Annotated in this window: 115 protein-coding genes (1 of these 115 only partly in view); 57 read left to right on the top strand and 58 right to left on the bottom strand. The window is 65.0% G+C overall.

The genetic code is table 11. The features are described 5' to 3' along the window. The 5 genes in view from GQY20_RS24435 to GQY20_RS24415 are tightly spaced (at most 56 nt apart) and all read right to left on the bottom strand, a layout consistent with a single transcriptional unit that may run on beyond the window. On the bottom strand, positions 1-460 hold the 5' portion of the coding sequence (locus GQY20_RS24435) for a septation protein A (protein WP_232476231.1). Its footprint begins 161 nt before the window's first position; the window shows 460 of its 621 coding nt (coding positions 1-460); it begins with the start codon at positions 458-460; its stop codon lies off the left edge, out of view. Between the two features lie 8 nt (positions 461-468). Beyond that, complete coding sequence (gene ftsY / locus GQY20_RS24430; protein WP_157219762.1) at positions 469-1410, bottom strand: signal recognition particle-docking protein FtsY; 942 nt, start codon at positions 1408-1410, stop codon at positions 469-471. Then, entirely contained in the window at positions 1407-2726 is a 1320-nt protein-coding gene (gene mtaB / locus GQY20_RS24425; protein ID WP_157219761.1) for a tRNA (N(6)-L-threonylcarbamoyladenosine(37)-C(2))-methylthiotransferase MtaB, read from the bottom strand. The genes ftsY and mtaB overlap by 4 nt, the downstream gene beginning before the upstream one ends. Further along, complete coding sequence (gene dapF, locus GQY20_RS24420; RefSeq protein WP_157219760.1) at positions 2723-3532, bottom strand: diaminopimelate epimerase; 810 nt, start codon at positions 3530-3532, stop codon at positions 2723-2725. The genes mtaB and dapF overlap by 4 nt, the downstream gene beginning before the upstream one ends. A gap of 56 nt (positions 3533-3588) precedes the next feature. Further along, on the bottom strand, positions 3589-5196 hold the full coding sequence (locus GQY20_RS24415) for a putative bifunctional diguanylate cyclase/phosphodiesterase (protein WP_198351183.1): 1608 nt from the start codon (positions 5194-5196) through the stop codon (positions 3589-3591). 305 nt (positions 5197-5501) lie between these two features. Here GQY20_RS24415 and ffh point away from each other — a divergent pair, with 305 nt between their 5' ends. The 7 genes from ffh to rplS are packed head-to-tail and all read left to right on the top strand — an operon-like array spanning position 5502 to position 9732. Beyond that, positions 5502-6998 carry a signal recognition particle protein gene (gene ffh / locus GQY20_RS24410; protein WP_157219758.1) on the top strand — a complete coding sequence of 499 codons (1497 nt, stop codon included), beginning with the start codon at positions 5502-5504 and terminating at the stop codon, positions 6996-6998. Positions 6999-7024: 26 nt separating this feature from the next. Further along, positions 7025-7411: a 30S ribosomal protein S16 gene (rpsP, locus tag GQY20_RS24405; RefSeq protein WP_157219757.1), complete on the top strand. Its 387-nt coding sequence runs from the start codon at positions 7025-7027 to the stop codon at positions 7409-7411. Between the two features lie 25 nt (positions 7412-7436). Continuing rightward, on the top strand, positions 7437-7907 hold the full coding sequence (gene rimM, locus GQY20_RS24400; protein WP_157219895.1) for a ribosome maturation factor RimM: 471 nt from the start codon (positions 7437-7439) through the stop codon (positions 7905-7907). Positions 7908-7961: 54 nt separating this feature from the next. Further along, on the top strand, positions 7962-8231 hold the full coding sequence (locus GQY20_RS24395; protein WP_157219756.1) for an AbrB/MazE/SpoVT family DNA-binding domain-containing protein: 270 nt from the start codon (positions 7962-7964) through the stop codon (positions 8229-8231). After that, positions 8228-8602 (top strand): type II toxin-antitoxin system VapC family toxin, encoded by a 375-nt coding sequence (locus GQY20_RS24390; RefSeq protein WP_157219755.1) that lies wholly within the window; start codon positions 8228-8230, stop codon positions 8600-8602. The genes GQY20_RS24395 and GQY20_RS24390 overlap by 4 nt, the downstream gene beginning before the upstream one ends. A 14-nt stretch (positions 8603-8616) precedes the next feature. Beyond that, positions 8617-9354 (top strand): tRNA (guanosine(37)-N1)-methyltransferase TrmD, encoded by a 738-nt coding sequence (trmD, locus tag GQY20_RS24385; RefSeq protein ID WP_157219754.1) that lies wholly within the window; start codon positions 8617-8619, stop codon positions 9352-9354. Positions 9355-9357: 3 nt separating this feature from the next. Then, on the top strand, positions 9358-9732 hold the full coding sequence (gene rplS / locus GQY20_RS24380; RefSeq protein ID WP_157219753.1) for a 50S ribosomal protein L19: 375 nt from the start codon (positions 9358-9360) through the stop codon (positions 9730-9732). A gap of 102 nt (positions 9733-9834) precedes the next feature. On the opposite strand, the gene GQY20_RS24375 is transcribed toward rplS, so the two are convergent. Continuing rightward, positions 9835-11997, bottom strand: coding sequence for a coiled-coil domain-containing protein (locus tag GQY20_RS24375; protein WP_157219752.1), 2163 nt, complete (start codon positions 11995-11997; stop codon positions 9835-9837). A 190-nt stretch (positions 11998-12187) separates the two neighbouring features. Between GQY20_RS24375 and GQY20_RS24370 the strand changes: the two genes are divergently transcribed. After that, positions 12188-12487, top strand: a complete 300-nt coding sequence (locus GQY20_RS24370; protein ID WP_157219751.1) for an Hpt domain-containing protein — start codon at positions 12188-12190, stop codon at positions 12485-12487. A gap of 10 nt (positions 12488-12497) precedes the next feature. Here GQY20_RS24370 and GQY20_RS24365 read toward each other — a convergent pair whose 3' ends face one another. Both GQY20_RS24365 and GQY20_RS24360 read right to left on the bottom strand, forming a co-directional pair. Continuing rightward, positions 12498-13295: a metal-dependent hydrolase gene (locus GQY20_RS24365; protein ID WP_157219750.1), complete on the bottom strand. Its 798-nt coding sequence runs from the start codon at positions 13293-13295 to the stop codon at positions 12498-12500. Between the two features lie 2 nt (positions 13296-13297). After that, positions 13298-14326, bottom strand: a complete 1029-nt coding sequence (locus GQY20_RS24360; protein ID WP_157219749.1) for a zinc-dependent alcohol dehydrogenase — start codon at positions 14324-14326, stop codon at positions 13298-13300. Positions 14327-14787: 461 nt separating this feature from the next. Between GQY20_RS24360 and GQY20_RS24355 the strand changes: the two genes are divergently transcribed. Further along, positions 14788-15993: a hypothetical protein gene (locus tag GQY20_RS24355; RefSeq protein WP_157219748.1), complete on the top strand. Its 1206-nt coding sequence runs from the start codon at positions 14788-14790 to the stop codon at positions 15991-15993. A 101-nt stretch (positions 15994-16094) separates the two neighbouring features. Next, positions 16095-16283 carry a hypothetical protein gene (locus GQY20_RS24350; protein ID WP_157219747.1) on the top strand — a complete coding sequence of 63 codons (189 nt, stop codon included), beginning with the start codon at positions 16095-16097 and terminating at the stop codon, positions 16281-16283. Positions 16284-16303: 20 nt separating this feature from the next. Here the strand turns inward: GQY20_RS24350 and GQY20_RS24345 are convergent, their stop codons facing one another. Then, entirely contained in the window at positions 16304-16846 is a 543-nt protein-coding gene (locus GQY20_RS24345; RefSeq protein WP_157219746.1) for a hypothetical protein, read from the bottom strand. A 205-nt stretch (positions 16847-17051) separates the two neighbouring features. Here GQY20_RS24345 and GQY20_RS24340 point away from each other — a divergent pair, with 205 nt between their 5' ends. Further along, on the top strand, positions 17052-17891 hold the full coding sequence (locus GQY20_RS24340) for an NAD(P)-dependent oxidoreductase (RefSeq protein WP_198351182.1): 840 nt from the start codon (positions 17052-17054) through the stop codon (positions 17889-17891). A gap of 63 nt (positions 17892-17954) precedes the next feature. On the opposite strand, the gene GQY20_RS24335 is transcribed toward GQY20_RS24340, so the two are convergent. From GQY20_RS24335 to GQY20_RS24315, 5 genes are all read right to left on the bottom strand, one after another. Further along, the gene (locus GQY20_RS24335) at positions 17955-18230 is read right to left on the bottom strand and encodes a hypothetical protein (RefSeq protein ID WP_157219744.1); all 276 of its coding nucleotides are present in this window, start codon (positions 18228-18230) and stop codon (positions 17955-17957) included. Between the two features lie 169 nt (positions 18231-18399). Then, positions 18400-18690 carry a DUF1330 domain-containing protein gene (locus GQY20_RS24330; protein WP_157219743.1) on the bottom strand — a complete coding sequence of 97 codons (291 nt, stop codon included), beginning with the start codon at positions 18688-18690 and terminating at the stop codon, positions 18400-18402. Between the two features lie 39 nt (positions 18691-18729). Then, on the bottom strand, positions 18730-19263 hold the full coding sequence (locus tag GQY20_RS24325; RefSeq protein WP_157219742.1) for a nuclear transport factor 2 family protein: 534 nt from the start codon (positions 19261-19263) through the stop codon (positions 18730-18732). A 386-nt stretch (positions 19264-19649) separates the two neighbouring features. Next, a complete protein-coding gene (locus GQY20_RS24320) occupies positions 19650-21374 on the bottom strand; it encodes a M56 family metallopeptidase (protein ID WP_157219741.1) in 1725 nt (574 codons plus the stop codon). Then, entirely contained in the window at positions 21371-21742 is a 372-nt protein-coding gene (locus GQY20_RS24315; RefSeq protein ID WP_157219740.1) for a BlaI/MecI/CopY family transcriptional regulator, read from the bottom strand. Before GQY20_RS24315 ends, GQY20_RS24320 begins: the two co-directional genes overlap by 4 nt. A 139-nt stretch (positions 21743-21881) precedes the next feature. Between GQY20_RS24315 and GQY20_RS24310 the strand changes: the two genes are divergently transcribed. Beyond that, positions 21882-22586 carry a glutathione S-transferase N-terminal domain-containing protein gene (locus GQY20_RS24310; protein ID WP_157219739.1) on the top strand — a complete coding sequence of 235 codons (705 nt, stop codon included), beginning with the start codon at positions 21882-21884 and terminating at the stop codon, positions 22584-22586. 9 nt (positions 22587-22595) lie between these two features. Here the strand turns inward: GQY20_RS24310 and GQY20_RS24305 are convergent, their stop codons facing one another. Further along, entirely contained in the window at positions 22596-23327 is a 732-nt protein-coding gene (locus tag GQY20_RS24305; protein WP_232476230.1) for a L,D-transpeptidase family protein, read from the bottom strand. Positions 23328-23536: 209 nt separating this feature from the next. Continuing rightward, positions 23537-24148, bottom strand: a complete 612-nt coding sequence (locus GQY20_RS24300) for an HD domain-containing protein (protein ID WP_157219738.1) — start codon at positions 24146-24148, stop codon at positions 23537-23539. Between the two features lie 66 nt (positions 24149-24214). Between GQY20_RS24300 and cls the strand changes: the two genes are divergently transcribed. Next, the gene (cls, locus tag GQY20_RS24295) at positions 24215-25624 is read left to right on the top strand and encodes a cardiolipin synthase (protein WP_157219737.1); all 1410 of its coding nucleotides are present in this window, start codon (positions 24215-24217) and stop codon (positions 25622-25624) included. On the opposite strand, the gene GQY20_RS24290 is transcribed toward cls, so the two are convergent. Beyond that, positions 25616-26194 carry a DedA family protein gene (locus tag GQY20_RS24290; RefSeq protein WP_157219736.1) on the bottom strand — a complete coding sequence of 193 codons (579 nt, stop codon included), beginning with the start codon at positions 26192-26194 and terminating at the stop codon, positions 25616-25618. The two genes, cls and GQY20_RS24290, sit on opposite strands and share 9 nt — an antisense overlap. Positions 26195-26341: 147 nt before the next feature. On the opposite strand from GQY20_RS24290, the gene GQY20_RS24285 reads away from it, so the two are divergent. Next, on the top strand, positions 26342-26818 hold the full coding sequence (locus GQY20_RS24285) for an Lrp/AsnC family transcriptional regulator (RefSeq protein WP_157219735.1): 477 nt from the start codon (positions 26342-26344) through the stop codon (positions 26816-26818). A 19-nt stretch (positions 26819-26837) separates the two neighbouring features. On the opposite strand, the gene GQY20_RS24280 is transcribed toward GQY20_RS24285, so the two are convergent. Further along, complete coding sequence (locus GQY20_RS24280; RefSeq protein ID WP_157219734.1) at positions 26838-28442, bottom strand: SulP family inorganic anion transporter; 1605 nt, start codon at positions 28440-28442, stop codon at positions 26838-26840. Between the two features lie 166 nt (positions 28443-28608). On the opposite strand from GQY20_RS24280, the gene GQY20_RS24275 reads away from it, so the two are divergent. Beyond that, positions 28609-29268 (top strand): DedA family protein, encoded by a 660-nt coding sequence (locus tag GQY20_RS24275; RefSeq protein ID WP_157219733.1) that lies wholly within the window; start codon positions 28609-28611, stop codon positions 29266-29268. A 90-nt stretch (positions 29269-29358) separates the two neighbouring features. Here the strand turns inward: GQY20_RS24275 and GQY20_RS24270 are convergent, their stop codons facing one another. Continuing rightward, a complete protein-coding gene (locus GQY20_RS24270) occupies positions 29359-30579 on the bottom strand; it encodes an MFS transporter (RefSeq protein ID WP_157219732.1) in 1221 nt (406 codons plus the stop codon). A gap of 230 nt (positions 30580-30809) precedes the next feature. Here GQY20_RS24270 and ppk2 point away from each other — a divergent pair, with 230 nt between their 5' ends. Continuing rightward, a complete protein-coding gene (gene ppk2, locus GQY20_RS24265) occupies positions 30810-31727 on the top strand; it encodes a polyphosphate kinase 2 (protein ID WP_157219731.1) in 918 nt (305 codons plus the stop codon). A 15-nt stretch (positions 31728-31742) separates the two neighbouring features. Here ppk2 and GQY20_RS24260 read toward each other — a convergent pair whose 3' ends face one another. Together GQY20_RS24260 and GQY20_RS24255 are read right to left on the bottom strand one after the other, a co-directional pair. Further along, positions 31743-34232 carry an ABC transporter permease gene (locus tag GQY20_RS24260; RefSeq protein WP_157219730.1) on the bottom strand — a complete coding sequence of 830 codons (2490 nt, stop codon included), beginning with the start codon at positions 34230-34232 and terminating at the stop codon, positions 31743-31745. Next, positions 34229-34921: an ABC transporter ATP-binding protein gene (locus GQY20_RS24255; RefSeq protein WP_157219729.1), complete on the bottom strand. Its 693-nt coding sequence runs from the start codon at positions 34919-34921 to the stop codon at positions 34229-34231. The genes GQY20_RS24260 and GQY20_RS24255 overlap by 4 nt, the downstream gene beginning before the upstream one ends. A gap of 18 nt (positions 34922-34939) precedes the next feature. Here GQY20_RS24255 and GQY20_RS24250 point away from each other — a divergent pair, with 18 nt between their 5' ends. Then, positions 34940-35623 carry an arylesterase gene (locus GQY20_RS24250; RefSeq protein ID WP_408641137.1) on the top strand — a complete coding sequence of 228 codons (684 nt, stop codon included), beginning with the start codon at positions 34940-34942 and terminating at the stop codon, positions 35621-35623. On the opposite strand, the gene GQY20_RS24245 is transcribed toward GQY20_RS24250, so the two are convergent. After that, entirely contained in the window at positions 35608-36477 is an 870-nt protein-coding gene (locus GQY20_RS24245) for a phosphatase PAP2 family protein (RefSeq protein WP_232476229.1), read from the bottom strand. The two genes, GQY20_RS24250 and GQY20_RS24245, sit on opposite strands and share 16 nt — an antisense overlap. Before the next feature lie 422 nt (positions 36478-36899). On the opposite strand from GQY20_RS24245, the gene GQY20_RS24240 reads away from it, so the two are divergent. After that, positions 36900-37757: an alpha/beta fold hydrolase gene (locus tag GQY20_RS24240; protein WP_157219727.1), complete on the top strand. Its 858-nt coding sequence runs from the start codon at positions 36900-36902 to the stop codon at positions 37755-37757. A 70-nt stretch (positions 37758-37827) separates the two neighbouring features. Further along, positions 37828-38517, top strand: coding sequence for an esterase/lipase family protein (locus GQY20_RS24235; RefSeq protein ID WP_157219892.1), 690 nt, complete (start codon positions 37828-37830; stop codon positions 38515-38517). 6 nt (positions 38518-38523) lie between these two features. On the opposite strand, the gene GQY20_RS24230 is transcribed toward GQY20_RS24235, so the two are convergent. After that, on the bottom strand, positions 38524-39123 hold the full coding sequence (locus tag GQY20_RS24230) for a class GN sortase (RefSeq protein ID WP_157219726.1): 600 nt from the start codon (positions 39121-39123) through the stop codon (positions 38524-38526). Continuing rightward, complete coding sequence (locus tag GQY20_RS24225) at positions 39123-41294, bottom strand: marine proteobacterial sortase target protein (protein WP_232476228.1); 2172 nt, start codon at positions 41292-41294, stop codon at positions 39123-39125. The genes GQY20_RS24230 and GQY20_RS24225 overlap by 1 nt, the downstream gene beginning before the upstream one ends. A 178-nt stretch (positions 41295-41472) precedes the next feature. On the opposite strand from GQY20_RS24225, the gene GQY20_RS24220 reads away from it, so the two are divergent. The 3 genes from GQY20_RS24220 (at position 41473) to GQY20_RS24210 (ending at position 44107) form a co-directional block, all read left to right on the top strand. Continuing rightward, entirely contained in the window at positions 41473-42225 is a 753-nt protein-coding gene (locus tag GQY20_RS24220; RefSeq protein WP_157219725.1) for a helix-turn-helix domain-containing protein, read from the top strand. Between the two features lie 119 nt (positions 42226-42344). Next, the gene (locus GQY20_RS24215) at positions 42345-43289 is read left to right on the top strand and encodes a TIGR03619 family F420-dependent LLM class oxidoreductase (protein WP_198351180.1); all 945 of its coding nucleotides are present in this window, start codon (positions 42345-42347) and stop codon (positions 43287-43289) included. Between the two features lie 263 nt (positions 43290-43552). Further along, positions 43553-44107 (top strand): 3'-5' exonuclease family protein, encoded by a 555-nt coding sequence (locus GQY20_RS24210; protein ID WP_157219723.1) that lies wholly within the window; start codon positions 43553-43555, stop codon positions 44105-44107. A 6-nt stretch (positions 44108-44113) separates the two neighbouring features. Here GQY20_RS24210 and GQY20_RS24205 read toward each other — a convergent pair whose 3' ends face one another. Continuing rightward, the gene (locus GQY20_RS24205; RefSeq protein ID WP_157219722.1) at positions 44114-45721 is read right to left on the bottom strand and encodes an AMP-binding protein; all 1608 of its coding nucleotides are present in this window, start codon (positions 45719-45721) and stop codon (positions 44114-44116) included. After that, the gene (locus tag GQY20_RS32280) at positions 45718-45942 is read right to left on the bottom strand and encodes a hypothetical protein (protein ID WP_198351179.1); all 225 of its coding nucleotides are present in this window, start codon (positions 45940-45942) and stop codon (positions 45718-45720) included. The genes GQY20_RS24205 and GQY20_RS32280 overlap by 4 nt, the downstream gene beginning before the upstream one ends. Between GQY20_RS32280 and GQY20_RS24200 the strand changes: the two genes are divergently transcribed. From GQY20_RS24200 to GQY20_RS24185, 4 genes are all read left to right on the top strand, one after another. Continuing rightward, positions 45941-46156: a hypothetical protein gene (locus GQY20_RS24200; protein ID WP_157219721.1), complete on the top strand. Its 216-nt coding sequence runs from the start codon at positions 45941-45943 to the stop codon at positions 46154-46156. The two genes, GQY20_RS32280 and GQY20_RS24200, sit on opposite strands and share 2 nt — an antisense overlap. Continuing rightward, entirely contained in the window at positions 46156-46416 is a 261-nt protein-coding gene (locus GQY20_RS24195) for a hypothetical protein (protein WP_198351178.1), read from the top strand. The genes GQY20_RS24200 and GQY20_RS24195 overlap by 1 nt, the downstream gene beginning before the upstream one ends. A gap of 157 nt (positions 46417-46573) precedes the next feature. Next, positions 46574-48052 carry an FAD-dependent oxidoreductase gene (locus GQY20_RS24190; RefSeq protein ID WP_157219719.1) on the top strand — a complete coding sequence of 493 codons (1479 nt, stop codon included), beginning with the start codon at positions 46574-46576 and terminating at the stop codon, positions 48050-48052. 90 nt (positions 48053-48142) lie between these two features. After that, entirely contained in the window at positions 48143-49105 is a 963-nt protein-coding gene (locus GQY20_RS24185) for a Rieske 2Fe-2S domain-containing protein (RefSeq protein WP_157219718.1), read from the top strand. Positions 49106-49313: 208 nt separating this feature from the next. Here GQY20_RS24185 and GQY20_RS24180 read toward each other — a convergent pair whose 3' ends face one another. After that, complete coding sequence (locus GQY20_RS24180) at positions 49314-50054, bottom strand: helix-turn-helix domain-containing protein (protein WP_157219717.1); 741 nt, start codon at positions 50052-50054, stop codon at positions 49314-49316. A gap of 144 nt (positions 50055-50198) precedes the next feature. On the opposite strand from GQY20_RS24180, the gene GQY20_RS24175 reads away from it, so the two are divergent. Genes GQY20_RS24175 through GQY20_RS24165 form a run of 3 tightly spaced genes read left to right on the top strand, consistent with a single transcriptional unit; the run spans position 50199 to position 52358 of the window. Next, the gene (locus GQY20_RS24175; protein WP_157219716.1) at positions 50199-51269 is read left to right on the top strand and encodes a Rieske 2Fe-2S domain-containing protein; all 1071 of its coding nucleotides are present in this window, start codon (positions 50199-50201) and stop codon (positions 51267-51269) included. A 35-nt stretch (positions 51270-51304) separates the two neighbouring features. Further along, positions 51305-51829, top strand: coding sequence for an SRPBCC domain-containing protein (locus GQY20_RS24170; protein WP_157219715.1), 525 nt, complete (start codon positions 51305-51307; stop codon positions 51827-51829). A gap of 37 nt (positions 51830-51866) precedes the next feature. After that, entirely contained in the window at positions 51867-52358 is a 492-nt protein-coding gene (locus tag GQY20_RS24165; RefSeq protein WP_157219714.1) for a nuclear transport factor 2 family protein, read from the top strand. Positions 52359-52446: 88 nt separating this feature from the next. On the opposite strand, the gene GQY20_RS24160 is transcribed toward GQY20_RS24165, so the two are convergent. Both GQY20_RS24160 and GQY20_RS24155 read right to left on the bottom strand, forming a co-directional pair. Beyond that, entirely contained in the window at positions 52447-52593 is a 147-nt protein-coding gene (locus tag GQY20_RS24160; RefSeq protein ID WP_157219713.1) for a lmo0937 family membrane protein, read from the bottom strand. Positions 52594-53035: 442 nt separating this feature from the next. Beyond that, positions 53036-53743 (bottom strand): Crp/Fnr family transcriptional regulator, encoded by a 708-nt coding sequence (locus GQY20_RS24155; RefSeq protein WP_157219712.1) that lies wholly within the window; start codon positions 53741-53743, stop codon positions 53036-53038. Positions 53744-53806: 63 nt separating this feature from the next. Here GQY20_RS24155 and GQY20_RS24150 point away from each other — a divergent pair, with 63 nt between their 5' ends. Next, a complete protein-coding gene (locus GQY20_RS24150) occupies positions 53807-53989 on the top strand; it encodes a hypothetical protein (protein ID WP_157219711.1) in 183 nt (60 codons plus the stop codon). 255 nt (positions 53990-54244) lie between these two features. Then, on the top strand, positions 54245-54889 hold the full coding sequence (locus GQY20_RS24145) for a YoaK family protein (protein ID WP_157219710.1): 645 nt from the start codon (positions 54245-54247) through the stop codon (positions 54887-54889). 12 nt (positions 54890-54901) lie between these two features. Here the strand turns inward: GQY20_RS24145 and GQY20_RS24140 are convergent, their stop codons facing one another. Together GQY20_RS24140 and GQY20_RS24135 are read right to left on the bottom strand one after the other, a co-directional pair. Continuing rightward, positions 54902-57187: an MHYT domain-containing protein gene (locus GQY20_RS24140; RefSeq protein ID WP_198351177.1), complete on the bottom strand. Its 2286-nt coding sequence runs from the start codon at positions 57185-57187 to the stop codon at positions 54902-54904. Between the two features lie 235 nt (positions 57188-57422). After that, a complete protein-coding gene (locus GQY20_RS24135) occupies positions 57423-57734 on the bottom strand; it encodes a hypothetical protein (protein WP_157219709.1) in 312 nt (103 codons plus the stop codon). 381 nt (positions 57735-58115) lie between these two features. Here GQY20_RS24135 and GQY20_RS24130 point away from each other — a divergent pair, with 381 nt between their 5' ends. Both GQY20_RS24130 and GQY20_RS24125 read left to right on the top strand, forming a co-directional pair. Continuing rightward, a complete protein-coding gene (locus GQY20_RS24130) occupies positions 58116-59891 on the top strand; it encodes an N-acyl-D-amino-acid deacylase family protein (protein ID WP_157219708.1) in 1776 nt (591 codons plus the stop codon). A 16-nt stretch (positions 59892-59907) separates the two neighbouring features. Then, on the top strand, positions 59908-60792 hold the full coding sequence (locus GQY20_RS24125) for a Coq4 family protein (RefSeq protein WP_157219707.1): 885 nt from the start codon (positions 59908-59910) through the stop codon (positions 60790-60792). Here the strand turns inward: GQY20_RS24125 and GQY20_RS24120 are convergent. Next, positions 60789-60977, bottom strand: coding sequence for a DUF4169 family protein (locus GQY20_RS24120; RefSeq protein ID WP_157219706.1), 189 nt, complete (start codon positions 60975-60977; stop codon positions 60789-60791). The genes GQY20_RS24125 and GQY20_RS24120 overlap by 4 nt on opposite strands. Positions 60978-60989: 12 nt before the next feature. After that, entirely contained in the window at positions 60990-61643 is a 654-nt protein-coding gene (locus tag GQY20_RS24115) for a 2-hydroxychromene-2-carboxylate isomerase (protein WP_157219705.1), read from the bottom strand. Positions 61644-61743: 100 nt separating this feature from the next. Between GQY20_RS24115 and GQY20_RS24110 the strand changes: the two genes are divergently transcribed. The 4 genes from GQY20_RS24110 to GQY20_RS24095 all read left to right on the top strand — a co-directional run bounded on the left by GQY20_RS24110 (position 61744) and on the right by GQY20_RS24095 (position 65700). Then, the gene (locus GQY20_RS24110) at positions 61744-62958 is read left to right on the top strand and encodes a serine hydrolase domain-containing protein (RefSeq protein WP_157219704.1); all 1215 of its coding nucleotides are present in this window, start codon (positions 61744-61746) and stop codon (positions 62956-62958) included. Between the two features lie 183 nt (positions 62959-63141). Then, positions 63142-63540 (top strand): sigma factor-like helix-turn-helix DNA-binding protein, encoded by a 399-nt coding sequence (locus GQY20_RS24105; RefSeq protein WP_157219703.1) that lies wholly within the window; start codon positions 63142-63144, stop codon positions 63538-63540. 1 nt (position 63541) lies between these two features. Continuing rightward, positions 63542-64477 carry a FecR family protein gene (locus tag GQY20_RS24100; protein ID WP_157219702.1) on the top strand — a complete coding sequence of 312 codons (936 nt, stop codon included), beginning with the start codon at positions 63542-63544 and terminating at the stop codon, positions 64475-64477. A gap of 128 nt (positions 64478-64605) precedes the next feature. Beyond that, complete coding sequence (locus GQY20_RS24095) at positions 64606-65700, top strand: NAD-dependent epimerase/dehydratase family protein (protein WP_157219701.1); 1095 nt, start codon at positions 64606-64608, stop codon at positions 65698-65700. A 4-nt stretch (positions 65701-65704) separates the two neighbouring features. On the opposite strand, the gene GQY20_RS24090 is transcribed toward GQY20_RS24095, so the two are convergent. Beyond that, positions 65705-66715, bottom strand: a complete 1011-nt coding sequence (locus GQY20_RS24090) for a cytochrome-c peroxidase (protein WP_157219700.1) — start codon at positions 66713-66715, stop codon at positions 65705-65707. A gap of 11 nt (positions 66716-66726) precedes the next feature. Continuing rightward, on the bottom strand, positions 66727-67254 hold the full coding sequence (locus tag GQY20_RS24085) for a homogentisate 1,2-dioxygenase (protein WP_232476227.1): 528 nt from the start codon (positions 67252-67254) through the stop codon (positions 66727-66729). Positions 67255-67341: 87 nt separating this feature from the next. On the opposite strand from GQY20_RS24085, the gene GQY20_RS24080 reads away from it, so the two are divergent. From GQY20_RS24080 to GQY20_RS24055, 6 genes are all read left to right on the top strand, one after another. After that, positions 67342-69426, top strand: a complete 2085-nt coding sequence (locus GQY20_RS24080) for a TonB-dependent receptor plug domain-containing protein (RefSeq protein ID WP_157219699.1) — start codon at positions 67342-67344, stop codon at positions 69424-69426. A 294-nt stretch (positions 69427-69720) separates the two neighbouring features. Continuing rightward, positions 69721-70800 carry a choice-of-anchor A family protein gene (locus tag GQY20_RS24075; RefSeq protein WP_157219698.1) on the top strand — a complete coding sequence of 360 codons (1080 nt, stop codon included), beginning with the start codon at positions 69721-69723 and terminating at the stop codon, positions 70798-70800. A 204-nt stretch (positions 70801-71004) separates the two neighbouring features. Continuing rightward, the gene (locus tag GQY20_RS24070) at positions 71005-71340 is read left to right on the top strand and encodes a hypothetical protein (RefSeq protein ID WP_157219697.1); all 336 of its coding nucleotides are present in this window, start codon (positions 71005-71007) and stop codon (positions 71338-71340) included. Positions 71341-71373: 33 nt separating this feature from the next. Continuing rightward, positions 71374-72312, top strand: a complete 939-nt coding sequence (locus GQY20_RS24065) for a DUF7064 domain-containing protein (protein ID WP_157219696.1) — start codon at positions 71374-71376, stop codon at positions 72310-72312. Further along, positions 72309-73628: a phosphotransferase family protein gene (locus GQY20_RS24060; RefSeq protein ID WP_157219695.1), complete on the top strand. Its 1320-nt coding sequence runs from the start codon at positions 72309-72311 to the stop codon at positions 73626-73628. The genes GQY20_RS24065 and GQY20_RS24060 overlap by 4 nt, the downstream gene beginning before the upstream one ends. Positions 73629-73767: 139 nt before the next feature. Further along, positions 73768-74367, top strand: coding sequence for a TetR/AcrR family transcriptional regulator (locus GQY20_RS24055; RefSeq protein WP_157219694.1), 600 nt, complete (start codon positions 73768-73770; stop codon positions 74365-74367). A gap of 25 nt (positions 74368-74392) precedes the next feature. On the opposite strand, the gene GQY20_RS24050 is transcribed toward GQY20_RS24055, so the two are convergent. Continuing rightward, positions 74393-74539 (bottom strand): hypothetical protein, encoded by a 147-nt coding sequence (locus GQY20_RS24050; RefSeq protein ID WP_157219693.1) that lies wholly within the window; start codon positions 74537-74539, stop codon positions 74393-74395. A 113-nt stretch (positions 74540-74652) separates the two neighbouring features. Here GQY20_RS24050 and GQY20_RS24045 point away from each other — a divergent pair, with 113 nt between their 5' ends. The 3 genes from GQY20_RS24045 to GQY20_RS24035 all read left to right on the top strand — a co-directional run bounded on the left by GQY20_RS24045 (position 74653) and on the right by GQY20_RS24035 (position 77849). Beyond that, positions 74653-76827, top strand: a complete 2175-nt coding sequence (locus GQY20_RS24045; protein WP_198351176.1) for a TonB-dependent receptor — start codon at positions 74653-74655, stop codon at positions 76825-76827. A gap of 155 nt (positions 76828-76982) precedes the next feature. After that, positions 76983-77378 carry a DUF4019 domain-containing protein gene (locus GQY20_RS24040; protein ID WP_198351175.1) on the top strand — a complete coding sequence of 132 codons (396 nt, stop codon included), beginning with the start codon at positions 76983-76985 and terminating at the stop codon, positions 77376-77378. 69 nt (positions 77379-77447) lie between these two features. Beyond that, a complete protein-coding gene (locus GQY20_RS24035; RefSeq protein WP_198351174.1) occupies positions 77448-77849 on the top strand; it encodes a lysozyme inhibitor LprI family protein in 402 nt (133 codons plus the stop codon). A 4-nt stretch (positions 77850-77853) separates the two neighbouring features. Here GQY20_RS24035 and GQY20_RS24030 read toward each other — a convergent pair whose 3' ends face one another. Both GQY20_RS24030 and gltB read right to left on the bottom strand, forming a co-directional pair. Beyond that, on the bottom strand, positions 77854-79290 hold the full coding sequence (locus GQY20_RS24030) for a glutamate synthase subunit beta (RefSeq protein ID WP_157219691.1): 1437 nt from the start codon (positions 79288-79290) through the stop codon (positions 77854-77856). Between the two features lie 21 nt (positions 79291-79311). Then, entirely contained in the window at positions 79312-83949 is a 4638-nt protein-coding gene (gene gltB, locus GQY20_RS24025; protein WP_157219690.1) for a glutamate synthase large subunit, read from the bottom strand. Positions 83950-84163: 214 nt separating this feature from the next. Here gltB and GQY20_RS24020 point away from each other — a divergent pair, with 214 nt between their 5' ends. After that, positions 84164-84361, top strand: a complete 198-nt coding sequence (locus GQY20_RS24020; protein WP_157219689.1) for a hypothetical protein — start codon at positions 84164-84166, stop codon at positions 84359-84361. Positions 84362-84476: 115 nt separating this feature from the next. Further along, on the top strand, positions 84477-86528 hold the full coding sequence (locus GQY20_RS24015) for a transglycosylase domain-containing protein (RefSeq protein ID WP_157219688.1): 2052 nt from the start codon (positions 84477-84479) through the stop codon (positions 86526-86528). Between the two features lie 18 nt (positions 86529-86546). On the opposite strand, the gene GQY20_RS24010 is transcribed toward GQY20_RS24015, so the two are convergent. Further along, complete coding sequence (locus tag GQY20_RS24010) at positions 86547-87209, bottom strand: peptidylprolyl isomerase (RefSeq protein ID WP_157219687.1); 663 nt, start codon at positions 87207-87209, stop codon at positions 86547-86549. A 178-nt stretch (positions 87210-87387) separates the two neighbouring features. On the opposite strand from GQY20_RS24010, the gene GQY20_RS24005 reads away from it, so the two are divergent. Beyond that, positions 87388-88056, top strand: coding sequence for a nitroreductase (locus tag GQY20_RS24005; protein WP_157219686.1), 669 nt, complete (start codon positions 87388-87390; stop codon positions 88054-88056). 19 nt (positions 88057-88075) lie between these two features. Here GQY20_RS24005 and bla read toward each other — a convergent pair whose 3' ends face one another. After that, positions 88076-89167, bottom strand: a complete 1092-nt coding sequence (gene bla, locus GQY20_RS24000) for a class A beta-lactamase (RefSeq protein ID WP_157219685.1) — start codon at positions 89165-89167, stop codon at positions 88076-88078. Positions 89168-89610: 443 nt separating this feature from the next. Here bla and GQY20_RS23995 point away from each other — a divergent pair, with 443 nt between their 5' ends. Beyond that, entirely contained in the window at positions 89611-90678 is a 1068-nt protein-coding gene (locus GQY20_RS23995) for an alpha/beta fold hydrolase (RefSeq protein WP_157219684.1), read from the top strand. Between the two features lie 18 nt (positions 90679-90696). Here GQY20_RS23995 and GQY20_RS23990 read toward each other — a convergent pair whose 3' ends face one another. Beyond that, positions 90697-91449, bottom strand: a complete 753-nt coding sequence (locus GQY20_RS23990; protein WP_157219683.1) for a hypothetical protein — start codon at positions 91447-91449, stop codon at positions 90697-90699. A gap of 253 nt (positions 91450-91702) precedes the next feature. On the opposite strand from GQY20_RS23990, the gene GQY20_RS23985 reads away from it, so the two are divergent. Then, entirely contained in the window at positions 91703-91960 is a 258-nt protein-coding gene (locus tag GQY20_RS23985) for a GlsB/YeaQ/YmgE family stress response membrane protein (protein WP_157219682.1), read from the top strand. 89 nt (positions 91961-92049) lie between these two features. Here the strand turns inward: GQY20_RS23985 and GQY20_RS23980 are convergent, their stop codons facing one another. The 3 genes from GQY20_RS23980 to GQY20_RS32670 form a co-directional block, all read right to left on the bottom strand. Beyond that, a complete protein-coding gene (locus tag GQY20_RS23980; RefSeq protein WP_157219681.1) occupies positions 92050-92799 on the bottom strand; it encodes an SDR family oxidoreductase in 750 nt (249 codons plus the stop codon). Between the two features lie 329 nt (positions 92800-93128). Further along, positions 93129-94538: a hypothetical protein gene (locus GQY20_RS23975; RefSeq protein ID WP_232476226.1), complete on the bottom strand. Its 1410-nt coding sequence runs from the start codon at positions 94536-94538 to the stop codon at positions 93129-93131. Positions 94539-94563: 25 nt separating this feature from the next. Further along, positions 94564-94968 (bottom strand): hypothetical protein, encoded by a 405-nt coding sequence (locus tag GQY20_RS32670; protein WP_232476246.1) that lies wholly within the window; start codon positions 94966-94968, stop codon positions 94564-94566. Here GQY20_RS32670 and GQY20_RS23970 point away from each other — a divergent pair. After that, a complete protein-coding gene (locus GQY20_RS23970; protein ID WP_232476241.1) occupies positions 94849-95163 on the top strand; it encodes a UrcA family protein in 315 nt (104 codons plus the stop codon). The two genes, GQY20_RS32670 and GQY20_RS23970, sit on opposite strands and share 120 nt — an antisense overlap. Before the next feature lie 93 nt (positions 95164-95256). Here GQY20_RS23970 and GQY20_RS23965 read toward each other — a convergent pair whose 3' ends face one another. After that, complete coding sequence (locus GQY20_RS23965) at positions 95257-95754, bottom strand: DUF2185 domain-containing protein (RefSeq protein WP_198351173.1); 498 nt, start codon at positions 95752-95754, stop codon at positions 95257-95259. Positions 95755-96001: 247 nt separating this feature from the next. Here GQY20_RS23965 and GQY20_RS23960 point away from each other — a divergent pair, with 247 nt between their 5' ends. Then, positions 96002-96304: a hypothetical protein gene (locus tag GQY20_RS23960; protein WP_157219679.1), complete on the top strand. Its 303-nt coding sequence runs from the start codon at positions 96002-96004 to the stop codon at positions 96302-96304. Between the two features lie 74 nt (positions 96305-96378). On the opposite strand, the gene GQY20_RS23955 is transcribed toward GQY20_RS23960, so the two are convergent. The 3 genes from GQY20_RS23955 to GQY20_RS23945 form a co-directional block, all read right to left on the bottom strand. Continuing rightward, the gene (locus tag GQY20_RS23955) at positions 96379-97065 is read right to left on the bottom strand and encodes a L,D-transpeptidase family protein (protein WP_232476225.1); all 687 of its coding nucleotides are present in this window, start codon (positions 97063-97065) and stop codon (positions 96379-96381) included. Positions 97066-97257: 192 nt separating this feature from the next. Then, positions 97258-97668, bottom strand: coding sequence for a hypothetical protein (locus GQY20_RS23950; RefSeq protein ID WP_157219678.1), 411 nt, complete (start codon positions 97666-97668; stop codon positions 97258-97260). Between the two features lie 102 nt (positions 97669-97770). Further along, the gene (locus tag GQY20_RS23945; RefSeq protein WP_157219677.1) at positions 97771-98868 is read right to left on the bottom strand and encodes a DUF2252 family protein; all 1098 of its coding nucleotides are present in this window, start codon (positions 98866-98868) and stop codon (positions 97771-97773) included. A 311-nt stretch (positions 98869-99179) separates the two neighbouring features. On the opposite strand from GQY20_RS23945, the gene GQY20_RS23940 reads away from it, so the two are divergent. Further along, the gene (locus GQY20_RS23940) at positions 99180-100280 is read left to right on the top strand and encodes a GGDEF domain-containing protein (RefSeq protein ID WP_157219676.1); all 1101 of its coding nucleotides are present in this window, start codon (positions 99180-99182) and stop codon (positions 100278-100280) included. Positions 100281-100344: 64 nt separating this feature from the next. On the opposite strand, the gene GQY20_RS23935 is transcribed toward GQY20_RS23940, so the two are convergent. The 6 genes from GQY20_RS23935 to GQY20_RS23915 form a co-directional block, all read right to left on the bottom strand. Continuing rightward, positions 100345-100512: a flagellar FlbD family protein gene (locus GQY20_RS23935; RefSeq protein WP_157219675.1), complete on the bottom strand. Its 168-nt coding sequence runs from the start codon at positions 100510-100512 to the stop codon at positions 100345-100347. 160 nt (positions 100513-100672) lie between these two features. Then, positions 100673-101554: a TIGR03620 family F420-dependent LLM class oxidoreductase gene (locus GQY20_RS23930; RefSeq protein ID WP_198351171.1), complete on the bottom strand. Its 882-nt coding sequence runs from the start codon at positions 101552-101554 to the stop codon at positions 100673-100675. Between the two features lie 199 nt (positions 101555-101753). Continuing rightward, the gene (locus GQY20_RS32865) at positions 101754-101885 is read right to left on the bottom strand and encodes a hypothetical protein (protein ID WP_269769778.1); all 132 of its coding nucleotides are present in this window, start codon (positions 101883-101885) and stop codon (positions 101754-101756) included. A 418-nt stretch (positions 101886-102303) separates the two neighbouring features. Then, complete coding sequence (locus GQY20_RS23925; protein ID WP_157219673.1) at positions 102304-103485, bottom strand: glycosyltransferase family 4 protein; 1182 nt, start codon at positions 103483-103485, stop codon at positions 102304-102306. 122 nt (positions 103486-103607) lie between these two features. Next, the gene (locus tag GQY20_RS23920) at positions 103608-104087 is read right to left on the bottom strand and encodes a glutathione peroxidase (protein WP_157219672.1); all 480 of its coding nucleotides are present in this window, start codon (positions 104085-104087) and stop codon (positions 103608-103610) included. Then, positions 104084-104578, bottom strand: a complete 495-nt coding sequence (locus tag GQY20_RS23915) for a MarR family winged helix-turn-helix transcriptional regulator (protein ID WP_157219671.1) — start codon at positions 104576-104578, stop codon at positions 104084-104086. The genes GQY20_RS23920 and GQY20_RS23915 overlap by 4 nt, the downstream gene beginning before the upstream one ends. Before the next feature lie 123 nt (positions 104579-104701). On the opposite strand from GQY20_RS23915, the gene GQY20_RS23910 reads away from it, so the two are divergent. The 3 genes from GQY20_RS23910 to GQY20_RS23900 all read left to right on the top strand — a co-directional run bounded on the left by GQY20_RS23910 (position 104702) and on the right by GQY20_RS23900 (position 107601). Then, on the top strand, positions 104702-105112 hold the full coding sequence (locus tag GQY20_RS23910) for a low affinity iron permease family protein (RefSeq protein ID WP_157219670.1): 411 nt from the start codon (positions 104702-104704) through the stop codon (positions 105110-105112). Positions 105113-105157: 45 nt separating this feature from the next. Beyond that, on the top strand, positions 105158-106417 hold the full coding sequence (locus tag GQY20_RS23905) for a flavin monoamine oxidase family protein (protein ID WP_157219669.1): 1260 nt from the start codon (positions 105158-105160) through the stop codon (positions 106415-106417). A gap of 104 nt (positions 106418-106521) precedes the next feature. Then, positions 106522-107601 carry a TauD/TfdA family dioxygenase gene (locus tag GQY20_RS23900; protein ID WP_157219668.1) on the top strand — a complete coding sequence of 360 codons (1080 nt, stop codon included), beginning with the start codon at positions 106522-106524 and terminating at the stop codon, positions 107599-107601. A 39-nt stretch (positions 107602-107640) separates the two neighbouring features. On the opposite strand, the gene GQY20_RS23895 is transcribed toward GQY20_RS23900, so the two are convergent. The 4 genes from GQY20_RS23895 to GQY20_RS23880 all read right to left on the bottom strand — a co-directional run bounded on the left by GQY20_RS23895 (position 107641) and on the right by GQY20_RS23880 (position 110317). Beyond that, positions 107641-108408, bottom strand: coding sequence for an SDR family NAD(P)-dependent oxidoreductase (locus GQY20_RS23895; RefSeq protein WP_232476224.1), 768 nt, complete (start codon positions 108406-108408; stop codon positions 107641-107643). After that, positions 108401-109138, bottom strand: a complete 738-nt coding sequence (locus tag GQY20_RS23890; RefSeq protein WP_157219666.1) for a hypothetical protein — start codon at positions 109136-109138, stop codon at positions 108401-108403. Before GQY20_RS23890 ends, GQY20_RS23895 begins: the two co-directional genes overlap by 8 nt. Before the next feature lie 104 nt (positions 109139-109242). Beyond that, positions 109243-110091, bottom strand: coding sequence for an SPFH domain-containing protein (locus GQY20_RS23885; RefSeq protein ID WP_157219665.1), 849 nt, complete (start codon positions 110089-110091; stop codon positions 109243-109245). Next, entirely contained in the window at positions 110084-110317 is a 234-nt protein-coding gene (locus GQY20_RS23880) for a hypothetical protein (protein WP_157219664.1), read from the bottom strand. The genes GQY20_RS23885 and GQY20_RS23880 overlap by 8 nt, the downstream gene beginning before the upstream one ends. Positions 110318-110539: the final 222 nt, after the last annotated feature.

Raw genomic sequence — 110539 nt, 5'->3', positions numbered from 1 at the left:
CCGCTTCGTTCAGGCAGCCGGCCGCGACGAAGAAGATAGCCCAGTTGCGGGTCAGGATCGTCCAGCCTCGCTCGGTCAGCCCCGGATAGGAGGAGCCGAGCACCGTCTTCAGCATCGGTTTGCCCGTGGCCAGCCCGAAGAACAGGATGGCGGCGATGAGGCCATAATAGATGGTCGGCTTCATCTTGATGAAGACGTCGTTGTGGAAGACGATCGCGGCGCCGCCGAGAACCAGCACCATGGCGCCCGAAAAAAGCTGCATCGCGGAGACGCGGCCGGTTTTCAGCTTGGAGAAGATCATGGCGATCGCCGTGGCGACCATGAAGGCGCCGGTGGCGACGAAAATCTTGTCCTTCGGTTCGCCCGGCGCCAGGAAATTGGCAAGAAAGAAGACCAGCAACGGACCGAAGTCCATGGCCAGCCGCAGGCCGGCACTCGCCTCCCGCTTTTCGGTCGTCATTTCCCGCATCACTCCGTAACCTGATCCTTCTCGACGCCTGCGATGGCTCGCGCCGCGGTGAGCGGGTCGAACGGCCGGAGGTCGCCCATCCCTTCGCCGACGCCGATCGCGTGGATCGGCAGGCCGTATTTTTCGGCAGCCGCGACCAGCACGCCGCCGCGCGCCGTACCGTCCAGCTTCGTCATGACGAGTCCGGTCACGCCAGCCGTCTCCTTGAAAACCTCAATCTGGCTTAATGCATTCTGACCGGTCGTGGCGTCGAGCACGAGCACGACATCGTGTGGCGCCGCCGGGTTCAGCCGGCCGAGCACCCGGCGGATCTTGGCGAGCTCGTCCATCAGCCCCGCCTTGTTCTGGAGCCGCCCGGCCGTGTCGACGATCAGCACGTCGGTGCCGCGCGCCGTGCCCTGCTTTACGCCTTCGAACACCAGGCTCGCTGCGTCGCCGCCTTCCTTGCCGCTGATGATCGGCACATTCAGGCGCTCGGCCCAGATCTTGAGCTGGCCGATCGCGGCGGCGCGGAATGTATCGCCGGCCACCAGCATCACCTCATAATCCTGTTCCTGGAACAGGTGGGCGAGCTTGGCGATGGTCGTGGTCTTGCCGGATCCGTTGACGCCGATGACGAGCACGACCTGCGGGCGCGGGAAGGCGTCTATCTCCAGTGGCTTGGCAACAGGCGCCAGGATCTTGGCCACTTCCTGCGCCACCACCTCGCGCACGCCGGCCTCGTCGAGTCCGCGTTCGTAGCGTTCGTCGGCCAGCCGCTCGCGGACGCGCGCCGCGGTCGCCGGGCCGAGATCCGAGGCGATCAATGCTTCCTCGATCTCGTCCAGCGTCTCGCGATCCAGCGTGGATTTGGTGAACAGGCCGGAGAGATTGTCTCCCAGCCGGTCGGACGTGCGCCGGAAGCCGCCGATCAGCCGCTCGTGCCAGGGCGTTTCGCTCATGCCGGCAGGCCGATGAGATGTTCGGCGGTCGCCGCGGCGATGGTCATGCGGGTCACGTCTCCCTGGGATATGGGTGGGAAGTCCGAAGCGGAATAGCGAACTTCCGCGAAATTGCCCGCGTGGCTGCGCCCGCCCTTTTCGAGCAGCACCTCCTGGGTCGATCCGACGAGCGATTGCAGCCATGCCGTCTTGCGGGCGGCACCGGCTCTGCGCAGTCGCGACGCGCGCTCGCGCACAACGCGCGGATCGACCTGCGGCATGCGCGCCGCGGGGGTTCCGGCACGCGGCGAATAGGGAAAGACGTGCGCGAAAACGATATCGCAATCGTCGATCAACTGCAGCGAATTGGCCGCCATATCCTCCGTCTCGGTTGGAAAGCCGGCGATGAGATCGGCGCCGATCGCGATGCCCGGCCGGGCGGCCTTCAGCCGGGCGACCATTTCCACTGCCTGCGCGCGGGAATGACGCCGTTTCATGCGTTTGAGGATCATGTCGTCGCCGGCCTGCAACGACAGATGCAGATGCGGCATGATCCGGTCGTCACCGGTTACCAGATCGAACAGCCGCTCGTCGATTTCTACCGAGTCGATCGAGGACAGACGCAGGCGCTGCAGATCCGGGACGTGACGCAGGATGCGTTCGACCAGATGGCCGAGGCTCTGCTCGCCAGGCAGATCGGGTCCATAGCTGGTGATGTCGACGCCGGTCAGCACGACTTCCCGATACCCCTCGTCGATCAGCGCCTTGATCCGATCGATCAGCGGTCCGGGCGGCGCCGAACGGCTGTTTCCGCGGCCATAGGGGATGATGCAGAAAGTGCAGCGATGGTCGCATCCGTTCTGGATCTCGACAAAGGCCCGCGTTCTCTCCGCAAAACCGGAGACGAGCTGTGGCGCGGTTTCGCGCACCGCCATGATGTCCGAGACCAGTATCTTATCGGACGTGTCGACGCCGAAGGTCGATCGGGGAAGGATGGGCACCCCTTCTTCACGGGATGCCGTTCCGTCCGCCGGTGCGAACCGGAAGGCGCCCATATCCTGTTTGTGACTATTGCCGATAACGCGCGCGACCTCGGGCATGGCCGCAAAGGCTGCCGGATCGATCTGCGCGGCACAGCCTGCTACGACGATCCGGGCCTCTGGCCGCGCGCGCTTGGCGCGCCGGATGGCGTGTCGGGTCTGGCGCACCGCTTCGGCTGTAACCGCACAGCTGTTGACGATGATGAGATCGTCCTCGTCCCGTGCCAGCGCACGCATCGCCTCGCTTTCGGCGATGTTGAGCCGGCACCCGAGCGTGATCAGCTCGGGTCCGCTCATCCGAACGCCTGCCAGTCGGCTTCGCCGGCAAAGACGTGGATTGCGGGCCCGCTCATCAGCAACTGTCCCTCCGAGCCTTCCTCGAGCTGCAGCGTGCCACCGGGCAGATCGAGCCGCACCCTGGATGCGAATCGGCCCAGCCGTCGTCCCGCGGCGAAGGTCGCGCAGGCGCCGGTGCCGCAGGCCCGCGTCAGTCCCGCGCCGCGCTCCCAGGTGCGCATCGTCGCATGGTCGGGAGCGTGCAGCGTCGCGATGTTGACGTTGATCCGTTCGGGAAACAGGGGATCATTCTCGATTTCCGGGCCCAGAGTTTCGAGCGGGACCACGGTGGCATCGGGCACGAAGAAGACGAGATGCGGGTTGCCGACATTGACCGCCGCGGGCCCCTCCAGCGCGCCCCAGCCGACCGGCATCGCAGCCGTGTCCATGGCGTAGGCGAGGGGGATCGCATCCCAGTCGAAGCGGGGGCGCCCCATGTCGACGCGGGCTCCGCCGTCTTCGAGGCTGGCATGGAGCAGGCCGGCTGCCGTCTCGATTGAGCAGTCTCGCCCCAGCAGCACGGGGATGCAGCGCGTAGCATTGCCGCAGGCGGAGACTTCCGAGCCGTCCGAATTCCAGATGCGCATCGTCACATCGGCTGCAGGTGTGCCTGCGCCGACCATGATCACCTGATCGCAGCCGATGCCGGTGCGTCGATCTGCCAGCGCGCGCGCGCGTGCTTCGTCGATCGCGACTGCGTCGTCGCGCGCGTCGATCACGACGAAATCGTTGCCCAGGCCATGCATCTTGTGAAAGCGGAACGCCATGGCGCGCGATCTAGGCGCAGGTGCGCGGTAAGTCCATGCCGCTGGATCGCCGTCTATCAGCCGGCGCGGCTCTGGCGGAGCGGACTGGGGACCGGAGTTCCGGGTTCGGGCATGCGGACGGTGGGCAGCAGCACCTTGTCGGCGAGCAGCCGGCGGACTTGGGTCACCGGCATCGGCTTGCCGAAATACCAGCCCTGGCCTTTCTGGCAGCCGCGCTCGCGCAGCCGCGCCTCGATCGCTGCATTCTCTACGCCCTCTGCGGTGATCGGCAGGTTCAGGCTCTCGCCGAGGCCGATGATCGCGTTCACGATCGCGGCGCTTTCGGTGTTGTGATTGATCGAAGTGACGAAGCTCTTGTCGATCTTGATGCGATCGAACGGCAGGGCGCGCAGATGGGCGAGCGACGAGTAACCGGTGCCGAAATCGTCCAGTGAAAGCTGAATGCCCTGGTTCTTGAGGGATCCGACGATCGACTGGGCCAGACCGAGATTCTCGAACAGAGAGCTTTCTGTGATCTCGATCTCGAGCCGGCTGGGCGGGAAGCCGGTTTCAACCAGCAGCTTCACGATCTTCTGGGCCAGCCAAGGGTCCTTGAGCTGGGCGGGCGAGACGTTCACCGACAGGGTCAGGCCTGGATCCCAATTGCGGGCCTCCTCGAACGCCTGGCGCATTACCGAAAGGGAGAGCTCGCCAATGAGGCCGCATTCCTCTGCGATGGGGATGAATGCGTCCGGCAGGACGAGGCCAAGCGTCGGATGATCCCACCGGGCCAGCACCTCGAAGCCCTGCAGCCGGCCGCTGCGCAAGTCGATCTGCTGCTCATAATAAGGTACGATCTGCCCGAGCGGGATCCCGCTGCGCAGACCGGTTTCGAATGCGTTGCGCTGCTGAAGCTCCCTTTCCATGCTGGCGTCGAACCAGGCGACGCGGTTTCGGCCCTGCTTCTTGCCGGCATGCAGCGCGATATCGGCGCGCCGCATCAGTGCATCGACATTGGTGCAATCCCGCTCGGAGCGCGCGATGCCGATGGTGGCGCTGCTTTGGATGGTGACCCCGTCAATCTCCATCGCCTGACCCAGCCGGCTCATTATCCGGTTGGCGGTCGAACGGACCATGCCGGGGGCGCCCGGCTCGAACAGGAAGGCAACCGCGAATTCGTCTGCGCCCAGCCGCGCGATCAGCGACGAGGGCGGCACCAGCCGTGCAATCTCCTGCGACATCGCGCACAGCAGAGTGTCGCCGAAGATATGGCCGTGGACGTCGTTGACGGTCTTGAAGTGATCGAGATCGATCAACAGCATCGCGACGCCCTTTTGCCCGCGATCCGCCCGCGCCATGGCGGCGGCGCTTTCCTCCACGAGCGATCGCCGGTTGAGCAGACCGGTCAACGGGTCGCGCGACGCCAATGTCTGCGCGCGCTGCTCGGCTGCGCTGCGCTGATGGGCCTCGCGATGGAAATCGAGGTGGCGTTTCCACACGAAGACGGCGAGCGTGACGTTCAGCAACAGCGCCGTGGAGAGCAGTTGCGCCTGGCCGCCGTTCAATTTGGACGTGATGTCGACCCAGTGGTGCAGGAGCGTCCCGCCGGTTGCGGCAAATGCCAGCAGCGCCGCCACGGTCACGCCGGTGGTAAGAAAATCCCTGCCGCGGTAACCAACCGGCATCTCTTTCCTGCGATCTTGCTTCGACCGCATGAAAGCCATGCGCGTTGCTCCCCCGATCCTCGACACGGGCCCTCATAGCCGGCCGCTCGTATAAATCAGGTTAAGGCGACATTGCGGATTGCGGCATTGCCGGGCGGTGCTTCTTGCGGCGGCCGTGCTTGCCTTTGAGCCTGCATGCGGCTATGCGCGGCACGATCGTTCAGCCAAGAACGTGATGACGAGCATCTACGGATGCACGCCGGCCGGCGAGGTTTCGCCCGCCGGCGTGTTTTGCGTTGCGGGCGGGCGATAATGGAGATGAGGCGATGTTCGAGAGTCTGAGCGAGCGACTGGGAGGCGTATTCGATCGCCTGCGCGGGCGCGGTGCGCTGAACGAGAGCGACGTGCGCGCAGCGATGCGCGAGGTGCGGATCGCCTTGCTCGAGGCGGACGTGGCGCTGCCCGTCGTGCGCGAGTTCGTCGACAAGATCACCGAGGCTGCTGTCGGCCAGCAGGTGCTGCGTTCGGTCACGCCCGGCCAGCAGGTCGTCAAGATCGTCAACGACGCGCTCGTCGAGATGCTGGGATCGGACACCGCCGATCTCGAGATCGACGTCACGCCGCCGGCGGTGATCATGATGGTCGGCCTGCAGGGCTCCGGCAAGACCACCACGACCGCGAAGATTGCCAAGCGGCTGACCGAAAAGGGTCGCAAGAAGGTGCTGATGGCGTCGCTCGACGTCCAGCGCCCCGCCGCGCAGGAGCAGCTGGCCGTGCTCGGCACGCAGGCGGACGTCGCCACCTTGCCGATCGTGCCGGGTCAGCAGCCGGTCGAGATCGCCCGCCGCGCGCTGCAGTCCGCCAAGCTGCAGGGTTATGACGCGGTGATGCTGGATACGGCCGGCCGGCTGCATGTCGATCAGGCGCTGATGGAGGAGATGAAGGCGGTCGCCTCGGTCTCTTCGCCGACCGAGATCCTGCTCGTCGTCGACTCGCTGACGGGCCAGGACGCGGTCAACGTCGCGCGCAGCTTCTCCGAGCAGGTGCCGCTGACCGGCGTTGTGCTGACCCGCATGGACGGTGACGCGCGAGGCGGTGCCGCGCTCTCGATGCGCGCCGTCACCGGCAAGCCGATCAAGTTCGTCGGTACCGGCGAGAAGCTGGACGGGCTGGAGCCTTTCCACCCTGGCCGTGTCGCCGGCCGCATCCTCGGCATGGGCGACGTCGTCAGCCTCGTCGAACGCGCGGCCGAGACGATCAAGCAGGAAGATGCAGAAAAGCTTGCCGCTCGCATGGCGAAGGGCCAGTTCGACCTCAACGACCTGCGTTCGCAGCTCAATCAGATGCGCCGCATGGGCGGTCTCGGTGCGCTCGCCTCGATGCTGCCCGGCATCAAGCAGGTGAAGAACGCCATGGCCAATGGTCAGGCGGACGATCGCATCCTGGTGCGCATGGATGCGATCATGGGCTCCATGACGCCGAAGGAGCGCGCCAAGCCCGAACTGCTCAACGCCAAGCGCAAGATCCGCGTCGCGAAGGGTAGCGGCACGACCGTGCAGGAAGTCAACAAGCTCCTGAAAATGCATCAGGAGATGGCGACCATGATGAAGAAGGTGAAGAAGATGGGCGGGCTCAAGGGCCTCGGCGCTCTTCTTGGCGGAGGGGGCGGCGGCCTCGGTGGTCTTGGCGGCCTTGGTGGCGGCGCAGGCCTGCCGCCGGCGGGCGGCGGCGGATTGCCCAATTTGCCGGGCTTGCCCGGCGGAGGCGTCGGCGGTGCACCGTTCAACCTCCCGCCCGGTTTTGACAAATTTATCAAACGTTGAGCTGAAGTTACTCGAAAGGAAGAATAATGTCTCTGTCGATCCGTCTCTCGCGTGGTGGCGCGAAGAAGCGTCCTTATTATCGCATCGTCGTCGCCAATTCGCGCAGCCCGCGTGACGGCCGCTTCATCGAGAAGATCGGCACCTATAATCCGCTGCTCGGCAAGGACGATGCCAACCGGGTCGTGCTCGACACCGAGCGCGCCAAGCACTGGCTCTCCGTTGGTGCGCAGCCGACCGATCGCGTTGCCCGCTTCCTGGATGCGGCCGGCGTGAAGGAGCGTGCGGCCCGCAGCAATCCGAAGAAGGCCGAGCCGGGCGAGAAGGCGAAGGAGCGTGCCGAGGAGCGTGCGGCGAAGCTCGCCGCGGCGCAGGAAGCGGCCAACGCTCCGGCCGAAGAGGCCGTCGAGGCTTGATCGTACGGTCGATCGGAATGGCATGATGAGCGATCGTCCGGTCATGCTGGCCGCGATCGCCGGCGCCCATGGTATCAAGGGCGAGGTACGGCTCAAGCTCTTTACCGAGGATCTGAGCCCGTACCGTAGCTTCGATGCCGCTGGCAGGGTGCTGACGCTGAAGAGCGTCAGGCCCGGACCCAATGGCGCCGTGGCGCGCTTTGCCGAGATCGGCGACCGCACGACGGCGGAAAGCTATCGCGGCACGGCGCTGACCGTGCCGCGATCCACGCTCCCGCCGCTGGAGCCGGGCGAATATTATCATGCCGATCTGCTCGATCTGCCTTGCGTCTGTGAAGGCGTCGAGATCGGCCACGCGGCCGCGATCGACAATTTCGGCGCGGGCGACGTGCTGGAGATAGAGCGACCGGACGGCAAGCGGTTCATGGTGCCCGTTGCCGCGGCCGTGACCATCGAGCCGGATCGGCTGCTGATCGATCCTGCTTTCGTCGAGTGACCTTGCGGGCGACGGCATCGATGTATATACTATTTGTATATACGTGAGGCGGCCATGAGTGAGGACTATAAAGCGAAAGTTTTCAAGTCGGGCAATTCGCTCGCGCTTCGACTGCCCAAGGCGCTTGGTTTGCAGGAAGGACAGGAAATGATCCTCCGCGAGGAGCGGGGCCGCTTCGTGTTCGAGCCGCTAGCGACCACGCGCAAGATCGATGTCAGCAAGTTCGTGGGTAAAGCGCCTTGGCTCAAGGAAATTGGGCGCGAGGATTTCGAGGATTCCCCTCGCGACTGGCATCTGCTCGGACCGGCAACGCGCGACACGTGAAATATTTGTTCGACACGAATAGCTGTATCCACTTGTTGTCCGGCACCTATCCGGCGTTGACGGCTCGCGTCGCGGAAACCGAGGCGGGCGCGATCGGGATTTCCTCGATCAGTTTCGCCGAGCTCGCGCTGGGCACGCATATCGGCAAGTCACCTGACCGTTCGCTTCTCGACGATTTCATCAGCGAGGTGCCAATCCAGGATTTTGGCGAGGCGGCAGCCCGCGCATATGCACGGTTGCCTTTCAGGCTGGCCAATTTCGATCGGCTCATCGCGGCCCATGCGCTTTCGCTCGGTTCGATCCTGATCACACATAACCGCAAGGATTTTGCAGATATCTCGCATTTGATCACCGAAGACTGGACGGCATAGGGGCGATTGACGCGATGAGTTTCGCCGCCACCATATTGACCCTCTATCCGGAGATGTTTCCCGGGCCGCTCGGCGTCAGCCTCGCGGGTCGTGCGCTCGCGGAAGGACGTTGGTCCTGCGAGCCGATCCAGATCCGCGATTTCGCGACGGACCGGCATCGCTCGGTGGACGATACGCCGGCGGGCGGCGGTGCCGGCATGGTGATGCGCGCGGACGTGCTGGGCCGCGCGGTCGATCATGCGATCGCAAAACAGCCGGAGGCGCCGTTGCTGGCGATGACGCCGCGTGGCGCACCGCTCACCCAGGCGCGGGTTCGTGCGCTTGCGGCAGGACCGGGCGTCACCATCCTGTGTGGCCGGTTCGAGGGGATGGACGAGCGGCTGTTCGAGGCGCGGCCGATCGAGCCGGTCTCGATCGGCGATTATGTGCTTTCGGGCGGAGAAATGGGCGCTCTGACGCTGTTGGACGCTTGCATCCGGCTGCTTCCCGGCGTAATGGGCGCCGCTTCAAGCGGGGACGACGAGAGCTTCGAAACGGGGCTGCTCGAATATCCGCATTATACCCGCCCTGTCGAATGGGAGGGACGCACGATCCCCGAAGTGCTGCGATCGGGGGATCATGCGGCGATCGAGGCATGGCGTAAAGCCAGGGCCGAGACGGATACACGGCTACGGAGGCCGGATCTTTGGGAGCGCCATGAGGGCGCTCGGGTCCAGTCTCCCTCTGGCGCGCGGCAGAAGAAGGAAAGGTGAGTCATGAATCTCATCCAGCAGCTCGAAGCCGAGCAGATTGCCAAGTTCAAAGAGACCAAGAAGATTCCGGAATTCCGCGCCGGTGATACGCTGAAGGTCGGCGTGAAGGTCGTCGAAGGCGATCGTACCCGTGTGCAGTTCTACGAGGGCGTGTGCATCGCGCGTTCGAACAAGGGCTTCGGCTCCTCGTTCACCGTCCGCAAGATTTCGTTCGGCGAGGGCGTCGAGCGCGTCTTCCCGCTCTATTCCCCGAACATCGATTCGATCGAGGTGGTCCGCAAGGGCGTGGTGCGTCGCGCGAAGCTCTATTATCTGCGTGGCCGTACCGGCAAGTCGGCTCGTATCGCCGAGCGTCGCGACGCTCGTGTCGAGGCCTGACGCGTACCGATCACCATCATCTCGCAAAAGGCGGCCTTCGGGCCGCCTTTTTTGTGTCCTGGAGAGGCTCGGGGCCGGCAGCGCGAACGCCGTCGTCAAGGGTCAGGAGCGCAGACGCTCGATCGCCTGGGCAAGTGCCACATAGAGCTTGCCCATGTCGGAGGAGAGCAGGGTCACGCCGAGCGGTGTGCCGTCCTGCTCAGACAGCACGCGCCGGATCATCCCTTCGAAATCGTGGATATAGCGATTCACCTGATCGCGGAATTCCAGGTCACTTTCATAATGGCGCACGATCTCGCGCGCCTCGCCCGTATCCAGAAGCTTCACCGCGCGCCGCGTGAAGATGCCCCGATCGCCTTTGAGATAGGCTGCCCAGGCGCTGTCGGTCACTTCGTTCGACAGGATCTTGGCTACGTCGATCGCCGTCGAGTTCAGCGATTCGATCAGCAACGCCACGCGACGTGAGAAATTGTTGCGCTCGCGTTCCTCCGCTTCGGCCTTGGCGGCAGCGATGCGCGCCTCGATCGCCGCGGTGGTATCCGAAATGGTGAGGAGTTGGCGCATCAGCCTTTCGGTCGCTGCGTCGACCGCGTCGACCGCCTGTCCCGACGCCGAGCTGATTTCCTCCATGCGCGCTTCGACCCGATTGCCCAGCGCCTGTCGCAGGGCTGCGCCGCTGGCCTCTCCAAGGGCTTCGACCGTGGTCGGAATGATCGTAGCCAGGGTCTCCTTGGCGCGTTCCGTTGCCTGATGCGCGGTTTCGCGGACGCGCAGCAGGGCTTCGATCAGCTTCGGGCCCGCCGTGTCGCTGATCTGCTGCGCCTGCGTGGAGATACGCGTCAGTGCGGTTTCGAGATTTTCGGTTTGACGCTGGAGCGCGGCGATGCGCCGTTCGGTAGCGGTGGCGAAATCGCTCTGGCTGCTGCGCTGCCGGGCAAGCTCATCATGACTTTCAGCGAGCGTCTTGGCTGCGGAATGTGCCGAATTTTCCAGTCGGGCGACTTCGGGGGCCGCGGCTGCGGCCGCTGCATGGCTGTGGGTCGCCTGTTCCTCCAGCCGCGCCAGGGCCAGGGGAAGGGTCTGATCGAGTTCGCGGACGCAGGCGTCGATCGCAGCTTTAAGCGCATCGGCCCGGCCGATTACGGCATCCGCCGACAGCGCGCCGGATGCGAGCAGCCCGCGCATATCCTCGGCCTGTTCGCGCAGCGCACCGATGTTGGCGCTGAGCTGGGAGGTCTTTTCCGATCCGGTTTCGGCGAGCGCGGCGAAACGCTTCTCGAGATAGGCGAGATCGTCGTTGAGCCGTGTGACGAGTTTCGCTGCGGAGGCGTCCTGAGCGGTGAGCTTGGTCTCGAGCGACTGGATTTGCAGGACGAGATTGTCCATCCTGCGACTGAAGGCGCTGCTCGACGTATGGCCGGCATCCGCGATCGCGGCCTGACCCTGTTCGAGCATCGCCAGCATGGCCGAATGATGTTCGGCTATGCCCTGGCGCGCCGCTTCCAGCGCGTCGGCGGCCTTTACCAGCGCGCCGTCGACCGTGGTGGACATGGCAGCAGCCGTCTCATCGATCCGTTTGCCGAGATCGCCGCCGGTCCGATCCAGATCCGCCAGCCCGGCAGCCAGCCGCTGGGCCGCGGATCCGGCGTCTTCGCCCGCGATGCGTGCGGATTCCGAAAGGGCGGCCAGCTTTTGCTGGAGAAGCTCGGATTGGGCGCCGGCCGTATCGCCCGCCGCGCGCAGTCGCTCGGCCACGTCGCGCGCGCTTTCTTCCGCGCGAGGCAGATCGCCGAGCAAGGCGACCATGTCGGCACGGGCCGCGGCGGCAGTCTGTTCCACCTTCTCGGACTGGCTGGCCAGCGTTGCCGTGTCGGCTCGCATCTTCTCGCCGATTTCGGCGAGGCGATGATTGGCATCTTCGCCGATGAGCAGCAGCTGATGCGCCTGCTCGCCGAGAAGGCGGCGATTTTCGGCGATCTGGGCTGAGAGCCGGGAAACCACCTCTTCCAGACGATGCGCTTCGCGCCGCATACCGGCCGACGTCCTTTCGAACCGGCGTGCCTCGACGCGGCTGGTGCGGCGCGTAAGCAGCCACAACACGCCGATCGCGGCGATCGGCCCGCTGGCAGTTGCGATCCAGGAGACGGGCAGCGCAGTGGGGCCTGCTGGAGGCGCGAGCGCCGTCCAGATCACCAGGGTGACCCAGGCGATCGCGGCAAGGCCGACCAGCATGGCGACGATACGTTCGGATGTGGACGGGACCATGTCCTCGTCCAAGCTTTCGCTCGCGAAATCCGGAAGCGGCGCCGGCTCAACCTCCGGCTCGTCATCCCCCGGCCACGCGTCCGCAGACCTGGCCCCCTTTATCATGCCGTTCCCTTTACCATTTTTCGGCGGCCAAGGAAGGGGGCGCACCGAAACCAGCCGTTAACGATATTGTTTTAAAAGGCCCGTGATGAGCTTTGATCCGGGAGCCTTGGATGCGGCGTTGACCGCGGCAGTCGGGAACGATCCCGTGCTCGTGGCGGATTTGCGCAACGTATTTCTGGAGAGCGCAGCGCGGCAGGTGAATGCGCTGGGCCGTGCGAGATGTGACGCGAACTGGCGGATGGCCGCGTGGCGCTTGCACGGGCTGGCGGCGAGTTTCGGCGCGGTCGAGCTGATGGCGCTTGCCGAGGATGCCGCCGCGGGCGCGCCTGGCGATCCGGTCGTGCTGCGTCGGATACGCGCGACGATGAACCTCTATACCTCCTGATCGTCCGCGCTCAGCGCACCGCCGCTGCGATCGTTTCCAGCAACCGGGCGCTGCCGCGTGGTTCGGCCTTTCTGCGCGGATCGTAAAAGGGCGACAGGATGGCGAGCAGGCGCGGCAAGGCGAAGCGCAGGAAGCGGGCGCGATGCCGCTTTTCCTGGGCGATCGACGCGCGCCGCGCTTTGTCCGTCATGCTTCGCCGATCGACCGACAGGAGATAGGTCGACACGGCCTTGCCGTAGGCGCCGAGATGGCGCGCCGCGTGAAAGAAGCCGATGAGGCGAGCCGCATAGCCGCCACCGAGCGCGCGCAGCACGTCGTAACACACGGTGCGGTGCTCGAACTCCTCGCCGAGATGCCATTGCCACAGCTTCACCAGTCGGGCGTCGGCTCCCGCGGTCAGATCGTCGATCCGTTCGAAGAAGAATTCGGCATAGATGAGGCCCAGACTTTCGAAACCCTCGCAATAGGCCGCGTTGAACCGCAATGACCGGTTCGCGAGCATCGCCTCATAATCGGCCTGCAGCTTCGCCTCATGTGCCTTGAGGCCCGGATAGCGAGGATAGAGCGTCTTGTTGAAGATGCGATGCTGCCGATAATGATTGCCCTCCTGGGCTGTGAACACCGCGATGTCGCGCTTCAGCGCTTCGTCGGCGATCTCCGCTGACGCACGGTTCATCACGGTGTTCAGGAAGGTTTCGACCGCAGGCAGGCTGGTCGATCCGGCGTTGGTGATCTGGGCGAAAGCGTGGTTGGGCGCCCAGTGCGGCAACGCCGCCTCGAAGGTGATGCGGGGATTGCGCGCCTGCATCGTCAGCCCCGCTTCGGATCGATCAGCACCTTGCAGGCCCTGGGATTGTTTCGCAGGCCTTCGAAGGCTTCGGGCAATTCCGCGAAGCTGACGGTGCGGCTGTGCATCGGCTGCGGCCGGGCTTCACCGCGGGCAATCGCATCGATCACCGCGGCAAAATCGCTCTCCGTATAGCATTGGCTGAACTGGAGGCTGACTTCCTTCATCAGCCCGGTGATCGGCTTCAGCGTGTCCTCGCCGAAACAGACGCCGGCAACGATCACCCGTCCGCGCGTGCCGGCAAATTCGATCGCCTGTTGAAGCAGGCCCGGCAAGCCGACACATTCGAACACGATTTCGGGGCGCTTGCCCGCGATCGCGGCGAAGCGCGCCGCCACGTCCTCCGTCTGGGGATCGATCACCGCGGTTGCGCCGCATTCCAGCGCAAGTGCCCGTCGCTCCGCAGAGCGTTCGCTGACGATCACATGACGCGCGCCCTGCATCCTGGCGAACAGGGTCGCGCCCGCGCCGATCGGTCCGGCGCCGATCACCAGCACCGCGGCTCCCCGGTGGACGGGAGCGAGGCTGACGGCATGATAGGCCACGGAGAGCGGCTCGACCATCGCTCCCTCGGCGAAGGAAACCCCGTCTGGCAGCTTCTGGATCAGGCTGCCGCGCGCGGCCACATAATCGGCGTAGGCGCCCCGATGGTTCAGCGCCGTGCCGGTGAACAACGCGGCGCTGCAGAGCGCGGGCAGACCGGCATCGCAGGCTTCGCAGGACTGGCAGGCATGGACGGGCAGGGCGGTGACGCGGTCGCCGAGCTTGATGTCGCTGCCGATGCCCGAACCCAGCGCCACTACCGTTCCGGCGAATTCATGGCCCAGCACCGTGCCATCGGGAACGAAGCCATATTCGGTGACGTGCAGGTCCGAGCCGCAGATGCCGGCATGGGCGACCTCGATGATCACCTGATCGGAGGCAGGGGCCGGATCCTCTATGTTCTCGATCGTCAGCGGACTTCCCGCCTGGCGAAACACCGCTGCGCGCATCCAAATCCTCTCCGTTTCTTTGATGCGAGAGGATAGCGTCTTCCCCATGCATACGGCAACAGCGGAGCCCTGTTCGTGCCGGTCTGCGAAAGATTTAGTTCCGTTTCATCCGAGTATGATGAGCCGCCGTCACGGCATCGAATGCCCGCTTGCTCTCCATGATCTCCGGCCAAGCGTTGCGATCGGCCGGGAAGATCATGCTACACCCATCGAGAATCAGGCGATCGGCTTGGGGGTTCACGCATCACCAAGAACGGGTCGCCCGGCATGGCCGTGCGGGAGAGGTTGGGTATCACGGGACATGGGAAAGCGCTTCGCCGCTATTGGCGATAGCCGTGTCTGTCACGCGTGCCGAATGCCGTTGGAGAGGAGAATATTCCTCATTCGCGGATACGCGATTCTTTGCATCGGCTGACGCCTTTGCCTATCGGCTTGGAGATGAACGGGTCGAGAGGACGGGCGTGGCGCTGGGTGCGCTGATCGCGGCATATGCGTTGGCGGATGCGGGCGATGGCTTGCGCGCCACCCTTCCGCTTGCCGGCCGTACGCTGCTCGAACATCAGGCACGCCTCGCCGCGCGGGCAGGGGCGAACCATATCGTGATTCTCGTCGAGCGTCTGCCGGCGGCGCTGACCGCAGCGATCGATCGGCTGCGACGCGATGGCCTCGACATGGATATCGCGCGCAGCGTAGCGGATGCGGCGGATCGCTTTCATCCGGACGAGAGGCTGCTTTTCGTGGCCGATGGCTTCGTCGGCAGCAAGGAGTTGTTCGATGGGATGGCGGAAGCCGAGCCACCGGCGCTGCTTACCGTGCCGGACGGGCCGGAAGCCGCGGAGTTCGAGCGGATCGATGCGCTTTCACGTTGGGCCGGCATAGCGATCGTCGACGGCGGTGCCCTGCGCCGCACCGCAGCGATGCTCGGCGATTGGGACCTGCAGTCGACCTTGCTGCGCCGTACCGTCCAGGGAGGCGCAAAGCGGATCGATGCCCGTGATCTCGGCCGACCGCACATCGTTACCGGCCCCGCCGCGCTCGAAGGCATTGCGCGCGAGCTGATCGACGCTTCACGGCCGGGCGCGGAAGGATGGCCTTCGCGGTTTCTGTTTCCCATCGTCGAGCGACCGCTGCTCGATCCGCTGATCCGCAGCGCGATCGAACCGCCGCTGCTTTCGATTGCGGCGATCGTGCTGATGGGCGTTGGCGCGATCGCTTTCGCGATGGGATGGCTTTGGCTCGGCTATGGCCTCCTCCTGCTGGCCGGCCCGATCGAATCCATCGGGCGCCGGCTGGGGCGGATTCGCTTGAGCACCGCCCGGCTCGACCCTCCTCTGGAACGCGGACGCGCGATCGCGGCGACTTGCGCCTTGATCTGCCTGTCGGGCAGCCTTGCCACCTATGGCAATTGGGGATGCTGGCCGCTGGCAGCCGCGACGATTGCTTTCATGGCGGCGACCGGCGGCGCGCAGCGCCTGCTGCGGGGCATGGGCGGCAGCGACGCCTCTCTGTCGCTGGGGCTGGCGCGGATCGATAGCCTGATCTGGGCCCATCTGCCATTCGCTGCGGCCGGTTACTGGCGGTTGGGCCTGGCTGCGCTCGCCGTCTATGCCGGGGCCTCCTTTTTTGCCGTACAGCGCCGCGCTATCCTGGTCCTGCAATCGGAATGAGTCCGAAGCGGGATGGGCTGGCGGTGCGCGGCAGGGGACGGGACAAGCGCGACGCGGGAAGGGCCCGCTCCCCGCGTCAGCGAACGCCTCGGCAGCGGCCGATGGAAGAAGTGCGCGCGCCCGATCGCGTGCGCAAGATCGGACGGAGACTGACGCTGGGCGGCCTTATCGGCCTGGTTCTCGGCGGGTTTGTCTTAGCGACGCTGACCGCATTTCATGCGGGCGGAGCCCGGAAGACGGCAGCCCAATCGCAAGGCACGCCTCGAGAGGGGATGACCGAACGGCGCTGAGTGCGCGTGCGAGGCGGCACTCAGTCCTGATCGTCGATCGCGGACGCACCCTCGGCGATGCGGGCGGCCTGCTCCAGCAGGCGGCGGACACCCAGATCGGCAAGATCGACCGGATGGGCTCGTCCTGCGATGCGCAGTGTTCGATCGGACGTCACGATATCGAGTTCGATACGCTGGCCCTGTCCCAGCCTGATGCGCAGCAGATCATGGAACATCTGGACGGACTCGCCCGCTCCGGTCGGATTCGCAAATTGCGCGAAACGGCGGGCCAGATCGGCTGCTTCACCGATCATCGCAGCTTTGGGGCCTGTCTCATCGAGGAAACGAAAGCGATAGAGGGCGGGGCCTTCGACGACCTCCGGAAAACTGAGACGGCCGTCCCGGCCGGCACGGATTTCGCCCGCCAGGCGCCAGCGCAGCTCGATCGAGATCTGCACGAGGCCGCCGGGGGTTTGAGGCACGCCGAACAGGCTCGCCGCGGCTGCGGTGCGCTGCGTTGCCGCGGCTGCGCTTGGCGGCTGAGGGGGAAGATCCCCGGTAGTGAGACGCCGAATTCCGTTCATTGCTCACACCTGATCATGGGCATACTGCTTCGGCAGCCTATTAGCCGGCCCGCCGCTGCACCTATAGGACGAAACCGACACGCAGCGGCCTTGTGAAATCTTCTCCCCCATGCGGCAGCAAACCGTCTGGAAGAACGCGATGGACTTGGCGCCGGGCGCCGGCGGGCGCACCAACCGGGACAGGAAGCTATCGGAGGAGAGGATGATGCGTGTCGGATTCGTCGGGCTCGGCAATATGGGAGGTCATCAGGCGCAGCTGATCGCGGCTGCCGGCTTTGATCTGACCGTCTTCGATGTCTGGCCGGACGCGCTCAAGGCTTTCGAAGGCAAGGCGCGGCTGGCCTCGTCGCCGGCCGAGGTAGGGCGTCAGGCGGAGATTGTGGGCGTCTGCGTGCGCGACGACCAGCAGGTGCGTGAAGTGGTGGCTGGCTCTGAGGGGCTGTTTTCCGGACTCGCGCCGGGATCGCTGGTGCTCGTGCACAGCACCGTCGCGCCTGCCACCGTTGTCGCGCTCGCGGAACAGGGCGATAGGAAGGGGATCGGGCTGATCGACGCTGCAGTGACATCCTCGCGGATGGAGCGGGACAAGCCGTTCGTCGTGACGATGACAGGCGGGGACCCGGCGCTCACCGAACGAGCCCGGCCGGTGCTGGAAGCGTTTTCGACGGGTGTCGAGCATTGTGGTGCGCTCGGTGCCGGCATGGGCCTCAAGATCACCAACAACTTCATTACCTGGAGCAACATCATAACAATTCGCCAGGCGCTCCGTCTTGCGGCTGCGGGTGGCGTAGACATGGATACGCTGTCTTCCGTGTTGCAGCAGAACGGCAACCTGACGGCGGTCACGGGTGCCGTGGCCAAACAGGTGATCCAGCGCCGGGGCGCTCCGCTGAGCGAGGAGCAGCTCGCCTATTTCACCAGCCAAGGCAAGATTGGCGAGAAGGATCTAAGTCTCGCCGTGGATTTCGCGCGGGACGCTGGCGTCGCATTGCCTCTCGCGGAGCACGGGCGGGCCTTCACTCTCGAGATGATGACGATGCAGTGACGAGAATCGGCCGGCTCGGCTTGTAAGCCGGCCGGCCTGATTTCACGGAAGGCTGCACGCTGCCTATTGCGGCGGCGTCGTGCTGGTCGTGGTCTGTGTGTGGACCTGCGTATGGGTGCCGGCAGGTGTCTTGACCGTCGTCGTTTTCACGGAACGATGAACATGTTTCCCGGGTGCCGCGTCGCCGTTGGTCTTCGTCACCACATGACTTTTCTTCACCACATGGTGAACTTTGTGATGAACTGTTGTTCCCGGCGCCGGGGCAGGTGCGGGCGCAGTTTGGGCGACAGCCGCCGTACTCGCCGCGAGGCCGATCAGGGTAAGCGTAATGCGTGTCATTGCCTTGCCTTTCAGCTTATTATCTTTGAGCGGAAAGAGCGGTCGGCATCAACAAAGGTTCCGGCAAGAAAAATGAAATGCCGGTCATTTTCGTGAGGGTTTAGCTTAAGTTGCGGCTCAAACGGAGAGTGCATGGGCTGTGCGGCACGCACAGCCCATGCATGTCTATTCAGCCGATTCCCTCGACGATGAAGCCACGATAGACGGCACCGGCCTTCCGATGCTTCGCAGCTTCCTGATAGGCGGGGCTGTCGTACCAGGTCTTGGCTTCGTCGATCGTCGGGAACGACAGAATAACCGCACCCTCGATTTCTGGACCCTCCAGCGTCACATGCTTGCCATAGACGGCGAGCGGCGTCAGGGGATGGCCTGCGCCGGCGGGGCCGGCCATTTGCGAATAGGTATCGAACTCCGCCTGATTGGTCATTTCGTCGCGGATCATGACGACATAGGCCACCATCTTGGCATTCTCCTTCCGGTCTATAGCGGTCTCGCCGGCTCAAGCCGGCAGGTTGCGGTCCAACATCGCGATGAGCTTGCGTTTTTGCGGAATCACCCAGTCGCGCTTCAGATCGGGGTGCAGCAGGCCGGCCTCCTCGAGTTCGTCGCAGATCTTCATCATGTGCGCAAAATCGAACAGGTCATATTGGTAGCTGAACTTGCCGTTCCCGCCATAGGTGATGAACGACACGCCATGCTGCTCGTAATAGCTGCCGTCCGGGCGCTGGCCCGGACCGCGGTTCACCCAGTGGCTGATGATGTTGTCGCCGTTGATCCCATAATCGAGGATCGGGAAGGTCCAGCCTTTCCAGCCGGCGCCGACATCCATGTCGCGGCCATAATGGGTGGCGGCGATTTCCTTGCGGCCGCGCGCGACGACTGCGCCGGTGCCGCCATAGGGGCAGATGTAGACGCAATCCTCATGGTAAAGCTCGTCGGCGATCCAAGCCCATTTGCCGATCTCCTCCGCCTTCACAAATGCTTCCCGAAGCCTGATGATCGCGGCTTCCACTTCCTCGTAGGGATAGGCCATTTCGGGGATCCTCCTCGCGCCTTTTGATGGCTTGCCGGCGGCTGGGCAGGTGGGCGCGCCGGAGGCGGCCTACGGCGCCCCACCCGCCGGATGATCGAAAACGTGCGGACGCTAACCGCAGCCCGGAAGACCGGCAACCGCTCCCCCGAAAGCCGTGGCCATTTACGAAAAAACCGCGTGGATATGGCCCGCTTTCGCTGTCTTCGAAGGCCCGCGTCTATGTCCTCGATGCGGAAAAGGGGATATTCGAAGAGGCGCCGCGGTTCGCGGCCCGCAGCGATCCGGTGCTGGATCGCGTGATGGCCGAAGAGATCCACGATTATTACGGCATGGCCTATCCCTACGCCTGACGTTCGACGGCTGCGGCACGGTGCCGCGGCCGGAAATCACTGGCCCGGCAGCGCGCGATCGAGATCGGCCAGCGCATCATCGAGGCCGGACAACGCATCGCTGCGCTGCTTCGCGGGCAGGGCCGGATTTGCGGCGAGCGAGGTACGGACGCTGGCCAGCGAGGCGCGGATCGTCCGACGCAGCTTCGGTCCGCAGGTGGCGAGCATGTTCCAATCGGCATCGGCAGAAAGCGTGACACCCTGGCGCGCGCACGCATCCAGCATTCCGCGGCGGGCCGAAGCGAGCGACGTCTGGACCATCGCCGGTATTCTCGCCTGCGCGGTGCGTGCTTCGGCCAGGGCTTCCCGGCGGGCGGCGGCGGCTTCGCGCTGTGCCGCGGCGGCCTCGCGCTGTGCGGCGGCGGCCTCTCGGGCGGCTTCCCGTTGCGCCTGCCGCGCTTCGCGCAGGCCCTCCCGGGCGTCCCGTCGCGCTTCGGCTTCCGCCTCACGGGCAGCGCGGCGTTCTTCGGGGCAGGGCTGATCCTGTGAAGCCCGAGCGAGGGGAGCCGCAGGAGCAGGTGGCGGCGGAGGTGCCTTGAGGATGGCTGGCGCCGGGAGTGGGGCCGGCGGTGCGGGTGGCGTCGGCAGGACGGCGGCGGTCTTCACGGCCGGCATGGTGGCGGGCTCAGCTCCGACGTGCGGCGCGCGCGCGACCGGGGCTGCTGATGGAGCCGGCGGCATTGCTGACACCATTGGCCGGTGCGGTAGAGCCGGCGGTGCGACCGGAGGGGCAGGCGGCGAGGGAGGCAGGGCGAAGCCGGACGCCGTAGCGATCATGCCGGCGCCGATCATGGTCAGCGCGACCGCGGCCCCGAACAGCAGCCGTGCGCGGCCGACCGGCCGGGCCATCATGCCGATGCGTTGCCTGAGCTGGTTCTTGGGGTTGAGCGCGCAGGCCATTGCCGGCATGCGCGCCGCCGCCGATTTCAGCAGCGCACGGCCATAGACGATGCGCTGCTCCGGAGCGGTGCCGGCAAGCACGGTCGCGTCGCAGGCAAGCTCCTGATCCGCGCGGAAGGCGGAATAGGCCTTATGCGCCAGCGGATTCCACCAGTGCAGCGATCGGATCGCCAGCGCGGCGAGATTGGCGGCTATGTCGAGCCGGTCATGATGCGCGGCCTCGTGCAGCAGCGCCAGGCGGCGTTCCTCGGGCGTATAGCGGGCAAGGAAATCCGACGGCAGCAGGATGCGCCGGCGGACGATGCCGATCGCGACGGGGCCCGGAAGCTCTGGGCTGACCAGCACTTCGACCCCGCATTCGGTTGTGAGCGGTACCGCGCCCCGCAGGGCACGACGAAGGAACAGGCGGTAGCGCAGCAGCTGCCAGCTGAAATAGAGCGCGGCGACACCCAGCCAGAGCGTGATCAGCATCTGGCTGATTTGGATCGCGACGGCCGCGCTCGGCCCAGCATCCAGGACCGGCATCGGCGTGACCTGTGCGGTCAGGCCGGCAGGGTCGACCGGTATCGCAGGAGCGAGCTTGGCTGCTGTGGCCGTGTCGGCCAGCCCGATCATCGAGCGGTCCGGCCGCACCACCGCGACCGGCACGAACAGCGCCGTCCAGCCCGGCAGCGGCGGCAGGATCATGCGCAGCGCCGGGAGCAGCCAGAGCGCATAGGCGATGCGCGGCCCGAACAGGCGCGAAACGGGCGCGCGCAGCATCAACACGATCGCCATCAGCAGCATGCTGGCGACGAGGGTTTGCACCAGCCAGGCGATCATGCCTTGAGCTCCTTCAGCAACGCTTCCAGTTCCGCGATGTCTTCAGCCGACAGACCTTCACTTTGAGCCAGATGTGCGACCAGCGGCGCTGCACGGCCGCCGAACAGCCGATCGACGAAACGGCGCGTCTCGCCACTGGCATAGTCGCGACGCTGCACGGTGGGACGGTAAAGATAGCGGCGGCCGTCCTCCTCATGGGTCAGCACGCCTTTGGCAAGCAGCCTGCCCAACATCGTCTTGACCGTACGATCGCTCCATCCACGGGCCGGGTCGATCCGTTCCGTCACCTCGGCCGCGGTGAGCGGTGCCTCGGCCCAGAGCACTTCCATCACCACCTGCTCGCCTTCGCTGATGCGTTCGGCCGACATCCGACTCTCCCGATTACATGTGTAATCCTATGTGACTACGTCTGTAGTCGTCAAGCCTGGACGCGATTGAGGCGAGCCGCGGGATGACGGGCGGGGCGTGCCCGGCCTATGAAGCGGCATCTTGCCTGTGAGTCGCTCGATGACCGATCTGTCCGCCTTTCCGATCGCCGCCCGCTGGCCGGCCGTCCATCCCGACCGCATCCAGCTCTATTCGCTGCCCACACCCAATGGCGTGAAGGCGTCGATCATGCTGGAGGAGACCGGGCTGCCTTATGAGCCTCACCTGGTAGATATTATGAAGAATGAGAGTCAGAGCACGGAATTTCTGGCGCTCAATCCCAATGGCAAGATTCCCGCGATCATCGATCCGAACGGTCCGGAGGGCAAGCCTATCGGGCTCTTCGAATCGGGCGCGATCCTGCTCTACCTCGCCGAAAAGACCGGCCGCTTCATTCCGTCCGATCCGGCGGGCCGCTGGGAGGCGATCCAGTGGGTGTTCTTCCAGATGGCCGCGATCGGGCCGATGTTCGGCCAGCTCGGCTTCTTCCACAAATTCGCCGGCAAGGAGATAGACGACAAGCGTCCGTTGCAGCGTTATGTAAGTGAGTCGAAACGCTTGTTATCCGTTCTTGAGAATCGGCTGGAAAGCCGTCCATGGGTAACCGGGAGCGAATATGGCATAGCCGACATCGCGACGGTGGGCTGGGTCCGCAATCTCATCACTTTCTACGAGGCGCGGGATCTGGTCGCGTTCGACAGTTTGCGCGCCGTACCGGCATGGCTCGATCGCTGCCTGGAACGACCGGCCGTTCAGAAGGGCCTCACCATTCCCGCACGGGACTGACCGGCTGCTTCAGTCTGCCCTCGGCTGGCCACCGTCGGAAAGGCTGCGGGCCGGCTGCACCATGGGGCTCGCCGTCGCATAAGCGAGGGCAGGCTTGCCCGTCTCATCGGCGGCGGCTTGGTTGCGCACGGACGAGCGCCAGCCGCTGAGCGAAGCCGCCGCTTCGGCCGAGCCCGGTGCCTCGCGCGTGATGATGACGCGGGTCGTCCAGTCGGTCATGGCGTATAGCTGGCGCGCGAAGGCGTAGGGAAGGCGAATGCACCCGTGCGAAGCCGGATATCCCGGCACGTGGCCGGCGTGCAGGGCAATGCCGCCATTTGTGAGGCGTTGCATATAAGGCATTGGTGCATTGGAATAAATATTCGAGCTGTGTTTTACCGCCTTGCCCAGAATGGTGAAAGTGCCGGCGGGCGTGGCGTGGCCGCGCATGCCGGTGGATACGACCGATGTCGTAATCAGATTGCCTTGCCGGATGACATACAGGCGCTGTTCCGGAATGCTCACTACGAGACGCAGGCCTGCCGCGATCGCGGCCCGACGGCGCGCTTCGGCTTCGGCGCGCGCGCGGGCTTCGGCAAGGGCTTCCGCCCGGCTCTCCACGACGCTGCAGCCGGTCCAGGACCAGGCATCGCAATCGCCGGGCACGAGCAACTCGCTGAAATCATAGTCCATGGTGACGGGCACCGTGGGGCTGGCGAGGATCAGCGCGGCCGCGGGCAGGAAAAGCCACCGCTTTCTCATAGCCCTCCTTCCTGCACGCATGACCGGAAAGGCGCCGGGTCGATTCGCCTAACGCCTCGTTAACCTCTCTCTTCTTCCTATCCTCTCGCCGTGCTGCAAGCTCAATCGGCCATGCCCCGTCCATCATCTTCCCGGATCGGCACAAACCTGGCGCCTTTCGGGCATGATGCCGAGCGCGTTGCCGCCGGCGAAGCTGATGATCGAAATGGTCAGGAAGCGGCCTCCTGCCCGAGCCGTGCGATGGAGCGCATGAGGTTGTGCCGCGCCGCTGTTTCGAACCGCTCCCGTCCCCAGTCGGAGAGATAGAGCGACGGACGGGCGAGAAAGCCTTGTAATATCCTGGTTCGGCCGGCGCGGAATGAGGCCTCCGGTATCTCGCGATATTCGTGGCGAACGCCTGCCTCATAGGCGTCGAAGATTTCCTCCGGCGCGGCGAGGATCGAGAGATCCATGTCCAGGAACATGGCCATGTCCGCCGCTTCGTCGGAGGGAAGGCCGGCGGGAATTTCGTGGCGCGCCGTCGCTTCGATCAGGCGCACCGCGCGTGCAAGCGACGCCTCGGGCATCGCGTCTTTCAGCATCTGGGCGGCCAGCGCGGCGCTGCGGCTCTCATTGTCGGCAGCGCGCGGTTCGTAGATCGCGTCGTGGAGCAGGATGGCACCCTCGACGGCGAGGGGATCGTGCAGGCGGTCGATCACCTCCGCATGCAATTTCAGGAGAGCGAGCGGATGGCTCCAGCCATGATAGCCGCGGTCCGGCCCGCCGTGCAGAATGCGGATGGCGTCGATCAGCTTGGAGTCGATCAGGTGTGGGCTCCTCATGCGTTCTGGATGGATGGCCATATGCAAACCATGGGTCATCCGGCCGTTTCGCGCTAGCATCGCCGGATGATGCCCGACTTATCGAATCTCGGCGAAGACTATTATGTCGTCGAATGGCTAATCCGGCTGGCCTCGCTCGCGATCATTCCGTTCCGCCGAACGGCGGCTGCCACGCGCAGCTGGCTGCTCCTGATCTTCTTCCTCCCCGTGCCGGGCTTGCTGCTGTTCCTCGCGATCGGCTCGCCCCGCTTTCCCGCCTGGCGTGCGCAGCGTTTCGATCGGCTGCGTCCCTTCTTTGCGGAGCTCGCCGAACGGGTGCGCGCGCGGGGCGCCGTTCCGCCGGAGGATGATGCGATCGCCAGACTGGCCGGGCGGCTTGGTTATCTGCCGGCGACGGGCGGCAACGCGGCCGAATATCTCGGCGGTTACGATGAGGTGATCGACCGGCTGGTTGCGGATATCGACGGTGCCCGGCGCCATGTCCGCATCCTCTGTTACATCTTCGCTGACGACGAGACCGGGGGCAGGGTGATCGCGGCTCTCGCCCGCGCCGTCGCCCGCGGCCTGCCCTGTCACGTGCTGATCGATCCGGTAGGATCGCGCCCCTGGCGGCGCGGCACGATCGCGCGGCTGGAGGAGGCGGGCGTCACCGTACGGCTGGCCCTCCCGTTCCGCCTGCTGCGCGGCCGCACGCGCCGCGACATGCGCAACCACCGCAAGCTGTTCCTGATCGACGGTGCGATCGGATATGCTGGATCGCAGAATATCGTGCGCAAGGATTTCCGGCCCGGCGTCACCAATCGCGAGCTCGTGCTGCGCGTCAGGGGGCCGGCGGTGGCCGAGATGAGCGCGGTGTTCCTGGCCGACTGGTATCTGGAAACCGAGCAGCTGCTGGAGGCCGCGCCCGTCATTCCGGCCGAGGCGGGGCAGGCTATCGTGCAGATCCTGCCCAGCGGGGCGGAGTTCCCCCTGGAGGGATTCCACACCCTGCTCGTCTGGCAGGTCAACCAGGCACGCGAGCGCATCGTGATCGTCACGCCCTATCTGGTGCCCGACGAGGCCCTCCTGGGCGCGCTGAGCACGGCGGCGCTGCGTAATGTGGAGATCGACCTCGTCGTCTCGGCGGTGGTGGATCAGCCGCTCGTGAACCTGGCACAATGTTCCTATTATGACGAGCTGCTGTCGAGCGGGGTGCGGATCCACCGCTATCGCACCTATCTGCTCCACGCCAAGAATGTGTGCATCGATGATCGGCTGGCGGTTCTCGGCTCGAGCAATGTCGACATCCGGTCCTTCCAGCTCAACGAGGAGATCAGCCTGCTGCTCTACGATGCGGGGAGCATCGCGGAATTGCGGGCGGTGCAGCAGGACTATCTCGATAATAGCGATCCGGTGGACCGGACGGCGTGGCGCCAGCGCAGCGGGCTGCGCAAGCTTGCGGAAAACGGCGCGCGGCTGGTCGGGCCCTTATTGTGAAGCGGGCGGACGCGCGCGGTTGCGGCTGCGCAGCGCGTAGGTGAGCGCGAAGAGGCAGGCGCCGACGATGGCTGCGCCGATCAGCACCATCCCGATCGAACGGATATCGCCCGTCAGACGCTCGATCGCGCTGCCGAAGATGTAGCCGAGCGCAGTGAAGCTGACACCCCAGACGGTTGCCGCGATCGCGTTGAGCGGAGTGAATCGGCGCATCGGCAGCGCCGACGTGCCGATCGCGAGCGGGCTGACGACGCGCAGCCCGTAGAGGAAGCGGAAGGCGAGCACGAAGCTCACCGGCCGCTTTTCGAGCATCTCGTAGGCCTTGGCGAAGGCGGGTTTGTCGGTGAAGCGGCGGACCCAGCGATGATCGCGATAGCGGCGACCGATCATGAAGAAGATCTGATCGGCGACGAAGGAGCCCGCGGACACCGCGACCATGGCCCATCCAAGTGGCACGAGACGCTGATGCGCGAGGAAGCCGCCGGTGAGCGCCACCGTCTCGCCCTCTATGCCGGCGCCGAGAAACAGCGCGAGCAGCCCATAATGGGTGACGATGCCTTCCAATGTCATGCAGGCATAACCGTCCGCTGCGCCGTCCGTGTCATTCGCGATCCCCACAGGCGCGGGGATTGACCGCGCTTTGCCCTTATAGTTGCCTTTCGTGATCGAACGAGCGCAATTCTGCTAGGCTGCTGACAAGAGGATGAACCGGCGGACATGACGATAGAGACGGAACCGCCAAACTATGCCTTCGACGGGATCGATCGCCGCATCGCGGCGATGCTCACGGAAAACGGGCGGATGACGAACAATGACATCGCCCGCCAGCTCGGTGTCAGTCGCGCGATGATCAGCGCGCGGATCGGGCGGATGACCAATGCAGGCGCGCTGCGAATCGTCGCGGCTACCGACTTTTCGGCCCATGGCTTCGATCTGCTGCTTTCGATCGGCATCCGGGTGAGCGGGCGGTCGGTGGAGGAGGTAGCCGACGATCTGATCGCGCTGCCCGAGGTGCTGGCCGCGCATATCGTGACGGGGCCGTTCGAGATCCAGACATTGATCGGCTTGAAGAGCCCGTCCGAGCTTTCGGGGCGGATCATCGATCTGTTCGCGCAGATAGAGGGCATAGGCGGCTTCGACGTCTCGGTCATTGCCGACATCGTGAAGTATCAGTTCGAGGAAGTGTGCCGCTGAGCCGCGGAAGCAGGGTGGATCAGCGCGAAGCGTCGGCGCGTGCAGACATTACCGCATCGTCCACGCTGTAGCTGCTCCGCCGGACCAGATCGTCGCCGCCGGCGGAGTGCAGCAGATCGCGTATTCCGTCCCGCACCCGGGCGAGATGCAGCGTCGTGCTGCGGGTGCGCAGGGTCGCGTCGAACTCCATCAGCGCATCGAGCGCGGTGCTGTCGAGGTCGAAGCTCTCCTCGAGGCTGACGATCACGGTGTGTGTCGCCGGCTCTGCCGCCTGGAACGCGGCGATCAGAGCGAAGATATGTTCGGCATTGGCGAAGAACAGCGGCACGGCCGGCCGCCAGATCATCAGCCCGGACGGTTGCATGGCTTCCGGATGACGGGCGATGTCGACATAGTCGTGGCCGTCGCCCAACCGGCCGAGGCGTACGACGGTGGGCGTCGAGATACGTCGGATAAGCGCGGCTAGCGAGAGCAGGATGGCGAACAGCATGCCGTTGAGCACGCCGAGCACCAGCACGCCCGCCGCGGCGCCAAGCGCGATCAGCGGATCGCGGCCGAGGTGCCACAGCCGCACGAGCGGTGCGGGATCGAGTGCGTGGGTCAGGGCCGCTATCACCACGGCTGCAAGCACGGGTTCCGGCAGATGCGCGACCAGCCCCGAGCCGAGGAGCATCAGCAGCGCAAGACCGAGGGCCGCGACGATGCCGGTCTGACGGGTGACCGCGCCGGCACTTTCGCTGGCCGAGCCTGCCGAGAAGCCGGCGCCGACCGGCATGCCCTGCAAGGCGCCCGCCGCGAGATTCGCGGCACCGAGCGCCGCGAGTTCGCGGTTCGGCTCGATCGTATCGCCGTGGCGCAGCGCCATGGCGCGCATCGTGCCCCAGCTTTCGGCGAAGAGGATCAGCACCAGCGGCACGATCAGTTCGGCCAGCCGCTGCATCTCCAGCATCGTGAAGGCGGGAAGCTGCGGCCAGCCCGGCACCAGGTCGACCTTTCCCACCACGGCCACGCCGCGCTCCGGCAGGTCGAGCGCGAAGGAGCCTGCGATGCCGGCGGCGAGGACGAGGAAGGCAGCCGGGCAGGTCGGAATACGGCGCAGCAACAGCAGGGCGGCGAGCGCCACGAGACCGGTCGCGACGCTGGCGAGATGCCAGCGTGGCAATGAGAGGGTAAGCGCGCCGACGAGATGGAAGATGTCGGACGCATGCAGCGGAACGCCGACGAGGATCGGAAGCTGCTTGAGGATGATCGTGATCGCGAGGCCGAAAGCGAAGCCGCGCAGCACCGGGCGCGAGACGAAGCCGGTGAGGCCGCCGAGATGAGCGGCGGATGCCGATAGAAAAGCCAGGCCAACCAGCACGACGGCAATGGTTGCGAGCGCGGCCTGCATCGCCGGATTGCCGGAAACCATGCCCAGCGACGCGGCGAGGATCGCGGCCGAGGAGGACGTCGGCGACACGATCGCGAAGCGGCTGCGCCCGATTAGCGCATAGGTGAGCGAACCGGCGATCGCGGCCGATATCGCGCGTTGCGGCGGCAGACCGGCAATGCCCGCATACGCCACCGCTTCGGGAAGCATCAGCCCCGCGACGGATATGCCGGCAATCACATCCCCTTTTCGCATGGCAGCGCGTGTAGCGCAGCCCGCGCGGCATGCGAAGATTGCCCGCTCCACCGCGCAATTCCGTCACCCGGCCGGCCGATGAACGGAAGTTCATTGAAATGCAATCTATGCGATTGCACATATGGCGCTGGCCGGGCTCCCGCTCTGCGCCGCCCGGAAAGGATCTATGGAAGCGATCATAGCCGACGTCATGAAGTTCATCGCCGAGAACAAGGCGTGGGCGGGGCCGCTGCTTGGCCTGCTTGCTTTCGGTGAATCGCTGGCGGTGGTGGGACTGCTGATCCCGGCGACGGCACTGATGATCGCGGTCGGCGGCATGGTCGGCAGCGGTATCATCGATCCTATCCCAGTCTTCATCTGGTGCGTCGTCGGATCGGTGCTGGGGGACTGGGTGTCCTTTGCGATCGGCCGCCGGATCGGTCCGTCCGCTCATCGGCACTGGCCGCTCAACCGGCACAAGCCGGCGGTGGCGCGGGCACGCCTGTTCTTCTGGCGGCACGGCTTCATTTCGATCCTGCTCGGCCGCTTCCTTGGGCCGGTCCGCGCGACCATCCCGCTCGTCGCCGGGATGATGCAGATGAAGCAGCGCAGCTTCCAGCTTGCCAATATTCTCTCGGCGCTGCTGTGGGTGCCGGCGCTGCTTACCCCAGGCTATCTGGCGGCGCGTTCGCTTGGTCCGATCGAGGAATTCCGCGAGGTCCATCTCATCGGTCTGGCGGCGATCATCGGCGTGGCCACCATTGCGGGGGGCGCGATCGGCGCGCGCGTCTTTGGGGCGGGCACGCGGCGGCGCAACCGCAACCGGCGGGCGCTCTCCTCGTCCTGACCCGATCAGACCTGCGCGAGGCCGCCGTCGAGCGTGCAGAGCGCCGGGGCGTGCAGAGGGAAATCCTCTTCACGAACGGCGGCGGCTGCGTCAGCCCGCGGCCGGCCGCGAGCCACGCTTCGTGATGGTTGCGCCCAGCATGACGAGCACGGCGAGCGCGCAGGGCAGGGCGAGGAGCAGGAAGCTGGTGTGGCGGCCCAGCGTCTGCGCCATCGGCACCAGCACCATCGGCGTGACGAAATCGCCCGCGAAAAGCGAGACGTACAGAAAACCGACCGCTCGGCCGCGATTGCGCGGTGCTACGCGAACGACGAGCGCATTGGCCATATAGACGACGAACATACCGCTCGCGATGCCGCTGACGAAGCAGCCGACGGCGGCATGGGTCGCCGATCCGGCGGTACCCAGCATCAGCATGCTGGCACCCCACACCGTCATCATCGCGATGAAGGTGCCGATCATGCCGAGCCGCGCGATGACATGGCCGAACAGGAACCCGCCGATCGCGCTGCCGAAGGAGGCGCAGCCCAGCACCATGGCGAGCTGTTTGGAATTCTGCACCGCCATTTCGTGGAGCAGGAAAGGCACCTGGGTGAGTGGCGCCATCACGATGATCGCGAACAGCACGATCGTGACATAGATGAACCAGTTGCGGCCGATGTCGCGCCAATAGCCATTGCCGTCCGAAGCGGCAGCCGGCGCCGGTGCCGGGAAACCGCGGGTGGAGATCACTGCGGGCAGCACGAAGAGCAGGGCGATGCCATATACCGCGAAGGCCGCCCGCCAGCCGAAGGCGTCCGCGATCGCGCCGGATACCATCGTTCCGCCGATGCCGACGGCGGCCGCGATCGCATTCTTGTAGCCGAGCATCTTCGCTCGCCGGGTCTCGTGGAAGGACTCGGCGATCATCACCGTGGTGCCCAGCGAGATGACGCAGGCGCAAAAGCCGATGATCAGCCGGGTAGCGAGCATCATCGTCGGTTCGCTGAGCCATGCGCCGCCGGCACCCGCGATGCCATAGGCGAGGAGCGCGGGCGGCAGTACCTGCCTCGGCCCGAGCCGATCGAAGATCCAGCCGCCCAGCAGACCGCCTATGACGAGCCCGACCGACGGCACCGTCATCGTCCATTGCGCCAGCGCCGCACCATCGTGGCCGCCGCCGAAATGGCTGGCGAGCATCGGCAGCACGGGGCCGACGGCCACGAATATCAGGCCGGAGAACATGGCTCCCGTCAGCATCACCACGGTGCCGACCGGGCCGGCTGCCCATGGGGCCTTTTGCACTGGGTAGGCGATCGCGGCGTCGGCCATGACTCTCTCCGTCGCGCGACTCTCGCGGAAAATTCCGGGGTCGAGCTACGCGACAGCTTAGCGATGAGGGGGGATGACCTTCAACCCGCGTAATAGAATGTCATGGTCTTCGTATCGGGGCTTGCCGATGGGTTCAGGCATTTCGGTAAATGCGTCCGAACCTAGCGTCGTCACATTCGTGTAACGAGCGGGCGTCACGCTGAGGCCTCCCGCCAGACGCACAGGTTCCTATGACTTTCACTGCCGAAACCGCCGACATGGCCCGCATCAAGGAAGAAATCGCCGACAGCTTCGACGAGGAGCTGGAGATGGAGATCGACGAAAGCCGGCTCGAGACGATGTTTGCCGATCTGGCCGAGCATCCGGATCGCGAGCAGCTCGATCGCCGCCTCTATTTTCGGGAGCTCTTCCGGCTCCAGCATGAATTGGTGAGGCTGCAGGATTGGGTGCAGCACAAGGGGCTGAAGGTCGTCGTGATCTTCGAGGGTCGGGATTCCGCCGGCAAGGGCGGCGCGATCAAGCGGATCACCCAGCGGCTCAATCCGCGCGTCTGCCGCGTCGCCGCGCTCCCCGCGCCGAACGAGCGCGAACGAACCCAATGGTATTTCCAACGCTATGTCGCGCATCTGCCCGCCGCGGGCGAGATCGTGCTGTTCGATCGCAGCTGGTACAACCGCGCCGGCGTAGAGCGGGTGATGGGTTTCTGCGACGAGGAGGATGTGGAGGAGTTCTTCCGCTCGGTGCCCGAGTTCGAGCGGATGCTCGTCCGATCCGGTATCATCCTCGTCAAATATTGGTTCTCGATCACCGACGAGGAGCAGCAGTTCCGCTTCACCATGCGGATCGAGGATCCGCTGAAGCAGTGGAAGCTCTCGCCGATGGACGTGGAATCGCGCCGCCGCTGGGAAGATTATACCCGCGCCAAGGAGGCGATGCTCCAGCATACGCACATTCCCGAAGCGCCCTGGTGGGTGGTGGAAGCGGTCGACAAGAAGAAGGCCCGGCTCAACTGCATCGCGCATCTGCTGGAGCAGATCCCCTATGAGGATGTGCCCAAAGCTCCGGTCATTCTGCCGGCTCGCGTCCGCCATGCCGATTATGAGCGGCATCCGGTGCCGGAAGAGATGTACGTGCCTGAACGCTACTGATCGCGCGGGCCGCGATCAGAGCGCCCGCAGGGCCTGGGCCGGACGCGCTGCCAGCACCGGCAGCGTGCCGGCCAGGCCGATGACGAGGATCAGCACGATGCCGCTGCCCAGCGTCCCGAATATGGCCGGCCAGGTGGGAGCCCAGGGCAGTTCGAACATCCGCACCGTGACATACCAGCCGGCCGTCACGCCGATCGCGAGTGCAACCGCCGCGATCACCGTGGCAAGCAGCGCATATTCGAGCGCTTGGACGGCCAGCACCTGCCGGCGTGTGGCGCCGAGCAGCTTGAGCAACACGGCGTCATAGGTCCGCGCCTGCCGCGCCGCGAGGATCGCGCCGACCAGCACCGCGATGCCCGAGGCGATGGCGACCGAAGCGGCGGCTCCGACCGCCGTCGCCAGCTGGCCGAAAAGGGTGGAGACCGTGGCGACAATATCCTTGACCCGGATCAGGCTGCTGGACGGGAAAGCCAGTGCGACGGCGCGGTTGAGCGCATCCTCCCGTTCGATCGGCGCCTCTATCGTGGCCATGTAATTGAATGGCGCGCCATCGAAGCTGTGCGGCGAGAAGATCAGCACGAAGTTGAAGCCCATCGTCCGCCATTCGATCTGCCGGAAGGAAGCGATGGTGGCGGGAATTTCGACGCCGAGCGCCGAGACGGTGATGCTGTCGCCCACCTTGAGCCCAAGGACGCGTCCGGCTTCGGCATCCATCGAGACGAGCGGCGGACCGGCATAATCTTTCGGCCACCAGTGGCCCGCGGTGATGCTGTTTCCTTCGGGCAGGTCGCTTGCGAAGGTGAGGCCGCGGTCGCCGCGCAGGATCCAGGCGCCTTCGGGAATCGTCTTCATGTCCGCCACCCGCTGGTTGCCGATCGCGACCACCGGCCCCCGCAGCGAGGGCACCGTCTTAATCGTGGCGCCGGGCACGGCGCGGCGCACGATCGTTTGGAAACGGCCGAGCCCGTCCGAGGGGATGTCCAGCACGAAGAAGCTCGGCGCGCGTTCCGGCACGGTCTTGCGCAGCGCGCCCGAAAGATTGGTCTGAATCGTGGCGAGGGTCACGAACAGGGTGAGACCGAGGCCGAGCGCCAGCACCAGCCGCCCCGTCTGGGCGCCGGGAGCGTGCAGGTTCGCGATCGCCAGCCTCAGCAACGGACGGCGAGGGCGGGGCAGGCCAGCGGCGAGGGCGCGAATGGCGCGCGCGATCAGGCCGAGTATCACCACCGTACCGGCCGCCGCAGCGAGCACGCCGGCGGCGAAGCCGGGCTGGCGCGCGGTTGCGATGGCGAGGGCGACAGCACTTCCGAGGGCGATGGCGGACCCGATGATCACGCGGGGCTGAGGCCGAGACGGGCGTTCGGCGGCGCCCCGGAACAGCGTGGCTGCGGTGACGCCGCGTGCGCGATCGAGCGGCGGCAGGGCGAAGGCCAGCGCCACGAGCAATCCGTAGAGGGCGCCCAGCATCAACGCGCCGGGATAGATGCCCGCGTGCACGGGCACGGGCAGGGCGGATCCGGCGATGAGGGAGACGAGGCCTGGCACTGCTGCGCCGACCAGCAGCGCGGCGGCGATCGCCCCGCCGGCCACGAGAGCGATCTGGATCAGATAGAGGCGCAGGATCAGCGGCGATGCCGCCCCGAGCGATTTGAGCGTTGCGATCGCGCTCCGCTTGCCCTCCAGCCAGGCGCCGACGCCATTGCCCACGCCGATGCCTGCGATCACCAGCGCGGTGAGGCCGACCAGGGTGAGAAACTGGCCGATCTGGTCGATCGAGCGTCGCACCCCCGGCGCGCCGTCGCTGCTGTCGCGCACCTGGGCGTCGCCGCTGCGCAGGCGCGTCTTCAGCCGATCGGCGATCGCGGCGGCATCCGCACCGGCTGGCACAGCGATGCGATACCGCCAGTCGTAGAGGCTGCCGGGCTGGACGAGGCCTGTGCGCTCGAGCGCGCCGAGCGGAATGATCGCCGATGGCGCAAAGCGGAAGCCCTCACCGAGCCGGTCGGGCTCGTCCGCAATCAGGCCGGTCACAACGAAGCGGCCTTCGCCCAATTGCAGAGCATCGCCCGGATGGACGGCGAGCCGTTGCGCGAGGGCCGGATCGAGCAGGATTCCGTCCGCCCTGGATGGTAGCGCGCCCGGCTGGAGCGCGAGGCGGCCGACCAGCGGATAGCGCGCGTCGACCGCCTTGAGCGAAGCCAGGGCGGTGCGCGTGCCGTCCGGCCTGGCGAGCATGGCATTCATGCGCGCGCTCTGCGAGACGCGCCCGATCTGCGCGAGCACGGCCTGCTCGGCGTCGCTCGCACGGCGTTGCGACAGGGTGAGCTGGATATCGCCACCCAGATAGGTGCGGCCCTCTGCCGACAGTTCGGCGCGCATCGCCGAAGAGAGGCTGCCGATGCCGGCGAGCGTGGCGACGCCGAGAAAGAGACAGACCGCGAGCAGGCGCAGTCCGCGGATCCCGCCGCGCAGATCGCGCAGCGCCAGTCGCCACGCGAGCCTCACGCCGCGCGCCGGTCCGTGGCGATGCGGCCGTCGCGCATTTCCAGCACGCGATCGCAGCGGTCGGCGAGCGCGGGATCGTGGGTGATCATCAGCAAGGTGGTGCCGGTTTCCGCACGGCGGGCGAACAGCAGGTCGAGCACCGCAGCGCCGGTCGCGGCGTCGAGATTGCCGGTGGGCTCGTCGGCGAACAACAGGGCCGGACGAGGGCCGATCGCCCGGGCGATCGCGACGCGCTGCTGTTCGCCGCCGGAAAGCTGGACTGGATAGTGATCGAGGCGATGGCCGAGACCAACGGCCTCCAGCTCCGCGGCCGCGCGTGCAAAGGCATCCGGCGCGCCCGACAGTTCGAGTGGCACCGCGACATTTTCGAGCGCTGTCATGGTCGGAAGCAGATGGAAGGCTTGCAGGACGATGCCGATCCGGCCGCGGCGCGCGATCGCCAGCGCGTCCTCGTCCAGGCTACTGAAATCGGTGCCCGAGACATGTATCGTGCCGCCGCTGGCCCGTTCGAGTCCGGCCAGCACTGCCATCAGCGATGATTTGCCCGATCCCGAGGCGCCGAGCAGGGCGACGCTCTCTCCGGTCGCAACGTCGAGATCGATGCCTCTCAATATGGCGACGCGCTTCTCGCCGGAGCCCAGGGAGAGGGTGACATCGCGGGCATGGATCGCGATATGCGGGTCAGTCATGGCGGAGGAGCGGTCCGGGTGAAAGGCAGGAAGACGGCATATGATGCGGCGCGGCGCCTTATCCAAGGTGTGCTCCTGATTTTCGCGCTGCTCGGTGCAGTGCCGGCCTTCGCGGCGGACCGGCTGGTGCTGGCTTTCGGAGACAGCCTGACCGCCGGCTACGGCTTGCCAGCCGCCCAGGCCTTTCCCGTCCGGCTCCAGGCAGCGCTACGGGGGGCGGGAATCGCGGTGCGGGTGCAGAATGCCGGCGTATCCGGCGATACCAGCGCGGCCGGCCGGGCGCGGCTTGCCTGGGTGCTGCGGTCGATCAAGGGCAATCCCGATCTGGTGATCGTCGAACTGGGTGCCAACGACATGCTGCGTGGGTTGAGCCCGGACCAGACGCGCGCCAATCTGGATGCGATACTTGCCGAGCTTAAGCGGCGGCGCATTCCCGTGCTGTTGGCCGGGATGCGTGCGGCGCCGAATCTGGGGCGGGGCTATGCGGCACGGTTCGAGCCGATCTTTCCGGATCTCGCCCGCAAATATGGGGCACGGCTTTATCCCTTCTTTCTCGCAGGCGTGGCGGCGCAGAAGCCGTTGCTCCAGGCGGACGGCATGCATCCCAATGCGCGCGGCGTGGACCTGATCGTGCGCAACCTCGCGCCGCAGGTGATCGCTATGCTCCGGCAGCAGCCGAGCGGCGCTCAGCCCGCGCGATAGGCCGGCACGAACCGGGGCGCGAGCAGCATCATCGTGGCGAGCGTGGCCAGCGCCACGAGCGCGCCGACGATCATGTCGGTGAGATAGTGGGTGCCTTCGACGGGGGTCGCCAGCAGCATGGCGGCGTTGAGAAGAAGGATCGGCCAGCGCAGCCGCGCGATCGGCCATGCCGCCGCGATGTAGAGCACCGCGCTCACCGTGTGGAAGCTCGGTGCGCTGACCAGCCCGTGCAGGCCGACCAGAGGCACGGCGCGTATCGCATGATCGCGCAGTGCCGGGATCAGGTCGACCTGATACATGGCGCTGGTCGGCATATAGGGGATCGGGCCGTGCCACAGGAAACCGAGCGGACCCTGTGCCGGGAAGCAGGTGAACAGCAGTAGCGTGATCACCGCGGCCAGCCAGAAGGAGGCGATGAACCAGCGCGCCTCCGCCTTCCTGCCCTGGAAGGCGAAATAGCCGAGCAGGATCGCCGGGGTCACGAAGATGCTTTGATAGGCGATGCGCGAGACCGGCACGAGCGCAGGATGAGCCACCTCGAAATCATACCAGCGCACCCAATCGAAGCGCAGGATATGGTCGAACGTCTCGAGCGACCGGTCGGCAAAACCGGTGCTCGTCGCCGCGACCGCATAGCTGGCCACGGCGCCGAGCAGCGAAATGGAACAGAACAGCCCGACATATTCGACCGTGTCGCGCAGCACGCGCTGCCATGGCGCCGCCGGGCTGCGCAGCACGAAACGCGCGACGGCGGCCAGTAGGAAGGCGGCCGTGATGGAAAGGGCATCGAGGGTCGGCACGCTGAGGGTGAGGCCGGCCTCGGCCATGAGCAGCCCTACGGCTACTGCGCTCATCGCAAGCGCGGCCGCGATCCACCTCAGCGGGACGAGCCGGTCGCCGCGGCAGAGCAGGCCTAGGGGAAATCGCTGGCCCTCGGTGAGAGCTCTTTCAATCGTGGCGGCGCCCGGAGCCGGAAAGGAGGAAGCCAAATTCGAATCCCCAGCGTGCCGCGTCTGGCGCGGATGTCATGGACTTGTAACGCTGATCGCCTTTGGCACCTTAACGCGCAATGTCTAGTGTCGTTGCGGTCGTTCGCGGCAGACGGTGCTGATGGCGCGTAATGCGATTGCGCAATATACCGCATCGTTCCGAGCGAATATCGTGCCCGATGCTGCGCCGGATTGTTCGTTTCTCACATTATGAGTGGCATTCGAAACGCATCGCGTTGCACTCGACGGCTGGGCGAGGCTATGGCGATCTCCGAAGGAGAGCCTGCATGAGCCAATATACGATCGAGAATACGAGCCGTACCGTCAACATCGGCACGGGCACCATGCATTATCACGAGGCGGGATCGGGCCCGGTGCTCATCCTGCTGCACGGATCCGGCCCTGGCGTGAACGGCTGGGCGAATTTCGGCGGCAATCTCGATTGGTTCGCGCCGCATTTCCGCTGCCTCGTCCCGGACCTGCCGGGTTATGGCAAGAGCGACCCGGTGGAAGGCTATCCAATCCCCGCCACGATCGACGCGGTGCTGCGCTACATGGACGCGATGGGCATCGAGAAGGCCCATATCATCGGCAACAGCTATGGCGGCATCGTCGGCGCGCAGCTCGCCGCCAAGGCGCCGGAGCGTGTCGACCGGCTGGTGTGCATCGGCGGCATCGGCGTCAACATCTTCTCGACCTTCCCAGGCGAGGGGCTGACGCGCCTGGTCGATTTCATCGAGGATCCGACGCGCGAGCGGATCACCGCCTGGCTGCAGTCGATGGTGTATGATCCGGCGATCGTCACCGAGGAACTGATCGACATGCGCTTCAAGCAGGCCACCGATCCGATGACCATGGCGACCAGCAAGCAGCTCTACACCCGCCAGGCGCTGGCTGGCATCGCGGCGATGCAGCGCGGCCCCGACGCCGTCCAGGGTTTCGCCTATCTGCCGAAGGTCCAGGCGCCGACTCTGCTCGCTTGGGGGCGCGACGATCGCGTCAACCCGCTGGACGGTGCGATGCTGCCGATGCGCCTCATCCCCAATTGCGAGCTGCACGTCTTCCCGAAATGCGGCCACTGGGCGATGATCGAGCGGCGGGCCGAATTCCAGACGGTGTCGCTGGAGTTCCTGACGCGCGGCTGATGCATGGAGAGCCGACCCTCCCAATCGGGATGGAGTGGCTCCCCTGTTTGAACGGGCTTGGCTCTCCTATATGCCTCCGGTGCATAGGGCTGGAACTTCCGAGGATTCCGTTACCGTCGGTGGGGTCGTCCTGCTCCATGGACATGGGCGGACGGCTGGATCGATGCGTTCGCTCGCAAGAGGCGCGCGCAATGCCGGCTACGCGACGCTTGCTCCGAGCTATGGCTGGCGGGGCCTGTCGTTGCGGGAGATCGTGGCGCGGGTCGACCCGTTGATCGCGGACTTCGAGACGAAACAGGCTGGCCCGCTGCATTTCGTGACGCATTCGCTCGGCGGGCTCGTCGTTCGCGCGTTCCTCGCGATGCGGCGGCCTGCACAGTTCGGCCGAGTGGTCATGCTAGCGCCGCCCAATGGCGGGAGCGAGCTTGCCGACCTGCTCTATCGCATACGGCTGGATCGCCTCGTATTGGGCCGTGTCGGGCCTCATCTGCGTACTGGCCGGCGAGCGGAAGACGAAGCGCTGCTCGGCACGGTAGATTTCGATTGTGGGATCATCGCCGCGGACCGGCCGATCGATCCTATCTTTCCGCGCATCCTGCTTCCCTGGCCAAATGACGGGAAGGTCACCGTTGCTGCGACGCGGGTTCAGGGAATGCACGATCATATCGTGCTGCCGGTGTCGCATACGTTGATGGTTCATGACCGGCGCGTCGTGGCGCAGACGATGGCGTATCTGGAACGGGGTGCGTTCCGCCGCTAAATCGGATTACCGGTCGGTGGCGGCAAACACCACATAGCGCAGCGGCCCGTGGCGGACGGCGTCAAACGGATAGCAGGTGGCGAGGGCCAGCATCTCGCCGCCTTCCGGAATGGCGAAACGATCCCAGCGGACGATCGCCGTGGAGACTACGCGGTAGCGATGAGTGCGACCGTCCAATCCCTCCGCCATGATCCGGTCGCCGAGGCGAAGCCGCTGGAGGAAGTGGAAATGGGTGTCGCGGTGGGCGGCGATCACCGTCGTGCCGGGGGCGCCGAGCCGGGCGCCGCCGGGCAGCAAGGTCGGCCCGAAGGCCATCGCCTGACCCGATCCGGTATCGAGTACGACTCGATCGACGCCGAGTCGCGGAATGGCGAGCCGCGCGACGGGGGCCATGTCCGCCCAGGGCCACGGCTTTTGTGGCTCGCGCGCCGCGACGCTGCGATCGAAGGCGCGTTCGAGCAGGACCTGCGCCACCGCGGCCTTTATCGGAATGATCGCGCCGCGAGCCGTCAGGACGATGCCGAGAGCGCAGAGCGCGATCAGCGCGGCATCCACGAGGCCGCGCCCAAAAGCGCGGCCCCCCGTTCTGGTGGTCGGAGCGGCCATCACGCGACACTCCCGTGACGGCGCAGCAGAACCAATCCGGCCAAGCCCGACAACAGCAGAGCGACGCCGCCAGCGAGTGTTCCCAGAAAGCCCGTCGCCGTTTGCGGCAGGTCCAGCGCCTCTGCGGCCGTCGCCTGCTGGGCAGCGCGTTCGCCCATCGTGCCGGCATTGGCAGCCGCGGCCTTTGCGGCTTCGCCGCCGAACAGCGTGTCGAAGTCCCAGCCCGCCGGCAGGTTCATCGGCAGCTCCTCGCGGGTCAGCATCGCTCCGGTCGGCCGAACCGGCGTCTCGTCCACGGCGACGAGGCTGGTCTGGCTGGTGACGAGCCCCTGTTCGAGACCGAGATCGGCAATCTGGCGATCTGCCGCCTGATCCTCGAGCTTGCCGAGCGAGCGATCCGCTTCGACATCGTCGATGCGCCGCCGTGCCCAGAGCTTTGCGACCGCCGGGCTGGGCACGGCATCGGCGAGCCTGACGGTCTGCGACCAGGGGCGATCGCCGATCCGTCCGCTGATCGTCATCGTGCCTTGCACCGCGCCCGTGCGGCCGAGCAGGACGAGCGGCTCGCCTGCATAGAGATCCGGCAGCATGCGCGGGGTGAGGTCGATCGCCATTCCCTCCACCTTCACGCTGAGGTTGCGAACGCTCGGCCGCTCCAGCGTGTCGAGCAGTGCCGCCATGCGCGCCGACACCTCCTCCGGCGTGCTGATATGGGTGTAGGTGCCGCGTCCGATCTCGGCCATGCGCGCCATCAGATGGTCGTTGGGCGCCGAGCCGATGCCGATCAAGAAGACGTGGCTGCGCCCGCCATCCTGTCCGAGCGTGGCGAGCATCTCCTGCTCGTTCGAGATCGCGCCATCGGTGAGGAAGATCACTTGGCGTACCATGTCGGGCGTTCCCGAGACCGCGGCATCGGCCAGCGCGGCCTTCAGCGCCGGCAGCATCTCCGTCCCGCCATCGGCCTGGAGACCCTTGGCGAAGCGTTCCGCGACAGCGACCTGATCGGGCGTCGCCGCCACGCTGTGATCGAAAAGCCGCGTCATCGTGTCGTCGAAGCGGATCACGTTGAACCGGTCCTGCGGCCGCAGCGCGGCCAGCGCGTGGAGCAGGCTCGCCTTGGCTTCCTCCATCGACGAGCCGCCCATCGAGCCGCTATTGTCGATCACGAACACCATCTCGCGCGGGGGCACCGCCCGTTTCACATCGTCCACCGGCGGCGTGATCGCGGCCATCACATAATCCTGGCCGTTGCTGCGTTCTCTGAAGAGGCCGATGGTGGGATCGGCGGAGGCGGAGCGCCAGCTCAGCTCGAAATCGCGGTCGGCCGGCACGTCGCCGCTTGCCAGCCGGATCTCGCGCCGATCGCCATGACCGGCGATGCGGACATGATGATAGCGGCTGATCACATTGGCCGGCGCGAAGCCGGGCGCGAGATGCACCGCGATCGATACCGGATTGAGGTTCTGGCGCAACTTCGGATCGAGGATCGGGGAAGAGGTGACGGTGTCGGCATCTGCGGCCGCTGGGGCGGAGGTCAGGCTGTGCGGCGGCACGTAGCGTGGGCCGATGACCAGCGGCAGGCGCAGCGAATAGGTACCTTGAGCGGCGCGTACCGGCATCTGATAGTCGATCGATATCAGTACCGTTTCGCCGGGGCCGACATTGGCGACGTTGGTGGTGAACATGTTCGGGCGCTGCTGCTCGACGAGGCCGGCTTTGCGGCCCTCGGCCTTCGCCTGATCGTAGATTTGTCGCGCTTGCGCCCGCTCGTGGATGCGGCCGACGATCACGCGCTGGCCGACGACCATGCGCAGTCCGTCCACCGCGCCGCCCTCCGGCAGCGGATAGAGGTAGCGCGCCTCCATCCATTGGCCGGAGGTGTTGCGGAACGCCTGCGTCACGCGCACCCGGGCGACGGGGCCGGTGACGGTGACGTCCATGTCGGTGCCGAGCCGGATGGCGGGCAGCGCGTCCGCGACACCGGGGCGGCGCAGCAGCAACGTGCCGTTGGTCGGACCATCGTCGGCCGCAGTCGCGTCCGCGGCGGCCGGGCTGGCTGCCGGTGCGCGTGCTGGCATCACCGTCACTGCGGGAACGGCAGCCAGCAGCGCGGCCGCGGGGATGACGCCGAATGCGGCACTGCGGGTGGGAAGCGGGAAGGGAAGGAACATCGCGAGGCTCCATCAATCAACGGGAGCCATTCCGTTAGACAGGAGAGATGCCGGACAGCCACGAGCGGACTTTGCCGATGTTGGCCGGACGAAGACGGACTTTGGCCATGCGGTCCGGCCGGTTGACGGCTTGTGCGCAAATGTGCGGAAATGTGCGGGCAATGCAGAAGGGCAGGATGTGAGCGACCGCGATCTGATCGACAGCGAAACGCGGGAGGTCGGCCGCCGCATCCGCGAGGAGGTCGCGCGCCGGCGCATCTCCCGTCAGGCATTGGCGGACATGGCACGGATCAGTCTCTCCACGCTCGAAAAGGCGCTTGCCGGCACGCGTCCTTTCACGCTGGCCACCACGATCCGCATCGAGGAGGCGCTCGGCGTTGCGCTTCGTCCCGATGGCGCAGAGCCTGTGGCGATGCGGCCACCTGCGGATACGGCGCCGGAAAGCATGGGCGCCTATGCGCGCGCAGCAGTGCGCTGGATCGAGGGCCGGTGGCTGACCTTGCGGCCGAGCTTCGGCACGCCGGATCACGTCTTCGCCTATGCGACGACGATCCGCTGGAACGATGCGGCGGGCCATCTCGATTTCGCCGAGTCGCAGCGGCTCGATGCGCGGTTCGAGCAGGCCGGCCATGTCTCCATGCCCAACCTTTCCGGTCACATCTATCTGGTAACCAACGATCATGGCCAGCATCGCCTGCTGATGCTCGGCCGCCCGACCATCGAAGGAAAGCTGTACGGCCTGCTCACCACGCTGCAGGTCGGCAGCGGCACGCAGCTCATGCCGGTGGCCTGCCCGGTGGTCATGATCCCGCTGGGCGAGAGTGCGGCGCCTGGCTTCGGCCTGATCGCGCCGGATGACGCGGCATTTGTCGGATATCGCCGGGCTCTCGATGCAGCGACGGCGGAGGATTTCGTACGCTTTTATCGATAAGAGGGCATGATAGGCGCGCCAATGTGCATATGAATCGCCGTCGGGCATAGATCGTGCCCCCTTTGGAAACCGCCGGCGCCATGCCAAGGCGGGCCGCCGACCAACGAGGAGAGAGCCCCTTGACCGCCAAGACGATGCCGCAGCTCACCATGGGCTTGATGTCCTTCTCGGCCGAGGATCCGGGGAGCTGGGAACCGATGTTCGCGCAGGCGCGCGCCGCTGATGCGGCCGGGGTCGATCGGCTCGTCGTGTCGGACCATGTCGTCTATGGCGAGCGGCTCGAGGAATATGGCCGACCCGAGATTGGCGGGATGGCAGGTGGCAAGCAGCCGACCGGTCCCGATGGCCATTGGCTGGAGCCGCTGACCACCCTGTCGGTGATTGCCGGCATGACCCGGCAGATCCGGTTGCGCACCCACATCCTGCTCGCGGCTTTGCGCCGTCCGGTGATCCTTGCCAAGAGCACCTCGACCTTGGACGTGCTGTCGGGCGGACGGCTCGATCTCGGCGTCGGCGTCGGCTGGCAGCGGGAGGAATATGAGGCGGCAGGGCTCGAATTCGAAGGGCGCGGCAAGCTTCTCGATCACAGCCTGGAGGTCTGTCTCGAGCTGTGGCGCAACCAGCGCGCCTCCTTCGACTCGCCGCTGCTGAGCTTCAAGAATATTCACCAGATGCCCAAGCCGACGCGCCCGGAAGGCGTGCCGATCTGGGTGAGCGGTACGGTTCGCAGCTCGACCGTGCGGCGTCTGGCACGTTATGGCGCGCGCTGGATTCCATGGGGCGCGGATGCAGCCAATCTCGGCGAGGCGATCCCGCGCGTCAGGGACATGCTCGCGGCGGCCGGCGGCGATGCCGAGGGGCTGCAGGTGGTGGGTCATCTGCCGCTCGTGAAGAGCGACGATGGCGAGATCGATCTCGGCCGCACGATGGAGAGCGTGGCCGCGCAGGTGGCTGCCGGTGTGACCGATTTCGTCACTTCGCCGCGGCTTGCGAAGGAACAGGATACGGCCGAGGCGACGCTGCGTCCGCTCGTCGAGGCGTTCCGCAAAGCGGTAGGGCGCTGAGGCGGGTGCGCCGGGGCGACGCTGCCGCCGCTAAAGGCTTTCCAGCAGAGGTTCGGGGAGCGCGTCGACCCGCATCGGGTCGCCCCCCGCCGCGTCTTCGCTAAAGCGCGAAAAGCGGCGCAGCTCGTAACGAACGCTGGCGAGCGCTTCGTCGAGGGAGAGACGGCGCAGCCCTAAAGCGGCTGTCGGTGGAAGGGGCCGCGCATGACAAAATATGTTCGGCATTTGATGTGTGCGCCCGCTTGCTCTAGGTGGGCGGCATCATGAGCAGGCTCCTAATTTCCGTTGATACCGAAGCCAGCGGTCCATGCCCCCTGCGCGGCGACATCATCAGCTTCGGTGCCGTGGTCATCGAACCGGGCCTCACCCGCTGCTATCGCTCGCGGGACATGCGCCCGACCGTCGATGCCTATGATCCGGCCGCCTATCGCGTGGTCGGCGTGACCCGCGAAGAGCATGAGGCCTTCACCCATACGATGGACGAGTGCTTCCGGCACTTCAACGCATGGCTGGAGGAGCTCGACTCGGATCGGCTGATCATGGTCTCCGACAATCCGGGGTTCGATTTCCAGTGGATGAACTTCGGCTTCATGACCACGATCGGCTCCAATCCGCTCGGCCATTCGGCGCGGCGGATCGGCGACATGTGGTCGGGCCTCCGCCGGCGCGAGCATGAGACGCTCGGTTGGAAGAAGCTGCGTATCACCGCGCACACCCATGATCCCCTCGAAGACGCGCTCGGCAATGCCGAGGCGTATCTGCGCATGTGGGATTATGAGGTGGGCTATGAGGAAGCGCAGGCCTTCTACGGCCGCTGACGGCGCTTACCTCACCAGTTCGAATGCTTCCGCCTGGCGGTCCCAGGTCTGCGCGGTGACGCCCTTGGCGCGCAGCTTGTATTTCTCCACCTTGTTGGTCGGGGTGTAGGGCAGCGCGTCGACCACTTCGATGTAGCGCGGTACGATGAAGTGCGGCGCATTGTCATTGATGAAGCGGGCGAGTGTGGCGGGATCGATCGTCATGCCGGGCTTGGGCACTACGTCCAGCTTGATCTCATGTTCGGAATCGAGTTCGGCCGAGGGCACGCCATAGGCGGCGCACTGCGCGATGCCGGGAAAGCGGTTGGCCACGCTTTCCACCTGGAAGGAGGAGACGCTACGGCCCTTGTAGCGAATATAGTCCTTTTTCCGGTCCACGAAGAAATAATCCCCGTCCGCATCCATCCGGCCGAGATCGCCCATCAGGAACCAGCCGTCGCGCCACGCCTGGGCGGTCGCCTCCGGATTGTTGAAATAGCCGTTGAAAAGGATGTGCGGCTTCTTTGCCTTCACGGCGAACTCGCCCGTTTCGCCGACCGGAACCTCGCGGCCGTCGTCATCGACCAGACGAAGCTCGAAATCTTCGCTCACCTTGCCGAGCGCATTGGGTTTGTTACGCGCGCCGGGGAAGCATTCGCGGCCGATCAGAGTCATGACCTCGCTCTGGCCGAAGCCTTGGGAGATCTTCTCGATACCGAAACGGGCGCAGATCGGATCGATGAGATGCTCCGGCAGCGGCACCATCGACACGGTCCGCAAAGGATTGGCGCGATCGTCGGGGCGCTCGGGCGCATTCCACAGGAACATGTGCATCGCGCCGAGGCTCATCGTCTGAGTGGCGCCATAATGGCGGATGCGATCCCAGAAGCTGCTCACTGAAAAGGCGGAATCCATGGCAACCGGAATCCCGGCGACCAATGCGCGGAAGACCGTGGCCGCCCAGGCAGCGGAATTATAGAGCGGCAGGCAGTTATATGCGACATCGCCGGCCCGCGTTTCCCACATGCGGTTGCCGCTCTCGGCGGAGTTGATCCAGGCGTTGTGACTCTGCATCACGCCTTTGGGCTTGCCGGTGGTGCCCGAGGTCCAGAGGATCGCCGCCGTGTCGCCATAGGACAGCGCGATGGGAGGAGGCGGCGCATCGCTTGCGTCGGCGATCTCGGCAAAGTCGGTGACGCGTCCGGCCAGGGGGCCAGGCGCGCCGAGCACGGCTATCCGCGGAACGGAAAGGCGATCGACCACTTGGGCGAGCCGGTCTGAATAGACCCCGTCGATGATCAGCGCGGCCGGCAAGGAGTCGGCGATCGCCTCGACCAGCCAGTCGCCACGATAGTCGGGATTGATCGGCACCCAGATCGCACCGATGCGATTGGCCGCGAGGACGATCCGGACATAGTCCGGCCGGCTCCCCATTAGGATGGCGACGCGATCACCCTGGCCGACGCCGAAAGCGATGAGGCCGTTCGCTATGCGATTCACTTTCCGATCGGTCTCGGCGAAGCTCTCCTGCCCCTCGTCCGACATCAGGAAGATCGCGTCGGGCGTCGCGCGCGCCCAGCTCGACAGTACCGCAGGCAAGGTTCGGTCGACGGGGTCGGAAAGGTTCAGCGTCATATCCTCACCATCTTGACCGCTTCGTTCGGGCGGCGGCTGACATATGTGTCAGAGCTACGGACGGCTCCGATCTTCGTCAAATGATACGGCCTGCGTGGATAGGCCGCCACAGCAAGTATCGGGTCGCCAAAATGCTCGTCGCGTGCCGAGCGTTCTGGATCGACCGACGGCAAGGAACGCTTCGTCCGTTCGATCGCTTTCATTGCGAAGGAGACGTGCATGTCCAATCTGTTCGGAGCGCTCGTTGGTGCCGCCATCGATCGGCAGGATGGAGACAGCGGCATCAAGGGTGCGATTATCGGCACGGTCGCTGAAGCTGCGATCAAGGCGATCGTGCCCGTGGTCGCCACCTATGCGCTCGGTTGGGCCGTGCAATACGGGATCCGCAAGGGATGGCACGCGGTAACCGGTGAAGATCCGGCAGCGAGCGCATGATGCGACGTCTCGTTCTTGCGCTGATCCTCGTCGCTGTGCTCCCCGGATGCAAGGGGCGGGGCACGATCGAGCATAGCGCTGACGGCCATGCGGTGGACATCGCCGCCCAAGCCGACCGCAAGGCTCGGGACGATGCCGCTCAGGCGATGGAGCAACGCAGCCTCCAGGTGCGCAGCAAGGACCCGGCGCAGGCTGACAGGCTGGAAGATCAGGCGCGTGCGATGCGCGACCATAACAAGGCCGCCGCGTATAGCGGCTAAAGGCGCGTCCTTTTTCTTGTCGCGCTTTTCCGGGCGGCGATGGCCATAAGCCCTCATCTTGGCCCGATGCCCAAGCATTCAGCGATTGGCCGGCGCCCGCGGCCATGGCATCCACTGCCCGATAGAGCAGTCGATAAGCTGAGAGGATAGCGGGCATATGGCGTTCGAGACCATCGCACTGGGCGATGTGGAGCGGTTTGACGAGACCACTGACGTTCTGGTGATCGGGCTGGGCGCGGCCGGGGCGGGGGCGGCGATCGAGGCGCGCCGCGCAGGCGCGGACGTGACGGTGATCGAGCGCGCATCGGCGGGCGGGGGATCGACGGCGCTGTCGGGCGGCTTCATCTATCTGGGCGGCGGCACGCGCGTGCAGAAGCTCAATGGCATCGAGGACAGCGCGCAGGACATGTATCTCTATCTGCGCGAGATGAGCCCCGAAGCCGATCCTGCGAAGGCACGGCTCTATGCGGACAGCTCGGTCGACCATTTCGACTGGATCGAAGCGAATGCCGTGCCGTTCGACGACCGCTTCTACCCGCATAAACATTATGAGCATTCGAGCGCGGAGTCGCTGGCGTGGACGGGCAATGAACAGGTGTGGCCCTATCGCGAGATCGCAAAGCCGGCGCCGCGCGGCCACAAGATGCCCGGCAAGGACGAGAAGCATGTCGGCGTGGGTGAGACCGGCGGCGGCGGCCAGGTACTGATGGAAGGGCTGATCGCGACGGCGGAGACGCTCGGCGTGCGGATCGAGTGCGATGCCAACGCCCGGCAACTGATCGTCGATGCGGACGGCCGTGTCGTCGGGCTACGCTACACGCGCTTTCAGCAGGATCATTATGTCCGCGCGCGCCGCGGCGTCGTGCTCGCCACCGGTGGGTTCAGCATGAACCAGGAGATGATGGACGAATATTGCCCGGTCTTCGCCGACGAGGTGTTCGGCAAGCTGGGCTCCGGCTATGTCCAGGGCGTCGGCCACCGGCTCGGCGAGAGCGCGGGCGGCGTGTTCGAGCATATGGACGGCTTCTTCATCACTTCGCCTTTCTATCCGCCCGAGAGCCTGTTGAAGGCGATCCTGGTCAATGTGGAGGGCAAGCGCTTCGTCGCCGAGGACAGCTATCACAGCCGCTCCACCGCGGCGGTGCTCGCCCAGCCTGAGCGCAGGGCCTATCTGATCTGCGACAACGCCATCTTCGGGCGCTGCGAATATCCGCACGATCTGATCGACGCCTGGGAGACAGTCGAGGAGATGGAGCGCGACCTGAAGCTGCCCGAGGGGGCGCTGCAAAAGACCATGGCGAATTACAATGCCCATGCAGCAAGCGGGGAAGATCCTGAATTCCGCAAGCTGCCCAAATGGGTCCAGCCGCTGACCGAAGCTCCGTTTGCGGCGATCGACTGCTCGATTGGCTCAACGCCGATCCTCGGCTTCACCTTGGGCGGTCTCAAGACCTCGGCGAAGGGCGAGGTTCTGTATGCGGACGGGCGGCCGATTCCCGGTCTCTACGCGGCAGGTGCGTGCGCTTCCAATCTGGCCTATGATTCGATGGGCTATTCCACCGGCACCTGCATCGGCGAATCGACTTTCTTCGGCCGGCAGTGCGGGAAGTATGCGGCGGCGCAGGCCGCCGCCTGACAGAGGAGACGGGGCACGAAGCTCCGCCGAGGCGACGGTCCGGCTATGAGGGATGGTCGGGCGAACGGCAGAGACAAGGGAGAGTTGCCGATGACCTATTTGAAGCCGATCCCGATGAAATACCGGATCGAGCAGCCCGGCTTCCCGCGGGGCTGGTATTGCGTGGCGGAATCGCGCGACGTGAGCGGGGAGGCGATGCTGCCGGTCAGCTATCTCGACCAGCAACTCATCGTCTACCGCACCCAGGATGGCACCGCGCAGGTGGCCGATGCCTATTGCCCGCATCTCGGTGCCCATCTCGCCAGCCACGACGGCGCGATCTGCGAGGGCAAGATCACTTGCCCCTTCCATAAGTGGCAGTTCGACGGCGCCGACGGCAGCATCGTCGATATTCCCTACACGAAGGTGATGCCGCCGGCGTCGGTGAAGCTCACCTTGCACCCGACCCGCGAGGTCGATGGCATGGTGTTGATGTGGTACGATGCGCATGGCCGGCAACCGGACTTCGAGCCTTATGCCAGCTCCAAACTCAAGGAGGGCGGCTATGTCCTCTATGAGGAGCGGCAGTGGGAGACGACCTGCCCGTTCCGCGACATCCTCGAGAATCTTTTCGACACCGCCCATATCCAGCAACTCCACAACAGCAACAACCTGCCGGACGTGCTGGAGACGGCGCAGGAGGATTTCGGGCTTCGCGTCGAATATGCGATGACCGGCGAGGAAGCGGTGCAGGGAATGACCGTCCGGCTGTCGGGCGTGTCCTTGCTGAACCAGGAATTTCGCGGACAGGGCTGGAGCACGGTCTTCGTGCATAGCTTCACGCCGATAGACGATGAGCGCTTCCTGCAGAAAACGCGGCTCTATCTGTCGGAGATGCCGGATCCGGCGCTTTACGACATGATCGGCAAGCCGTTCGTCGAACGCTTCGTATTCGAGGTGGAGCAGGATCTGAAGGTGCTCGATTACAAGAAGCATCTCCACAAGCCGAAACTCTGTGCCGGCGATGGGCCGATCATGGAGTTCCGGCGCTATTCGAGCCGCTACTACGCATAAGCTCCTTCTCCCTCTCCCGCTCCCGAGCCAAGGGATTCACACATCATTGTGGTCGCGTTTTCCTGCGTCATGCCAGCGAAAGCTGGCATCGCTCTCAAAAAGCAGCCGGGCGACTGTGGAGGGCGACCCCAGCTTCCGCTGGGGTGACGAAGAACAAGAGCTCCAAATCAATGATATGTGAATACCGTAGCTCTTAGGCGGGAGAAGGCTACGCGGCCATGCCCTCGCCGACCTCGGCCATGTCGAGCGGGCGCACGAGCAGGAACAGCGCGGTCCAGTCCGCCGGCTCCGACGGCGTCATGCGCTCCTGCTCCGCAATCCTATGGATCTCGAGCCGCAGCGCTTCGAACAGCGCCTGCACGCGCGCACGGCCGCCCTCGCCGAGGCGGACCATGTCCGCGACATAGCGCGCATCTTCAGCGCCATAATCCAGGGTCAGGAAGAGATGCTTGACGGTCCGATCGAAGGCAACCGCCAGGGGGCCGCCGCGCTGCCAGGAAACGGCGCGGTCGGTGAGCGGGCGTACGCGGCCGCCGGCACCGATCGCGATCAGGCCGAGGCGATCGAGCCGCTGCAGATAAGCTGCGACGCGGGGCTGGGGCACCCCGAATTCGCGCTCGAATGCGTCCGGCTGCCAACCGTTGAGGATAGCGAAGAACAGGAAGGCGAGGGCGCGGTCCGCGGCCAGGATACGCTCCTGCGCGAGGGTGAAGCGGGTGGCTCCGCCGGAGGGCGCCGCGGCCGCCAGATCGCGGATATCCGTGCCTGCAAGCGCGCACAGCGCGTCGAGCCGGTCGAGGGTCAGGCCCTGGCCGTTGAGCCAGCGGCGGACCGTCGGTTCGGCAACCCCCAGCCGATCGCCGATCGCTTTCGCGGTAAGACCCGCGCGGCGAAGCTCGGCGCGGAGCTGGGTCAGGAGCGACGTGGCGCCCGGCCGCGGGTGGTTCATCACAAATCCTGAACTATTGATCATCTGGTGATCGATATCCTATCATCCAATGATCACATGCCAAAGCGGTGCGTTGATCCGCGCGCAGTGTCGGGACATGCAGACGCCATCGATAGACGTGCTTGGGCGAAGAGGAGAGGTGCCTTGGCGACGACGGCGGATTATGGGCTCGGGGAATTCACCTTCCCCCGCGGCTGGTTCATGGTGGCCCCATCGAGCGATGCGGTCGGGGCGCCGAAGCCGCTCAGGATGTTTGGGCGCGATCTTGTCATCTACCGCGGCGAATCCGGCCGCGTCGTGCTGATGGATGCCTATTGTCCGCACATGCAGGCGCATCTCGCGGCGGAGCAGACCTCGGGAGCCGCGGCGCGGCGGATCGAGGGCGATTCGATCCGTTGTCCCTATCATGCCTGGCGCTTCGGACCGGACGGCCGTTGCGATCATGTGCCTTATTATAAGGGGCCGATGCCGCCTGCGGCGAAGGTGCGTTCCTATCCCGTCGAGGAGCGGTTCGGCTGTGTCTTCGCCTGGCACGATCCCGAGGCGGGCGAGCCGGATTATGCGTTGCCCGATCTGCCCGAGTGGCAGGATCCCTATTGGGTACGCTGCACGTTCGACGATCTCGGCACGATCCCGGTGCATCCGCAGGAGATCATCGACAATATTGGCGATACTCGCCATTTCGGCCCCATCCACGGCCAGATCATGGCCTATTTCGACAATATCTTCGACGGCATCACCGCGCGGCAGCGCTCTGGCGGCGGCCATGAGACGATGACGACGAGCGAGGATGGCGTGCTCGACAGCGACGCCATGTACACCGGCCCTGGCATCCTGATTGCGCGCTACAGCGGCGAGACCGATGCGGTGCAGATCATCCTGCACACGCCGAAGGAGGATGGCGTCACGCAGATCTGGCACGGCCTGATCACGCGGGGCCAATCCGTCCCGCATTCCCCGGCGGACCTGGAGATGAACCGCGCCTACCACGACATCGGCCTTGCCGCCTTCTCGCAGGACTTCGAGATATGGCGCACCAAGGGGCCGGCGATCCATATCCTGCGCCTGCCGACCGACGGACCATTCCCGCGCTCGCGCGCCTGGTATCGCCAATTCTACAATCCCCGCGCTCGCGCGGCCGAATATCAGGCGCGCGCGAACGGACTGCATCGCACGCAGGACGTGCCGGCGCATCCGAGCGTCGAGGCCGCCTGACCTCCAGCCTATGAGACAGAAGAGGAGAGGACGCCATGAACGATCCCAAGACCTATTATGACGAGGCCAATGTGGTGCGTTCCGACGCGGTGGAGATCGATGCGCCCGCGTCGATCGTCTGGTCGATCCTGATCGATCTAGACCGCTACGGAGAGTGGAACCCATTCTGCGTCCACGCTCGCTCGACGCTGAAGATGGGTGATCCGGTCTATATGACGCTGAACGACTATACGGCACCCGGCCGGCTGGCGACCAACGTTGAATATGTCTGCGCATTCGAGCCCGAGCGGCGCTTGTCCTGGGAAGCCTATTGGAACGAGGCATGGCCTTACGCCGCGCGCCGCGACCAGACAATCGAGCCGCTGGGTCCCGATCGTTGTCGCTACCAGTCGAGCGACGCCTTCCTCGGCGAGACGGGCGTCCATGTGATGCGCTTTTGCGGCGGTTGGGTGAAACGTGCGTTTGATGACAGTGCTCGTGCTCTCAAGGCACGGGCCGAGGCTTTTGCGCGCGGCGATATGTCGGGTGCGATGAAGCAGTGGACGCCGGAAGCGGCGTGATCCATCGTTCCACGGGACACGGACTGGAGGGATCGGAATGAGCAGCGCGGACGACTGGATCGCGATTCAGAATGCGATAGCCACCTATGTGATCGCGGTGGATACGCGCGATATCGATCTGTTCGACATTGTGTTCACCCCCGACGCGAAGATCGAACTCGCCAACACAGGCACGTTCGATCCGGCGAGCTACGGCAGCCTATGCCGCGAAAACTTGGCCCAGCTCGATGGAACACAGCATCACCTCGGACTGCCGGCGATAAACATTGATGGCGATATCGCACATGCGCGCACCTATTTCGTCGCTCAGCACAGCCTCAATGCGCTCGCGCCCGATCCGCATCTGGTGATCGGCGGCTGGTATGACGATACGCTGGCGCGGACGGCGGTTGGCTGGCGTATCACGCACCGGACGGGAACGGCGGTGTGGTTCGACGGCAATCCCAACGTGCTGGGCTATGCTTTCCCGACCGGCGCCGCGCCACGCGGGCCGGGGCATGCAGCGCCGGGCTGGCTGAGGCGGGGATAGTCGCTCACTCGGCGCTTACAAGGCTTATCGCTTCGACGTCCGTCATGCTGACGCGCGTTCAGCATGACGGAGGGAATGTTTCGCCTCGCTAAACCGCGCGACGGCCGGTGAAAAGCTGGATCAGCCCCACGACAAGGGCGACTACCAGCAGGAGATGAATGAGCCCGCCCGCGACGTGAAAGGAGAAGCCCAGCAGCCAAAGGACGAGGAGGATGACGACAAGGGTCCAGAGCATTGTTGGAAACTCCGCTGTTCGTACCCAGCTTCGCGCCGGGATGTGAACAGAAACGTGCTGGCCCGCCAAAGCGTTCCGGCCCGTCGTTGCGTGTCGCAAGCCTCACCAGTTCATCGCGCCGCTACTATCGGCGGATCGGCCGGCTTCCCCGATTTTTCGTTGTCCGCGGACGGATGGTCGTGCCCTTTTTGGACGGCATCCCTGCCGAGCTTTTCCGCTGCGAGCATCGCCTGCATGACGCGCCGTTCGGCGTGTGCGCAGGATCGGATCGGGCATGCGCGCGGGCGGAGGCGGCAAGGGTGAACGCTGGATAAGCGAGCAGAAAGGGGATGCTGACGCGCAGGATGAATGGCAGAAGCGCGTCCGTTGTGGTGCCGTCTAGCCCAACGGTCGGCAAGCCCGGGAGCAGCAGCGCAAGCTGGGCGCGAACGCCGGTCTTCGTCTAGTCCAGGAACAGGTAGTTGTCGTCGAATTCGGCGATTTCACAGAGCTTCTGCCAATCGCCGATCGAGGCTACGCCGTTTCGGAAGGTGAGAATTCCCGGTTCGCGCAATCGGCGCAGCATGCGATTGGCGTGGACGGAGGTAAGGCCGGTGGCCTCGCCGAGATCGAGCTGCGTGAGCGGGAAATCGAAAGTCCAGCCGCGCGTCCCCCCGATCATGCGCAAGCGGACATAGGCTTCGCAGAACAGATGGGCGACGCGCGCCACGCCCGCGCGCGCGCCGACGGAGGTGAGCCACTCGCGGTTCATCGCTGCATCGACGAGTGTGCTCTTCCAGAGCAGTTCGGTGAGCCTAGACGACGTTTCGGTGAGCCGGCAGATCGCGTCATGCGGTACGACCGCCATCTGTACGGCAGTGAGCGCTCCGACGGTATGTTCCAGGCGCTTCAGCGGATAGCTGTGGAGATCGACGAAATCGCCGGGATAATGCAACGCCAGGATTTGGCGTTTGCCTTCCTCCGTATCCTTGTAGCGATAGGCGATTCCCGCGAGCAGCAGCGTGCAATTGGTGAGCGGTTGATTCTCCCGCACGATGATCGAGCGGGCATCGAAATTCACCGTGCGCGCGATCGCCGCCTCAAGCTGCGCACATTCCTCGTCGCTGAGGCGGGGGGTGGGGTGCGCGGTCAGGAAAATACGGGACAGCATGGGACATCCTTTGGAACGGCCGCGCGCCGGTTTTCGTTTCTGGCTTCATGATAGGACTGTTCCATGAGCGATATCAAATCGGATGAACCCTGGGACGAACCGGCGGAGGTGACGGCTGAGGAAGGTCAGGTGCTCGTCGACGGGCCGGACGGCGTCGCGGTATCGCTGACGCCTGCGGCCGCGGCAGAAACCGGCCGCCGTCTCCGGTGCGCGGCCAAGATCGCGCGGAGACAAGTGGAACGATAGGGCAGTTGCCAAGTCCCGGGGTCGGGCCAGTTTGATGAGCTCTTTTCCCAATGATTTGGGCGTGCGGAAAAGGTCGGGCATCCCCCGTTCGGGGGATGTACCGGGTTTTGCAGTGCAGTATCTTCGATCCGCGACCCGAAGGACACCGTCAGGTGGACCTTTCATGGCCCGGCCCCTCTGGGGCCGGGTCTTTTTTGCATTTATCATGTGCCGGTCGGCTTGCCGCCCGCGCCTTGACATCCTTACCATTCGGCCATGCTTCGCTACGATCCTTCCCGGCGTTCGCTTGCTTTCGGTCTCGCGGTCCTCGCAGGCTATGTCGATGCCATGGGTTTCCTCAAGCTCGGCGGCCTGTTCGTTTCCTTCATGAGCGGCAATTCCACGCGGCTCGGCATCGGCCTGGCACAGGGATCGGGTGCAGCTGCGGTGGCAGCGGGACTGATCGCCGCCTTCGTGGCCGGTGTCATGGGCGGATCGATCCTCACGGCATTGGTGCCGAAGATGCGCAAGGCGGCGGCGTTGGGCTTGGTGACCATGGGCCTGTTCGGGGCTGCGGTGCTGCAGCGGATCGGCTTCGATGCCGTCGCGCTCGGTGCGATGGCCGCAACCATGGGGTGCACGAATACGGTATTCCAGCATGAAGGCGAGGTGACGATCGGCGTGACCTATATAACGGGCGCGCTGGTCAAGCTGGGGCAGCGTCTGGCCGGAGCCTGGCTGGGCGGCGATCGAACGGCCTGGATACCCTATCTCGGTCTCTGGCTCAGCCTGGTCAGCGGAGCCGCGGCGGGTGCTCTCGCCTTCGCGCGACTCGGTCTCGACGGCCTGTGGTTGGCGTGCATGGCGGCAGCGGCGCTCTCCGGCTGGGCATGGCGCATCGGCCGGCGGACGGCTGCGTGAAGGACTGCGGCGCTATGTGCGCCGGAATCGCATCGGCAGGATCGCGGCCGAAGTCGAGACATCGGCAATCGCATCGGCAAGTTGCCGCTGATCAAATGGTTTGCGGAGCATCGGCAGGTCCTTGCGGTCCTCGACTCCGAATTCGGCGAAACCGCTGACCAGCAGGATCGGAAGGCTCGGGCGATTGCTCCGGATCCGATCGGCAAGCTCCGTGCCCGTCATTGCCGGCATGAGCTGATCGCTGATCACCAGATCCACCTGAATGTCGCTTTGCAGCCTGTCGAGCGCTTCCGGCCCCGAGGTGGCGGGCACCGGCTGGTGGCCGAGATCCTCGAGCATGGCCACCGTATTGGCAAGGACGAGCGGATCATCATCCACCACCAGGATCGACCGTGGGCGGAGGCGCGCCATGTCGCGCCGAGACGGGGCAGCCGCCGGCCTGGGTTCGATCAGATTCTGCGCGACCGGCAGCCAGAGTTCGACGGAGGTGCCGACCCCTGGCTCGCTCCTCAGCGCGAGACGACCGCCGGACTGGGCGGCGAGGCCCTGCACCATCGGGAGGCCGAGGCCGGTACCCTTGCCTACGCCCTTGGTCGTGAAAAAGGGCTCGCTGGCGCGCGCCAGGGTCTGCGCATCCATGCCGATGCCGTCGTCGGTGAGGGTCAGGTGGATGTAGATGCCGGCGGCCAGTCCTTCGGAGTTGCCCGGCAGCAGCATCTGCGCGTCCGCGGCGATGCTGAGCGTGCCGCCGTTCGGCATCGCGTCGCGCGCGTTGACCGCCAGGTTGAGGATCGCCAGCTCCAGTTGATGGGCGTCGGCCTGCGCCGGACGCAGCGAGAGTGGAAAGTGGGTTTCCACGCGGATGCGCGGACCGAGAGAGCGCTGCAGCATATCCGCCATGCCGCGGACGAGCTGTGGCACATCGACGGGCTCTGGCCGCAGATCCTGCCGGCGCGCGAAGGCGAGCAGGCGTTGGGTCAGCGCCGCGCCGCGCTGTGCTCCTTCCATCGCGCTCGCCAGGAAGCGTTGCGCCTTGGGTTCGTCGTCGGGCACATGTTTGCGCAGCAGGTCCAGATTGCCGATCACGACCGCGAGCAGATTGTTGAAATCATGCGCGACACCGCCGGTAAGCTGGCCGATCGCCTCGATCTTCTGGGATTGGCGAAGCGCTTCTTCGGTGCGCTTGCGTTCGGTGATGTCGGTAAGCCCGCCCAATATGTGCAGCGTGCCATCCGCATCGCGTTCCACTTCGGCGGCCGAAACCACGTCGAGCAGCTGGCCGTCTTTGGCGACGGCGCGATATTCGCGCGGTGTGATGCGCCCGGCGCGCAGCAGATCCGGCCAATCGCGGGTGAGGGCGAGTCGCGCCGATTCCTTGGTGAGGAACCGGATCAGATGTTTGCCGACGACTTCCTCGTAGCTGTAACCGAGAAGCTGCAGCCAGGTTTCGCTGACATGCTCGATCCGGCCGTCGGCATCCAGCGAATGGAGCGGCAGGGGGGTACCGCGATAGAGGGCGCGGAACCGTTCTTCGCTGCGTCGCAGCCCCTCCGCCTCCCGTTGGGCGAGCAATGCGAAACGCCGGTCGAACATGGCGGCGACGAGCGAAAGGAAGAGGATCAGGAAGGTGGTGGCGGACACGGCGGTCGCCAGCGCGGTCTGGCCGACGCCGCCGCTATCATGGATCATCGCCATCCCGGGATGCGCCAGGAAAAGCGCGCCCTGCATGCCCGCATAGTGCATGCCGGCGATCGCAAACCCCATCAGCGCAGCGGCGGAAATTCTTTCCATCTGCCGAGAGCTGCGTGAGGCCAGCCAGAGCGCCCCCGTGGCCGCGCCGATCGCGATGACCACGGAAAGCGTCACCCACGCCGGATCATAGTGCAGATCCAGGCCGCTCATCTTCATGGCCGCCATGCCGATATAGTGCATGGCAACGATGCCGAGGCCCATGATCAGTCCCGCCGCAGCCAGGCGGATCGGCGATCGGCGGGCCTCGCTCATCATCGCGAAGCCAGCCCCGGTCACGAGGATCGCTACGACGGCCGAGAGGAAGGTGAGCGACAGGTCGTAGTTCATCTCCATACCGGGCAGGCGCAGCGCCAGCATGGCGACGAAGTGCATCGCCCAGATTCCCCCGCCCATGGCGATGGCCGCGGTGATCAGCCAGAGCCGCCGGGCTCGCCCCTGCGACGCGCGGATGCGTCCGGCGAGATCGAGTGCCGTATAGGATGCCATGATCGCGATCAGGATCGATATGCCGACCAGGACGCCGTCATGGACGCCGGAGATCACCATCTGTTCGCCCCCTCACACCCCGACGGCCGACGCGATCCCAGCATCGCGCAGCCAGCCGGCGGCTGACGCTAGACGAGTCGCAGGCGAAGGTGAATGAGTCCTAAAGCGGCTCGTCGCATCGGAGACGGATCGCTGCGAATTGGATGTATATGTCGCGTTGCGCTTTGCGTTCGGAATAGCAGGCCGGATGGAAATGGTCGGCCTTCCTGCCAGAAAATCATCGCCAGCCCGCCGCTCAGGCCAACCGGTGCGGTGATGGATCGCCCAGCTCGGCGGTCAGTTGTTGGCGTGCCTCGGCGCGGCACATTTCATAGGCCTGCTGCAAGGCCGAACTGTCGATCCGTCCATCCTGGCCAATCTCCTCCAATATGCCGGCATCGTCGCGACGCGCGATCGCGGCAACCAGCGAGGCAGCCTCAGCCGGCGGGCCGAGCCGTTCGGCAAGCAGGCGCATGGCGCGGGCGCGCAGGCGGAATTCGAAGTCGGCAAGCCGGGCCGACTCCTTTTCTTCCTTCCGCAGCAATGCTCCGCGCAGATCCCAAACCATTTTCGCCGATATCCTGTGCAGACTCATGATCGCCCGGCGATCTTCCTCAGATCCCCCAGTCATGACAACCGCGTTCGGTTCTGGATCGTCCGCCTGATACGGCCCCACCCCGAGGTGGCGCCGCTCGCGCGTCGGAAGGGAGCGTCTCGTCGGCCCCCAGTCGGCTCGATGGCCGCAGAATATCTCTTTGGTACAGAAACAGGCGATGGCAATCCGACGATTAGAGGCCCGACAGCCGTCGTGGATCGGCGGATGGCCCGCTTTCGATAGCCTTGTGCGTATGCCTATCGACAGGCGTGATCCTTGCTGCGACACAATGTCACGTCGCAATCGAACCGGAGCACGAGCCGGGCGACGGATCGGCGGTGGAGAGGCTGGACCATGTACGATATCATCCTGCGCGGCGGAACGCTGGTGGACGGGACAGGGAGCGAGCGGCGCACCGGCGACCTCGCCATCGCCGGTGGGCGCATCGCCGAACTCGGCGGGCGCATATCCGGCGTGGCGCGGCGGGAGATCGATGCGGACGGGCTGCTCGTCACGCCGGGCTTTGTCGACCTACACAGCCATTATGACGGTCAGGTGACCTGGGACGACCGGATCGACCCCTCCTTTTCGAACGGCATCACCACCACGGTGATGGGCAATTGCGGCGTGGGTTTCGCGCCCGCCCGCCCGCGGGATCGCGATCGCCTGATCTCCCTGATGGAAGGGGTGGAAGCGATACCGGGCATCGTGCTCAAGGAGGGAGTGCCCTGGGAGTGGGAGGGTTTCCCCGACTATCTCGATTTCCTCGACCGGCGCCGCTACGGCCTCGATATCGCGGCGTTGATGCCGCACGCGCCGCTGCGCGTGCATGTGATGGGCGAGCGCGCGCTGCGCCACGAGCAGGCGACAGCGGAGGATATCGCCGCGATGACGGCGCAGGTGCGCGAGGCGATGGCGGCCGGCGCCTTCGGCCTGTCCGCGGGCCGGATCACCGAACATGTCTATGGCGAGGATTTCGCCAATGTGCCCGGTACCTTCGCCGAACATGACGAACTGTTCGCGCTGGCCGACGCGATGGCGGAGGGTGGGAGCGGTATCTTCCAGCTCATCCTGCTCGGCACGATCGGCGGCTTCGGCATGGGGCGGGATATCGGCCGCGATGCGCGGCTGGCCGAACATCGGCTGGTCGAGGCGATCGCGCGGCGCACGGGGCGGCCGGTCCACTATCTCCTCCAGCAGTTCGATACCGATCCCGACGACTGGCGAATGATGATCGGCGAGACCGAGCGCGCGGCGGCGGAGGGGCTGGACGTGATGGCGCACGTCGCCTCGCGCGGCTTCGGCATGATGTCGATGCTCGACGGATATCATCTGTTCGCATTGAAGCCTTCCTATCGCGAGATCGCCGGTCTGCCGCTGGCCGATCGCGTGGCGGCGATGCGCGATCCCGGCAGGCGCGCGCGGATCCTCGCGGAAGCGGACGTCAGCCCCGAGATCGAGCCCGATCTCACGCTGCACGGTATGAGCCAACTCATGACCGCGCTCCTGCCCGGCGCCTATTGCCTGGGCGATCCGGTGAATTACGAGCCGGACGAGAGCGATGCGGTCGGTCCGGTAGCGGAGCGCAGCGGCCGCACGCCCCTGGCCGTCGCCTATGATCATTTCGCGGATGGCGACGGGCGGGGTCTCATCGCCTTCATGTTCTTCAACTATTCGCGCCGCAATTCGGATCATAGCTGGCAGCTTCTGCAAAACCCGCGCACGCTCTCCTCGCTCGGTGACGGTGGCGCGCACATGCGGCTGATCTCGGACGCGTCGATGCTGCCTTATCATCTGAGCTATTGGGCGCGCGACAGGGTGCGTGGGCCGAGGCTGCCGCTCGAAGCGATGGTGCGGCGGATCACCAAGGCCAATGCCGACGCTTTCGGTCTCGGCGATCGTGGCGAGCTTGCCGTCGGCAAGCGCGCGGACATCAACCTCATCGATTTCGATCGGCTGCGCCTCGGGCAGCCCGAGATGGTGTTCGACCTGCCGGCGGGCGGCGGACGTCTTCAGCAAGGTGCGACGGGCATTCGTACGACGATCCTGAACGGCGTGCCGACCCGCGAGGACGAGCGGGATAGCGGCGCCCGTCCAGGGCGATTGATCCGCGGCATGCGTGCGCATTGAACCGAAAGATCGAACGATGAACGAAGATTATTCCTATTTTCACAAGGGTATCACACGGCTGACGACCGAGAGCAGCGCGCTTGTCAGTTCTTCCAAATATCTCAACAGCCCGGAGATACGGGACTGGCTGACCACCCATTTCCTGCGCCGCAACGGGCAGGACCAGCCCGTGCCGCCGGACACCACCCTGGGTCTGGTGCAGGAGCTCAACAAGATGCGGGATCCGCGCAAACTCCAGTCGCTGATCGATCGCGAGAAGGAGATCAACCCGACCTTCCGGCGCTGGATCGAGGAGCGCTTCCTGTCCCGCCTGACGAAGGAAGATTTCGGCAGGATGGCGCCCGAATCGCTTGGCGGCCAATATCATCGGTATCTGACCGACTATGGCTATGAAGTGAATTTCGGCCAGCCAGTGGTGGAACCGCGCAGCGACATAGAGTTCATCTTCATGCGTTTCGCCCAGATTCACGATTTCGAGCATCTGGTGACCGGCGGCGGCTTCAACTCGCTCGGCGAACTTCTTCCCTATTTCGTGCGCCTGTCGAACACGCATCAGCATATGAGTGCCGAGCTCGCGCACGAGCTGCTGCCGACCTACGTATTCGGCGGGTTCCGCATGGTGATGCGGGCGGGGCTCCATTACCCGACCAGCTGGCTGACGGTGATCGATCTGATGCGGCGCGGCATCAATATCGGCCTCGCGTCGCAGTCCATCCTGATGGCCCGCTATGAGGATGCCGTGGAGCTTTCCATAGCCGAAGCGCGTGAGCGACTGGGCATCCGCAACGCCGAGGACGTCGACAGTTGGTCCGACGATGCCGTGTTCATCGAGCGGCGAGAACCGACCGACGAGGAACTTGCCCGTATCGGGCGCGAGGATCTGGCGGCGATCCGGGCTTAGGACGGCTCGTCCGTTTCGCGCTTCGCGCCGTCGAGCAGCGCCTCTCGCCGCTTGCGTTCCTCGCTGACGGCGCGCTTGTCGGCCTTGCTCTGGCCGTGCAGCTGCCGGTTGGCCGCCGCCTTGCTTTCGGCCTCCGCCCGGACGCGGGCCTTGCGGACGCTACGCAGGTTGATGATCTCGGCCATGGTTGCGTCTCCTCAGGCGGGCTTGGTCGGACGCGTCGCCGCGACGGGCAGGGCGGCGATACGCCGCATTTCCGGTGTGTCGAACAGGTCTGGGTCGTCGAGATAGGCGATCAGCATGTCGGTGGCATCCTCTCCCCAGAACAGCGTGCCGGCGACATCGATGGTCGGCACGCCGAAAACCCCGCGGGCGAGCGCAGCGTCGGTGTTGGCGCGCAGGCGCTGCTTGATGTCCGGGCGTGCTATTTCGACCTCCACGTCGGCAATGCCGAAGCGATGCCCGATCGCCGCGAGCTCCGTCATGTCCGAAACGTCGCGGCCTTCGCCGAAGGCGGCATCGAATAGCGCATCGACCGCTGCATCGCCGGCGCCCAGCGCCACGACCAGGCGCAAGGCGGAGACCGGATTGAAGGGATGGCCTGGCGGAAAGCGGAAAGGGACGCCGAGCGTGTCGGCTCGCCATTGGCAATATCGGTAGGTGTGCAGCCGCTTGGGTGCGATCTCGGCCGGCCCCTTCTGCTGCCAATGCCCGAGTATCGCGCCGAACAGGATCGGCACCGGACGCAGCCGGATGCGGCCGGCGAGCCGGGCGCGCGTCTTCCACTGGAGATAGGCGAAGGGGGAAACGATATCGAAGAACCAGTCGCAGGTCGGTGCGCGGTCGTCCATCGAATCCTCCCGTCGAGCCAGTTCGTCCATTCATCGATAGGCCGCCTCGCCGGACGGGGAAATGGCCTAGGGAGTGGGCGGCGGCGATGAGGGGACGAGTATGGGCGAAGAGGTGTTTTCACACGGCGGCCTCCGTGCCTTGCAGGGCGTGATCGACCATCATGTCGGCGAGGGAACGGTTCCGGGCGTGGTCGGTCTCGTCGATTGCGGCGGCGAAACCCATGTTTTCGTGGGAGGTACGAAGGCGCTCGGCGGGGTCGATCCGATGACGCCCGATACGATCTTCCGCATCGCGTCTATGACCAAGCCGATCACTGCCGTCGCCACGATGATGCTGGTCGATGAAGGCAGGCTGCAACTGGACGATCCGGTGGACGATTTGCTGCCCGAACTCGCCCATCGCCATGTTTTGCGCAGCCTCGAGAGCGCATTGGACGATGTGGTCCCCGCGGAGCGGCGGATCACCGTGGAAGATTTGCTCACCTTCCGCTGGGGCATGGGCCTCCCGCTCGCTCCTCCCGATCGCTATCCTATCCAGCGTGCGATCGCGGAGCGCGGGCTCGCGGGTTTTGGTCCGCCGGATCCTGCCGCGCCTTATGGTCCGGACGGCTATATGCGGCGGCTCGGCGAATTGCCTCTGATGGCGCAACCCGGTGCCGAATGGTTCTACACCGCGGGATCCAATGTGCTGGGCGTGCTGGTGGCACGCGCGGCAGATCAGCCTTTCTCCGCCTTCCTCGCAGACCGCGTCTTCGCGCCGCTCGGCATGCGGGACAGCGGTTTCTTCGTTGCATCGGAGGAGATCGAGCGGTTCGTGCCGGCCTATGTCGCGCAGGGGCAGCGCCTTGCCCTCCATGACGACGCGCGGACGGGCGGATGGAGCCGGCCGCCGGCCTTCGAGGCAGGCGATGCCGGATTGGTCGCGACCGTCGGCGATTTTCTCGCTTTTTCGCGCCTGCTCCTGAATGGCGGCCGCCATGGCGAGGAGCGGCTATTGTCGTCGGATGCCGTGGCCGCGATGCAGGTCGACCGACTGAATGAGGACCAGCGATCGCGCGGCCGGCCGATCCTCGCGCCCGGCACGGGCTGGGGCTATGGCATGTCGGTCGTCATCGACCCGCAGGCGGCCGAACGGCCGATGGGTTGCATCGGCTGGGCTGGCGGCTTCGGTACGTCCTGGATCGCCGATCCGGCCAGCGGACTGAGCGTGATTCTGATGACCCAGCGGCTCTTCTCCGATCCCGTGCTTCCCGTCATCCATAAGGCTTTTCAAGACGCAGCCTTTGCGGCGGTAGGCTCCGGCTCAACGCGATGACTGGCGGCCGCGCCAGCTCGTGCGACCGCCAGGGAACATTGTCGGCCTCGAAGGCATTCTCGACGCATGCCGGATTGCAACCCTTCGGCCCTGGGCCATTCCCCGCGGGTTCGCGCCGCCTGGCGGCCTTTGTTCACCAGCTTGGCGCGTATCGTCAGCCGGCCGGTTCCCGCGGATCACCTGTTGAAAGCGGCCTTCGCCAAGCTCGAAGCCTATCGGGTCCGGGCAGGCGCACGCGCTTCTGTCGATCTCTGCATCCGTGCTTCTGCTCCGCCGGTGGCCAGCGATTTCCAGCGGGATATGCGTCAAACCGATGCGGTGAGGCCATTGCCCGACATTTTGAGATTGGGCGAAGGCGTTCCCCTGCGTGACGAGATCGCCGAGGCGCAACGCCGGCTGGATCATCTGCGGACCGGTCTCGCGAAGCTGCCGCGCCCGATCGGCGACGCATTCCGGCTCCACCGGATCGAAGGCATGAGCTATCGTCAGATAGCGCTCGCGCTCGATATTCCTGCGCGCTTGGTCGAGCGGCATGTCGCTGCCGCTGCCCTGTTCCTGACCGGTTGGTCGGAGACGCTTTGAGGTGAAGCCGACGGTCAATGGGATGCCGGCGCATCTCAAGGCAGAAGCGGCTGCGTGGCTGGCGCGGCTCCATTCCGACGAGCGGACGGCACGGGACGAGGCCGGATTTCAGCTCTGGCTGACCGCGGATCCGCGCAACCGAGAAGCCTTCGGCCTTGTCACGGCCGCATGGGACGAAGCGGGTGGCGCGGGAATACGCCATCAGCCCCCCGCCAACAGCTGGACGCGCCGCAAGCTGCTGGGTGTCGGTGCGGTGGCCACGCTCGCCGCCGCCGGAGCGGGGGTCATGATGTTCGATATACCCGATCGCTACGAGACGGGACGCGGCGAGCAGCGCCGGATCGTGTTGGCGGACGGATCGATCCTGCTGCTCGACACCGACAGCGCGGTCCGGGTGACGATGGCGGCGGATCGGCGCCTCGCAACGCTGGACAGAGGGCGTGCGCATTTCCAACTCGACGACGATCCGTTGCGGCCTTTCCTGGTGAAGTCGGGGGGCTATGACATTCTGTCCCAAGGTGCTGCTCTCGACGTGGATGGCCGGCAGGCCAACCTGTCCTTGCTGGTCATCGAAGGGACCGTACGCATTCGGCCGGCGGGTGATCCGGCCACTCCGCTGCGCCAGATCGGGCCGCGCGAGCGCGTTCAGGCCAGTGCCGGCCATTCGCCGTCCGTAGACAGCCCCTCGCTCGCGCCGCTGGTCGCCTGGCAGACTGGCCGGGCGATATTCGCGGCGCTGCCCCTGCGCAACGCGGTGGCGGAGATGAACCGCTATGGCATGAGGCCGATCGTCATCGTGGACCCAGGATTGGCATCGGCGCGCGTCAGCGGGAGTTTCGAGCTCGGCGACAGCGGGGCTTTCGCGCGCTCGGCGGCCCGTCAGCTTAAGGTGCCCTTACGGATCGATGCCCAGGAGATCGCGATCGGGCACGCGTGATTTCGGGTGCGATGTCTCAGAAGGGCAGCAGAATTCGTACTCCGGCGGCATGGTCATGGCGGTTTTGCGATCGCTGCTTAAAATATGGCGCTTGCTGAGCGGATCGATCCGCACCGACAGGAGAGGAAATGCCTAGAATTCTGGTTGCTGGGGCGACCGGCGTGACCGGCACGGCGATCGTCGATCATTTCGCGGATTTGCCGGATTGGTCGGTCGTTGCCGCTGCTCGGCGCGATCCCTGGCGTACCGTCGCCGGCGTCGAGCATCTCCGGCTCGATCTCGGCGATCGTGATGCGTGTCGCGCGGCCTTGGCGGAACGGGCCGATATCACTCATCTTGCTTATGCGGCCGTGAACGAGAATGCCGACGATATCGTCGCCGGCTGGGCAGATCAGGGACAGATCGACAAGAATGTCGAGATGCTGCGCAACATCCTGGAACCTCTGGCGGCAGATGGCGGAGCCTTGCAGCACGTACTCCTCGTGCACGGGCTCAAGGCTTACGGCTCGCACTTGCCCCACATCACCACGAAATTGCCGTTTCGGGAGACCGATGCCTCGTACAAGGACTGGAACTTCTACCATCATCAGCAGGACTATGTCGCCGAGCGACAGCGCGGCGCGCCCTGGAATTGGACGATCCTGCGTCCCGGCGGCACGATCGGCCTGGCGGTTGGCGGCAACATGAACTGGTCTCTGGTGCTCACAGTCTTTGCGGCCTTGCGCAAGGAAGCAGGGTTGAACCTGCCGATGCCGGCCGGGACCAGCGGCATCTTCGAGATGTGCGATTCAGATCTGATCGCGGAGGCGACCGAATGGGCGTTCGCGTCGCCTGCAGCGCGCAACGAGGTGTTCAACATCACCAACGGCGACGTGTTTCCACTGCACGACATATTTCCGATCCTTGCCGAGGAGTTCGGCATTCCGTTGGGCGACCCTCGGCCTTTCGATCTGCCGGCGGAACTCGCCCGGATCGCGCCGCTCTGGCCCGCCCTCGTTGAAGCGCATGGGCTTGCGGCACCGCGCGATCTCGATGCGCTGCTCGGCGCCACGCCGCAGATCGTGGGGGCCTGGAGCCAGAGCATGCCGCCCGAGCGCCGGCTGATGTCGGGGATCAGCAGCACCATCAAGCTGCGCAAGGCGGGTTTTACGGGCTGCGCCGATTCCGCCGATGTCGTTCGCAAATATATCCGGTGCTACCGTGCGCTCGGGATCGTCCCATGAGTGGCTAAAGTCGCTTGCCGCATGCGCGCATGGGCAGCGACAGCGCGGGATCGCGGATGAAGCCTTCATCGGTCAATTGGTCGAGAAAAGCGAGCAGATCTGCCATCTCAGCTCGCGAGAAGGCGCTGGCGGCGGGGACGCTGGGGCCGTGGCGGCGAATGGCGGCCGGCAGGTCGGGAGCGGATCCGTCGTGCAGATAGGGTGCGGTGAGTGCGATGTTGCGCAGGCCGGGCGTGCGGAAGCGATAGGCGTCGGCGGCGATGCCGGTCACTTCGGCGAGCCCGCGATCGGCTCCGTGGCTGGCCGGATCGAGCGTGCGCCACGCGCCGTCACCCAGATCGGGGCCATCGTGGCAGCTGGCGCAGTGGACAGTGAACAGAGCGGCGCCGGCGCGCGCGGCGGCGGGCATTGCGCCGGATTCTCCGCGTAGGAAGCGATCCCATGGCGCGTTGCGCGCGATGAGCGTCCGCTCGAAAGCCGCAAGGGCGGCGGATATCGTGCCCATGTCGATGCGTCCGCTTTCGGACGGAAAGGCCTTGCGGAACATGCGTCGATAACAGGAGTCGGCGGCAAGGCGGCGCGCCATCTCGCCTTCTTGGCCCTTCATGCCCATCTCCACCGGATGCTCGCCCCGCACCGGCACCGCCACCTGCGCTTCGAGCGTGGTGAGCCGGGGATCCGCCCAGGTCAGCGTTCTCGCCCAGGCGACGTTGGCGAGACCTGGCACATTGCGCCGTCCGGGCTCGCCCGTGACGCCGGCATGGGTGCGATTGCCATCGGCGAAGCCGCGACGCTGCTCGTGGCAGGTGGCGCACGCCATCGTGCCGTCGCGCGACAGATCCGCCTCGTAGAAGAGCCGCCGGCCAAGCTCGACCCGTGCTGCGCTCATCGGATTGTCCGGCGGCACCGGCGGCTGCGCGACACCCGCCGGCAGTGCCCAGCGCCAGGGCTGGGGAGCGGCTGCCGCGGCGCAGAACAGCAGCGCCAGAGCCGGTCCGAGCCTGCGCAGGATCATGGGCGCCGCGTTCAGGGCAGGCGTGCCAGCATCAGCGCGAGCGAAGGCGCACCGTTGGCGGCGATCTGCAGGATGTAGCGGCCGGGCGTCAGCGAGAAATCGACCATCTTGCGGATCCCTGTGCAGATGGGTCCATGGCCGTGTGCGGTGGACTGGACGGACGTGCCGTCACGCACGACATCGACCCATGCGCCTGAACCGAGCGCGATGCGATAAGTGCCGGCCTCGGCGATGGTGAAGCGGAGCATACCACCATAGCTCACTGACCCGCCCGGCTTTTCCGGACGGATCGCGTAACGCACGTCACCGGTGGATCGCAGCGCGACGGTGAAGGCGTTGCCCGGTACGATAGTCGCCTTGCCGAGATCCGAGGATCTGGCCGCCGCTGCGAGCGGGGAAGGGCTGCTCCATCCCGCAAGCGCCGCAGGAAAGGCGGGACGGGCAGTGCTGCAATCCGGCCGCGCTTCGGGCGTTTCCTGGGCCATCGCGGCGGCGGGGAGCATCAAGGCTGCGAGGATCACGGCAAGATGGCCATTCAAGGGGGTTCTCCTTCCACGCAATCAAAGTATATGGCCGTATATAGCGATTCCTGAGCCCGTCGAGGCAGGAAAATGGGGGCTTGAGACATGCGCTTATCCATTCTTCGCTGCGCGACCGTTTCCATGGTCGCCGCGGTATCTGCGCAGGCAGCAGCCTCGGGCGCTCAGGCTGATGAAAAGGTCTTCTCGCTCGGCCAGATCGTCGTGACAGCACCCAAGCAGCCCGACGTCACCGTCGGCGGATCGACACTGTCGGCCGATGCGATGTACCTGTTCGACCGGGTGACGCTGGACGATGCCGTCAATCTGATCCCGGGCGTCAACGCTTCCAACAGCGGCGGTTCGCGCAACGAGCGGCTGATCTTCGTCCGTGGTTTCGATCGCTTCCAGGTGCCGCTCTCGATCGACGGCATCCGTGTCTATCTACCCGCGGACAATCGGCTCGACTATGGCCGTTTCCTCACTCCGGACATCGCCGAAATCCAGGTGGCGAAGGGTTACGCGTCGGTGCTGGACGGCCCGGGTGCGCTGGGCGGCGCTGTGAACCTCGTCACCCGCAAGCCCGCCAAGCCGATCGAGGCGGAGGCGCAGACCATGCTGAACCTCGATCGCGACGGTGGCTATGGCGGCTATACCCTGTTCGGGCTGCTCGGCACGCGGCATGACAAATGGTATGCGCAGGCGAGCTACGCGCGCAATTTCACCGATCATTGGGATCTTCCCAGCGGCTATGATCCGACGCCGACATCCGTGCAGGGCAAGGGCGAGCGCGATTTCTCGCGAAGCCGCGACTGGCGGGTGAATGCGAAGGTCGGCTTCACGCCCAACGCCACCGACGAATATTCGCTGAGCTACACGCGCCAGGAAGGCGCGAAGAACGCGCCGCTGCACGTCACCGATCCGGTCTCGATCCAGCGCAACTGGAGCTGGCCCTACTGGAATATCGAGAGCGTCTATTTTCTCTCGACCACCGCGCTAGGCGATCGGGCGACGCTGAAGACCCGCATCTATCGCAACAGTTTCGACAATCTGCTGCGCGCTTTCGACGACGCGACCCAGAGCACGCAGACCAAGGGACGGTCGTTCAACAGCTATTATGCCGACAAGGCCTGGGGTGGATCCGCCGAGCTCGACGTCGCGTTGACCGATGCCGATCATTTCAGCCTGGCCGGCCATTATCGGCGGGACAAGCATGTCGAATGGCAGCAGGGCTTCCCGAGCGGCTTCACCGAGCCGAAGCAGACAAATATCGAGGATACGTACAGCATCGCCGCGGAAAACCGGCTGGCGATCGCCCACGCGCTCGATCTGACGGTTGGTGCGAGCTATGACTGGCGCAACCTGATCAGGGCACAGGAATATGGAACGCCGCCCGAAGGCGGTGCTTCCCGCCTGTTCAGCTATCCCCTGCATAACTCCGGTGCGTTCAACTGGCAGGGCCGGCTTGCCTGGCGGCCGGCCACGCGCAACGAACTGCACGCCAGCATCTCGCGCCGGACGCGTTTTCCGACTATCTTCGAACGGTTCAGCACGCAGTTCGGCACGGCCGCGTCGAACCCGGATCTCAAGGCGGAACGGGCGACCAACTATGAGATCGGCGGCAGCCGCAGTTTCGGAAAGCTACACGCCGACGCGGCCATCTTCTACAGTCGGATCGATGATGCCATCGTCGCCGTTCGGCCGAATGGATTTCCGGCGAATAGCAGCCAGCGGCGCAATCTTGGAAAAGCGAACTATTATGGCGCAGAAATCGCGCTGTCGGCGCGAATATCGCCTTCATTGGAAGTCGGGGCGAACTACACCTATGTCCACCGCGATTTCCACATCGGCTCCGACCCCGAGGTGACGCAAAACGTAACCGTGTTCCACCTCACCGACGTCCCGGCGCACAAGGGGTTCGCTTATGCTGATTGGATGCCTTTCGGCAGTTTCCACGTCGTGCCGAGTGTCGATTTTGCGGGCAATCGGACGACGATGACCACGGCGTCGCCGCCCGTCTACTATCGCACCGGCGCCTATGCCAATGTCGGCCTACGTCTCAGCTATGCGGTGACGCAGGCCATCGAGCTCGGTATCGGTGCGCGCAACCTGTTCGACGATCAGTATCGGCTCGTCGATGGTTTTCCGGAGCCGGGCCGCAGCTTCTACGCGAGTGCCCGCGCCAAATATTGAGGCGATAATGGCGGGGCCGCTGCGGCCACTTCACTGGCCTGCCACGGGCCGCTCTTGCCCGGCGTCACCCTCTCACGGCTTTCGGCTGAGCAGGCCGATTCGCGCGGGCAGGGGGAGGGCGTTTGCCGATGAACCCGACAGAGCTGCCAACGGCTAATGCACGTGCCTTATCATTGTCCTCAATGTCCCAAAAGGGGACATAAACTTGGTTAACCAGATATAAAACGTCCCTAAGATCGAATTTACCTTAAATTCATTTTTATCTTTCTTACGCTTTGCTGCACCAGATTTTCCATGACCAGAAAGCTCCTTCTCGCATCGATCGCCGCGCTCGCGATCGCTTCGCCCGCCTACGCTGCGCCGCTCGTCGGAACCGACGCGCTGCGAGAGTGGAATCTCATCGTGCTGGGGGATCTCCAGTCGTCATCCGAAGTCGAGGGGCGCACTTTCGTCGGCGGCAATCTGACGGGCAACAGCTCCAACTATCAGATCGGCACGCCGTCCGCGTCGATCTCAGGTGAGCCCGGCCTGACCGTGGTTGGCGACGTGACCGGCGGCGCCAAGAACCTCAACAACGGATCCGGCGCGATCGTCGGCGGAAATGTCGACAGCGGTTTCAATCTCAACGGCGCTACGCAGACCGTGCAGGTGGGTGGCACGATCAGCAACACCAACGTCAATCAGAATACCGTTCAATCCGGCCTCGCCGCTTCCGATCCGAATTTCACGGCCGACCTCAACCAGCAGAAGAGCCTGCTGGTGAGCAGCCTCACCGATCTCTCCACCACCATGGCGGGCATGACGTCGAACAGTGCCGTCACCATCTCCGGCAATCGCGCCACTTTCGACGCGGCACCGAATTCGGACGGCGTGGCGGTGTTCAATCTCACCTCGGCCGATCTGGACAAGATCGGCGAGATCCAGTTCAACCTGAACGGGGCCAACACCGCGATCGTGAACGTCAGCGGCAGCAACATCACGCTCAACGATAATTTCCTCGGCGGCACGCAGGGCCTTGGCGAGCATGTGATCTGGAATTTTTCCGACGCGACGAGCCTCAATCTGACCACGGCCTGGGGGGGATCCGTCCTCGCGCCCACGGCCGCCGCGACGACCAGCAACTATGTGCAGGGTTCCGCGGTATTCGGCAGCCTGGTGCAGAATGGGGAATTCCATCTGGGCACCTATGACGGTGACTATTATCCGCCGAGCACCCCGCCTTCGAGCTCCAGCAGTTCGGGCGGTGCGACGCCGGTGCCGGAAGGATCGGAGCTGCCGATCCTGCTTTTCGGCGTGACGGGGCTGCTGCTCGGGCGCCGCATGTCGCGCCGCCTGCGCGGCGCGCCGGGAACGCTCGGCGAACAGCAGGCCTGATCGTCTCCGCCTCGTCGATTGCCTGAATATCCCGCTGCCGTTAGGGGAGCCGCAAGCGCCGTTGGCGGCAGTGGGGGAATGATGCGGTTTCGAAACGCGGTGGTCACGGCCTTTGTGGCTTTAGCCGCCTGTTCGAATGCTATGGACCTCGAACTCGCCAAGCGGGGGACCGATCGGTTCCATCGGCAGCTAAACGCTGGCGACATGCAGTCCATCTATTCCGAAGCGAGCTTCGACTGGAAGCGGGTCCGGGGGCGCGACACCTCCGTGGAATTCCTGACCGGTCTGCGCCGCGAAATCGGCGCCTATCGCGGCGGCAGGACGCTGGAATCGCATGAGCGCAGCGCCGGCGGCAATGGCTTCGTAACGCTCGTCCACGAAGCCGACTATGAGCGGGGCAGGGGCAAGGAGCTCTTTCTCTGGCGCATAAACGGCCAGCAGCCCCAGCTGGCGCGCTATCGCATTACCATCGGCGGCGTCGCGCACGAATGGCCGACCCCGGCGCCACGGCCTCTTGCCAATTCGCCCCTCCCGTTTTAGTCCAAATGGACGAAAATAAATGGGGTAGCTCGGATGCTGGGCGAAGACGAGCGGCTTCATCCCGTCGGTGCGGGTGACGACTGGTTTGAATCCTGGTGGTTCGCCTTTTACGTTCCCGAGCGGCTGCTGACCGTCTACGTCTATCCCTGGTTCCGGCCGAACCTCGGCCTCTGCGGAGGCGGCGTGATCGCCTGGGACGAACGCGGGATCGAGAGCCGCGCCATCGTCCATCACGACTATGCCTGGTCGCTGCGCTTCGGCGGCGCGGACACGATCGTCGAGGGGGATGCGATCGTCACCCCTCAGGGTATCCGCATCGATTGCCTGGCGCCGGCCGAGCGCTATCGGCTGCGCTACGAGCGGCCGGGTCTGGCCTTCGACGTGGAGTTCGAGGCGAGCGGCGGCGCCAGCCGCATCAATACGCTCGTTGCCGAGGCCGACATCTTCAAGGGCCATATCGATCAGCCCGGCCGCTATCGTGGCTGGGTGCGCGTCGGTGATGACCGTCATGTCGTCGATTGCCATTGCGTGCGCGACCGCTCCTGGGGCCCGCGCGGCGACGATGCGACCGGCATGCACATCGGCTATTATCACGCCACCGCGTCGGACAAGGACGCCTTCCTCATCTTCACCCATGCCGGCGAGGATGGCGACAGCTCGACGATGATTTCCGGCTATCTCATCCGTGACGGCATACAGGCGCAGCTCGCCGAGGGCAGGGCCCGGATCACGCGCGGATCGGACCTTTCACCCGCCACCTGCGTGATCGACGCAACCGATCGCGAGGGGCGCGTCCTCCACGCCGAGGGACGGGGGCTGACCAGTGTCGCGTTGCTCGTCCAGCCGGGTATGTTCAACTGGTCCAGCCTTGCGGAATGGCGGTTCGGCGAGGCCTTCGCCTATGGGGAACTGCAGGACACCTGGCACCCCGACGCATATCGCGTCTTCGCCCGTGCGCGAGGTGTGCGATGATCGCCTTGGTCGACGATCCGGCCAGGGATGCGGTGTTGCGGAACTGGGTGGAGCAGCTGTCCGGTGCGGAAATCGCGGACGTGAAGCGGATCAGCGGCGGCGCGTTTCGAACCAGCTGTCGCATCGGCCTGCGCCGCCCGGACGGATCGACGGATACGCTGTTCCTCAAGATCGATCTCGGCTCAGCCCCCAGGACGCCGTTCGATCTGCGCCGCGAGCATGACCTTCTCGCGCGGCTCGACGGCAGGGCGCGGGCGCCGCGGGCGATCGGCTTTCATGACGGCGCCTGCGCCATGGCCATGGAGTGCCTCGCCGGCGAGGCCAACTATGCCGCGCTGGACGAAGGTACGCAGCGCGATCGGGTGGAGCGGTCCTTTGCCGAAGCCATGGTGGAGGCGCATCGCGTCGATGTGGCGACGCTCGGCCTCGCTCATCTGCCGCCGGGCCGCAGCATCGGCGAGGCTATCCATGCCGATCTCGATTTGTGGGAAGGGCTGCTGATCGGTGGCGTGCCCGCGCCCGACCCGATCACCCTCTTCGCTTTCGCCTGGTGCCGCGAGCGGATGCCGGTCGACGATCGACCGGCCGTTCTGGTCCAGGGTGATACCGGGCCCGGCAACTTCCTCTTCGACAGTGCGGGTGTAACCGGCGTGGTGGATTGGGAGATGACGCATCTCGGCCATCCGCTCGAGGATGTCGGCTGCGTATTGGCGCGCTCGCTGGTGCAGCCGATGGCGTCGGCCGAACGACTGCTGAAGCTCTACAATGAGGCGGCGGGAAGCGACTGGACGCGCGCGGAGCTGCTTTATGCGACCATCCTGGTCATGACGCGGTTCAGCGTGCCGATCAGCCTTGCCCTCGAAAGCCGGCATACCGGCCTCGATTATGGGCTGACCAACGGCTATTTCCGCCTTTCGCAAATCTCTCTGCTGCTGCTGATCGCCGCTGCGGAGGGCATCCTGCTGGACGAGACTGTGCCGGCAGGAGGGACGCGGCCGACGATCGGTTTCGAGTTCGCCTATCTGCGCGCCGTATTGGGCGATATCGTGCGGCCAGCGATCGACGATGGCTATGCCCGCTATCGGCTGGATGGCGCGATTGGGTTGATTAGTTATATCGAAGCCGTGTTGGCGGAGACACAGGCGACGGCGCGGACCGACATTCCTGCTACGATCGACACCCAGCGCGGGCTCATCGCCGCTGACGGAGCAGCGTTGCGCACGGCGATGCAACATATGCTGGATGAGGCGCAGTATCGCGAACTGCTGATGCAGCCGATGCTGGGCGCATTGTTTGGTCGACGGGTGCGGATATGAAACCAACGGGTGTTTCTTCATCCGGCAGGACGGTCATATCGACTTTACAATCCGAGTGGAGGATGGCCGAGGCGATCTTATCGAGCAAATAGCGGCCGCAGGGCGATCTGCCCGTGCCGCCGCGTCGCGAAAGGATCGCATGCCGAAGATTGTCGATCATGATGAGCAGCGTCGGATCATCGCCCGGGCGGCGGTCCGCTGGATCGCGACGCACGGCCTGGAAACGCTCTCGCAGCGCAATGTCGCCGCCCTGTCTGGCCGGTCGAAAGGCAATGTGCAGCATTATTTTCCGGACAAGGCTGCGCTCATGTTCGGGGCGCTGCGCCATGTCTCCGGAGAGCGAGAGGAGCGGGAGCGCGCGGATCTGACGTCCGATGCGGTATCCGATCCGCTGGGTTCGCTCGCCAGCCGTCTTTACGCGGTGCTGCCTACCGACGCGGATCGCGCCGAGGCGTGGCGCGTGCGTCTGTCGCTCTATGTCTACGCCGATCGCGATGCCGAGATGCAGGCCTATCTGGCCGATCATGCCGACGCGATCCTGGTCCGCGGAACGGATGAGGTGCGTACGGCACAGGCGGCTGGACAGGTGCGAGCTGATCTCGATCCGCGCCTCACCTTCCGTCGTCTGTCGGCGGCGGTCTCGGGCATCGCCGTCGCTGCGCTGGCCAATGGCGGTGCGCTGTCGGCGGACGAGCAGCGGGAGATGCTGGCCGAGGTGCTGAAATCGATAACGGCCTGAGGAGCAGGGATCTCACCGACGAACATCATGTGATTGACGCGGCGGTCAGATTCCCTTGGTCGACCAGGACGAAGGCATAGGGCGAGCCTTTGTCGTTCGACGTCGATCTTGGGTTCACATTCTGATCGAGCACCGGGCGTAAGCCATTAAACGGCATGTCCTTCTGGCGCATTCGCTGCCTCGCGCGCCGGTGAACAATTTGTCAGGCGACTCTGCATGTGATGTTACATTATCTCGGCCGTGAATCTGAGATGATATTCTATCTCATAATTCAGGGAGCATTGCGTGAAGTTCATTTTTCTTCCGGTCAGCCTGGCGGGTTTCGCGGCCCTTGCGGCGCAGCAGCCCGCCCTTGCCGCCGACGTCTCCGCGACTGTGAGCGACACGACCGACGCCGCGACGGGCGGCGGAGCCGACAGCGGCCAGTCGCGCCGCGACATCGTGGTCACGGCCAAGCGGCTGGACGAAGCCCGTGCGTCGATTCAGCCCAAGCTTGGAGCGACGAGCTATACGATCGACAATGCCACCATCCAGGCGCTTCCGGGTGGCGACAATCAGCAGTTCAACCAGATCATCCTGCAGCTTCCCGGCGTGGTGCAGGACGGTTTCGGCCAGTTCCATGTCCGCGATGACCACAACAACCTGCAATATCGCATCAACGGGACCATCCTGCCCGAGGGGCTTGCGGTCTTCGGGCAGACGCTGTCGCCGCGGCTGATCGATCATTTCAGCCTGCTCACCGGCGCGCTCCCGGCCCAATATGGCCTGCGCACGGCGGGCATCATCGACGTGACGACGAAGAGCGGCCTGTTCCACGATGGCGGCTCCGTATCGCTCTATGGCGGCAGTCACGGCACGATCGAGCCGAGCATCGAATATGGCGGATCGACGGGCTCCACCAACTATTTCTTCTCGGGCGATTATCGTCGCGACAAGCTCGGCATCGAAAGCGTCGACGGATCGTCCACGCCGATCCATGACCGGACCAAGCAGCTTCAGCTGTTCGGCTATGTCGACCATATTCTCGACGAGAATGATCGCATCTCCTTCGTGGGCGGCTATTCCAACCAGAATTTCCAGATACCCGATCCCTCGGGCCTTCATGCGGCCCAGGATGGTCCGGGTTACGAGGTTGGGGGCCAGACCGATTATCTGAGCGACGATCTGGACGAGCGGCAGAATGAACGTACCGGCTTCGGTCAATTCTCCTTCCTGCATGACAGCGGGCCGCTGAGCCTGCAGGCATCGCTATACGGGCGCTATTCCGCGCTGGACTATAAGCCGGACGTGCTCGGCGAACTGCTCTTCAACGGCCTTGCCCAGCATGCCGTGAAGAAGGACGTCACCTTCGGCGGCCAGGTGGATGCCGCCTATCGGCTTGGCAGCGCGCACACGATCCGCGCCGGTGTCGTGATCTCGCGCGATCGCGGCACCAGCCATACGACGACGCAGGTATTTCCGCTGGACACGGACGGCAACCAGGCCGGCCAGCCGATCGCGATCGTCGACAACGGCGCCAAGACCGAATGGACCTACAGCGCCTATCTGCAGGACGAATGGAAGATCCTGCCGCATCTCACGCTGAATATCGGCGGCCGTTTCGATGCCTATGACGGCTATCGGTCGGAACATCAGTTCAGCCCGCGCGCGAACCTTTCCTGGCAGCCGACGCCGACGACGACCATCCATGCCGGTTATGCGCGCTATTTCTCGCCGGCGCCGTTCGAACTGGTGGCCACCACCAGCGTCGCGAAATTCAGCGGAACCAGCGCGGCCGCGCCGACCACGCTCGACACCACGCCCTTTGCCGAGCGGCAGAATTATTTCGATCTCGGCTTCCAGCAGAAGATCGGCAGCGCCTTCTCCTTCGGCGTCGACGGCTATTATCGCCGATCGCATAATCTGATCGACGAGGGGCAGTTCGGCGCGCCCATCATCCTCACGCCGTTCAACTATCGCCGCGGCCGCATCAAGGGCGTGGAGGTGAACGGCAGCTATTCCGAGGGGCCGTGGATGATCTACGGCAATTTCGCCTACGCCAAGGCCCAGGGCAAGGACATCGTCTCGAGCCAGTTCAGTTTCGATCCGGACGATCTCGCCTACATTCGCGTTCATTATATCTATCTCGACCACGACCAGACCTACACCGCATCGGCGGGCATAACCTACAAGTTCCGCAACGGGGCGCTGCAGGGTCTTGGGCTCGGCGGCACGATGATCTATGGGTCGGGACTGCGCACCGACGGGTCCGTGCCCAATGGCGCCAAGCTCGATCCCTATGCGCAGTTCAACCTTTCCGCGACCTATCGGCTTGCCGGGCCTGGCATCGAGCTGCGTGCCGATGTCATCAACGTCGCCGACCATGTGTATGAAATACGCGACGGCGGCGGCGTGGGAGTGGGCGCACCGGAATATGGCCCGCGCCGCGGCTTTTTCTTCGGCATCTCCAAGGATCTCTGAACATCGCCCTCGGGTGCCAGATAGCGGGCGCCGTGACCGCCATCGCGCGCGAATAGAACCATATTCGATGTTCGGCGCGATTGCTGGCCGGCGCCTGTGGGGCTATCGGTGCATGAGAAGAGGCATCGGGGGCTTTGTCGATGCGGGTACAGCATATGCTGATTGCCGGAATGTTCGTGCTTGCCGGCTGCTCGGCCGGCAAGGATCTGCCGCTGGCGGAACAGGGCGTCACAGACTTCCACAAGAAATTGGATGCCGGACAGTTCGACGCGCTTTATGCGGCCGCCGGAGACGATCTGAAACGGAGCGCGACGGCTGCCACCTGGGACCAGTTGCTCGCCGCGGTGCATCGCAAGCTGGGTGCTTTCAAGTCCGGCAGTTCGGCGGGATGGAACGACAACTTCACGCCGAGCGGACATTTTCTATATCTCAACTATGCCTCCGATTATGAACGCGGAAAGGCGCAGGAGAATTTCGCCTTCCGGATCACCGGCGGCAAGGCGTTGCTGGTGGGATATCATGTCAATTCGGATGCGCTGATCCTGAATTGACCCGGTGGGGTTATCGCTTGAAGGGGAACAAAGCCCGGCGGCGGCCATTGCTGGTCGAGGAGGGATGCCATGTGGATGCGAATGATGGCGGCTTTGGCCGGTGTGTCAGTGGGATTGTCCGGGATGGCGGCGATGGCCCATGCCGATCCTGCTTATGACCGATGCCTGCAGACGGCATCGACCAACGTCGCGATGGGCTCGTGTGGATCGGATCTTCTGAAGCGCTCTGAAGCGGCGCTCGGCGTCGCCTGGAAATCTGCTTTTGCGCTGACGTCGGGCCAGTCCAAGCGGGATCTGCTCGCCGAGCAGCGGGCATGGATCGCCTTCAAGGATGCGTCCTGCAAATTCTATGCGAATGGCGAGCGCGGCCGGGAAGGGATGGTGCTGTCCTTCCCGGCCTGCAGGGCGAAGGTAATCGACGATCGCGTCCAGGCGCTGCGTCTGATTGCGCGCGATCTCAGGCCACGCTGACGGCTCAGCGCGGGAGCTCGGTCGTCCCCATGAGGTGAAGGTCGACGGCACGGGCGCACTGGCGGCCCTCGCGGATCGCCCAGACTACCAGCGACTGGCCGCGCCGCATGTCGCCGCACGCGAAGATGCCGTCCTCGCTCGACGCATAGTCGACGACGTTGGCCTTCACATTGCCGCGTTCGTCCAGCGCGACTCCCGCCTGCTCGATCAGGCCGCCAGTGCGTGGGCCGAGGAAGCCCATCGCGAGCAGCACGAGATCGGCCTTCAGCGTGAATTCGCTGCCCGGTATCTCGCGCGGACGGCCGCCCTCGAATTCGACGCGGATGCACTCCAGCGCCTCGATCTTGCCGCCGGAGCCGAGCACGCGCTTGGTCATCACCGCCCAGTCGCGCTCGCAGCCTTCCTCATGGCTCGAGGAGGAGCGCAGCTTCAGTGGCCAGTTCGGCCAAGACAGCGCCTTTTCCTCGCGGATCGGCGGCTTCGGCATGATCTCGAGCTGCGTGACCGAAAGCGCGCCCTGGCGATTGGAGGTGCCGACGCAGTCCGATCCGGTGTCGCCGCCGCCGATCACGACGACATGCTTGCCGGTCGCCGTCAGCGTGCCGCGGGGGGCGGCGCGCATCTCATCGTCGCCGGCATTGCGCTTGTTCTGCTGGGTGAGGAATTCCATGGCCAGACGGACGCCGGACATTTCTGAGCCCGGAATGTCGAGCGTGCGCGGATTTTCCGCGCCGCCGGCCAGCACCACCGCATCGTAATTCTCGCGCAGGCTCTCGACCGAGATCACCACGCCGACCTCGACGCCGGTGCGGAACTGGACGCCTTCGGCTTCCATCTGCTGGGCGCGCCGATTGATGAGGTGCTTTTCCATCTTGAAGTCGGGAATGCCGTAGCGGAGCAGTCCGCCGACCCGGTCGTTCTTCTCGAACAGGGTCACCGCATGGCCGGCACGGGCGAGCTGTTGCGCGCAGGCGAGGCCGGCCGGGCCCGAGCCCACCACCGCGACCCGCTTGCCGGTCTTGTGCTTCGGCGGCTGCGGCACGATCCAGCCTTCCGCCCAACCGCGATCGACGATCTGGCATTCGATCGATTTGATCGTCACCGGCGCGTCGTCGATGTTCAGCGTGCAACTCGCCTCGCAGGGCGCTGGGCAGACGCGGCCGGTGAACTCCGGGAAGTTGTTGGTGGAATGCAGCACTTCCAGGGCGGAGCGCCACTGGTCTTCGTAGACCAGATGGTTCCAGTCCGGGATGATGTTGTTCACCGGACAGCCGTTGTGACAATAGGGAATTCCGCAGTTCATGCAGCGCGCCGCCTGGTCGCGGATCGCCTCGTTCGTCAGCGGAATGACGAACTCGTTGAAGTTCTTCAGCCGCTTGTCGACTGCATCATATGTACGGTCGCGGCGTTCGATCTCAAGGAAGCCTGTGGCCTTGCCCAATGGAAGTCTCCGGGAAACGGGTTATTCGGCAGCGACGATGGTTGTCGCCAGGCGCTCGGATTCGAGCTGGCGCAACGCGCGCGCATAATCGCGCGGCATGACCTTGACGAAGCGGGAGAGGCTGTTCTCCCAATCCTCGAGCAAGGCCGCCGCGCGGCTGCTGCCGGTATGAAGATGGTGGCGCTCGAGCAGGATCCGCAGGCGATCCGCATCGTGGCGGAGCATGTCGCCCATGCCAAAGTCGTGGACGTTCACGGGGCGCTGTGCCGGACGGCCGGCGCCTTCCTCCTCGTCGCGGGCCGGATCGATCGCATCCAGGTCCACCATCGCGGCATTGCAGCGATCGCGGAACAGGCCGTCCTCGTCATAGACATAGGCGACGCCGCCCGACATGCCGGCCGCGAAGTTGCGGCCGGTGCGGCCGAGCACGACGACCACGCCGCCGGTCATATATTCGCAGCCATGGTCGCCGACGCCCTCGACGACCGCGATCGCGCCCGAGTTGCGCACCGCGAAACGCTCGCCCGCGACGCCCTGGAAGAAGGCCTCGCCGGCGATGGCGCCATAGAGCACGGTGTTGCCGACGATGATGTTGTCGAGCGGGTCGCGCGCGACATCCGCCGGCTGGCGAACGATCACGCGGCCGCCGGACAGGCCCTTGCCGACATAGTCGTTCGCGTCGCCGGTCAGCTCCAGGGTCACGCCATGCGCCAGGAACGCGCCGAAGCTTTGCCCGGCGACACCGGTCAGACGCACGACGATGCTGTTCTCGGGCAAGCCAGCGTGGCCGTGACGCCGGGCGACCTCGCCTGACAGCATCGCGCCGGCGGTGCGGTTGACGTTGCGGATGATCCGTTCGATGCGGACCGGACCGCGGCCTTCGAGTGCGTCCGCCGATGCCGCGATCAGATCATGATCCAGCGCCCGATCGAGGCCGTGATCCTGGCCTTCGGTATTGTGGAGCGTAGCGTCCGCGTCCATTGGCACCTGATAGAGGATGCGCGACAGATCGATGCCGCTGGCTTTCCAGTGGTCGATCGCCTTGCGCATGTCGAGCCGGTCGACGCGGCCCACCATTTCCTCGACCGTGCGGAAGCCCATCTCCGCCATGATCTGGCGCAGCTCCTCGGCGACGAAGAAGAAATAGTTGATCACATGCTCGGGCTGGCCGGTGAAGCGCGCGCGCAGCACCGGATCCTGGGTGGCGACGCCGACCGGGCAGGTGTTCAGATGGCATTTGCGCATCATGATGCAGCCGGCGGCGATCAGCGGCGCCGTGGCGAAGCCGAATTCGTCCGCTCCGAGCAGCGCGCCGATCGCGACGTCGCGCCCGGTGCGCAGGCCGCCGTCGACCTGCACCGCGATGCGGCTCCTGAGGCCATTGAGCAGCAGCGTCTGCTGCGTCTCGGCAAGGCCGATCTCCCACGGGCTGCCGGCATGGGTCAGCGAGGTGAGGGGGGACGCGCCGGTGCCGCCCTCATAGCCCGAGATGGTGACATGATCGGCGCGCGCCTTGCTGACGCCGGCGGCGACCGTGCCGACGCCGACCTCGGACACGAGCTTCACCGAGATGCGGGCGCGGGTGTTGACGTTCTTGAGGTCGTGGATCAGCTGCGCCAGATCCTCGATCGAATAGATGTCATGGTGCGGCGGCGGCGAGATCAGGCCGACACCCGGCGTCGAATGACGGACGCGGGCGATGTTCTTGTCGACCTTGTCGCCGGGCAGCTGGCCACCCTCGCCGGGTTTCGCGCCCTGGGCCATCTTGATCTGGATGTCGTCGGCGTTGACCAGATATTCGGCGGTGACGCCGAAGCGGCCGGAGGCGACCTGCTTGATCGCCGAGCGCATGGAGTCGCCATTGGGCAGCGGCACGAAACGATCCGCTTCCTCACCGCCCTCGCCGGTGTTGGAGCGGCCGCCGATACGGTTCATCGCGACGGCCAGCGTGGTGTGCGCCTCGCGGCTGATCGAGCCGAAGCTCATCGCGCCGGTGGCGAAGCGCTTGACGATCGCGCTCGCCGGCTCGACCTCGTCGAGCGGCACCGGCGTTGCGGCCGGCTTGAGCTCCATCAGGCCGCGGATAGTGAGCAGGCGTTCGCTCTGCTCGTTGATGCTGCGGGCGAACTCCGCATAGTCGCTCGCCCGGTTGCCGCGCACGGCATGCTGCAGCTTGGAGACGCTGGTCGGCGTCCAGGCATGCTCCTCGCCGCGGATGCGGTAGGCATAGGCGCCGCCGACATCCAGCATCGCGCGGTAGATCGGATTGTCGCCATAGGCCTGGGCATGACGCCGCACCGTTTCTTCGGCGATCTCGGCCAGGCCGATGCCTTCGATGGTGGTCGCGGTACCGGTGAAATATTGTTCGACGAAGCTGCCGGACAGGCCGATCGCGTCGAAGATCTGCGCACCGCAATAGCTCTGATAGGTGGAGATGCCCATCTTGGACATCACCTTCAGCATGCCTTTGCCGATGGCCTTGATATAGTTCTTCTGAACCTCATAGGCCGAGAGCGGCATATCCTGCCGGATGCGAATATCCTCCAGCGTTTCGAAGGCGATATAGGGGTTTACCGCTTCGGCGCCATAGCCGGCCAGCACGCAGAAATGATGCACTTCGCGCGCTTCGCCGGTCTCGATGACGAGGCCGGTCTGCATGCGCAGGCCCTGGCGGATCAGATGATGGTGCACCGCCGCCGTGGCGAGCGCTGCCGGGATCGCGATGCGATCCGCATCCACCGCCCGATCCGAGAGGATCAGGATATTCTGGTCGGCCAGCACCGCCTCGGTGGCGGCGCTGCAGACGCGCTCGATCGCGCGTTCCATCGCTGCCGCGCCTTCGGACGCCGGCCAGGTGATGTCGATCGTCTCGGTGCGGAAGGCGCCGTCGAGCAGCTCGGATGCGGCGCGGATCTTGGCGATGTCCGCATCGGTCAGCACCGGCTGCGCAACTTCCAGGCGGCGATGATAGCCGGCCTGCCGCCCGAGCAGATTCGGACGCGGGCCGATCATCGAGACCAGCGACATCACCAGCTCTTCGCGGATCGGATCGATCGGCGGATTGGTGACCTGCGCGAAGTTCTGCTTGAAATAGTCGTACAGCAGGCGCGAGCGGTTGGAGAGCACTGCGATCGGCGTGTCCGTGCCCATCGAGCCGATCGGATCGTCGCCGAGGCGCGCCATCGGTTCGAGGAACTTGCCGACGTCCTCCTGCGTGTAGCCGAACGCCTGCTGCCGGTTGAGCAGCCGGTCCGGGTCGTTGGCGCGCACCGAGCTATCGGCGGTGAGCGGCAGATCCTCGAGCTTATACTGGGTCTCGCTCAGCCAGCGGGCATAAGGGGCGGCACTGGCGAGCTCCGCCTTGATCTCCTCGTCCTCGATGATCCGGCCCTGCTCCAGATCGATCAGCAGCATCTTGCCGGGCTGGAGGCGCCATTTGCGGACGATATTCTCCTCCGCCACCGGAAGCACGCCGGATTCGGAGGCCATGATCACATGGTCGTCGTCGGTCACGACGAAGCGCGCGGGGCGCAGGCCGTTGCGGTCGAGCGTGGCGCCGATCTGGCGCCCGTCGGTGAAGGCGATGGCAGCCGGGCCGTCCCACGGTTCCATCAGCGCGGCATGATATTCGTAGAAAGCCTTGCGCTCGGGGCTCATCAGCGGATCGCCCGCCCAGGCCTCCGGGATCAGCATCATCACCGCCTGCGGCAGCGAATAGCCGCCGAGCACGAGCAGCTCGAGCGCATTGTCGAGGCAGGCCGTGTCCGACTGGCCGTGCGGGATCAGCGGCCACATCTTGTGGAGATCCGGGCCGATCAGGTCCGATTCCATCGTCCTGCGGCGCGCGTTCATCCAGTTTACGTTGCCGCGGACCGTGTTGATCTCGCCGTTATGGGCGATGTAGCGATAGGGATGCGCCAGCTGCCAGGATGGGAAGGTATTGGTCGAGAAGCGCTGATGCACGAGCGCTACCGCCGAGGTGGTCAGCGGATTGCGCAAATCCTCGTAGAAGCTGCCGACCTGGCCCGCGAGCAGCAGACCCTTATACACGACCGTGCGGGTCGAGCAGGACGGCATGTAGAATTGCGTGAGGCCCGGCAGGCCGTGCTTCTCGGCCAGCTTCTTCAACGGATTCTGGGTCTGCTTGCGAATCGAGAGCAGCTTGCGCTCGAACGCGTCCTGATCGGCGATGAATTCGCCCCGGCCGATGATCGCCTGACGGATGATGGGCATGCCGGCCAGCACGGTGGCGCCGAGGCCGGTCTCGTCGATCGGCACGTCGCGCCAGCCGATGAGATGCTGGCCTTCCATCGCGATGCGCCGCTCGAACTGGGCGATCGCGAAGTCGCGCGCGTCATGGTCGCGCGGGAGGAAGCACATCGCGACGGCATAGTCGCCAGGCTGCGGCAGATGGACGTCCGTTTCGGCCGCCCAGGCTCGCAGCAGCGCGTCCGGAATCTGAATCAGGATGCCAGCGCCGTCGCCGACCAGCGGATCGGCGCCGACCGCGCCGCGATGATCGATGTTCAGCAGGATCTCGAGCCCGCGTTCAATGATCGCGTGCGATTTCTCGCCGCGGATATTCGCTATGAAGCCGACGCCGCATGCGTCATGCTCGTTACGCGGATCGTACAGTCCCTGGCTCTTCGGATAGGTCATCCGGCTCGTCATCCCCCCATGGCGGGCCGTTTCCGGCCCCGGTTGTGCAACGCGCCCCTATACAGGTCTGCCCCCCTTAGTGAAGTGTGGAAACATGGTCACGGCCGTCAAAGCCGGCCAAAAGGTGCTTTAGTTGCGGCTTTCGGGTTCACTACTATGCAAAAATTGCCTACATGCCGCGCCGCAAAACGATAAGCGGGAGGACGTTGCCGTAATGGCGAAAGTGCGCGACTCGAAAGGCCGCGAGGTGGATTTTGCGGCTGCACAGCGCCTGATGAACAGCGCGTTGCTCCAGGAATTGCAGGCATCCGGAACCTATCTCGACAGCCAAGCGATCTTCGAGGCCTATGCGCAGGCGCATGCCCGCAAATACCGACAGTCCTTCGCGCCGTTTACGGGTGGGCGCTGGTAGGCCCGGGACGAACTGCCGATTATTCGACGGACTGGCGGGAAGGGCTCTTCCGCCGCATTCGCAGCGGGAGTAGAGGGGCTTGGCCCCATGTGTCATAGATCTATAATACAGCCCGATGTTCCGCAGGTCGCCTGAGCCGCAGCAGCCCACGGGTCCGATCGGCGCGACCGGGGGAAATCAATCCGGTCCGCAGGCGATTGCGCCGCCGCCGCCGCCGCGCCGCGCCTTGTGGCGGCGCTACCTGACCATACGGCGGGTGGTGTCGGGCGTCCTGCTGGTACTCGTCCTGCTGGTCGGCTGGTTGGCCGTGACCGCCCCGCTCTCCCGTTCGCTGCGGCCGATCGCGCCACCCAGCATCACTTTGACCGCGCAGGACGGGCGCGAGATCGCGCGGCAGGGCGCGATCATGGATCGTCCGGTCGACGTGCGCCGGCTGCCCGCCTATGTCGGCAACGCCTTCGTCGCGATCGAGGATCGACGTTTCTACCGCCATTGGGGCATCGATCCGCGCGGCATCGCGCGCGCGGCATGGCATAATCTGCGTTCTGGCGGGGTGCGGGAAGGCGGCAGCACGATCACCCAGCAACTCGCCAAGCTGGTCTTTCTCAATTCCAACCGCAATTTCGGCCGCAAGGCCCGTGAGGTGCTGATCGCCTTCTGGATGGAGGCGTGGCTCACCAAGCAGGACATTCTCTCGCGTTACCTGTCCAACGCCTATTTCGGCGACAACGTCTACGGCTTGAGGGCGGCGGCCCGACATTATTTCGACCTTGCGCCCGAGGATCTGAGCCTGGGCCAGGCGGCGATGCTCGCCGGCCTGATGAAGGCGCCGTCCAAATATGCGCCGAGCAGCAACATTGCCGGCGCGCGGATACGCGAGGCGCTGGTGCTGGCGGCGATGGTGGATGGCGGTTTCATCGATGCGAAGCAGGCGGCCGCGGTGCCGACCGTGCGCCTCCGGCTGCGCGATCTGCCGGATCTCCCGAACGGCAGCTATTTCGCCGATTGGGTAATGCCTGCGGCCCGCGCGCTGGACGAAGAGGACGCCTATGCGCAGCGCACCGTGCCGACGACGCTCGACTACCGGCTGCAGCGCGCGGCAGAGGCGGCGGCGCGGCGCGGCGTGCCGGCGGGGGCGCAGGTGGCGCTGGTCGCGATGCGGACCGACGGCCGGGTCGTGGCGATGGTCGGCGGCCGGGATTATGGCGCGAGCCCGTTCAACCGTGCCGTGCAGGCGCGGCGCCAGCCGGGATCGACCTTCAAGCTGTTCGTCTATCTCGCGGCGCTGCGCGCGGGGATGACGCCGGACGACGAGATAGAAGACAAGCCGATCACCATCGATGGCTGGTCGCCGTCCAACGCCGATGGGCGTTATCGCGGCAAGATCACGCTGCGCGAGGCCTTTGCGCGATCGAGCAATGTCGCGGCCGCGCGGCTCGCGCAGCAGGTCGGCCCCGATGCCGTCGTCCAGGCGGCGCGGGATCTCGGTATAGCGAGCCCGCTCAACCCGGATGCCAGCATCGCGCTCGGTACGTCGGGGGTGACGTTGCTGGAACTGACCAGCGCTTATGCTGCCGTCGCCGCGGACGCCTATCCGGTCCGCCCGCGTGGCCTTCCGGACGTGCAGGAAGGATGGTTCGATCGGCTGCGCCATCGCCAGCATGGCTTCGGTGGCGATCAGATAGAGATGCTGCGCGATCTGCTCTCCGCCACCGTCCGGCAGGGCACCGGGCGGGCCGCGCGGCTGGACCGGCAGGTATTCGGCAAGACCGGCACGACCCAGGACAATCGCGACGCCATCTTCGTGGGCTTCGCGGATGGGCTGGTGACCGCGGTATGGGTCGGGCGGGACGACAACAAGCCGATGCGCGGCATTGCGGGAGGAAATGTTCCGGCGCGCATCTGGCGCAGCTTCATGGCGACGGCGCTCGGTGCGCATCTGCCGGGCAGCCGCCCGGCCGTGGGTACGGATCCGACCGGCCTCGACAAGATATTGGAGGATGCCGGGATCGGGAATTTCCAGCTCGGCAACATGTCGGTCGATCTGCATGTCGACGGCGACGGTGTCCACGTCTCCGCCGGCCCGGCGCGGGACGGCGGCACGGACAAGCCATCGCCCGAACCTTCCGGGACGGAGCCGCCTTCGGACGCGCCTCCGCCGCAATGAACGGAGCGGCCGGCGCCGTCATGGGCGGCGGGGTATGTCGATCAGCCAGGGCTTGGGCCAGCCGCTGGGCTTCGGAACGCCGTCGATCCGCTTGACGCTGATGATCTTCACCGGATCGAAGATCATCTGCCCCTTCATCGCATCCGATCCTCCGCCGGAGGGCTTGGCGAGGATGCGACGCACGGTGTCCATGCCGGATACGACATGGGCGAAGGCGGCATAGCCTTGATAGTCGCCGCGCGCGTCCATGCTCGGCGTCGGGCCGACGGTGATGAAGAAATTGCCCATGGCGGAGCCGGGGCGATCGCCGCGTGCCATGGAGACGGTGGCATCGAGATGGAGGATGCCGGTCTGGCTCGTCTTCTCCAGCGGAACCGGAGGCAGCGCGCGGCGCATGTCGTTGCCGATGCCGCCCTGGATGAAGCCGAGCCTGGGATCGGACTTGCGGCGCGCGGCACGATAGAAGGTGGTGCCGTCCAGCCTGCCGTCGTCGGCATAGGTCAGGAAGTTCGCGCTCGTCACCGGCGCGCGCCTCGTATCCAGCGCGATCACGATCGGCCCCTCCGAGGTGACGATGCGTACCCGCGGGAAGCCGGCGGTCGGCTTGGATAGGGAAGGGGCGGCCGAAGCCGCCGCAAGGGGAAGGAGGGCGAGGAGGAGAGCGGCGAAAGGAGGACGCATCGGCCTTCGGAGATGATGAGCGGACGGGGTCTTGCAGAGCTAGGCGGCGGGGCAGTGCGGCGCAAGCGCCTATGGTGCGGTGCGGCGCATCCTGCCGTCGTCCCGCCGGTCCTCGCCGCTTGCGTCGCGGCGGCTTTTACGATCTGGAGCGGCTTCGAAATCGTCGGAAGGAGAGTCTGTGGACGTCATCGACGCGATCAGGCGGCGCCACGCCACGCGCGCTTTTCTGGCAGATCCGGTCGACGGCGATCTGCTGCGCGAACTGCTGTCCGAGGCGGCGCGCGCGCCGTCGGGCGGCAATCTGCAACCCTGGCGGATCGTCGTGCTGGGCGGCGAGCCGCTCCGGCGCTTCAAGGCGGAGGTGGCGCGCCGCAGCGCGGAGGGCGTGCGCGAGACGCCGGAACATCCGGTCTATCCCGAGCGGCTCTGGGAGCCGTTTCGCGGGCGGCGCAAGGCAGCCGGCAGCGGCCGCTACGCTGCGCTCGGTCATGCCGATGGCGATCCGGCGGCACTGGCCGCGCTCACCGAACGCAACCAGTGTTTCTTCGGCGCGCCGGTTGCGCTCTTCTTCCATCTGGATCGTCGGCTCGGTGCCGCGCAGTGGACCGACCTCGGCCTGTTCCTGCAGAGCTTCATGCTGCTCGCCGTGGAACGCGGCCTCGCCACATGCCCGCAGGCATTCTGGGCAGGCTGGCCGGAAACGGTACGCGCGCAGCTGAAGCTGGATCCGGCGCTGATCCTGGTCGCAGGCATGGCGCTCGGCTATCCCGACTACGCGGATCCACTCGTCGCCGTGCCGACCGAGCGCGTCCCGCTGGACGATTTCGCGACGTTCGACGGCATCTGATCCGATCGGCGAACGATGCTCAATAGCCGTCGTGATCGGCGACGACCGCGCGCACCACATCCGACATAAGGCGCTGCCGCTGTGGGATGGTGAGGGTCGTGCGGCCGATCATCACCGCGATGGCGTAGGCGCGTCCGTCCGGAGCGGTCACGAGGCCGACATCGTTATACCCGGTTGCAAGTCCGCCCAGCTCCTGGCCGGTTCCGGTCTTGTGGGCAAGCGTCCATCCGGGCGCGAGACCGGCGCGCATGCGCTGGGGCCCGGTCTTGCTGTTCTCCATCACGCCCAGCAGATAGCGGCAGGAGGCAGGCGAGAGCAGATTGCCTCGGGCGAGGCCGGCAAGCCCAAGCGTGATGCCCTCCGGCGAGGCGCCGTCGATCGGATCGGCAAGATAGCGCCGCAGCGCGGCTTCGCGCACGTTCATCGGCAGGGCGTTGCGCGCCTTGAAGAAAGCATCGCCGATCGAATAGCTCTGCTTCCAGCTGAGGCCGGCGGTCTGGCTCTGCAGCAGCCGTTCGCCGGGGCCGAAGCGCACGCCGCTGATGCCGTTGCGGGCCAGCATCGACCGGACAGCCTCCGGGCCCCCCACCGTCCAGAGCAGCTTGTCGTTGGCGGTGTTGTCGCTGCGCGTCATCGCCTGCTCGATGAGGGCGCCCAGTGTCGTCGTATAGCCGTCCGGTCCCACGAGTGCGCGGATCGGCTGATGGAATACCGTCAGATCGTCGCGGCGGATGGTTACGGGCTGATCGAGCCGCAGGCGTCCGCGGTCGACGGCGTCCATCACCGTGATGGAGACCCACAGCTTGCTGACGCTCTGCTGGGGAAAAAGCAGGCTGCCATTATAGGAAGCGGTCCACCCGGTCTGCACGTCGCGGACCGCAATGCCGACGAGTCCGTTGAAGGAGCGGCCAAGCGTGGTGATCCGATTAGCGAGAGCGGCTCCCGGCTGAAGCGGCGGGCGTGCCGGCGGTGTCGCCGGCCAATTCGCGACAGGTGGCGGCGGCGGGAGCGGCGCGACTGGACGGCGTGCGGGCGGTGGGGCATCGGGTGCCACGCAGCCGGCAAGCAATGTCAGCCCGGCCGTAGCCGAAAACCATGAAATGCGAGTCATTGCCCCCTCCCATATTCGCTGATCGGGTGCCTACAGCAATCTTCCTGAACGGAAGTCATGCAGATCGCGCGGACGAGTCGAACCGAGTTGCGGTTGCGACGAACCGCACAAGGTGGTGGCATCTGCCGCTACGACACTCTGGAATCGGCCTTTTTTCGATCTGAGTGCTTGTCGATTCGAGGCGCTACCGGGGAGCGTCCTCGCTAGGCGGCAAAATGCCGAGACGGGTTAGGGGCAGGGGACTGCCCTGATACCGCGATTATACTGGTGGATACGAGCTTGGCGAGCTGGTCAGCATCTCGACCTCGGCGTGATTGTGAAGTCCGGACCTATTTTGCCAGCCGGACACGCCGGAGAGCGCCGCAATTGCGATGCCCGGCCGCGCTGCCTAGGGAGGAAGGGCATCGCGCGAAACGCGGGCGGCGAATGGGAAGGGGACGGCCATGGGCCAGCTTGAAGAGCATCGGATCGCAACGCCGGACGGACATATCCACGTCGTCGCGCAGGGCAGCGGCCCGGTAGTCCTGATGGTCCACGGCAATCCCGGCCTGGCTTATTCCTGGCGTCACCAGATGCAGCCGCTGGCCGATGCCGGCTATCGGGCGGTTGCGATCGATTGCCTCGGCTATGGCCGCAGTGATCGTCCGGATGGTCTGGAGCATTATGATTCCAACGCGATGCATCGTCAGCTGCTGAGCGTGCTCGATCATTTCAAGGCGGCGCGCGCCGCCATCGTGGGTCAGGATTTCGGCGCGCAATATAGCTGGAACCTCGCGGTGCGCGCGCCCGAACGGGTCGGCGCCATCGCCGCCACAGTGCCCTATGATTATGACATGGCCGGGCGCGGCCTGCAGGGATCCAACCCGCCCGAAGACGGCGGCGACGACAGCATGGCCATGTCGTCCACGCGCGTCCGTCCTTCCGAGCGCTACGCCAATATGGCACGCAACCACTTCGTCCACGTCCATTATTATCAGGAGGTGGGGCCGGCCGAACGGGAGCTCGGCCCGCAGCTGCGCGAATATCTCAGCCGTATCCTTTACGCGCTCAGCGGCGAAGGCAATCTGCTCCGCTGGTCTTCCTATCCGTCCGAGGGGACGGGTTATATGGATGTGCTCGAAAAGGCGCCGCCGCTCCCGTGGCCGTGGCTCTGCGAGGCCGAGTTCGAGCGGTTCGTGCAGGACTATGGGCGCGGCGGGGAGGGGCATGAATTTGCCGGTCCGCTCGCCGCCTATCGTGTGGCCGACCGTAACTGGGAGATCGGCGCCGCCTGGGCGGATCATGACGTGACCCAGCCCGCGCTGTTCATCTGCGGCGCCAAGGATCCCGTGCTGCTGGTGATCGGCGCGGACTGGCGTGAGCGGATGCGGCAGCGTATCCCTCGGCTGAGAGAGCCCGTGCTCGTCCCGGGCGCCGGACATATGGTGCAGCAGGAAGCCCCGGAAGCCTTCAATGCCGCTCTGCTGGCGTTCCTGCGGGAGCAGCCGGCAGGCGCGTTCGCCAGCCTCTGAGGCGCGATCCGCTTCGGTTCAATATCCGCCGCGCTCACGCCGATAGCGCGCCATGGTATCGTCTGCGCTCCACAACTCCTGGCGCGTGCACCCATCGGTGGCGGTTTCGCGCTGGCCGTAGCGATCATAGAAGGCGGTGCATCCGTCGGAGACCACGACCCGCCCTGCGCCGTTCCCGCTGACGAAGGCCCGGGGCGGCTGATAATAGCCCCCGTCATAGCCGGGGCGGTAGCGATCCAGGCCCTGGGCCTGACGGTAGCGCGACATCGCGTCTTCCGCATCGCCGATCTGGTCGGCGGTGCAGCGCGGCGTTGCGGAGGTGCGGCGCGTCCCCCAATCGTCGTAATAGACCCTGCAATCGCCCCCGACGCGCACCTCGCCCTGGCCGTCGCGGTCGACATTCACGGCAGGCATTTCGCCATCATAGGGCGGTGCGCCATAGCTGTCGCGATCGGTGGTTTCGGGATAAGAGCGGCCCTGCGGCGGTGGATAGCCTTGGTCGGGCGTTCGCTGCTGCTCATAGCCGTCGGTCGCCGGATTGCCGGCACCGTCCCGGCCTTGCTCGCCGTCATCATAGCCGGGCTGTCCATAGCGATCGTCCCGATCGCCCTGATTGCCGTAGCCCTCCTGGCCGTAGGGAGCGTTATTGTCCTGATCGTAGCCGCCATAGGGCTGATCGGGTACGCCCTGCGCGAGCAGCATCGTCGGCGACACCCCGATCAGGCCGGCGACGAGCGCCCCGGCGAGCGAATTTCGGAACAGGCGTGGCATGGTCTTTCTCCTCATCGGACGGCGGCCACGTTCGCGCATCGCGGCCACAGGGGATGTTCACCCTGTCAGGCAGGCGGAAGAACGCAGAGAATGCGACCGTGATCCCATGAACAGATGCCGCGCCGTCGACGAAACGAACCGGCGGCAGGGATCGCAGACCAAAAAAAGAGCCCGATGCGTTCAAACATGAACATGCTTACGGAACAGCTAAGCCCGTCATGCGTCTCGTAGGCACAGCAACGGGAGAGATAAGATGGGACTGATCCTTTGGCTCGTCATCGGCGGTGTCATCGGCTGGTTGGCGAGCATCATCATGCGCACTGATGCTCAACAGGGTATTTTCCTCAACATCGTGGTCGGTATCGTCGGCGCCTTCATCGGTGGGCTGATTTTTGCTGGCGGATCCATCAATCACGCGCCGCTGACGCTCTATTCTTTCTTCGCGTCGCTGCTGGGCGCTGTGATCCTGCTCGCGATCGTCAACCTCGTGCGGCGCGGCGCGGTGCGATAAACCTCATACAGCGCGACAAGTCGATCAAGGCGGCGTCCTGCATGATGGCAGGGCGCCGCTTTTTCGGCGATGCGACGCGGAACGCCCCTTCACACGGCTGACCAGCCCCCGGAGACCACGATTTCTTCGCCCTGCACATAGGAGCTGTCGTCCGAGGCGAGGAAGAGCACGGCCTTTGCCACCTCATCTGCGTTGCCGAAGCGGCGCAAAGGCGTCGCGGCCATGATCGATGCGGTCACCTGCTCGCGCGCTTCGCCTTCAAGCCCGCTATGGCTGTGCAACGGCGTGATGATCGATCCCGGGCTTACCGTGTTGAACCTTATGCCCTGGCCAGCGCATTCGTTGGCGAGCACGCGAACGAGAGAGCGCAGCGCGGCTTTGGTCGCCACATACATGCCGCTGCTCGGAACGCCGATGTGGATCATGGCGGACGTATTGAAGATCACGCTTGAGCCGGGGCGTAGCAGCGGCAGCGCCTTTTGCACGGTGAAGAACGCGCCTTTGACATTGACGGCGAACATCTCGTCGAATGTGGCCTCATCTATGTCGGGAATCATCACCGGCTTGAAGATGCCTGCATTGGCGAAGAGAATGTCTATCCCGCCGAAATGCGCCGCCACCGCATCCAGCATGGCCTGGCGATCCTCGCCTCGTTCGATCGAACCCCGCACGGTCAGCATATCGGCGCCATGGTCCGCCGAGAGCTGCGCCAGGACGTCGGCGTTGCGTCCGTGGACAGCGAGCCGCGCGCCTTCCGCGGCGAACAGTCGCACCGTCTCAAGCCCGATCCCGGATGTGCCCCCGGTGATCAGCGCTACCTTGCCATCCAGCTTACCCATCCGTCTCTCCGCACCGTCCGATTGCGGTCTCACCAAGGCCGGCAGCCGGGGTTAAATCAATTGGCGTCGGATTGTGGTGGGAGACGCTTCGTGGAATTTCTGCCACGACGCATGCGTCACGGGCGCATGGCGATCGGCAGGCGTGTGCGCAATGCGTGTCCGAGTACGATGCGAAGCTCGATGCCGGAGAACGGGGCAGCGGCGTGCAGCGAAGCGTGGTTGCAACTCGCCCCGGCCATGGGTCGAGGATAACCGACAGCGAGCGTCGCGGCATGAAGGCGATCCGGCGGCGCATCGGCCGTGCGGATGGCTTCACCTGCGATCCCTCTTCAGCCGATCAGCCGGGAGGCAACAGCCAGCATCGTGACGATCGCGAAGGGCAGCAGCCCCGCCGCGAAGCGCCACCGTGCGACAGTTCCGCCGCGAGCCAGCGCGGCTATGATGGATGTCCAGGCGATAGCCACGGCGGTCATCGTCCAGAAGTGATAGCGTATCTCCGATGCGACGCTGAGCGGGAGATAGCTGAAGGCATAAAGAAGGGCCGACCACAGGACGGCTCGGGCCGGATCGTTGCGATCGATGAGCGGCAACAGGAACAGCGCCCCGATGCCCAGCGCGATCCAGCAGATCGGCCAGCCGAGCGGTGTGGCGATCGTCCACTCGGCCAGCGTCCCGATCGTGGCGCGCAGCCTGCTCGGTGGGACCTGATATCCCCAATCATTCGGGTCCGAATGCAGCGAGAGACCGGGCAGAGAGGCATCGTCAGCCAGCATGAAATGCGTGTTGCGATCGAAATGGGCGAGCCGATGGCGGACATAGGCGATCGGATGGGCGATCAGCGCCTCGAGCCACCAGCGATAGGGATCGATGTGGTGCGCCTCGAAGGCGGCGCGTACCGTCGCAAAGCCGATTGGGCAGGGGGCGTCGACCCACCAGGCGTAGCTGTCCCAGGAAATGGGCGAATAGCAGTGAGCGTTGACCTCGGCTGGGCGTTCGACCGGAACCGGAGGAAACGCATCGCTTCCGGAATAGCGGCCGATGCCGCCCAGATCGTAGATGATGAGCGAAAGCTGCACCCCGCTCGGCTGCGCATGGAGCAGCCGATTGGCGATTGGCATGGCGATGACCAGCGGCACCGCTGCCGCCGCCATCGTCAAGGCAAAGCGCAACCGCGTGCGTTTCCAGCGGTCGGGAGCCAAAGTAACCAATAGCGGCAGGCAGGCGGCAACGGCGTTGAAACGCAGGGTTGCGGTCGCGATCAGGATAAGGGCCGCGCCGGTGCCGAGCCACCGATCGCCGGGCCGGCGCAGACCGATCAGCCCGGCCGCAACCAGCAGCGTGCCGGCCATCAGGCTGTCCTTGAGGATGGTGCCGACCAGGACGAACGGGATGGGAAGAAGCGCGCAGGCTGCGATGACAAGAGCCGTGCCGCTGCGCCCGCGCCGCGCGGCGGCCAGTATGAGCAGCGCGAAACCGCTCCAGTAGAGCAAGGCCTGGAGTGCCAGCATCGGCGCTGGGCCGGCGGCGATGCGGCCGAGCTGACGCCACAGCCAATTCATCGCCGGAGGATGCCAGTCGTCATATCGGCCCGACAGCGCCTGGCCATATTGTCGGATCGCATCCCAGACCATGATTCCGGGCCAGAAAGCGAGCAGTTGGACGATGGCGCCCGCCAGCAGGATCAGTCCCGCGCCGACCATCAGACGGCGATCGGCGAAGGCAGGGCGAAAATGCGTCAAGCTCATTCCAGGACCGGCGAAGGATTTATCGAATGCCTTTCTTGTCATGGAATGCAAGCGCCAGTGAATAACCTGTCATGAAGCCGCCGACGCCGGCGTCATCTTTGACGCTACGGAAAGCACGGATTTTTTTGCGTCGGTTCAATTTGTTCACTTCCATCGGCTGTGGCTTGCGCTTAGAGCGGCGCGAACAGGGTCGCTCACCAAGAGACTGTAATCGCGTGGAATCTACTTCGCGCGCGGCCTCGAAACGTGCCTGAAAGTGGGGAGAGTCTACATGCGTCGTTCCGTTCGCGCCCTTGCGGCTGCCATGATCCTTTGCAGCGCAGCTTCCGCCGTTTTTGCCCAGGAAGTTACGCAGTCCATCTCTTATCGCGATCTCGATCTCGCTACCCCGAATGGTCAGAAGCTGTTGGCCAAGCGTATCCATCGCGCGGTGCGCAGCGTCTGCGGATCGGCGGATGTGCGGGATCTCGACGCCACCCGCGATCTCAGCAACTGCAAGCGCATCGCTTACCAGGCGGCCAGCAGGAATGTCGAGGCGATGGCAGCGCGCAAGGGTACCGGCGATCGCGCCTATAGCAGCCTGGATGAATCCGCCCTGCCGCACACGCCCGCCAAGTGATCATCGGGGTGCCGCGATCAGCCTTGTGCCTCGCGGCACCGCGCAGTCGTGACGGCCGATGCTGGCCGGCCGTTCATCGGCAAAGCGATATGCTCAGCTGTCCTCCTTGCGTGGCGCCCCTATATCGACGGCTCTGAATTGGATCGAATCCGGCGCTTTTTCGAACATGCTGCCTTCCGGCGCATCGATGAACGGTGTGATCGACGGATCGAAGTTGGCGATCGTATTCACGTCGTACACGGCGTGATTGGCGGGATCGTCCATATAGTCGTCGCTCTCCACGCCTGAGAGAAAGCGCCAACCGCTGTCGAGCGGGTTGTTGGGCGCTTCGCGATACATGAACCGGACGGGCAGACCGTCGACGGTTATCTTGTCGGTCGCGATGCAGCCGCCGAAACCGACCGCCATCGGGCGAATTTGATCTGCGGACAGTTTGAAAGTCTTACGTCGCGGTTCGGACCGGGCCTTCGGCGGCTGCTCCGTCCTGCCGAGCAGGCGTTTTATCAAGGGCATGATCGTCTCCTCGTCGCCTTTGGGAGCCAAGCCTACCCCCGGCACGGGCGGGAACGTCAACGCATCGAGAGGCCGCACGAGCCTTCTGCGGGTCGGATGGGCTGCAAAATACGCTACGAACCCCAGAATAGGGCTGATTCGCGAGCGTCAACCATTAGGAAATGCACTTAAAACCAATCTGCGACGCGGCTTTCGGAGCGGCATTAACCCATTTAATTTGTTGAGGATGACGTAGCGTAAACCTGTCTCCTCGCGCGCGCGCATGTGCTGCGATGCAGCAAAAGCACTGGACATGGCAAATCGCCGTGGTTCAAGGGAACGCGCTATGGATAAAAATCGGGTCATTCTTCAGGCGATCGCGCTGCGTAGCTGTATTCAGGCGACATATAACCGCATGGCGGTGAAGCTGGCGCCGCACATCCTCTACACCCGTCACGACGAACTGTTCGTCGATGCGGTGACCGTGGAACGGGATGGCCAGCCGCCGCGCGAGCAGAAGCTGGGCACGTTCAAGCTCGCAGGGCTTGCGGTTTCGGGGATCGTGGAATGCGATTTCGCGCTGAGTGCCGACTTTGATCCTGCCGCCGACAAATATGACGGCGTGACGCTTTTCGCGGTCGATGCCTGACCGGCCGATGGTCGGACGGTCCTGCTTCGGTTCGATATGCTCGCCGCGCTTCGGCCTGGCCCGCCGATACGGTATCAGATCGCGCTGATCGCCTGCCCCTGGGAAAGCATCTCGCCATTGGTGATGATCACCTTGTCCCCCAGCTTGACCTGATCGAACATCAGCTTGGCGAAGGGGGTCGGCACGCCGATACAGCCGTGGGTCGCAAAGCCGTATTTCACGCTCGTGCCGTGGATCGATACGCCGTCGTTGGTGAGGCGCAGCATGTACGGCATCGGCGCGTCATAGAGATTGCTGTGATGATCGGCATCCTTCTGCGTGATCGGAAAGATGCCCAGCGGAGTGGGTTTTTCGTCGCCGCCATAAAGGATCACGGCGGCACCGATCTCGTAGCCGGCGCGAAAGACGGAGAGCGTCTGAGCCACGATGTCGACCGTGATTACCACCGGCCCGGCAGGGACTCCCTTGTCATCCCATATATAGTCGCCGTGCCGGAACGGCCCGTTTATCTTGAGCACGCGCTTCACGACATAGGCGGAGCTGTCTTGAGCGTTCGCCGCGATCGGCGTCGGCGGCGGAGCGGAGAGCAGCGCTTGCTGGGGGACAGCCTTGTTTTCGGGAAGGGCGGCATGGCTGATCCTCGGTGCGGGGTGCGGCACGTCGCGCGCCGGCAGGCCGCTGATGTGCAGGCCGATCGCGATCGGTGCTGCCAGCAAGGCGGCTTTGCCGCCTGCCTTCCACATCCAGTTTCTGGCTGCCATCGTGCGCGCTCCCGAAGTGGTTTACGAAGCGCTTACCCTATCTGGCGTTTGAGGCCAGAGCGGAATCCTCCCCGTCCCGCAGCGGGACGGCCTCCATGGTTAATCTTAACGGGCTGAAGATAGGCCCAATAGCCCGCAATCTTGGGTATCGGCCGTTTGAAATGCCCCCGCGCCTTCGGCGTGACCAAGCCCCTACCGGCGAAGGCGCCGCGCATTCGCTCTCGTCTTGGCGCCTACCGGTTTCCACCAGGCGAGCGAGGCCGCGATGGTGCGGTCGAGCAGCGCGAAACTCGTCATCACATCGTCCGCCAAAGCGCCCGGCAATGCATTCCAGCCCGATGTCCTTCGGGAGGCGGGGGCGAGCTTGCGCATGGCGCCGCTTCCGGCGCGTGCGAAGGTTGCGGGCTTTTCGGTGATCATCCGCTCTATTTCAGGCCAAGGCATGGCGCGCGGATCGATCAGTCCCGCGCCGATCAGCGCAAGACGCGAATTGATGACCGTCTGTGCCGCGACCAGCGTCTCGGCGACATGGCATGACAGGCGCCACGCGCCAAGGCCGGCATCCACCAGGCGGACATAGGGCGCGACAGGCTGATTCATCATTACATGCCTCCGAAAAGGAGTCGCCGCGTGCGACGGCAGCGGTAATGTTGCATTGCAGCACGCGTTGCGCCAGTCCTTTCGATAGCGTGGTTCATGCTTTCTTTACCAAGGAGTCACACTGCGTTTCTCGCGCGCCGACGGCTCGTTGCTCGATCGAAAATGGGTCCGCCAGCTTCGGAATTCGGTCTCCGTCCATCGCGCGACGCGAGCGGCGGCACTGGCCAGCCAGCGGCGCTCCATAGCCGTGAGTTCGGTCGCGATCGCATTTTGCAGCGCTTCATTCCCGGCGTGCACGGCCGCGATGTCGGCTGCCATCGCTCCAATGAGCCGATGCTTGTGACGTGGCGCGGCTTCGTCGAAATCGAGCTTGTGGCTGTTCGGCGCCAGCCGGCGTACGACGAGCTTCGCACCATAGACCAGCCTGGGGTCGGGTGAGCGCCATGGCCCGCTGGCCATTCGTTCGGCGAGACCGGGGCTGCGTCCGTCTATCCAGCAGGAAGGAAGCACCGCTTTTGCCTCCGCAACGACCGGGCCACCCCGATGCTCGCCGATGGCGATGATACGCGGCTTTCCAAGGCTGCCGACTCCCGCGCGCCGCGCAATGAAACGGATAGCGCGCGTATCACCCGGCAGGGCTGCCAGCAATGCATCGCGAACATCGTCCGTCGGCTCGACGGTCGCGGCTTTCTCGAGACGGCGCCAGAAGCGCGCACGGCCATGGCGCGTGGCGACCAGATCGGCGCGTAGCCAGCGATGATCACGCTCGAGCACGAAGGGAGCGGGGGCTGCGAGACCCTCGGCATAGCCGGCAAGTGCGGCCTTCGCTATGTCGTTGGCATCGGCGAAGCCGCTGATAACCAGGCTTGCGCACAGCCTGACGAGGTCGAGCGGCCAGGGGGTAATCGCAGCCTCGTCATAATCGTTGATCCCCCACACGAGCCGCAGATCGGCATCGCGCCACAGCCCGAAATTGCCGGCATGCGCGTCGCCGACCGACGGCACAGCGGTCGCTCCCGTCAATTCGGGGCACAGTGTCGATGCGCTCTCAGCCCAGCGCCAGCAGGTACCGCGTAGAAAAAAGAACGGGTTCTCCGCCAGCAATTCATGTTTGTAGGCGAGATCGGCTTCGACGATGCCTTCGCCCAATGCCGAACGCATGGCGGATTCGTAGCTTCGGATCGAGGAGAAGAAGTCCTGCACCGCTGATCTCTCCCGGGCGCTATCGTTTCGGGCGAGTATCGTGGATCTGGAAGATTCGCGCGAGTCTTCCGTTGCTTGGCGGAAATGCGGGCTCTGGGCGCGCGGGTTGCAATCGCTTCCGACAAAAGGATTTTCTTAAGAACCCCGGCGTAGTTACGAGCAGGTGTGCGGAGCCATGTGGGGCTGGCCGTACGGGTGGGGAAGGCGGTACAAGACCAATGGGCGATAATTTCGCCTACCTGCTGCCATTGACTATGGTCATGTTCGGCTGCGCATTCCTCGTCGTGTGGCGATGGGGAGCAAGGCCTGCGTTGTCCTGGGCCATCGGTTTCCTGTGCGGTGCGGGCGGTTTCTCGCTTTCGATGCTTTCGGGTCACGTCCCCGACGCGGTGATCGCGATCGCGAGCGATATGATCTTCAGCGTCTCCTTCTTTTTCTATGGCCAGGCTCTGGTCGATCGCCTCGGTGGGCCGGTCTTTCTGCGTTCGCGCCTCGCGATTTGCGGCCTCTCCCTGCTGCTCTCGCTCTGGTCGGTGCTGTATCTGCGCGATCTGCACGCGGAACTCGCGCTCAATGATTTCTGCTGCGGGCTGATGGCGCTTCTGCCGTTGATAGCCATGCGCAAACATCTTCACCGGGCGATCGACAAGGCGCTGTTTGCGGTTACCGCATTGGTGGTCGCGGACAGCCTCGGCCGCGCGAGCACGGTTTTGCTGACGGCGCCCGCCGATATCGACGGTTTTGCCTCCTCCGAATATGCCTTCGTGATGCAGCTCACCGCGAGCGTGTTGGCGGTGCTGTTCGCGCTGACCGCACTGGCTGCGGTCGGGCTCGACGTCGTCGCGCGCTATCGCCAGGAAGCGTCAACCGATCCGCTTTCGGCACTGCTCAACCGGCGCGGTTTCGAAGATGCGGTGGCGGGTTTCCGCGTGGGCGACCCGGCCGCAGGTAGCGTGGTCACCTGCGATATCGACCGGTTCAAGCGCATAAACGATCGGTTCGGTCATGCCGTCGGCGATCGGGTGATCATGGCGCTCGCCCAGACCATCCGCGCGGCTCTTCCGCCGGGCGGTATAGCGGCGCGTTTCGGCGGCGAGGAATTCGTCATCTATCTGCCGGCGATGGGCGCCGCCGAGGCGAAGCTGTTCGCCGATGAGGTGCGCACCGGCTTTTCCGAGCAGGATTGGGGCAGCGCCGGCATAGACGGCGTGCTGACCGCGAGCTTCGGACTCTCCGGCACCCAGGTCACGGATTTCTCGATCCATGACGCCATCGCCCGTGCGGACGAGGCCTTGTACGATGCCAAGCGTGCGGGGCGGAACCGTGTGTCGGTAAAGCTGGCGCTCATCAGTCCGGAAAGCGGGCATGCCGGCCGGGCGGAGACGAAGCGCATCACGCCCCAGGCAGGATGAGGCGATTCAGGGCATTGCGGTTGATCGCTGCGCCCCTGTGAGAAAAGGCCGCTTCGAAAGCGTCCTAACGGGTCGCCAGCTGTTCGAGCACGTTGAGATAGGGACCGCGCACCAGCCGTCTGGAGCCGTTGATCATGCGAACGACCACCGTGCCGCGATTGGGACGTACCGATTCGATCATGTCGGGATCGACCGCAACAACTTCCCCGGAAAGGGCTTTGAGCTCGATCATAGTCACCTCCCTCTGGCCGGCCGCGCCATCCGGAGGATGGTCGGTGGTTCGTATAACCCGTTTAGCTTAGGCGGGTTTCCCCAAGAGCAGGTTAATTTCGCGTCGAGTCGGGGTTTGTTGCGATCGAAATTTCGCGGCCGTGATCGGGTGTGCCGAATGATCAACCGCTCTTGGGGGCGAGGCGGGCAAGCGCGGTTTCGTCTGCTTGCGGTGAACCATCGGGGTTAAGCGCCTGGATGCAGACATGGTCTGCGCCGGCGTCCCAATGCGCTTGAATGCGCGCGCGAATCGCTGCCTCATCGCCCCACGCTATGATCTCGTCGATGAACCGATCGGATCCCTCGCCGGCCAGGTCCTCTTCGGAGAAGCCTTCGCGCACCCAATTGTTGCGATAATTGTCTAGCGGCAGATAGGTTCGTAGCATCGAGCGCGCGATCGATCTCGCCCGCTCGGGATCGGTCTCCAGGATCACCGCCTGCTCGACGCAGAGCCACTTGCCGGGGCCGATCAGAGCACGCGCCTTGGCCGTGTGCCTGGGCGTCACATTATAGGGATGGATTCCGTCCGCATCGCTTGCACCCAGTTCGATCATCTTCGGGCCGAGCGCCGCGAGCACTGTCTTGGGAACTTCCGTCGGCCGCGGAGCGACATAGGCGAGCTTTTTCATGCCCTCCAGATAGTCGCGCATGCGGGCGACGGGCTTGTTGCTGTAGGCATGTCCGCGCAATCCTTCGACCAGCGGCGCGTGGGAAACGCCGAGGCCCAGCAGAAAACGATTGCCCGATTGCTCCGCCAGGCTGAGCTGCGCGGCCGCCATCGCGATCGGATCTCGCGCGTATATATTGGCTATGCCAGTGGCAATGATCAGCTTGCTGGTGTTCGCAAGAAGCCAGGACGAGGCGACGAGGGCGTTGCGGCCGACTGCCTCCGGTATCCACAGTGCGGAATAGCCCCATTCTTCGACACGCTTTGCAAAAGCGGCGGCATCCGGCGCCGACCACGCATCAATGAAGGACCAGACCCCGAGCCGACCGATTTCCATCTGCATTCCCTCATTGCTCGACCAGGCTGAACAGCCTCGAGGGAAATAGCGTAGAGCGTCGGTCTATTGGCTGCAATCGGAAGCAGATATTGGTGTTGAGTTCTAAGATTAGCAGAGAGAAAAAGATAAAGCTCTACAGAAGTTAGGCCGCAGCTTTGCGCTGCATCCGTGTCCGTCGTGATACGACGAAGGCGGCCTATCATCCGATCGCGTAATATCCGATAATGAAAAAGAAGATCAGCGACAAAAGAAGCGAGGGAGCGAGCCAAAGTGGAACCTCGCCGGGTTCATCTACGGGTGCGGCAAATTTTCGTTCAAACACCTGAGCCATGTCATGCTCCTGTCATGAGACATCAATATTTGAACGGATGGCCTCCACATCGGTTCCGCGGATGTTCAGGGAGCATCTGGTCGCGTGGATTGAGGCCGATTGTCCCATTCGCAATCGAACCAAGTCGTTCCCCGTCCGATTTGGAACGAAGGGCCACGCCATAGGGATTTGAGCTGCGCAACGGATACGGAGTGATTTGGTGCGTCCCTGCCAGAACACCGACAAGGACGCACGGAAACTCAACGCAACGTACACTCAACGGGCCTAACGCCCCGGCCCGAAGGAAGTTTCGTCATCGCGAAAAAAATCTGTGAACGGATTTCCGCGGCTTATTTCTGAAGCTTAGGGCGTGCACTTGCGGCAGCTACGCGTCTCAAGCCATCGGGCTCCGGCGCGATTTCTGGAAGCGGACGGCGGCTCAGAACGGCCGGTGGCGCGGCGGCTTGTTGCCGCTCACCTGGCGCTGACGGATGATACGCAGATAGGCATCGACCAGAACTTGGTTCACCCGATCCCAGGCATAACGTTCGCTGGCCTCGCGTCCGGCCCGTCCTGCCGCCTGGCGTAGCGGTACATCCTCGCAATAATGGCGGATAGCCTCGGCGAAGGCTTCGATCGCGCCGGGGCGGATCAGCCGGCCGGTGAGGCCGTCCTCGACAAGGCTTTCGCTGCCGGTCGCGCGGGCAGCGACTACCGGAAGCCCGGCGGCCATCGCCTCCAGGGTCACGTTGCCGAAGGTTTCGGTGACGGAAGGATTGAACAACATGTCGGAAGAGGCCACCGCGCGGGCGAGTTCTTCCCCTTTCTGGAAGCCTAGGAAGCGTGCCTCCGGAAGCCTTTTCTCGAACCAGTCGCGTGCAGGGCCTTCGCCGACGACGAGCACGCGATGGTGGACGCGGCCGCGTTCGAGATGATCGATCACGTCGGAAAAGACGTCGAGGCCCTTCTCCATCACCAACCGCCCGACGAAGGCGACCACCGGCGTTTCATCGGAAATGCCGAGGCTGCGCCGCCATGCCAGGTCGCGCTTGACGGGGGAGAAGAGGTCGCTTTCCACGCCGCGGGACCAGATGCCGACGTCGTAGCTCATGCGCTGGTCGCGTAGCAGCTGGGCCATCGATTCGGACGGTGCGAAGATCGCGTCGCAGCGCCGATAGAGCCGCCGCAGCGCGGCTTCGATGATCGGCTCGACGAAGGCGAGGTTGTAATAGCGGAAATAGGTCTCGAAGCGGGTGTGGACGGAGGCGACCACCGGCACGCCGAGCTTGCGCGAAAGCGATACCGCGCGGTGGCCTAATATCTCTGGGCTCGCAATGTGCATCATCGTCGGCGCAAATGCCCGGATATCGCGCCGGATCGCGGGGGTGAGGCCGATCGGCGCCCGATATTCCGACCGGCCGGGGATGGGAATCGCCGGCACGCCGACTACCTTGCCGACCGACGGAAAGGCCGGCTTGTCGGTACGTGGCGAATAGATGCGAACCGCCGCTCCCTGCTTCAGCAGATAGCCGACCAACCGGTTCAGCGCCTGGTTTGCGCCGTCCCGGACATAATTATAATTGCCCGAAAAGAGGGCAACGCGCAGATCCGAGGCTTCCATCGCGCGGCTGTTAGTCGAGCGCGCGCGAAAAGGCCAACGGAAGCGGCGTGGCATGCGCGGTTGCAGAAAGATGTGGCGCCGCGACCACCTTCGACGCCGTGCAGCTTTTGGCGGTGGCGCGTTCAGAGCAGCTTTTCTATCTCGCCACGAAGCGCTTCCGGCTTGGTCGTCGGGGCGAAGCGATCGATCACTCTACCCGAGCGATCGACCAGGAACTTGGTGAAGTTCCATTTGAGTACTTCGCTTCCGAGCAGGCCTTTTGCCTGGCCTTTCAGCCATTTGTAGAGGGGATGGGTTTCCGGGCCGTTGACGTCCACCTTTGCGAACATCGGAAATTTGACGTCATAGGTAAGGCTGCAGAAATTCCGGATCTCCGCCTCGTCGCCGGGCTCCTGCTTGCCGAACTGGTTGCATGGAAAGCCGAGCACGCGCAGGCCTTTGTCGGAAAGATCCTCATGCAGCTTCTCAAGCCCGTCATATTGCGGCGTAAAGCCGCATTTGCTGGCGGTGTTGACGATCAGGAGCACGTCGCCGCGATAGCGATCGAGCGGTACCTCCTCGCCATCGATCGACTTGGCGGTGAAATCATAGGCGGTCGTCATGATCCTCGCTCTCCTTGCTCGCGTATCGCGCCGGCGATGCCGGCATGGTCTGTCAAAGTGTCGATCAAGGCGCGCACCGTGTCGCGCAGCGTAATCAGATTCTCTGGCGATCCGTTGAATCCGCGGGCCAAGGTGGCCGGCACGTCGAGCGCCGGTTCCCGCAACGCGCGGCCCGCGGCGGTGAGGTGGATCTGGACACGTCGTTCATCCTGCGGGTCGCGTTTTCGTTCGACCAGCCCAGCCTGTTCCATGCGCTTCAACAACGGGGTGAGCGTGCCGCTATCCAGATACAGCGCCTCGCCGAGCGCGCCCACGCTCCGGGGCGAATCTTCCCACAGGACGAGCATGACCAGATATTGCGGGTAGGTGAGCCCAAGCCTCGCCAGCACCGGGCGATAAAGCCGGGTGAGCAGATTAGACGCCGCATAGAGCGGAAAGCAGACCTGCCGGTCGAGCCGGAGAGGATCCTCGTCGTCCGGAATGACATCCATGCCAATCTAATAGGACACAATTATATTGTGCGCAAGTTAATATGCATCCAAGTGCCGGGCCGTTCGTTACGGCTGGCAACCGGGAGCGCTGACTCGGCCCCATTTTGATAAAGGACCTCCTCCATGGACCGGATGTTCACATGGCTGGCCAGCAGGATGGCTTCGGCGGCGGGGCAGCCGCTCGCTTTCATCATCGCCGTTGCGCTGATCGTCGTCTGGGCGGTCAGCGGCCCGTTTTTCCACTATTCCGATACGTGGCAGCTGGTGGTGAACACCTCCACCACGATCGTCACCTTCCTGATGGTTTTCCTGATCCAGAATGCGCAGAATCGTGACGGCGCAGCGATGCAGGCCAAGCTCGACGAGCTCATTCGCGCGCTGGAGGGCGCGCGTACACCGTTCATCGGCATCGAGCACCTCACCGAAAAGCAGCTGGAGGAGATACGCCATGCGCTTGAGAAGGAGTGCGATCAGGAACCGGATCCCAAGCGCAGCGGCGCGAGCGTGGTCGATCGCCTGCTTGAACGGCGCTAGCCGCACTTGCGACATCGCCAGACGCGAACGAAAGCGGAGCAGGTGATGTTCGAACGCTTCGATGTCGCGGTGATAGGGGCGGGCGCCGCCGGCATCGCAGCCGCGCGCCGGCTGCGTCGTGCCGGCCGGTCGGTGATTGTCCTCGAGGCCGGCCAGAGGATCGGCGGGCGCGCCTGCACGCTGGCGGTAGAGGGGATGGCGCTGGACATGGGATGTGGCTGGCTCCACTCGGCGGACCGCAATCCCTTCGTCGCTCTGGCGCGGGAGAATGGGTTTGCGGTGGATCGCAGCGCTTCGGCCTGGTCCGAGCAGTATCGCGATCTCGGCTTTCCGCGCGAAGATCGTCAGGCTGCGAATGCGGCATGGGATGCGCTGGAAGCGCGCCTGATACGCGATCCTCCGGCCAGCGACCGTGCATGCGATGCGGTGGAGCCCGGCAGCCGGTGGCGGCCCTTCCTCGAGGCGCTGAGCGGCTATGTCAACGGGGTCGGCCTCGACGATCTATCGGTGGCCGATTATCTGGCCTACAGCCGCGCCGCCGGCGAGCGCAATTGGCGTATTCCTGCCGGCTATGGCACGCTGATCGCATCGCTGCTGCCGACGCTGCCGCTGCATCTCTCCACGCCGGTCACCGCTATCGACATTGCGGGCTCCGGCGTGAAGCTGGCGACCCGGCGCGGCGAGATCGTCGCGAAAACGGCGATCGTGACCGTCTCGACCGTTGTGCTGGTCTCCGGCCGCATCGCCTTTCCTTCGACGATGGACGATCATCTCCATGCGGCCAGTCAATTGCCGCTGGGTCTTGCCGACAAATTGTTCTTCGCGCTGGAGGAGGGGCACGGGCTGGAACCCGAAACCCACCTGCTGGGCAATCCCGCGAGCGGCCGGACGGGAAGCCATTATCTGATGCCGTTCAGCCGGCCGGTCGTGGAATCTTTCTTCGGCGGGGAGGGCGCCGAGATGCTGGAGCGCGAAGGGCTCCATGGGGCGGCGGACTATGCCATCGACGAACTGGCGGCGCTGCTGGGGAGCCGGATCCGCGATAAGCTGCGCCTCGCGGCAGGAACCCGGTGGCGGCGCATGGACGATATAGGCGGCTCCTACAGCCACGCCATGCCCGGCTGCGCCTCCGCTCGCGCCATATTGGCAAGGCCGGTTGACGCCCGTCTGTTCTTCGCTGGCGAAGCGACGCATCCGAGCGATTTCTCGACGGCCCATGGCGCCTGGACGAGCGGCGAGCGAGCCGCCGACGAGGCGATCTCGTCGCTCGCTTCCGCACGTGTCGGCGCATCCGCGACGGATTGACCGCACCTTCCCCAGCCGAGCCAGAAACTCTTTAGGCGCGCCGCGACAAGAATGCGGCATTGACGACCCTAAAAGGCTATCATGCGCGGGAAGGAGTGATGTGCATGAACGTGATGACGGCCCTGGCCCCGGTGGAGACGGAAACCGCTTGGCGGGGTGATCGGCTCAAGGAAAGCGGGGAATGGATCTACCGGCTTTCCGATGCCCAGATCGACGAGCTGGAACGTCTCGGCAAGGAATTTCTGGCGAAGGATCCTGACCTGCGCAGCGTACAGGCAGAGGAATATCCGCTGGTCGCCTGCGCCGACGCGGTGGCCGAATGGATCAGGGACGTCGATTTCGGCCGCGGCTTCGTGCTCGTTCGCGGGCTGCGCACCGAGGAATATTCGGACGCGCTGTCGGCCGCCATTTATTATGTGCTCGGCCTGCACATGGGCGATGCCATCCGGCAGAACGAGATGGGCGACCTGATCGACCATGTCTATGCGACGTCGGACAAGACGATGGACGATCCGACCGCACTGTCGTCCAAGGTGCGCGACAAGCTCGTATATCACAGCGACAGCTCCGATATCGTGGCGCTGATGTGTCTGCGCGGCGCGCGGGCGGGCGGTGCTTCCTGCCTCGTTTCCGGAGCCCAGATCTACAATGAGATTCTCGAGCGTCGCCCGGATCTCGCTCCGCTGCTGCTCGAATCCTTCCATTGGGACTGGCGGCGGCAGGACCATAATTCCCCCGCCTACACCTATCAATCGCCGATCGTCTCGATGGTGGACGGCGTGTTCAGCATGTATGCCGGATCGCTCTACATCATCACGGCGCAGGATTATCCGGGCGTGCCCAAGCTGACCGACGACCAGCTTGAGGTGCTGCGGCTGTTCGACGAGATCACCTATGAACCCGGCATGGCGATCGAGATGGATTTCCGCCCCGGTGACATCCAGTGGTTGTCCAACTACGCCGCGCTGCACGCGCGCACCGAATTCTTCGACTGGCCCGAGCCGCAGCGCAAGCGCCATCTGCTGCGTCTCTGGCTGAGCAGCAAGTCGGATCGCCCGGTCGTGCCGGGCTTCGGCAAGAACAGCGTCGTGCAGCACCGTATCGCGCCGCGTGACGGCAAGGCCGAGCATCCCGATGCCCGCTTCCACATCCGCGAGATTGCGGTGCCGCGGCTGATTTCCTGAGCATGTTACCGGTCCCGCCATCGCGGCGGGCCGGACGTCTCATCGGCACATGACGGCGCCGTCGATGAACATGGTATCGCCCGAAATATAGGCGCCGTCCGGCGAACAGAGGAACGCGACGGCCTTCGCGATGTCCTCGGCGGTGCCCATCGCGCCGGCAGGAATACCGGCGACGACGGCTGCGCGCGTGGCGTCGTCGCCGAGGAATGCGTTGAGCTGCGGCGTGTCGATGAAACCCGGGCAGACCGCATTTACGCGGATGCCATGCGCTGCATAATCCTTGGCGGCGGCCTTGGTCAGGCCGAGCACGCCATGTTTGGCGGCGGTGTAATGCGGCAGGCCGGGTGCTGCCATCACGCCCGCTCCCGAGCAGTTGTTGACGATCGCTCCGCCGCAACCGGCGTTCAGCATGGCGACGATCTCATGCTTCATGCACAGGAAGACGGAGGTGAGATTGGTGGCGATCACCTCGTTCCAATCCTCGATCGACTGTTCGTGGAACAGCGCGTCCCGTCCGGTCATGCCGGCATTGTTGAACGCACAGTCGATCCGGCCGAACAGCTCCAGCGTGCGCACGACCATCGCCTCGATCTGGTCGGGTTGCTCCATGTCGGCGGGGATCAGTTCGGCCGTGCCGCCGGCCGCGCGGATGCGTTCCACCGTCTCTGCGCCCCGTTCGAGGTTGCGCGCGGCGACGGCAACCGCCGCGCCCCGCGCTGCGAAGAGTTCGGCCGTCGCGCGGCCGATCCCGCTGCTCGCACCGGTGACGAGCGCCACCTTGCCCGAAAAGACCCCCACATCAGCCACGATAAAGCTCGATCTCATGCTTGGGATCGGCCCAGCCGCCCGGCCGATAGGCGCTGGTGATCATCACCGAGCCGCGTTCGAGGTCCAGGAAACGGGCGACGTTCGCCATCTCCCGCGCGTAATTGGCCTTGTAGACCGCCTCGTCGCCATTGGCCTTCCAGAAGACCAGCGGATCGGTGAGCGCTTCGATCGGATAGCATTCCTCGACGATGCCGTTCCACATCGGCGCGCCGGGCGTCAGCACGCGCACGACGATGTTCTGGCAATAATAGAAGGTGTCCTGGGTTTCGACGCCGACCCGCGTCTGATCGCGCATCCACATTTCCAGGAAGCCGTCATAGGTGACGGCGGGCAGCTTGAAGAGGAAGGCGATCTGGGAGAAGCCGCGCACCCGTCCGTCCGATCCGGAAGGTCGGTCGTTCGGCACGACCGTCGATTCCGCGACCTGATAGCCTGCGAACCGCGGCGCTGCACCTTCCAGCACCGCCTCGAACGGAGCGCGGGCGTGTGCCGCATTGAGCCAGAAGGAGACGAGGGCCGAGGGCGCCGGCTTGACCGGCTCGAACCGCAGCGCCGCACCATCCGCCACCGCGTCGTCGACGATGTTGAACTGAAGCCGCTGTGCGCCGAGCTTCGCCAACTGCTCGCCGACCGGCCCGCGCAGGCGATCGTTGAACGCCGCGTCGCTTTCCGCTGGATCCTTCCAGAGGACGTAGATCAGCTTTTCCATGGCCCCTCATACCCGATTTTGCGGTGGTTCTGGGGTGGCCGAAAAAGCCTGTCAATCGAGGGATCCGGCCAAGCGTCGCCATCGCTTGGCCGGAAAGATCGGCCTTACCGTTCGCTGATGAAGGGCAGGCTTGCGCCTGTGCCGGCCATGTAGGTCGGCATATGGCCGTCCCATTTCTCGATCACCCGCTGGCGTAGAATCTCCGGGTTGGCGCGCAACGCGTCGCCCTCGATCTGAGATGCGCGTGCCTTGCCTTCGGCCTGGGCGATCAGCGCGTCGGCATTGGCTTTCACCGTCGCGACGTTCGCCTGTGCGGCCAGCGCCGCCTGCTCGTTGGCGATCTTGGTGTTGATCTGGCCGAGCACCTGGTCGGGCACGCGGATATTGCTGGCCCAATAGAGTTGCTCGACATGCAGGCCGAACGGTTCGAAATAGCGCGAGACGTCCTGCCATGCCCGGCCAATCAGCTGCGCCTTTTTCGGACCATAAATCTCCTCCACGCCGAGATTGGAGGCTTCCTCGACAAGCGCGCTGCGCACGGCATTACGTAAGGGGCCGGCTACGATTCCGGTCATGTCCGTCCGGTATTTCTGGAACAATATCGGTGCCTTCACCGGATCGACCCGATAGGCGACCGACACGTCGGCCGACAGGTTGAGCCCGTTGCGGTCCTGGAAACCGAAGCTTTCGTCCGATTGTGTCTGCTCTTCCCGGTTGGCTGTCCAGGCGTAGGTCGAAGTATAGATCGGATATTCGTAAATATTGGTTCCGACGGGCGTGAAGTACCAGCCTACGCCGAGCGCACGATCCGATACGCCGGCCGCACTTCCGAAGTTGTTCACCTTGATGCCGACATGGCCCGGCTCGACGCGGCTGCACGAAGTAAGCGGCGCCAGGATGAGCAGCGGTATCAGGAGAGTGGGAAAGAAAGCGTATTTGACGATCCTATTCATTTTTATCGTCCGCAAGAAGGGTGATGAGTTCGCGCGAGAGCGCACTTCCCCACAGAAAACCGCCGCCGATCGCCACGATCGCAAGGATTGCGGCGCCCGCGTCGGCAAGGTCGCTGTGAAGATTGAACAAGGTCGGTATAACGAACAGCAGGCTGCCCACTTCGCAAAGCAGAAGCGCGCAACATCTGAGCCCGAAGCCGACGAGCCACAGATCCAGCAATTTCATGGGTATATATAGTGCCCCGATGCTCCCTTATGTGCGGGAGCTGCAGCACATCGATTGACGTGCCGGTGCTATATACACGTGATCAAGTGTCTGATTTCATTAAATTCGCAGGAAGATGCCAATATTTATTTTATGGGGAGGCATGGTTATTTGCGAATGACACTGAATTGCGATCGACACCGATGCTGCGAGGGCATGTCAAGCCGCCATAGATGGTGTCGA

This window comes from Flavisphingomonas formosensis (genome assembly GCF_009755815.1).
Classification (GTDB): domain Bacteria; phylum Pseudomonadota; class Alphaproteobacteria; order Sphingomonadales; family Sphingomonadaceae; genus Flavisphingomonas; species Flavisphingomonas formosensis.
Note: the sequence above shows the minus strand (reverse complement) of the source record. Positions and strands in the feature narration are given on the sequence as shown.

Bases quoted from the DNA above. Each gene is read 5' to 3' on its own strand.
- ftsY (WP_157219762.1), bottom strand. From the start codon at position 1,410: ATGAGCGAAACGCCCTGGCACGAGCGGCTGATCGGCGGCTTCCGGCGC.
- mtaB (WP_157219761.1), bottom strand. From the start codon at position 2,726: ATGAGCGGACCCGAGCTGATCACGCTCGGGTGCCGGCTCAACATCGCC.
- dapF (WP_157219760.1), bottom strand. From the start codon at position 3,532: ATGGCGTTCCGCTTTCACAAGATGCATGGCCTGGGCAACGATTTCGTC.
- GQY20_RS24415 (WP_198351183.1), bottom strand. From the start codon at position 5,196: ATGCCGGTTGGTTACCGCGGCAGGGATTTTCTTACCACCGGCGTGACC.
- ffh (WP_157219758.1), top strand. From the start codon at position 5,502: ATGTTCGAGAGTCTGAGCGAGCGACTGGGAGGCGTATTCGATCGCCTG.
- rpsP (WP_157219757.1), top strand. From the start codon at position 7,025: ATGTCTCTGTCGATCCGTCTCTCGCGTGGTGGCGCGAAGAAGCGTCCT.
- rimM (WP_157219895.1), top strand. From the start codon at position 7,437: ATGAGCGATCGTCCGGTCATGCTGGCCGCGATCGCCGGCGCCCATGGT.
- GQY20_RS24395 (WP_157219756.1), top strand. From the start codon at position 7,962: ATGAGTGAGGACTATAAAGCGAAAGTTTTCAAGTCGGGCAATTCGCTC.
- trmD (WP_157219754.1), top strand. From the start codon at position 8,617: ATGAGTTTCGCCGCCACCATATTGACCCTCTATCCGGAGATGTTTCCC.
- rplS (WP_157219753.1), top strand. From the start codon at position 9,358: ATGAATCTCATCCAGCAGCTCGAAGCCGAGCAGATTGCCAAGTTCAAA.
- GQY20_RS24375 (WP_157219752.1), bottom strand. From the start codon at position 11,997: ATGGTCCCGTCCACATCCGAACGTATCGTCGCCATGCTGGTCGGCCTT.
- GQY20_RS24370 (WP_157219751.1), top strand. From the start codon at position 12,188: ATGAGCTTTGATCCGGGAGCCTTGGATGCGGCGTTGACCGCGGCAGTC.
- GQY20_RS24365 (WP_157219750.1), bottom strand. From the start codon at position 13,295: ATGCAGGCGCGCAATCCCCGCATCACCTTCGAGGCGGCGTTGCCGCAC.
- GQY20_RS24360 (WP_157219749.1), bottom strand. From the start codon at position 14,326: ATGCGCGCAGCGGTGTTTCGCCAGGCGGGAAGTCCGCTGACGATCGAG.
- GQY20_RS24350 (WP_157219747.1), top strand. From the start codon at position 16,095: ATGGAAGAAGTGCGCGCGCCCGATCGCGTGCGCAAGATCGGACGGAGA.
- GQY20_RS24345 (WP_157219746.1), bottom strand. From the start codon at position 16,846: ATGAACGGAATTCGGCGTCTCACTACCGGGGATCTTCCCCCTCAGCCG.
- GQY20_RS24340 (WP_198351182.1), top strand. From the start codon at position 17,052: ATGCGTGTCGGATTCGTCGGGCTCGGCAATATGGGAGGTCATCAGGCG.
- GQY20_RS24335 (WP_157219744.1), bottom strand. From the start codon at position 18,230: ATGACACGCATTACGCTTACCCTGATCGGCCTCGCGGCGAGTACGGCG.
- GQY20_RS24330 (WP_157219743.1), bottom strand. From the start codon at position 18,690: ATGGTGGCCTATGTCGTCATGATCCGCGACGAAATGACCAATCAGGCG.
- GQY20_RS24325 (WP_157219742.1), bottom strand. From the start codon at position 19,263: ATGGCCTATCCCTACGAGGAAGTGGAAGCCGCGATCATCAGGCTTCGG.
- GQY20_RS24320 (WP_157219741.1), bottom strand. From the start codon at position 21,374: ATGATCGCCTGGCTGGTGCAAACCCTCGTCGCCAGCATGCTGCTGATG.
- GQY20_RS24315 (WP_157219740.1), bottom strand. From the start codon at position 21,742: ATGTCGGCCGAACGCATCAGCGAAGGCGAGCAGGTGGTGATGGAAGTG.
- GQY20_RS24310 (WP_157219739.1), top strand. From the start codon at position 21,882: ATGACCGATCTGTCCGCCTTTCCGATCGCCGCCCGCTGGCCGGCCGTC.
- GQY20_RS24305 (WP_232476230.1), bottom strand. From the start codon at position 23,327: ATGAGAAAGCGGTGGCTTTTCCTGCCCGCGGCCGCGCTGATCCTCGCC.
- GQY20_RS24300 (WP_157219738.1), bottom strand. From the start codon at position 24,148: ATGAGGAGCCCACACCTGATCGACTCCAAGCTGATCGACGCCATCCGC.
- cls (WP_157219737.1), top strand. From the start codon at position 24,215: ATGATGCCCGACTTATCGAATCTCGGCGAAGACTATTATGTCGTCGAA.
- GQY20_RS24290 (WP_157219736.1), bottom strand. From the start codon at position 26,194: ATGACATTGGAAGGCATCGTCACCCATTATGGGCTGCTCGCGCTGTTT.
- GQY20_RS24285 (WP_157219735.1), top strand. From the start codon at position 26,342: ATGACGATAGAGACGGAACCGCCAAACTATGCCTTCGACGGGATCGAT.
- GQY20_RS24280 (WP_157219734.1), bottom strand. From the start codon at position 28,442: ATGCGAAAAGGGGATGTGATTGCCGGCATATCCGTCGCGGGGCTGATG.
- GQY20_RS24275 (WP_157219733.1), top strand. From the start codon at position 28,609: ATGGAAGCGATCATAGCCGACGTCATGAAGTTCATCGCCGAGAACAAG.
- GQY20_RS24270 (WP_157219732.1), bottom strand. From the start codon at position 30,579: ATGGCCGACGCCGCGATCGCCTACCCAGTGCAAAAGGCCCCATGGGCA.
- ppk2 (WP_157219731.1), top strand. From the start codon at position 30,810: ATGACTTTCACTGCCGAAACCGCCGACATGGCCCGCATCAAGGAAGAA.
- GQY20_RS24255 (WP_157219729.1), bottom strand. From the start codon at position 34,921: ATGACTGACCCGCATATCGCGATCCATGCCCGCGATGTCACCCTCTCC.
- GQY20_RS24245 (WP_232476229.1), bottom strand. From the start codon at position 36,477: ATGAGCGCAGTAGCCGTAGGGCTGCTCATGGCCGAGGCCGGCCTCACC.
- GQY20_RS24240 (WP_157219727.1), top strand. From the start codon at position 36,900: ATGAGCCAATATACGATCGAGAATACGAGCCGTACCGTCAACATCGGC.
- GQY20_RS24235 (WP_157219892.1), top strand. From the start codon at position 37,828: ATGCCTCCGGTGCATAGGGCTGGAACTTCCGAGGATTCCGTTACCGTC.
- GQY20_RS24230 (WP_157219726.1), bottom strand. From the start codon at position 39,123: ATGGCCGCTCCGACCACCAGAACGGGGGGCCGCGCTTTTGGGCGCGGC.
- GQY20_RS24225 (WP_232476228.1), bottom strand. From the start codon at position 41,294: ATGTTCCTTCCCTTCCCGCTTCCCACCCGCAGTGCCGCATTCGGCGTC.
- GQY20_RS24210 (WP_157219723.1), top strand. From the start codon at position 43,553: ATGAGCAGGCTCCTAATTTCCGTTGATACCGAAGCCAGCGGTCCATGC.
- GQY20_RS24205 (WP_157219722.1), bottom strand. From the start codon at position 45,721: ATGACGCTGAACCTTTCCGACCCCGTCGACCGAACCTTGCCTGCGGTA.
- GQY20_RS24200 (WP_157219721.1), top strand. From the start codon at position 45,941: ATGTCCAATCTGTTCGGAGCGCTCGTTGGTGCCGCCATCGATCGGCAG.
- GQY20_RS32280 (WP_198351179.1), bottom strand. From the start codon at position 45,942: ATGCACGTCTCCTTCGCAATGAAAGCGATCGAACGGACGAAGCGTTCC.
- GQY20_RS24195 (WP_198351178.1), top strand. From the start codon at position 46,156: ATGCGACGTCTCGTTCTTGCGCTGATCCTCGTCGCTGTGCTCCCCGGA.
- GQY20_RS24190 (WP_157219719.1), top strand. From the start codon at position 46,574: ATGGCGTTCGAGACCATCGCACTGGGCGATGTGGAGCGGTTTGACGAG.
- GQY20_RS24185 (WP_157219718.1), top strand. From the start codon at position 48,143: ATGACCTATTTGAAGCCGATCCCGATGAAATACCGGATCGAGCAGCCC.
- GQY20_RS24180 (WP_157219717.1), bottom strand. From the start codon at position 50,054: ATGAACCACCCGCGGCCGGGCGCCACGTCGCTCCTGACCCAGCTCCGC.
- GQY20_RS24170 (WP_157219715.1), top strand. From the start codon at position 51,305: ATGAACGATCCCAAGACCTATTATGACGAGGCCAATGTGGTGCGTTCC.
- GQY20_RS24165 (WP_157219714.1), top strand. From the start codon at position 51,867: ATGAGCAGCGCGGACGACTGGATCGCGATTCAGAATGCGATAGCCACC.
- GQY20_RS24160 (WP_157219713.1), bottom strand. From the start codon at position 52,593: ATGCTCTGGACCCTTGTCGTCATCCTCCTCGTCCTTTGGCTGCTGGGC.
- GQY20_RS24155 (WP_157219712.1), bottom strand. From the start codon at position 53,743: ATGCTGTCCCGTATTTTCCTGACCGCGCACCCCACCCCCCGCCTCAGC.
- GQY20_RS24150 (WP_157219711.1), top strand. From the start codon at position 53,807: ATGAGCGATATCAAATCGGATGAACCCTGGGACGAACCGGCGGAGGTG.
- GQY20_RS24145 (WP_157219710.1), top strand. From the start codon at position 54,245: ATGCTTCGCTACGATCCTTCCCGGCGTTCGCTTGCTTTCGGTCTCGCG.
- GQY20_RS24140 (WP_198351177.1), bottom strand. From the start codon at position 57,187: ATGGTGATCTCCGGCGTCCATGACGGCGTCCTGGTCGGCATATCGATC.
- GQY20_RS24135 (WP_157219709.1), bottom strand. From the start codon at position 57,734: ATGGTTTGGGATCTGCGCGGAGCATTGCTGCGGAAGGAAGAAAAGGAG.
- GQY20_RS24130 (WP_157219708.1), top strand. From the start codon at position 58,116: ATGTACGATATCATCCTGCGCGGCGGAACGCTGGTGGACGGGACAGGG.
- GQY20_RS24125 (WP_157219707.1), top strand. From the start codon at position 59,908: ATGAACGAAGATTATTCCTATTTTCACAAGGGTATCACACGGCTGACG.
- GQY20_RS24120 (WP_157219706.1), bottom strand. From the start codon at position 60,977: ATGGCCGAGATCATCAACCTGCGTAGCGTCCGCAAGGCCCGCGTCCGG.
- GQY20_RS24115 (WP_157219705.1), bottom strand. From the start codon at position 61,643: ATGGACGACCGCGCACCGACCTGCGACTGGTTCTTCGATATCGTTTCC.
- GQY20_RS24110 (WP_157219704.1), top strand. From the start codon at position 61,744: ATGGGCGAAGAGGTGTTTTCACACGGCGGCCTCCGTGCCTTGCAGGGC.
- GQY20_RS24095 (WP_157219701.1), top strand. From the start codon at position 64,606: ATGCCTAGAATTCTGGTTGCTGGGGCGACCGGCGTGACCGGCACGGCG.
- GQY20_RS24090 (WP_157219700.1), bottom strand. From the start codon at position 66,715: ATGATCCTGCGCAGGCTCGGACCGGCTCTGGCGCTGCTGTTCTGCGCC.
- GQY20_RS24080 (WP_157219699.1), top strand. From the start codon at position 67,342: ATGCGCTTATCCATTCTTCGCTGCGCGACCGTTTCCATGGTCGCCGCG.
- GQY20_RS24075 (WP_157219698.1), top strand. From the start codon at position 69,721: ATGACCAGAAAGCTCCTTCTCGCATCGATCGCCGCGCTCGCGATCGCT.
- GQY20_RS24070 (WP_157219697.1), top strand. From the start codon at position 71,005: ATGCAGTCCATCTATTCCGAAGCGAGCTTCGACTGGAAGCGGGTCCGG.
- GQY20_RS24065 (WP_157219696.1), top strand. From the start codon at position 71,374: ATGCTGGGCGAAGACGAGCGGCTTCATCCCGTCGGTGCGGGTGACGAC.
- GQY20_RS24060 (WP_157219695.1), top strand. From the start codon at position 72,309: ATGATCGCCTTGGTCGACGATCCGGCCAGGGATGCGGTGTTGCGGAAC.
- GQY20_RS24055 (WP_157219694.1), top strand. From the start codon at position 73,768: ATGCCGAAGATTGTCGATCATGATGAGCAGCGTCGGATCATCGCCCGG.
- GQY20_RS24050 (WP_157219693.1), bottom strand. From the start codon at position 74,539: ATGCGCCAGAAGGACATGCCGTTTAATGGCTTACGCCCGGTGCTCGAT.
- GQY20_RS24040 (WP_198351175.1), top strand. From the start codon at position 76,983: ATGCTGATTGCCGGAATGTTCGTGCTTGCCGGCTGCTCGGCCGGCAAG.
- GQY20_RS24035 (WP_198351174.1), top strand. From the start codon at position 77,448: ATGTGGATGCGAATGATGGCGGCTTTGGCCGGTGTGTCAGTGGGATTG.
- gltB (WP_157219690.1), bottom strand. From the start codon at position 83,949: ATGACCTATCCGAAGAGCCAGGGACTGTACGATCCGCGTAACGAGCAT.
- GQY20_RS24020 (WP_157219689.1), top strand. From the start codon at position 84,164: ATGGCGAAAGTGCGCGACTCGAAAGGCCGCGAGGTGGATTTTGCGGCT.
- GQY20_RS24015 (WP_157219688.1), top strand. From the start codon at position 84,477: ATGTTCCGCAGGTCGCCTGAGCCGCAGCAGCCCACGGGTCCGATCGGC.
- GQY20_RS24010 (WP_157219687.1), bottom strand. From the start codon at position 87,209: ATGCGTCCTCCTTTCGCCGCTCTCCTCCTCGCCCTCCTTCCCCTTGCG.
- bla (WP_157219685.1), bottom strand. From the start codon at position 89,167: ATGACTCGCATTTCATGGTTTTCGGCTACGGCCGGGCTGACATTGCTT.
- GQY20_RS23995 (WP_157219684.1), top strand. From the start codon at position 89,611: ATGGGCCAGCTTGAAGAGCATCGGATCGCAACGCCGGACGGACATATC.
- GQY20_RS23990 (WP_157219683.1), bottom strand. From the start codon at position 91,449: ATGCCACGCCTGTTCCGAAATTCGCTCGCCGGGGCGCTCGTCGCCGGC.
- GQY20_RS23985 (WP_157219682.1), top strand. From the start codon at position 91,703: ATGGGACTGATCCTTTGGCTCGTCATCGGCGGTGTCATCGGCTGGTTG.
- GQY20_RS23980 (WP_157219681.1), bottom strand. From the start codon at position 92,799: ATGGGTAAGCTGGATGGCAAGGTAGCGCTGATCACCGGGGGCACATCC.
- GQY20_RS23970 (WP_232476241.1), top strand. From the start codon at position 94,849: ATGATCCTTTGCAGCGCAGCTTCCGCCGTTTTTGCCCAGGAAGTTACG.
- GQY20_RS32670 (WP_232476246.1), bottom strand. From the start codon at position 94,968: ATGGATACGCTTGGCCAACAGCTTCTGACCATTCGGGGTAGCGAGATC.
- GQY20_RS23960 (WP_157219679.1), top strand. From the start codon at position 96,002: ATGGATAAAAATCGGGTCATTCTTCAGGCGATCGCGCTGCGTAGCTGT.
- GQY20_RS23955 (WP_232476225.1), bottom strand. From the start codon at position 97,065: ATGGCAGCCAGAAACTGGATGTGGAAGGCAGGCGGCAAAGCCGCCTTG.
- GQY20_RS23950 (WP_157219678.1), bottom strand. From the start codon at position 97,668: ATGATGAATCAGCCTGTCGCGCCCTATGTCCGCCTGGTGGATGCCGGC.
- GQY20_RS23935 (WP_157219675.1), bottom strand. From the start codon at position 100,512: ATGATCGAGCTCAAAGCCCTTTCCGGGGAAGTTGTTGCGGTCGATCCC.
- GQY20_RS23930 (WP_198351171.1), bottom strand. From the start codon at position 101,554: ATGGAAATCGGTCGGCTCGGGGTCTGGTCCTTCATTGATGCGTGGTCG.
- GQY20_RS32865 (WP_269769778.1), bottom strand. From the start codon at position 101,885: ATGGCTCAGGTGTTTGAACGAAAATTTGCCGCACCCGTAGATGAACCC.
- GQY20_RS23925 (WP_157219673.1), bottom strand. From the start codon at position 103,485: ATGGAAGCCTCGGATCTGCGCGTTGCCCTCTTTTCGGGCAATTATAAT.
- GQY20_RS23920 (WP_157219672.1), bottom strand. From the start codon at position 104,087: ATGACGACCGCCTATGATTTCACCGCCAAGTCGATCGATGGCGAGGAG.
- GQY20_RS23915 (WP_157219671.1), bottom strand. From the start codon at position 104,578: ATGGATGTCATTCCGGACGACGAGGATCCTCTCCGGCTCGACCGGCAG.
- GQY20_RS23910 (WP_157219670.1), top strand. From the start codon at position 104,702: ATGGACCGGATGTTCACATGGCTGGCCAGCAGGATGGCTTCGGCGGCG.
- GQY20_RS23905 (WP_157219669.1), top strand. From the start codon at position 105,158: ATGTTCGAACGCTTCGATGTCGCGGTGATAGGGGCGGGCGCCGCCGGC.
- GQY20_RS23900 (WP_157219668.1), top strand. From the start codon at position 106,522: ATGAACGTGATGACGGCCCTGGCCCCGGTGGAGACGGAAACCGCTTGG.
- GQY20_RS23890 (WP_157219666.1), bottom strand. From the start codon at position 109,138: ATGGAAAAGCTGATCTACGTCCTCTGGAAGGATCCAGCGGAAAGCGAC.
- GQY20_RS23885 (WP_157219665.1), bottom strand. From the start codon at position 110,091: ATGAATAGGATCGTCAAATACGCTTTCTTTCCCACTCTCCTGATACCG.
- GQY20_RS23880 (WP_157219664.1), bottom strand. From the start codon at position 110,317: ATGAAATTGCTGGATCTGTGGCTCGTCGGCTTCGGGCTCAGATGTTGC.